Raw genomic sequence first — 111411 nt, 5'->3', positions numbered from 1 at the left:
TTCGGCCACCACCCGATCGAGTGCCACAGCCGTCTGCTCGCCGCTGTCGAGGTCCTTGAGCTGGGCCACGCCCTCGGCGAGGTCCCGCTCCCCGAGCAGCAGGGCGAACCGGGCGCCGGAGCGGTTGGCCGACTTCATGGCGTTCTTCATGCCCTTGCCGCCGTACGCCAGGTCCGCCGCGACGCCCTCCCGGCGCAACTCGGTGACCAGACCGAACAGCCGGCGGCGCGCCTCGTCGCCGATCGGTACGGCGAACAGCTCGGTGGCCGCGGGCAGTTCGAGCTCGATGCCCTCGGCCTCCAGCGCCAGCACCGTACGGTCCACGCCCAGGGCCCAGCCGACCGACGGCAGCGCGGGCCCGCCGATCATCTCCGAGAGGCCGTCGTACCGCCCGCCGCCGCCGATGGCGGACTGCGAGCCGAGGCCGTCGTGGACGAACTCGAAAGTGGTACGCGTGTAGTAGTCGAGACCGCGCACCAGCCTCGGATCGTCCTCGAAGGGCACGCCCGCCTCGGTGAGCAGCGCGCGCACCTCCTCGTGGAACGCCTTGCACTCCTCGCACAGGTGGTCGCGCATCAGCGGCGCACCGGCCAACTGCCGCTGCACGCTCTCGCGTTTGTCGTCCAGCACCCGCAGCGGGTTGATCTCGATCCGGGTCCGGGTGTCCTCGTCCAGTTCGAGCCCGCGCAGGAAGTCCTGGAGCGCGGCCCGGTAGACGGGACGGCAGGTGCGGTCGCCCAGCGAGTTGAGCAGCAGCCGGAAACCGGTCAGCCCCAGCGAGCGGTAGGCGTCGTACGCCAGGATGATCAGCTCGGCGTCCAGCGTCGGGTCCTCGGTGCCCAGCGCCTCGGCGCCCACCTGCGAGAAGTGGCGGTAACGGCCCTTCTGGGGGCGCTCGTAGCGGTAGTACGAACCTGAATACCACAGCTTCACCGGGAGGTTGCCCGCCTTGTGGAGGCTGGACTCCAGCGCGGCGCGCAGCACCGAGGCGGTGCCCTCGGGGCGCAGGGCCAGCTCGTCGCCGCCCTTGGTGGTGAGGGTGTACATCTCCTTGGTCACGATGTCGGTGGACTCGCCGACACCGCGGGCGAACAGCTGGACGCTCTCGAACCCGGGGGTCTCCACATAGCCGTAGCCGGACCTGCGCAGCGGCGCGGCGATGGCCTCGCGCACGGCGAGATACGTCGCGGAGTCGGGCGGCAGCAGGTCGTAGGTGCCCTTGGGGGCCTTGAAGGTGCTCACGTGGCTTCTCGTCACATTCCTCGTCGCGGGGTGGCGGCCGCGTCGATGCCGCCGCCTCCCTGGCCGTGCTCCGCCACCTGTCGCAGGAAGGGATTGGTGGCGCGCTCGCGGCCGATGGTCGTCTGGTGCATGTGCCCGGGCAGGACCACGGTCTCGTCCTCCAGCGGAAGGCACACACGCGCCAGGGACCGGAGGATCTCGTCCGGGTCGCCGCCGGGCAGATCAGTGCGTCCGATGGAGCCGGGGAACAGCAGATCGCCCGAGAACAGCACCGGCGGTACGTCAGCCTGTTCGGGCATCCGGAAGGTCACCGACCCCTTGGTATGGCCGGGCGCATGCGCGACGGTCAGCTCCAGGCCCGCCAGGTTCAGCACCGCGCCGTCGGAAAGCTCCTCGACGTCGTCCGGCTCGCCCACCGTCAGCTCGCCCATCAAGGGCTGTCCGATGGTCATCCCCAGCGCCTTCTCCGGGTCGCTCATCATGAAGCGGTCGGCGGGGTGGATCCAGGCGGGTACGCCATGCGAACCGCACACCGGGACGACGGAGGCGACGTGGTCGATGTGGCCGTGCGTGAGGATCACCGCAACCGGCTTCAACCGGTGCTTGGCGACGGCTTCCTCGACACCCTGCGCGGCCTGGTGGCCCGGATCGATGATCACGCACTCCTCGCCGGCGGCGGGGGCGACCAGATAACAATTGGTCCCCCAGGCCCCGGCGGGGAACCCGGCAACGAGCACGATCGTCCTTCATTCGTCCGACAGCGGGGGCGGCGACGCGGCCGAGCAGGCCCGCCGCCGGTCAGGCAGCTGCCAGCCTACCGGCGCCGCACTCACGGGTCCGCAAGGGGCGAACCAGTAACAGGCACGGCGGACCCGTGAGTGCGGCGTATACGGTACGTGAGGTCCCGCAGGTGCGACGCCTCGAAGACGCTCGCCAGACGCCTCACCAGACGCCTCGAAGGAGACGAGACCGTGGTCAGCAGTGAGCAGCGCAAAAAGCAGCTCGCCCGTGAAAAGTACGAGCGGCAGCTCAAGCGGCGGGAGGCGGCCCGCCGCAAGGCCCGAATACGCAATATCTCGATCGCCCTCGGACTGGTGATCGTCCTCGCCGCCGGCGGCGCCTACGCCGCCTCGGGCGGGCTCAACGGCGACAAGAAGAAGGACGACGCCGACAGCGCGGCGGACCAGCCCTCGGCGCCTCCCACCAGCAAGGCCCCGGATCCCTGCGAGAAGCCGGCCAAGGGCAAGGCGACGCGCAAGCAGTGGAAGAAGGAGCCGGCCATGAAGGTGGACAAGTCGGCTTCGTACACCATGCAGCTGAGCACCACCTGCGGCGAGATCGACTTCACCATGGACGCGGCCAAGGCGCCGCACACGGTCAACTCCTTCGACTTCCTGGCGGGCGAGAAGTTCTTCGACCACACGCCCTGCCACCGGATGACCGATCAGCCCGGCCTCTCCGTGCTGCAGTGCGGCGACCCGACCGGCAGCGGCAGCGGCGGGCCCGGCTATGAGCTCCCCGACGAGAACCTCAAGGGCGCCGAGTACCCGGCGGGCACCGTGGCGATGGCCAACAGCGGCCCGGACACCGGCGGCAGCCAGTTCTTTCTCGTCTACAAGGACAGTAAGCTCCCGCCCAACTACACCCCGTTCGGCAAGATCTCCGACTCCGGGATGAAGGTGCTGAAGAAGATCACCAAGGCCGGAGTGGGCTCCCCGCAGGGTGACGGCCCGCCCAACGCCACCGTGGTGATCGACAAGGCTACGGTCCGTAAGTCCTGACGGTCGCCCGGCCTCGGGCCGGGAGGCCCAGCCGTCGCCGCCCGCGCGGTACCGTTCCGGAACCGCTCCCGACCGGCAATTCGCCGCTCGCCGGATGCGGACAGCGCGGGCGCCGGTCGCCTATGTTGGCTGTGACGAGAACCGTGGACGATGCCGGGGGGCCACAGCCCTCCCAGGCATCTTGTGGAGGAGGCGCTGTGAGCAGCGACCCGTGGGGCCGCGTCGATGACGCGGGGACTGTGTACGTGCGTACGACGGACGGCGAGAAGATCGCCGGGTCGTGGCAGGCGGGCTCGCCCGACGAAGCCCTCGCCTACTTCAAGCGCAAGTACGACGGTCTGGTCGTGGAGATCGACCTGCTTGAGCGCCGGGTGAAAACCACCGACCTGTCCGCCAAGGACGCCACCGCCGCGATCGAGCACCTGCGCGAGCAGGTCGACGCGCACAACGCCGTGGGCGATCTGGACGCGCTGCGGGGCCGGCTCGACCATCTCACCGAGGTCGTCGAGCAGCGCCGCGAGGAGCGCAAGGCCCGCAAGGCACAGCAGGCCGAAGAATCGCGCCGCGCCAAGGAGGAGCTGGTCACCGAGGCGGAGGAGCTGGCCCAGAGCGAGCAGTGGCGGGCAGCCGGCGAGCGGCTGCGGGCCCTGGTCGACACCTGGAAGGGCCTGCCCAGGCTCGACCGTAAGAGCGATGACGAGCTGTGGCACCGCTTCTCGCACGCCCGCTCGGCGTTCTCCAAGCGCCGCAAGGCGCACTTCGCGCAGCTGGACGCACAGCGCGAGGAGGCGCGGCAGCGGAAGGAGAAGCTCGTCTCCGAGGCCGAAGCCCTCTCCGGCTCGCGGGACTGGGGCCCCACCGCCGCCAAGTACCGCGAACTGATGCAGGAGTGGAAGGCCGCCGGCCGGGCGCAGCGGGAGCACGAGGACGATCTGTGGGCGCGGTTCCGCGGTGCCCAGGACGTCTTCTTCCAGGCCCGCAGCGAGGTCTTCGCCGAGCGCGACAGCGAACAGCGGGAGAACCTCGCCCGCAAGGAGGAGCTGGCGGCCGAGGCGGAGAAGCTGCTGCCGATCAGCGACCTGAAAGCCGCGCGGAGTGCCTTCCGCGCCATCAACGAGCGCTGGGACGCCATCGGTCATGTGCCGCGCGACGCACGGCCGAAGATCGAGGGCCGGATGCACGCGGTGGAGCGGGCCATCCAGGAAGCCGAGGAAGCCGAATGGCGGCGCACCAACCCGGAGGCGCGAGCCCGCGCCACCGGGCTCGCGGGCCAGCTCCAGGACGCGGTGGACAAGCTCCACGCCCAGATCGACCAGGCCCGCTCCGCGGGGAACACCGCCAAGGTCGCCAAGCTGGAGCGCGAACTGGAAGGCCGCCAGGCCCTGTTGGACCAAGCCCTGAAGGGCCTCCAGGAATTCGGCGGCTGACCGCTTCGCGAGGCCCCGAACGCTTCGGCTGAGGCCGCCTCATTTTCCGCCCGACCCTCGCCTCTGTGGTTACTCGCCATCGCGGCGGACAAGGGTGTGAGGGCTCCGCCCCCACACCCCCACCCGGGGAGCGCAACCACAGCGGCGAGGGTCTGGGGGTACCTCCCGGCCGGAGGCTGGGGGAGGCATCAACGACGGGCCCCGCCCCAACGTTCGGCTATTGCGGCCTGCGCGCGGAGGTGACCCGGTAGACGTCGTAGACGCCCTCGACACCGCGGACGGCTTTCAGTACGTGGCCGAGGTGTTTGGGGTCGCCCATCTCGAAGGTGAAGCGGGAGATGGCGACGCGGTCGCGGGAGGTCTGGACGGCGGCCGAGAGAATGTTGACGTGCTGGTCGGACAGCACGCGGGTGACGTCCGACAGGAGACGGGAGCGGTCCAGGGCCTCGACCTGGATGGCGACCAGGAAGACGGACGACTGGGTGGGCGCCCATTCGACGTCCAGGATCCGCTCCGGCTCCTGGGTGAGGGAGTCGACGTTGACGCAGTCGGTACGGTGCACCGACACCCCGTTGCCGCGGGTGACGAACCCCATGATGGGGTCGCCCGGCACGGGCGTACAGCAGCGGGCCAGCTTGACCCACACGTCGGAGCCCGCGCCCTTGACGACGACGCCGGGGTCGGTGGTGGAGCGCCGCCGCGTGCTGCGCGCCGGCATCGGCGGCGCGGTCTCGGCGATGTCCTCCTTGGCCTCGTCCTCGCCGCCCAGCGCCTGCACCAGCTTGTGACAGACGTGCTGCGCCGAGACGTGGCCCTCACCGATCGCGGCGTAGAGCGCGGAGATGTCCGGGTAGCGCATCTCGTGCGCGAGGGTGACCAGCGAGTCGCCGGTGAGGATGCGCTGGATGGGCAGGTTCTGCTTGCGCATGGCCCGCGCTATGGCGTCCTTGCCCTGCTCGATGGCCTCGTCACGCCGCTCACGGGTGAACCAGGCGCGGATCTTGTTGCGGGCGCGCGGTGACTTGACGAAGCCGAGCCAGTCCCGGGAGGGCCCGGCGCCGGACGCCTTGGAGGTGAAGACTTCGACGGTGTCGCCGTTGTCCAGCGTCGACTCCAGCGGCACCAGGCGGCCGTTGACGCGGGCGCCGATGGTGCGGTGGCCGACCTCGGTGTGGACGGCGTAGGCGAAGTCGACGGGGGTGGCGCCCGCCGGGAGCGCTATGACGTCGCCCTTGGGGGTGAAGACGAAGACCTCGTTACGGGAGAGGTCGAAGCGCAGGGACTCCAGGAACTCGCCGGGGTCCTCGGTCTCCTTCTGCCAGTCCAGCAGCTGCCGCAGCCACGACATGTCGTTGAAGTGGTCGTCGCCCTTGCCCGCGCTCTTGGGCACATCCGTGCGCACCTTGGAGGCGCCGGCGACGGCCTGCTGCTTGTACTTCCAGTGGGCCGCGATCCCGTACTCGGCGCGGCGGTGCATGTCGAAGGTGCGGATCTGCAGTTCGACGGGCTTGCCGCCGGGCCCGATGACTGTCGTGTGCAGCGACTGGTACATGTTGAACTTGGGCATCGCGATGTAGTCCTTGAACCGCCCCGGAACCGGGTTCCAGCGGGCGTGCACGGTGCCCAGCGCCGCGTAGCAGTCGCGGACGGTGTCCACCAGGACGCGGATGCCCACCAGGTCGTAGATCTCCGCGAAGTCCCGGCCGCGGACGATCATCTTCTGGTAGACGCTGTAGTAGTGCTTGGGCCGTCCGGTGACGGTGGCCTTGATGCGTGCCGCGCGCAGATCGGCCTGGACCTCGTCGGTGACGACGGCCAGGTACTCGTCTCGCTTGGGCGCCCGCTCGGCGACCAGCCGGACGATCTCGTCGTACATCTTGGGGTAGAGGATCGCGAACGCGAGGTCCTCCAGCTCCCACTTGATGGTGTTCATGCCCAGCCGGTGGGCGAGGGGCGCGAAGATCTCCAGCGTCTCGCGGGCCTTCTGCTCCTGCTTGGACCGCTTGAGATAGCGCATGGTGCGCATGTTGTGCAGCCGGTCGGCGAGCTTGATGACCAGGACGCGGGGGTCCTTGGCCATGGCGACGACCATCTTGCGCACCGTCTCGGCCTGCGCGGCCTCGCCGAACTTGACCTTGTCCAGCTTGGTGACGCCGTCGACCAGGAGGGCCACCTGGTCACCGAAGTCGCGGCGCAGGGTGTCGAGCCCGTACTCGGTGTCCTCGACCGTGTCGTGCAGCAGGCCGGCCATCAGCGTCGCCGGGTCCATGCCCAGCTCGGCGAGGATCGTGGTGACGGCGAGGGGATGAGTGATGTACGGGTCGCCGCTCTTGCGCTTCTGACCGCGGTGCCAGCGCTCGGCGACCTGGTAGGCGCGCTCGATCTGGCGGAGCGTGGAGGATTCGATCTTGGGGTCGTTGCTGCGCACTATCCGCAGCAGCGGTTCCAGGACCGGGTTGAACGGGCTGGACCGCTGTACCCCCAGGCGCGCCAGGCGGGCGCGTACGCGGTTGGAGGAGCCGGAGCGGCCCGAGACCCCGGAGACGGCCCGGGCGGGCGCCACACGGTCGCGTGCGCCGTTCTCTGCGCCCTTTCCACCCCGGTCGGAGCCCTTGCTGCGGCTCGGGGCGCCGTGCGCGGTGCCGGGCTGCTTCCCGTTGGCGCCGGCGTTGGCGTTCGCGGAGCTGTCGGCGGCACGCGAGCGGCCGGTGCCCTCGCTCTTCGAGGGCAGCCCGCCGTTGGCCGCGGCGCCGGACCGGCGCTGGGCCGCCTGGCCTGCGGCCTCCGCTTGCCGGCGCTGAGCGGCGGTGAGCTGCTGGGCCTCGTCTGGCAAGAGCACTCCTCGGTGGACCCCGGTCGGACTGCCATGGTAGCCACCCCGGCCACGCCCGGCCCTCCCGGACGGACGGCGAAGGCGGCCACCCCTCTCCTGGCTCTCCCGGCCATCGGCCGGGAGCTACTCCCAGGTGAACGTATCGGGTGGCCGCCTTATGCCGCTCATGCCGTCGGCCTGTGCAATTCGTGCCGCCGGCCGCGCAGGGCGGCCGGCGGTCTCAGACGGTGACGAGGGTGTCGAGCGGCGCACCGGCCAGGGCGCGCTCCACCCGCTCCCGTCCGGCCAGAAAGCCGAGCTCCAGCAGTATGGCCGCACCGGCAACCTCGGCACCGGTGCGCCGGATGAGCTGCACGGATGCCTCGGCGGTGCCGCCGGTGGCCAGTACGTCGTCGATCACCAGCACCCGGTCGCCCTCCGCGAGCCCCGCGGCATGCACCTCGATCTGGGCGCTGCCGTACTCGAGGTCGTACGCCTGGGAGAGCGTTGCGCCGGGGAGCTTGCCGGACTTGCGTACGGGCACGAAGCCGATGCCCGCGCGCACGGCGACGGGGGCGCCGAGGATGAAGCCGCGCGCCTCCAGGCCGACGACCTTGGTGGCCCCGCGCCGCTCGGCCAGGCCCGCCAGCACGTCCGTGAGGACGGAGAACGCCTTGGCGTCGGCGAGCAGCGGAGTGATGTCCTTGAACAGCACTCCGGGCTTGGGATAGTCGGGTACGTCATGGATCCGGCTGGTCAGCAGATCCCGCACCTCGGCGGGGACCAGCGGGGCCGCCGAGGACTCCATCGCGCTCACCGGCTCACCTGCGCTTCCCGGACGGCTTGCCACGGCCCCGGCCGCGGGAGGGCGACTGGCGCCGCTGTCCCCCGACCCCGGCGCCCGCCGCCGCGGGACCTCCGCCGCGGCCGTTGTCCACGGTGACGGAGGGACGGACACCGCCGCCTCCATCGCCCGGTGGCTCGTCCCCGTGCTCGTCGTCCGGCTCGTGCGCCTCATGCTCGGCTGCCTTCAGGCGCTTGGCGCGCACCCGCCTGGCGAGGGCCTTCATCTCGGGCTGGCGCTCCTTGAAGTCGGCGACCAGCGGGGTGGCGATGAAGATCGAGGAGTACGCGCCGGCGGCGAGACCGACGAACAGGGAGAGCGCGATGTCGTTGAGCATGCCGCCGCCGAGCATCCCGCCACCGATGAACAGCAGACCCGCGACCGGCAGCAGCGCGACAACGGTGGTGTTGATGGAGCGCACCAGCGTGCCGTTGATGCTGCGGTTGGCGATCTCGCTGAAGGTGTACTTGGTCTGCTTGGTGACGTTCTTGCTGCCCTCTCTCAGGCCGTCGAAGACGACGACCGTGTCGTAGAGCGAGTAACCGAGAATCGTCAGCAGACCGATCACGGTGCCTGGTGTGACCTCGAAGCCGACGAGTGAGTAGACGCCGACGGTGATGGTGATGTCGTGGATGAGCGCGATGAGCGCGGCGAGCGCCATCCGCCACTCGAAGGCGATGGCGAGATAGATCACCACCAGGATCATGAAGATCCCGAGCCCCTGCCACGCCTTGTTGGCGATCTGCTCGCCCCAGCTGGGACCGACCAGCTGGGCGTCGATCTTCTCCGGGTTCACCTTCAGCTCGCCCGCCAGCTCCTCCTTGACCTTGGTGGAGGTGTCGGTGTCGACGCTGGCGATCTGCACACGCTTACCGCCGCCGCCCAGCTCCTGGACGATGGCCGTGTGCCCGGAGACCTTCTCCGCCGCGTGCGTGGTCTGCTCCACGGAGGCGGAGGTCTTGGGCGTGGTGAAGACTGCACCGCCCTCGAACTCGATGCCCATGTTCAGGCCGCGGACCACCACTCCGACGATGGCCGTGATGGTGATCAGGATCGAGAGGCCGTACCAGAACTTGCGGTGCCCGACGAAGTCGTAGCCGACCTCACCGCGGTACAGCCGGGCGCCGAGACTGCCGAGACGGGACACCTCAGACCTCCTTCGGGTCGGTGCTGACGGTACGGCGGCCGCGCCGCAGAGGTGGCCTGGCGCCGAGCCGCTTGGGGTCGAGGCCCGACCAGGGGTGCCCGTCGGAGAAGAACTTCCTGCGGGCGAGCAGCGTCATGACCGGCTTGGTGAAGAAGAAGACCACGACGACGTCGAGCGCGGTGGTCAGGCCCAGCGTGAACGCGAAGCCCTGCACCTTGCCGACCGAGACGATGAACAGCACCGCGGCGGCGAGGAAGGAGACGAAGTCGGAGACGAGGATGGTGCGCCGGGCGCGCGGCCAGGCGCGCTCGACCGCGGGCCGCAGCGTGCGGCCCTCGCGCACTTCGTCCCTTATACGTTCGAAGTAGACGATGAACGAGTCGGCCGTGATGCCGATGGCGACGATGGCGCCGCAGACGGCCGGCAGGTTGAGCGCAAAGCTCATCGCCGGGCCCAGCAGCGTCATGATCGTGTACGTCAGGGCCGCGGAGACGAGCAGGCTGAGGATGGCGATCAGCGAGAGGCCGCGGTAGTAGGCGACCAGGTAGACGACCACCAGGGCGAGGCCGATGGCGCCCGCGATGAGACCCGCCTTCAGCTGGTCGCTGCCGAGCGCGGCGGTGACGGTGGTGACGTCCGACTCCTCGAAGGAGAGCGGCAGCGCACCGTAGGAGAGGATGTTGCCCAGTTCCTCGGCGGACTCCTGGGTGAAGCTTCCGGAGATCTCCGCGTTGTTGGTCAGCCGCTGGTTGACCGTCGGCGCCGACTGGACCTCGCCGTCCATCGCGATGGCGAACTGGTTCTGCGGCTGCTGCTTCTTCATCAGCTGGCCGGTGATGTCACCGAACTGGTCGGAGCCCTTGTCGTTGAACGACATCTGGACGATCCACTGACCGCGGTCCTGGGCGAAAACCGCCTTGGCCTTGCTGACGTTCTTGCCCTGTACGGCGACCGGGCCCAGCGCGTACTTGATCGGGTCCTTCGCGTCACAGGCGACGATCGGCTCGGAGCCCTCGGTGTTCGCGGCCTTCTCGCTGGCCTTGGCCCGGGCTTCCTTGGTGCTGCAGTCGAGCGCGTCGAGCTTCTTGGCGAGCCCGGCCGGGACTCCGGGGGCCTGGGGCTGCTGCGGCGGCACCGTCGGCTGCGGGGACTTCTTCTTGCCGCCGGAGTCACTGGGCTGGGGGCTGGGGCTCTTGTCCGTCTTGGCGGCGCCCTTGGCCGTCAGTCCCTCGGTGACGGCGCGGCCCTGGCCGCTGGGCGACGGTGAGGCTGAGGGCGAGGAGGACGGCTTCGCCTTCTCGTCCTGCTTGCCCTTGCCGTCCTGGCTGCCCTGCTTGTCGGAGCTGCCGGGCTTGGAGGGCGTGGGCTGCGGCTGCTTCGGCTTCTGGGCCTGCGTCAACGTCAGCACCGGGCGGAAAGCGAGCTGCGCCGTGGTGCCCACCTGTTCGCGCGCCTGCTTGGAGTTGGTGCCCTTGGGGATGTTGACGATGATGTGCCGGTCGCCCTGGGTCTGGACCTCGGCCTCGGTCACACCAAGACCGTTGACGCGCCGCTCGATGATGCCGACGGCGGTGGCCATGTTGGTCTTGTTGATCGCGTTGGGCTTGCCGGGCTGGTTCTTCGCCTCAAGCGTGATGCTGGTGCCGCCGGCCAGGTCGATGCCCAGCCTGGGCGTCTTGTGGCCCGAGGCGAACATCCCCACGATCAGCCCGGCCGTGATCACCAGAATCAGCCCTAGGGAACGCCACGGCCTCCCCTTGGCGCCGGAGGCCCTGCGACCCCTCTTCGGTGCTGCCACCTTCTCGTCTCTCCCTGTCCAACCGCCCGTGCCGCCCCGCGAGTTCGGCCGGGCGCGGCACAGCGGCGCGCGAAGTGGTCTGTGGACGTGCTACGCCGCCGGACCCGGTCCTGCTCCCCCAGTCCGGCGGCGCTGACCTTACTTGGAGTCGGCGTCCTCGTCCCGCTTGCCGTCCTTGGCGGTGTCGTCGGCCTTGGCCGAGTCCGCCTTCGGCTCGTCGGACGCCTCGGCGGGCTCCTCGTCGTCCTTCTCCGCGACGGCGTCGGGGCCGTCGTCGGCGTCCTTCTTCTCAAGGTCGAGCTTCGCGTCGGCGGGAGCGTCCTCGTCCCTGGTCAGCGAGGAGGCGTCGTCGGGGACCACCGTGTCGACCTCGAACTCTTCGCCCTCCGGGCCGTTCGTGATGCGGTCGAACTCCTCATCGGAGAGGACGGCACCGATGGCGTTCTTCGCGAAGAGCGCGTGCGTGCCGGGCTCGATCTCCACAAGGACGCTGTCCTCGCGGATCTCCTTGACGACGGCGTACATGCCCCCGATGGTGCGGATGCCCGTGCCAGGCTGCATCTGGTCACGCATCTGCGCGGCCTGACGCTGCTTCTTCTTGGCGGAGCGAGTCATCAGGAACATGGCCCCGATGATCACAATGAACGGGAGCAGAGCAATAGGATCCACGGCGGAAGATATTCCTTCGCATGGCCGCGTCTCAGCGGCCTGGGTATTCGGGGTGGGCAAGCCTCCGCAAAGGGAGGGCGTCGGCGGAGTCTAAGGGAGCCTTCGCCGATGGAACAACGTCAAGCATGGCACCGAGGTTCCCGGCCCGCCGAGTCTCCGCGCCGTCACGCTCCGAACAGGCCCTGTTGCCCCGGCCCTCCGGAAGCCGACCGCGAGGACTGCTGGGGCGGGGTAAGTCCCAGGTGAGCCCATGCGGCTGGTGTGGCCACGCGACCACGAGGAGTACGGGCCAGCAGTCCCTCGCGCACGAGGAACGGCTCGGCCACCTCTTCCACTGTCTCACGCTCCTCGCCAACCGCGACGGCAAGCGTGGAAAGCCCCACGGGACCGCCGCCGAACAGCTTCAGCAGCGAGCCGAGCACCGCACGGTCGAGCCGGTCGAGACCGCGCCCGTCCACCTCGTAGACCTCCAGCGCCGCGGCAGCCACTTCACGGGTGATGACGCCGTCCGCCTTGACCTGCGCGTAGTCCCTCACTCTCCGCAACAGCCGGTTGGCGATACGTGGCGTCCCCCGGGAGCGCCCGGCGATCTCCACGGCGCCCTCCGGATCCGTACGCACTTCGAGCAACTCCGCGGACCGGCGTACGACCTGCTCCAGCTCCGCCGGCTCGTAGAACTCCATGTGCGCCGTGAACCCGAAACGGTCGCGCAGCGGCGGTGGCAGCAGCCCGGCCCGGGTGGTGGCGCCGACCAGCGTGAACGGCGGCAGCTCCAGCGGGATGGCCGTGGCGCCTGGCCCCTTGCCGACGATCACGTCGACGCGGAAGTCCTCCATGGCCATGTAGAGCATCTCCTCGGCCGGGCGGGACATGCGGTGGATCTCGTCCAGAAAGAGCACCTCCCCTTCCTGGAGGGAGGAGAGGATCGCCGCGAGGTCGCCCGCGTGCTGGATGGCGGGCCCGGAGGTGATGCGGATGGGAGCGCCCATCTCCGCCGCGATGATCATGGACAGTGTCGTCTTGCCGAGTCCGGGCGCGCCGGAAAGCAGCACATGGTCGGCGGTACCGCCGCGGGCCCGGGCCGCGCGCAGCACCAGATCGAGCTGCTCCCGCACCTTGGGCTGCCCGATGAACTCCCCCAACTGCTTGGGGCGCAGCGCGGCTTCGACGGCCTGCTCATCACCGTCGACCTCGGCGTCGACGAGCCGTTCCTCGGAGCTCATGGCGTCACCGTGCCCGGTTCAGCGACTGGAGGGCGGCCTTCAACAGCGCACCGACCTGGGGCTCGCCACCGTCCGCGACAACGGCCTCCGCCTGCGGGGCCACGGCCGCGACCGCGTCGTCCGCCTCCTTGGTGGCGTACCCCAATCCGACCAGAGCTGCGTGGAGTTGCTCCTGCCATCCCGGCGCTGCGGGTGCCGCGGCCCCGCGCGAAGCGGGAACCGTGCCCAGCGGCTGTCCGAGCCGGTCCTTCAGCTCCAGCAGCAACTTCTGTGCGCCCTTCTTGCCGATGCCGGGCACGGCGGTCAGCGCCTTCTCGTCCCCGCCGGCGACGGCGAGCCGCAGCGCGTCGGGGCTGTGCACCGCGAGCATCGCCTGGGCAAGCCGGGGGCCCACCCCGCTCGCGGTCTGGAGCAGTTCGAAGATCTGCCGCTCGTCGTCGTCGGCGAAGCCGTAGAGGGTCAGCGAGTCCTCCCGTACGACCAGCGAGGTGGCCAGCTTGGCCGGCTCGCCCATGCGCAGCCCGGCGAGCGTGCCGGGCGTGCACTGGACCGCCATGCCGACCCCGCCGACCTCGATCACGGCGGAGCCGGGGCCGAGCGCGGCGACGGGTCCCGAGACGGAGGCGATCATCGAACGGTGCCCTTCCTGGGGTGCTGCGTACGCGAGGCGGGGTCGGCTTGCCGGGCTGCGACGGCCTGTTGGAGCCGGTTCTGCGCCGGGCCGCGCCAGATGTGGCAGACGGCGAGGGCCAGGGCATCCGCAGCGTCGGCGGGCTTCGGCGCCGCCGAGAGCCCCAGCAGGCGCGTCACCATGGCACCGACCTGCGCCTTCTCGGCCCGGCCCGAACCGGTGACGGCGGCCTTGACCTCGCTGGGGGTGTGCAGCGCCACCGGCAGTCCGCGCCGGGCCGCGCACAGCATGGCCACGGCACTTGCCTGCGCTGTGCCCATGACGGTGCGGACGTTGTGCTGGCTGAACACCCGCTCCACCGCGACCGCTTCGGGGCGGTGTTCGTCCAGCCACTCCTCCAGCCCGCGCTCGATCAGCACCAGCCGCTCGGGGATCTCCGCCTCGGCAGACGTACGGATCACACCGACGCCCGCCATGGTCAGCCGCCGCCCTGCGACACCGTCGACCACGCCGATGCCGCAGCGGGTCAGCCCGGGATCGACCCCCAGCACGCGCAATGCCGTCCCCCTCTCCAGGTGTCTCCCGGTGTGCCCTGTGCAACCGTGCCTGTGTTCCCGCAGGTTATCGGGAACCTCTGACAGAAGCGGGGCGCGCCCCGTAAGGGGCGCGGGGAATTGCGCGAGAACCACAACCCAGCCGCAAGCCCGCGCACCACAGGCAGGGGCACCCCCTCACCAGAACAGAGGGAGCGACGGCGCTACGCGTCGACCTTCGCCATCACATCGTCGGACACATCGAAGTTCGCGAAAACGTTCTGCACGTCGTCGCTGTCGTCCAGCGCGTCGATCAGCTTGAAGATCTTGCGGGCGCCGTCCTCGTCCAGCTCGACCTGCATGCTGGGGACGAAGCTGGCCTCGGCCGAGTCGTAGTCGATGCCCGCATCGACCAGAGCAGTGCGCACCGCGACCAGATCGGTGGCCTCGCTGATCACCTCGAAGTTTTCGCCGAGGTCGTTGACCTCCTCGACGCCCGCCTCCAGCACGGCACCGAGGATGTCGTCCTCGGTCCGGCCGTTCTTCGGGACGATGACGACGCCCTTGCGGTTGAACAGGTAGGAGACCGAGCCCGGGTCGGCCATGGAGCCGCCGTTGCGGGTCATGGCGACCCGCACGTCGGAGGCCGCGCGGTTGCGGTTGTCGGTGAGGCACTCGATCAGCACGGCAACGCCGTTGGGGCCGTAGCCCTCGTACATGATCGTCTCGTAGTCGGCACCGCCGGCCTCAAGTCCCGCGCCCCGCTTGACCGCGCTGTCGATGTTCTTGTTGGGAACCGACTGCTTCTTCGCCTTCTGAATGGCGTCGTAGAGGGTCGGGTTGCCCTCCGGGTCGGCGCCGCCCATGCGGGCCGCGACCTCGATGTTCTTGATCAGTTTCGCGAAGAGCTTGCCGCGCTTGGCATCGATCACGGCCTTCTTGTGCTTGGTGGTTGCCCACTTAGAGTGGCCGGACACAGCCTCGCTCCTTCACAGTCCCAACTTCTTCCCGACGCGGAGATCCTACCGTCAGCAACTCAGTGTGCTGACCGCACCATCTCCGTGAACAGGGCGTGCACCCGCTGGTCGCCGGTCAGCTCCGGATGGAAGGCGGTGGCGAGCAGATGCTGCTGCCGGACGGCCACCGGGTGACCGTCGTAGGAGGCCAGTGTCTCGGCTGCCGCACCGGTCGATTCGACCCAGGGGGCGCGGATGAAGACGCCCTCCACCGGACCGCCGGGAACCGTCGGCATATCGAGGGCCGCCTCGAACGACTCGTTCTGCCGTCCGAACGCGTTGCGGCGGACGATCATGTCGATACCGCCGATGGTCTCCTGCCCGGAGCGGGGGTCGAGGATCTTGTCGGCGAGCATGATCATGCCGGCGCAGGAGCCGTACGCGGGCATCCCCTGGGACACCCGCTCGCGGAGTCGGTCCATGAGGCCGAACGTGACGGCGAGCTTGCTGATGGTGGTCGACTCGCCGCCCGGGATGACGAGGCCGTCGACTGCGTCGAGCTCTTCGGGGCGCCTGACCTGTACGGGGTTCGCCCCCGATGCCTTCAGGGCTGCGAGGTGTTCGCGGACGTCGCCCTGGAGGGCGAGTACGCCGATCGTTGGCACAGACACGGTGCGGGTCCTTCTTCGTTGCGGGATGCCTACGCGGGGTGGGCGTTGCGGTGGGTGGACGGGCGCCGCCCCCTGTTGGCACCCGTACCGCCTTACGGGACGGTCCGGGTGCCGACAGAGGGCGCGTGCTCCGCTGCCGCTGTCACCAGCCGCGGCTGGCGTAGCGCTCCGTTTCCGGGAGGGTGTCGCAGTTGATGCCGACCATGGCTTCGCCCAGGCCGCGGGAGGCATCGGCGATGATCTTGGGGTCGTCGTAGAAGGTGGTGGCCTTCACGATGGCCGCGGCGCGCTTGGCCGGGTCGCCGGACTTGAAGATGCCGGAGCCGACGAAGACGCCCTCCGCGCCGAGCTGGCGCATCAGCGCGGCGTCCGCCGGGGTGGCCACGCCGCCCGCGGAGAAGAGGACGACCGGCAGCTTGCCCGCCACCGAGACCTCCTTGACCAGCTCGTACGGCGCGCGCAGTTCCTTGGCCGCCGCGTAGAGCTCGTTGTCGTCCAGGACGGTCAGCTTGCCGATCTCGTTCTTGATCTGGCGCATGTGCCGGACGGCCTCGACGACGTTGCCGGTGCCGGCCTCGCCCTTGGAGCGGATCATGGCCGCGCCCTCGGCGATCCGGCGCAGGGCCTCGCCCAGGTTGGTGGCGCCGCAGACGAAGGGCGTGGTGGGCGAACTTGTCGCTGTGGTTGGCCTCGTCGGCCGGGGTGAGGACCTCGGACTCATCGATGTAGTCGACACCGAGCGCCTGGAGCACCTGGGCCTCGACGAGGTGACCGATGCGGGACTTGGCCATCACCGGGATCGAGACGGCTTCGATGATGCCCTCGATCATGTCCGGGTCGGACATCCGGGCCACACCGCCGTCCTTACGGATGTCGGCGGGCACACGCTCCAGCGCCATCACGGCGACGGCACCCGAGTCCTCGGCGATCTTCGCCTGCTCGGGGGTGACGACATCCATGATCACGCCGCCCTTGAGCTGCTCGGCCATGCCCCGCTTGACGCGGGCGGTACCGGTCTCGGGGCGCTGCGCCGCAGCCGACGCCGAGGATGCTGTGGCGGTGGACGGAGTTGACACGTTCGACCTCGCTGAAGGGGTGGTGTTCGACGGGACCGCTCAGGTCCTTGGTAAGCCTGCTCGAACTGGGCCGCCTGCGAAAAGGGCCAATCGCCGGGCTGTGGCCTGCAAACCCCCGCCCACCAGTGCCGTCAGTCTTCGGAAGGGTGCCCCCGGTCGGCCAGCACCGGTGGCGGCTCGTCGTCCATCTCGAACGCCAGCGGCGACGGGGCGTGCCCGGCCAGCCGGAACCAGCGCACGGTGCGGTGGCTCCGCAGCGCCCGCGCAGCCCGTACGGCGTCGTTGTGGAAGCGTCTCGCCATGGGCACCCTGCGTACCGCCGCGCTCAGCTCGCCGGCCGTCTCATGGCCGCCGGGCGCCTCCCGTACGGCCTCCAGTTGGGCGCTCTCGGCGAAGACGGCCCGCAGTGCCTGACTCAGTTCGCTCTCGGCGACCTCGCGCTGCTCCTCCTCGGCCTGCCGGGCGTCGTGTGCGGCCTGGTAGAGCACCATCGAGGCCGCGGGGTCCAGGACGCCCGCCGTGGCGAGCTCCTGGGCGATGGAGGCGCGGCGCAGCAAGGTGGCGTCCAGCGCGGCCTTGGCCGCGTCGATCCGCGCGTGCAGCCGGTCCAGGCGGCCGGCTGTCCAGCTCAGATAGACGCCGACGAGCAGCAGCGCTACGACGATCCAGATGACGGTGGTGAGGGTCGGCATCGTAGGTATCGGGTCCTAGGTTCAGTCCCGGGCGAGGCCGAACCGGGCCCACAGCCCGGTGCGCTCGTCGGGTGCGACGGAAGCGGCACCGTCCGTGACCGTCTCGTACACGGCGAGGATGTCGGCGCCCACGGTGGACCAGTCGAACCGGCGCACATGCCGGGTGCCGCGCTTGCACAGGTCGGCGCGGCGTCCAGGGTCGGCGAGCAGGCGTACGGCGGCGCCGGCCAGTGCGTCCGCCTGCTCCACCGGGAACAGCTCGCCGGACGCTCCCCCGTCCAGCACCTGCTCGAAGGCGTCCAGATCGCTGGCCAGCACCGGAGCACCGGCCGACATCGCCTCCACCAGGATGATCCCGAAGGACTCGCCACCCGTGTTGGGCGCGACGTAGAGGTCGACACTGCGCAGCAGCCGGGCCTTGTCCTCGTCACTGACCATGCCGAGGAACTCCACGCTCTCCCGCATGGCGGGCGGCAGCTGGGCGACCGCCTCCTGCTCGTCGCCCCGCCCCGCGACCAGCAGTCGGGTGCCCGGGGCCGCCTTCAGGATGGCGGGCAGCGCCTTCATCAGCACCGGCAGGCCCTTACGGGGCTCGTCGATCCGGCCGATGAACCCGATCGTGTGACCTTCGGGGCCGCCCTGCCACTCCTGTTTGGGCTCGGCGTCGGCGAAGAACCCGACGTCGACCCCGTTGGGGATGGTGACCGCGTCCCCGCCCAGGTGTTCGACAAGGGTGCGGCGCGCGTACTCGCTCACCGCGATCCGGGCGCTGATCTTCTCCAGCGCGGGCTGGAGGATCGGATACGCCGCGATCATCGCCCTGGAGCGCGGGTTGGAGGTGTGGAAGGTGGCGACGATGGGGCCCTGCGCCGCCCAGCAGGCCAGCAGCGCCAGCGAGGGAGTGGCCGGCTCATGGATGTGCAGTACGTCGAAGTCGCCGTCATGCACCCAGCGGCGGACCCGGGCCGCCGAGAGGAAGCCGAAGTTCAGCCGCGCCACCGAGCCGTTGTACGGCACGGGCACGGCGCGCCCCGCCGAGACGACGTAGGAGGGCAGCGGGGTCTCGTCGTCCGAGGGCGCCAGTACGGACACCTGGTGCCCCAGCCGGATCAGATGCTCGGCCAGATCGCGGACGTGGAACTGGACGCCGCCGGGGACGTCCCACGAGTAGGGGCAGACGACGCCGATCCTCATCCGGGCCCCCGCTCGCCCGCGTCCGTCGCCTCGCCGGACGCCGGGCCCCTGCCCGGGGCCGGCTCCAGGTCGGCGAGCCAGAAGCGCTGGAGCATGTGCCAGTCCTGCGGATGCTCGGCGATGCCCGCTGCGAAGGTGTCGGCGAGGGTCTGCGTCATGGCCGCGACCCGCTCCCTGCGCCCCTCGAGCTCCGGCACCGGAACCGGCTCGTGGACTCTGGCCTTCATCCGCGGCGGCGCCTCGTACCAGAGCGTCACCGGCATCAGCAGCGCCCCGGTCTGCTGGGCCAGCAGTGCCGGGCCGGCGGGCATCCGGGTGGCCTCACCGAAGAACTTGACCTCGATCCCGCTGGCGGACAGATCGCGGTCGGCGACCAGGCAGACGAAGCCGCCCGCCCGCAGCCTGCGCGCCAGCGTGCCGAACGCGGAGGAGCCACCGTGCGGCAGCACCTCCATGCCCAGGCTCTCCCGGTAGGCGACGAACCGGTCGTAGAGGCTCTCCGGCTTGAGGCGCTCGGCAACCGTGGTGAAGGGCGTACGGGTCGCGGTCACCGCCCAGGCGCCTGCCAGGTCCCAGTTGCCCATGTGCGGCAGCGCGAGTATGACACCGCGACCGGAGGCGAGCGCGTCGGTGAGCCGGTCCACGTTCTCCACGTCGACGCTGTCGAGAATGTGCTGCTCGCTGTAGGCAGGCAGCCGGAAGGACTCCATCCAGTAGCGCAGATAGGAGCGCATCCCGGCGCGGGAGAGCTGCCGCAGACGGGCCGGCGACGCGTCCGGCACCACCCGGGCGAGGTTGGCCTCCAGCCGCGTGACGCCCTTGCCGCGGCGTCGCCACACCGTGTCTGCCAGCTGCCGGCCCAGCGCAGCGGCGGCGGGCTCGGGCAGCTTCTTGACCCCTGCCCAGCCCATCCCGTAAAGCGAGTCGGTGAGCCGGTCGCGCAGCGCGCTCAAGCGGTCCTCCCCTTCTCCTCCGCCTCGTCCCCCGCAGGGGTCTGCCGCTCCTCCGGTACGGACTTCGACTCCTCCGCCGCTGCCAGCTCCGCGGACTCCCGGCGCACCGTGACCACTCGCTGACCGAGGGTGACGGCGCTGCCGACCGCGACCACCCACAGGGCGATCGGGAGGAGCACGCCGATGTTCGGGACGCCGAACGTGGCCTCGAAGCCTGAGAAGCCCGCCAGCACCAGCGTGATCACCAACCGCTCGGACCGCTCCACCAGCCCGTTCACATTCACCGGCAGCCCGATGCTCTCGCCCCGTGCCTTGGTGTAGGAGACGACCTGTCCGCTCGACAGGCAGAACAGCGTCACCGCGCACAGCACCAGGTCGTCGCCCCGGCCCGCGTACCACATCGCGATTCCGCCGAAGACGGCCGCGTCCGCCACCCGGTCGAGCGTGGAGTCCAGGAAAGCCCCCCAGCGGCTGGAGCGGCCCAGCTGCCGCGCCATGTTGCCGTCCACCATGTCCGAGAAGACGAACAGCGTGATGACGACGGTGCCCCAGAAGAACTCCCCGACGGGGTAGAAGATCAACGCTCCCGCCGTCACTCCGACGGTGCCGACCAGGGTGACGGCATCGGGGCTCACTCCCCGGCGCAGCAGCATCGCGGCGAACGGGGTGAGGACACGCGTGAAGAAAGCACGCGCGTACTTGTTCAGCATGACCGTCCCTGGTACGTCGAGGGCGAGCCGGATGACGGTGTGGCCACCGGGTGGCCCATCGTAGTCACGCGGCGGCAGCGCTCGGCGCACACGGTCGGGTAGTGCGGTGTCGGTCGCGGTCTCACGTATGGACGCCTGTCGGCAGCGGTGTAAAGCTCGGAAGAACCGTGGTCTTCGCGACCGCTCGGCCCCTTCAGCGTGCTCCAGCAGGTGACAACCGGAAGGCGGGACACATGGCCGACAAAGCGAACGCACACCCCGGAGCCGCCGGCAGGGCAGCGGCGGCCGACCACCCCGCCGCGGTACGGAACGTGGTGCTGGTCGGCCACAGCGGAGCCGGCAAGACGACTCTGGTCGAATCCCTCGCACTCGCCTCGGGTGCGGTCAACCGGGCCGGACGGGTCGCGGACGGCACCTCGCTCTCCGACTACGACGAGATCGAGCACCGCCAGCAGCGCTCCGTCCAGCTCTCCTTGGTGCCTGTCGCCTGGAACGGCATCCGGATCAATCTGCTCGACACCCCCGGCTACGCGGACTTCGTCGGCGAGCTGCGGGCCGGGCTGCGCGCCGCGGACGCCGCCCTCTTCGTCGTCTCGGCCGCCGACGGTGTGGACGGAGCCACCCGGCTGGTGTGGCAGGAGTGCGCGGCCGTCGGTATGCCGCGCGCCATTGTCGTCACCCATCTCGACGCCGCCCGCGCCGACTTCGACGAGATGACCGCCGTCTGCCAGGAGCTGCTGGGCGGCGACGACCCCGACGCCGTCATCCCGCTCTACCTGCCGGCGCTCGGCGAACGCCGCTCCGACGGCACCGCCCCGGTCACCGGCCTGATCGGGCTGCTCACCCAGAAGCTGTTCGACTACGGAAACGGACAGCGCACCGAACGCGATCCGGACGAGGGACAGCTGCCCCTCGTCGAGGAGGCCAGGAACCGGCTGATCGAGGGCATCATCGCGCAGAGCGAGGACGAGTCGCTCATGGACCGCTATCTCGGCGGCGAGGACTGCGACGTCAAAACGCTCATCGAGGACCTGGAGAAGGCCGTGGCCCGCGGCACCTTCCACCCCGTGCTGGCTGCCGCGCCCGCCACCGACGGCGCCAAGCAGGGCCTGGGCACCGTCGAACTGCTGGAGCTGATCACCGGCGGCTTCCCGACCCCCGAGGAACACGGAATCCCCGCCGTCACCACGCCGGACGGCAAACCGCAGCCGACGCTCGACTGCGACCCGGCGGGCCCGCTCGCCGCCGAGGTCGTCAAGACCTCCTCCGACCCGTACGTCGGCCGGATCTCCCTCGTACGTGTCTTCTCCGGCACCCTGCGCCCCGACGAGACCGTGCACGTCTCCGGACACGGGCTGGCGGACCGGGGCCACGAGGACCATGACGTCGACGAGCGGATCGGCGCCCTGTCCGCGCCGTTCGGCAAACAGCAGCGCTCCCTCGACGCGGCCATCGCGGGCGATCTTGCGTGCGTGGCCAAGCTCAGCCGCGCCGAGACCGGCGACACCCTCTCCGCCAAGGACCACCCGCTGCTGATGGCGCCCTGGGAGATGCCCGACCCGCTGCTCCCCGTCGCCATCCAGGCCCACAGCAAGGCCGACGAGGACAAGCTCTCCCAGGGCCTCGCCCGGCTGGTGGCCGAGGACCCGACCATGCGGCTGGAGCAGAACCCCGCCACCCACCAGCTCGTCCTGTGGTGCATGGGCGAAGCCCACCGGGACGTCGCCCTGGAGCGGTTGCGGTCCCGCTACGGGGTGCAGGTGGACACCGTGGAGCACAAGGTGTCGCTGCGCGAGACCTTCGCCTCACCGGCCGACGGGCGCGGACGGCATGTCAAACAGTCCGGCGGACATGGGCAGTACGCCATCTGCGACATCACCGTCGAGCCCCTGCCGGGTGGTTCGGGCATCGAGTTCGTCGACAAGGTGGTGGGCGGCGCGGTACCCCGCCAGTTCATTCCTTCGGTGGAGAAAGGCATCCGCGCCCAGGCCGCCAAGGGCGTTGCCGCGGGCTACCCGCTGGTGGACGTACGGGTCACACTCGTCGACGGCAAGGCGCACTCCGTCGACTCCTCCGATGCGGCCTTCCAGACCGCGGGCGCGCTCGCCCTGCGCGAGTGCGCGGGCCAGGCGAAGATCCACCTGCTGGAACCGGTCGCCGAGGTGGAGGTGGAGGTCCCGGACGACTATGTGGGCGCCGTGATGAGCGACCTGTCCTCCCGGCGCGGCCGGGTGCTCGGCACCGAACAGGCCGGACCGGGCAGCACGACGGTGCGCGCCTCGGTACCCGAGATCGAGATCAGCAGATACGCGATCGACCTCCGCTCGATGTCCCACGGCACCGGCCGCTTCTCCCGTACGTACGCACAGCACGAACCGATGCCGCAGCAACAGGCAGCGCGAATCCTGGAGGCAACGGGGTAGGGCGTGCCCCGCGGTTTGCCCGTGCCCGGCGTCGGGGGCTGCGCTTGCCCACCCTGCGCCCCTGGCGCAGACTGCCCAAGCTTCGCGGGCAAGCCATCAAGGGGCGCGGGGAACTGCGCGACAAGCCACAACGCGCCCGCAGCCTGCGTACGCCGGACAGGGGCAGCCCCTGCCCAGAATCAGGGAAGGGAGCCGGCCCTCGGCCGGGCCACCCCGCGGCGGGGTAACCCCGTAATGCGACGGTCGCAACATCACCGCGGCTGAGGCAAGATGTGTGCCGACCACGGCAGTTGGGCAGCCGTCTGTCGTGGTCGGCGGCACCAACCGCACCTGCGCGGTCGGCACCGGGTGCCGCGAGCCAGATCCGAGCGGAGTGGGGGCCCAGTGGCCGGATTCGACGATCTCAGCAGCCAGCCTGATGTGGCGGCCGAGTTCACGCCAGGCGCCCAGGTCCCCATCTCCGGATCGGGCGGCCAGACGGCGGCGACCCAGGCGCTCGCCTCCGCCGCGTACCGCGACGACGAGGTCAAGAAGCTCATCGACGCCAACCCCGAGGCGAGTTTCAAAAAGCCCCGGCTCTCGCTGTTCGAACCCAATCTCGGCGAAGCGTTCTCCCGGGCCGTCCAGACCCGGCTGCTCGGCGGGGCCCGCAAGCCGATCATCCAGTCCTTCGGCATCGAACCGCAGACCGTCGTCGAGCACTGCCTGGCCGCCACCCGGGTACGCAAACAGCGCGACACGCGGCTGACCATGGTGATGACCCTCTTCGGGCTGCTGTTCCTGCCCGGAGTGCTGCTGTGGCTGCTGGCGTTCCAGCTGCGCCGCATGATCGCCGGCTCCAAGGACAAGCGCGCCGGCGCCCTCGGCATGGTGGCGATGGTCGCCGTCGGAGCGCTGGTCGTACTCTTCGCGATCAAGCTCCCGTTCAGCGGCTTCCTGGGCATCTATCTGCGGGCCATGTTCGTCGCACCGATCGTCGGCGGACTCTGGGCCAAGCAGATCTGCGAGCGGTACGCGAAGGACCTGCGCAGCCGCTGGCAGAGCATGCTGGGCGGCGCCGGGGTCGGCCCCAAGATCCCCGAAGCCGTGCCCCAGGACCCGGGCGACGCGGGCGCCGAACGCATCCGGCTCGGCCTGGCCAAGGTCGCCGCCGAACAGGCCAGCAACCTCGTCTACTACGCGGGACCCAAGGGGATATTGGGCATGGGCACCCGGTGGGGCAGCTGGCAGCTGGCCGAAGAGCTGACCCCCGCCCGCGGCAGCGAGGAGATCCACCCGTTCCGCAGCTGGGACGTGATCCGCGCGATCCACGACCAGCTCCGCATGCTGGAGCGCGGCCCGCTGCACACCGGCGGATTCCCCACCCCCTCGATACGGCACTGGATCGTCTCGCCCATCGCCGAGGGCGCCAAGGAGGTCAAGCGCCCCGACGGCCAAGAGGTCGAGGGCTACCGCATCAAGGACTTCGAGATACAGCGCATCTGCAACGAGCAGCAGTTCGGCGCGGGCAACCGGCACTATCTGGGCGTCCAGTTCGTGCTCTGGGACGGCCAGTTGGTGATCACGCTGCTGATCAGCGTCACCGTGCTGCACCACACGCTGCGGATCGAGGTCACGGGGCACGCGCTCGGCCCCGTCGACGGGCTCTTCACCAGCGGCCCGAAGGCCAAGACCAAGCAGGTCGCCAAGAGCGTCAAGTTCTGGGAGACCCGCACGGTCAAGCTCCCGCTGGTGGAGACCAGGGAGGTCGTACGCCTCGCCGCGCGCGCCCCGCTGACCTGGTTCCCGCCCGTGCTGGACTACCTCGGCGGCAAGCTCAGCCTGCCCGAGCCGTTCGGCCTGCGGCACGCCTGGGCCAAGAAGCCCTGGCGGCACCGGTTCATGGCCGATGACGCCATGCGCGCGGCAACACCGGTACTGCGGGTGGTGCACTCGGCGGCCATGAAGGTGCTGGAGGAGAACGGCTGCAACGTCGAGAAGTTCGGCAGCCGCTCGCTCAACCTCAGCGCCGCGGTCCAGGACGCCAAGCCCTTCAAGGCCGACGTCTACGACGCCTGATCCACGACGCCTGAGGGATCACCACGCCTCGGCCAGCATCGCCCGGGTGTCTGCCAGCAGTTGGGGCAGCACCCGGGTGTGGCCGACCACCGGCATGAAGTTGGTGTCACCGCCCCAGCGGGGCACCACGTGCTGGTGGAGATGGGCGGCGATACCGGCGCCCGCGACCGAGCCCTGATTCATGCCGACGTTGAAGCCGTGCGCTCCGGAGACGCGGCGCAGCACGGTCATCGCGTGCTTGGTGAACGACGCGAGCTCCAGCGTCTCGTCCTCGTTCAGCTCGGTGTAGTCCGCGATGTGCCGGAAGGGGACGGTCATCAAGTGTCCGCCGTTGTACGGGTAGAGGTTGAGCACCGCGTAGACGTGCTCGCCGCGGGCGATGATCAGCCCGTCCGCGTCGGACTTCTCCGGAATGGTGCAGAAGGGGCAGCCGTCCTCGGCGCCGGGGCCGCTCGGCTTGTTCTCGCCCTGGATGTAGGCCATCCGGTGGGGCGTCCACAGGCGCTGGAACTGGTCCGGCGCCCCCACTCCGATCTGCTGCTCCGGCTCACTCGTCATGTCCGCCAGCTTATGCGCCGTCCGGCGTCGGACACGAGGAGGGGCGGACCCCCGGGAAGGCCCGCCCTCACTCACGATAACTGCGCGTTCACACCTGGATACGACGCTCCACTGCGTCCAGGATCTCCGCAATCGCCTGCTCCTGCGGGATGCCGTTCTTCTGGGAGCCGTCCCGGTAGCGGAAGGACACCGCACCGTTCGCAATGTCCTCGTCACCCGCGATCACCATGAACGGGACCTTGCTCTTCTGCGCGTTGCGGATCTTCTTCTGCATCCGGTCCGAGGACGAGTCGACCTCCATCCGCAGCCCCTTCGCCTTCGCTGCGGCGGCGAACTCCGTCAGGTACGGCACATGGTCGTCGCCGATCGGGATGCCGACCGCCTGCACCGGCGCGAGCCAGGCCGGGAAGGCGCCCGCGTAGTGCTCCAGCAGAACGGCGAAGAAGCGCTCGATGGAACCGAACAGCGCGCGGTGGATCATCACGGGCTGCTGGCGGGAGCCGTCGGCAGCGGTGTACTCCAGACCGAAGCGGGCGGGCTGCTGGAAGTCGACCTGGATGGTCGACATCTGCCAGGTACGGCCGATGGCATCGCGGGCCTGGACGGAGATCTTCGGCCCGTAGAAGGCGGCGCCGCCCGGGTCCATGACCAGCTCCAGGCCCTGCTTGCCTGCGGCCTGCCGCAGCGCCTCGGTGGCCTCCTCCCACTCCTCGTCGGTGCCCATGAACTTGTCCGACTCGGGGTCGCGGGTGGACAGCTCCAGATAGAAGTCGGACAGGCCGTAGTCGCGGAGCAGGTTGAGGACAAAGGTGAGTAGATTGTCCAGCTCGTCCGGCATCTGCTCCTTGGTGCAGTAGATGTGCGAGTCGTCCTGGGTGAACCCGCGGGCCCGGGTGAGCCCGTGCACGACGCCGGACTTCTCGTACCGGTAGACGGTGCCGAACTCGAACAGCCGCAGCGGCAGCTCCCGGTACGACCGTCCCCGCGCCCGGAAGATCAGGTTGTGCATCGGGCAGTTCATCGCCTTGAGGCGGTAGTTCTGCTCGTCGAACTCCAGCGGCGGGAACATGCTGTCCGCGTAGTTCGGCAGATGGCCCGAGATCTCGAAGAGCCGCTCCTTGGTGATGTGCGGCGTGTTGACGAAGTCGTAGCCGGACTCCTCGTGGCGCCGGCGCGAGTAGTCCTCCATGACCTTGCGGACGACGCCGCCCTTGGGATGGAAGACGGCGAGCCCGGAGCCCAGCTCCTCGGGGATGGAGAAGAGGTCCAGCTCGGTGCCGAGCTTGCGGTGGTCGCGCTTCTCGGCCTCGGCGAGGAATTCCAAGTACTGCTTGAGCTCGTCCTTGGTCGGCCATGCGGTGCCGTAGATCCGCTGGAGCTGCGGGTTCTTCTCGCTGCCGCGCCAGTACGCGGCAGCGGAACGCATCAGCTTGAAGGCGGGGATCAGCCGGGTGGAGGGCAGGTGCGGGCCCCGGCACAGGTCCTTCCAGCACAGCTCGCCGCTCTTGGCGTCGAGGTTGTCGTAGATGGTCAGCTCGCCGGAGCCGACCTCGGCCGAGGCACCTTCGGCGGCGTTGGCTGCGTTGCCCTTGAGGCCGATCAGCTCCAGTTTGTACGGCTCGCCCGTCAGCTCCTCGCGGGCCGCCTCGTCGGTGGTGACGCGGCGGGAGAAGCGCTGGCCCTGCTTCTGGATCTGCTGCATCTTCTTCTCGATGCGCTTGAGATCGTCGGGGGTGAAGGGCTCGGCGACGTCGAAGTCGTAGTAGAAGCCGTCCTTGATGGGCGGGCCGATGCCGAGCTTGGCCTCGGGGAAGAGCTCCTGGACGGCCTGCGCCAGCACATGCGCGGTGGAGTGGCGCAGGATGTCCAGACCGTCGTCGCTGGTGATCTCGACGGGCTCGACTTCATCGCCGTCGGCCAGCGGGTGGGCGAGGTCCTTCAGCTCGCCGCCGACCCGTGCGGCGACGACCGAGCGCTCGCCCTCGAAGAGCGCGGCGGCCGTAGTGCCCGTCGTCACCACGCGCTCTTCCCGCTCGGAATCGCGTTGGATGGTCACACGGACATCTGACACCGGTCTCTCCTGACTCTCACCTGGGATGCGCGGCCGTCGCCACGCCGTGAACGCGGGCATACCGCGCCGTCGAATCGTACCGAGCAACGCCCCCCGACCGCGAAACGGTCGGGAGTCCCGACCGCGCACCGGCGACGGCCGGTGCGGGCCTCCGTTGCGGCCCGCTCAGCCGCCCATGCCACGCTCGAAGTCGTCGAGGCCGTACCGCAGCTGCTTCAGCAGCCGTTCGCGCGCCGCCTCGGGCACCGGAACCGGGGCGACGTCGTAAGCGCCACTGAGCCGCCGGAAGCCGCCCCTGCTCTCCAGCAGCCCGGCGATCCGCAGCGGCAGCCCCGCCAGATGGGCGTGGACGGCGCGGCGGTAGCCCTCCTCGTCCAGCCGGGCCCGTATCTGGGTCACCTCGGTCCCGGCGAGCACATCCAGCCGAACCGACCCGGGCCCGTCGGGCCGGGCGCGACGCAGCCGTACGACGGTGCCCGTCACCCGCACGGGAACGGAGGGCTCCGCACGTATGTAGTGCCGCCCGGCCACCTCCAGTGCGGACAGGTCGCCGGGGGTGAAGACGACGGGCAACGGCCGCTGCGGACAGCCCTGCGGCGTCCCGGCCGTCCGCGACCAGACGAGGGTGATCTGCACCCCCTCGGTGCCGCGTACCAAGTCACCGAGCGACTCGGTGAGTTCGGCACAGCAGCCGTCCGCCACGGCGGCGTCGAAGTGCTCGGTGGCACCGGTGGCGCGGTAGCGGCACACGGCGTCGGCGGTGGCCCGCAGGGCGCGGCTGAGCACAGCGAGCTCCCGGCTGCCGTCCTGCGGGCCGGGAGTGACGCGGGCGGTCAGCAGCCGGCCCGCATGGCTCTCCTCGGAGCTCTCGTCGTACCGCACGCCTTCGGTGAACGCGTCGGCCCGCCGCTCACCGCGGGCCCCGTGGAAGCCGGTGGACCGGTGGGCGGCGAGTGCGCCGGCGCGCAGCATCGCGCGGGCTGCCGTGCTCAGCTTCTGCCGGGCACGCCAGGTGGCTGCCGTATTGCTCGCGGGCAGTTCGCGTCTCCAGTGGATCTCATCGTCGTCGGCGGCGACTCGCATCACGCTCTCCGTGTCCCGGCCACTCCCCTCCTTCTCCTGACCGCGGATCGGTGCCGCAAACGGCCGCTTTCGCAGATGAGATGCGGAAACCGGAGAAACGAAGAAGTGAGAAGCGGAGAACGGGGAAACAGAAAAAGAGGCCGTCCCGTCTGCTGACGGTCCGGCCTCCGGCGATCTCACGCGCAGGTGATCCCACACGAACACGGGGTGGGCGATACTGGGTTCGAACCAGTGACCTCTTCGGTGTGAACGAAGCGCTCTCCCACTGAGCTAATCGCCCCGGGCGTTCCGCCTTCGGTGCGGCGGCACGGCAGAACAATACAGTGCGCCTCACTCTTCATCCAAACCCCTTTCCAGCAGGGCCCGCAGGCCCCGCAGACCGCCGCTCACCCCGATCTCGAGGACCCCGGCCGCCCGGTCGCGGCGGGATTGTGCGGAGAGTTACGGAGAGTTCATACAGCAGCACGGACCGGATGCGCAGCTCGGCACCGTCCTCACCGGTCCGGTCGATGCGGCGCACCTGGTGCCACCACTCGGGATATCTCTCAGCCCGTTCCAGTACGGCAAAGACCCGGGCCGGCGGAGCAGCGAGCTGCCATGCCGCATGGGAGCGGTAGTGGTTACGGCCCACGCCGACCCTCCGGAAACGCCTCGGGGCCCGGAAGCTGATCACTTCCGGGCCCCGGTGCACTGGGTGGGCGATACTGGGTTCGAACCAGTGACCTCTTCGGTGTGAACGAAGCGCTCTCCCACTGAGCTAATCGCCCGTTGGCGCGCCCAACATTACCGCATGTCAGCGGGTGCTCATGACCAACGGCCGGGCCTCAGCGGGACTGCCGCTCCGCCCGTTGGGCAAGCTTGCGCTCCTTGCGCGCCGCCCGGCGATCCTTCAGCCACTGGGTGCCCTCCCGGTATTTGCGCTTGGTCCACCGCAGGACGTGCTGCGCCCAGACGAACTCGGTCGCCCACACAGCCATCCCGCCGAAGATCACCAGCCAGCCGGGCCCCGGCAGGGGCAGCATGATGATGCCGCCGGCCACGATCGCCAGGCCGACGAGGAAGATCCCCACGCGCCAGCTCATGTGCAGCGGTCGGGAAGCCTGAACGAATCTCGGCGCGCGTGAACCGAGCGGCTTCTCCTCCCGGATATTACGCGGCATTGCGTCACTCTCCGCAGTCATGAGGGACAAGGTACCTGACGCCTTTCGAACAGGCCGGTTCACTTGATCGGCCGTACATCCCAAACCTACAAGAGCCGTACGAAGGATTCGATTCCGTACAAATCAGTCAGAGGGGTTTACAACCGGCGCGTAGGTGGCATGTCGATTTCGCCGACGTGCGAATCCCCGAGCGCACACTGAGCGAAAGGCCCTGGCGCTTATGAACACAACGGTGAGCTGTGAGCTGCACCTGCGCCTCGTTGTTTCGAGCGAGTCCTCACTGCCTGTACCAGCGGGCCTGCGGTACGACACGGCGGACCCCTACGCCGTGCACGCCACCTTCCACACCGGTGCCGAGGAGACCGTGGAGTGGGTCTTCGCCCGCGATCTCCTTGCCGAGGGCCTGCACCGGCCCACGGGCACCGGGGACGTCCGAGTCTGGCCGTCCCGCAGCCACGGACAGTCCGTGGCCTGCATCGCCCTCAGCTCCCCGGAGGGCGAGGCCCTGCTCGAGGCCCCGGCGCGGGCACTGGAATCCTTCCTCAAGCGGACCGACGCGGCCGTGCCGCCCGGTACCGAGCACCGCCACTTCGACCTCGACACCGAGCTCTCGCACATCCTCGCCGAGAGCTGAGACCGCCGGTCACCGCGGCCGTCCGACTCGGGGCGACGGCCGACGGTTCCCGGCAGCCGTGTGCCACGGCACCGCTTCGTGTAACGGCACACTGCGACGCCGCCGCCGCGTAGAGATACGCGGCGGCGGCGTCGCTGCGTTCGGCAACTCCACGGCTACCGGCCGGAAACAGGCGGCTCCCGGGCGGGGCGCAGCGACTAGGCTTCCGCATCAGGCCGGAGATGTTCCCGGACACGGCAGGAGCGGCCCGTGCAGATCAACCACGACACCCGGTGTGCGCTCGACCAGGTGGTCGAGCTGCTGAACACCATGGCGGACAGCGACACCCCCGACACGCTGGTGTCCGTGGCGGACCTGCGCGCCTACGTGGAGCGCAACGACGTCAGTGGCGTCGGCAAGCTCACCGAGGACGACCTGCGGGCCGTACGTGAGGCCCGGGAGCGCTTCGCGCAGGTGTTCGCGGCGGAGGACTCGCGTACGGCGGCCCGGCTGATCAACGCGCTGGTCGCGGAGGCCGGGACGACGCCGCAGCTCACCGACCACGACGGCTACGACTGGCACGTCCACTACTTCGCGCCCGACGCCTCCCTCGCGCAGCATCTGGCCGCCGACGGTGGCATGGCGCTGGCGTTCGTCCTCGTCTCCGGCGAACGGGACCGGCTGCGCCGCTGCTCCGCGCCGGACTGCCGGCGCGCCTTCGTCGACCTGTCCCGCAATCGCTCCCGCCGCTACTGCGACAGCCGCACCTGCGGCAACCGCCTCCATGTGGCCGCCTACCGCGCGCGCCGCCGGGAGTCGACCGGGGCAGCCACCCGGGGCTGAGCCCTGCCGCGCGTCCGGCCCTCACAGCAGCAACAGATCATGCACCCCCGCGGCGCCGAGCAACACCGCGATCACAGCGAGGAACAACATCAGCGGCGGTTGGGAGAGTGCGTACAGACATCCCTTGGGCTCGGAGGGCGGCAGCTCGTCGAGCTCGATCGCGGAGTTCGGCGTCGTGTCCATCTCGCCGTGATCATGTCTCAGCCACTACGACCCCGTGCGACCGCACGCCCCCTTTCCCGGGGATTTCCGACAAAACCCCGCATGCCGCCCGCTGGGCGTGCTAGGGGCGCCCGGGAGGCCCGGGAGGGGCGGCGGGGTCAGATGCCGTGCTTTTTGAGGATGGCTTCGATGTCGGAGAAGTCTTCGCCGGAATCGGCGGGCTTGCCCTTGCCCTGCTTGGTCTTCTCGGGCTTGGCCTTCCGCTGGGTGGCGGGTGGGCCGGAGGAGGTGAGGGCGGGGGTATCGGCAGCGGGCTCCGCGGCGCTGGACTGCCGGCGGGCGGGCTTGGCCGCGGCACGGCCTGCGGCGGCACGGCCGATGGTCCACAGCACGACGGCGCAGGCCAGCACGGCGAACCCGGCCCAGACGGTGGGCTTGAGCACCAGATCTGCCGCCCAGCTGCCGAACGCCCTGCCGATCTTCCCGCCGAGGCCGACCAGCCCGGACATCGCCAGCCCGACCGGCACCAGCGCGACGGCGGCGAGCCGCGTCGCGGCGGCGAAGCGGCGCCGCCATGCCGTCAGGAAGGCGACGGCGAGGCCCGCCGCGGAGAGCGCGGCGCAGACGGTGGTGGTGAGCATGTCTCCATCGTCGCACCGGGCAGGCGGTGGCGGCCATGGCCGGGCGCCCGGTTCAGGGAGATCTCCGGGTCGGGTGCCCTCCTCGGGGCTGAGAGACTGTGGCCATGGACAACACCACCGACTCCGGCACCTCCCTCCCCCAGCCTTCGGCCGGGAGGTACCCCGACGCCCACGCCACGCTCGACGTGTGGTGCGATCTCCAGTGCCCGGACTGCCACCGGGCCCAGGGCGATCTGCGGGCGCTGCGCGAGCGGTACGGCGACGGTATGGAGATCCGGCTGCGGCACTTCCCGCTGGAGAAGAACAAGCACGCGTACGCCGCTGCCCAGGCGTTCGAGGAGGCGTACGAGCAGGGCAAGGGCGAGGAGTACGGCGAGGCGCTGCTCGCCCGCACCGAGCAGCTCGGTGAGCGCGGCGAGGAGCTGCTGGTGGAGCTGGCGCGCGAACTGGGCCTGGACGCCGAGGAGTTCTCCTCCGCGCTGATCGACGGCCGGCATCTGCTGGCTGTGGACGCCGACCAGGCCGAGGGCAAGGCGATCGGGGTGACGGGAACGCCGACGTATGTCATCGACGGGCAGCGGCTGGACGGCGGCAAGAGCCAGGAAGGGCTGCGGGAGCGCATCGAGGAGATCGCCGACCGGCTGCTCGGCCGCTGATCCGCAGCTGGACGGCTACAGCAGCGTCTTGACGAAGTAGCGCTCCACCGGGCGGTAGCCCAGCGAGGTGTAGAGCCGCCGCGCGGGCGTGTTGTCGGCGAAGACGTTGAGCCCGAGCCGGTCGGCCCCCGCGTCCAGGCAGCTGCGCTCGGCGGCCAGCATCAGCGAGCGTCCATGGCCCTCCCCGCGCCGCTCGGGCACCACGCTGATGTCGTAGACCCAGGCGTCCACTTCGGTACGGGGCAGCCCGGTGAAGGCCAGCCAGACCGAGCCGACGTCGGTGCCTTCGCAGGTGAGGACCCGCAGCGCGACCCCGGGTGAGGCGGCACCGTCCGGCAGTTGGGTGCGCCGGACGGCCGCGGACCGGGCGGCGGCCTGTTCAGGGCTGAAGCCGAGAGAGACAAGTCCCTCGATGAAAGTCGCGGCGCCTGCTTCCCACCAGGCGTCGAACTCCCTCTCGGTCAGCGGCCGGACCGCGCTGCCGGGCGGCAGCTCGGGCCGCCGGCCAAGCTGCTTGATCATGTGACAGCTGCGTTCCGTATAGCCGAGTACGCCCAGCAGGTGCACGCCCGCGGGCACCGCTTCCCCGCTGCCGTCGGTGTCGGCGGCCAGCGGCACGCTCGTCTCCACATGTGTGCAGCCCCAGCCCCGCAGTGCCTCCTCGGCCGCCAGCGCCGCGACGGTTCCCCGCCCCCGGCGCCGCTCGCCCTCGTCGACGTACAGCCGCTCCAGCCGACCGAGGGCAGGCCCGTCCTCGCCGGGGCCGAGGAGGGCGACGGCGCCGACCGGGCGGGAGTTGACACAGATCTCGTACGCGCGCGAGCGCCTGCCCTCGGCGGTGCGGCTCTCGGGACCGGTGGGGCGCAAGGTGGTCGTCACAGTCCGGTTCTACCCGTCGGCCGTCGCGCCCCACCACCGGTTCACGGGTCGATATCGGCCGCCGAGCGCTCCTCGAAGACCCGCATCGCCTTGGCGGTCACCGGGCCGGGCGCGCCGGGCAGGGTGCGTCCGTCCAGCCGCGCCACGGCCTGGATGTCGCGGAGGCTGGAGGTCACGAAGATCTCCTCGGCCCGCTCCAGCACATCCATCGGCAGCTCGGTCTCCCGGCCGCCCGCCCATTCGAGGACCAGCGCCCGGGTGATGCCCGCCAGACAGCCGGAGGACAGCGGCGGTGTGTGCAACTCGCCGTCGAGGACGACGAAGACGTTGGTGCCGGTGCCCTCGCACAGCTGCCCGTGGGTGTTGGGGAACAGCGCCTCGGTGGCGGCCTGTTGACGGGCGCGGGCGAGCGCGACGACGTTCTCCGCGTACGAGGTGGTCTTCAGTCCGGTGATGGCGCCGCGCTCGTTGCGGGTCCAGGGGACGGTGACGACCGAGGTGGTGTCCGGCCTGCGGGTCGCCTGGCCGACGGCGACGACGAGGGTGGGCTTCGCCTCGCCGCGGTCCGAGCCGAGCGGGGAGAGGCCGCCCGTGTAGGTGATCCGCAGCCTGCCGAAGGGCATGGGGTTCGCGGCGACGACGGCGTCGCAGGCCCGCCGTACCTCGTCCAGGTCGGGCTCGGGCAGACCGAGGCCGCGTGCGGAGGAGGCGAGCCGGTGCAGATGCCGGGTGAGAGCGAACGGTGTGCCGTCAGTGGTCTTCACGGTCTCGAAGACGCCGTCGCCGACCGTCAGCCCATGGTCGAGCACGGAGACGTTCGCGCTGTGTGCGTCCCGCAGTCCGCCGTCGAGCCAGATCTTCACTGCTGTTCACCTCGGGGAGCCTCTGGGGACCGCTGTGTCACCGGGCCTGTGCCGCGGTCTCGTGTCCGTCGTACTCCCCCGACGCTACCGCGAGCAGCCGGGAAGCCTTCAGTTCGGTCTCCCGCCACTCCTGCTCCGGGTCCGAGTCCCAGATGATGCCCGCGCCGGTACCGAAGCGCAGCAGGGGGCGTGGGTGGTCATGCTCGATCCAGAAAGTACGGATACCGACGGCCAGCTCACCGATCCCACGGTCGGCGTCGACCCAGCCGATGCCTCCGGTGTACGGGCCGCGCGGCACCGTCTCCAGCTCGTCGATCAGGCGCAAGGCGCTGGACTTGGGCGCCCCGGTGATCGAACCGGGCGGGAAGGTGTCCCCCAGCAGCCGCGCCCACGCCCCGGGCCCGGTGCCGGGTGTCTCCGCGGTCTCCGGCAGCTCGCCGCGGACGGTGGAGACCAGATGGACCAGGCCACGGTAGGGCTCGGCCGCGCAGAGCTGGGGGACGGTGATGGAGCCTGGCACACAGACCCGGCCGAGGTCGTTGCGGACCAGGTCCGTGATCATCACGTTCTCGGCCCGCTCCTTCTCCCCCAGGTCGGCCGCCGAGCGGCCGGTGCCCTTGATGGGGCCGGACTCGACGGTGCGTCCCGTGCGGCGCAGATACAGCTCGGGGGAGGCCGTGGCGATCTCCACACCGTGTGCGGGCAGGCGCACGGTGCCCGCGTACGCCGCCGGGGTACCGAGGGCGAGCCGGGCCGTGAGCTGGTCGATGTCGGCGGCCCCCGGGGAGGGGTCGGGCAGCGGTGCGGACAGCACGCGGCAGAGGTTGACCTGGTAGACGTCGCCCGTACCGATGGCCGCGCGGATCCGCCGCACGCCCTCGGTGTAGCCGGCGCGGTCCAGGGAGCTGACCCAGCTGCCGGCCGCGGGGCCCCGCCAGCGGCCCGGCACCGGTGCGGGGAGAGGGGCGGGGCGTACGTCGCCGAAGCGGGCGCAGCACAGCCCGCCCTCGTAGTCGGCGACGACGGCCCACCAGCCCGAGGAGTCGAGAGCCTCGGGATCGCTGGTCACGTCGCGGAGGTCGGTGGCAAGGCAGCCGCCCAAACGGGCGAGCGGGGTCGGATCGGACACGGTTTCGAGTCTATGAGGGCCGCTGGGCGGCCACGCTGCGGAAACGGAATTTGAGCTGGCCCGGGAATCCGCTAAAGTTCAACACGTCGCCGAGGCGCAAGCGCCCCGGGGACTGCCTCCCGGGCGCGGCCTGGGAAAGGCACTGCGGACGTGGCTCAGCTGGTAGAGCATCACCTTGCCAAGGTGAGGGTCGCGAGTTCGAATCTCGTCGTCCGCTCGACGTGGGGGACCTCCCGGGCCCCCGCACTTGGTGGAGTGGCCGAGAGGCGAGGCAACGGCCTGCAAAGCCGTCTACACGGGTTCAAATCCCGTCTCCACCTCCAAGGACGATTAGCTCAGCGGGAGAGCGCTTCCCTGACACGGAAGAGGTCACTGGTTCAATCCCAGTATCGTCCACCGGGTCCGGTGACCACCGGACCTTCCGCGCGGTTAGCTCAGCGGGAGAGCGCTTCCCTGACACGGAAGAGGTCACTGGTTCAATCCCAGTACCGCGCACGGACGATTAGCTCAGCGGGAGAGCGCTTCCCTGACACGGAAGAGGTCACTGGTTCAATCCCAGTATCGTCCACCAGCGCAAAGAGGGCTCCGGCGGTTCCGCCGGGGCCCTCTTTCGTGTGCCTTCGAGGGCGGGAGAAGAGCATCCGTCCGACGACCGCTGCGGCGCGGGGAGTTCGGTCCATTCGATAAGCGCCGCGATCCGGGCGCATGCGGCCACGCACGCCTCCTCCGCCTCGTCCAGCGACCGGCCCTCCGTACGGGCCTTGGCGACGCCGAGTGCCGCGCTCTGAACCGTCAACGCACGGGCGGCCGGGTCGAGATACGCCCACGGGTCGGCACCTGCCAGACCCCGCAGCGTGCTGCCTGCGCGGAGCGCACCGGCGGCCCGGACCGTACGGGTGTACGCGTCGAAGAAGCGCTCCCACTCGGCGGGCGGGAGGAGCCCGGCCGCGTACCAGCAGGCGGGGCGGCCCAGGTCCCAGGCGGGGTCGCCGAGGCCGAGGTCGTCGACGTCGATGAGGTGCCAGGGGCCGTCGGGCGGCGGGTGCCGCACGAGCTGGCCGAGGTGGAAGTCGCCGTGGCAGAGGGTGTGGGCCTCGGGCGGCGGCTCCTCGTCCCGGCACCACGGCGGCAGCGCGGCCCAGGCACGCTCGACGGCTTCGGCCGCCGCAGTGTGCGCGCCCGGCGGGGCGTTCCGCATCCGCGTCAGGGCACGGCGGGCTTTGGCGGGTCCGCGCATCGGCGGCAGGGGGCCGGGAAGTTGGGCGGCTGCGGGGAGCGGCGCAAGGTGCAGCCGGGCCAGGAGCTCGCCCGCCGCCTCCCAGGGGGCGGCGGCCGCGTCGCCCGGGTCCACCGGGGCTCCGTACGGCCAGACGCTGCCGACCCGGCCGCCCGGCAGCGACACCGTCCCGCTGTCCGAGACGGGGGGCAGCAGCACGCCCTGATACGTCGCGGCAGCCGCAATCCGCACCCGTATGTCCAGCGGCGCCACCTCGGCATCGGGTGCGTGCGCCTTGGCGACCCGGTCCCCGGCCCGTACGACGGTGGTGTCGGCGCGCTCGGCGACCACCTTGCCGTTGCCCGCGGGGTCCCCGGCGAGCACGCCGAGCGCCCGGTGCAGTGCGGTGTCACCGGCGGGGCTGTCGGGGAGGGGCATGGAGTTCTCCAAGCGTTCGACGACCACAACGTACGGCGGTGCCCGCACCCCCGTGCGGCGCCAGGGGGTCATGTGGCGGCAGCGGACCGGGAGGTTGTGGATACGCGAGGGCCCGGGTAGCTCCCCAGCTACCCGGGCCTCGTGCCGTCCGCCGCACCCCCGTCCCCACGGGGCTGAAAGCCGGAAGTCCCCGACCCGGTCCGCTCCACCGGGCCTGGGATCGCTCAGGACCCCAGCATTCCGGCCACGGACGACGCCTGTGTCAACACCATCCGGCCCCAGCCCGAAACGAGGCCGAGGAGGAGGGCGAGTGGCAGCACCATGGCGGCTGCCACCAGCGGATGGCGACGCCTGCCGGGACGGGTGCCGAGATCGGCGAGTGCCGCGAGCCTTCCCTTCCCTGTGGGCGTCGTGCGCCCGGCGGTGTGTGCCATGTCCGCTCCTGATCGTTGTTGGGGCGGCGGACGTCTGACCTCGGGGGACGAGTGCTGCGTCCGCCGCTTGACCACAACATTAGGCACGGGCGTGCGTGACGGCGTCATGCGCGCGTACCGACTCGGGGGCCTCCCGCAGGATGACGTGGTGCGGGGCCGCCTACTCCCCAGGGTGGAGGCGTCATCAGCTTTTCCAGGGTCTTCCCCCAGGGGTGCCGCCGCTCGGTCGGCCGAGCACCCCGAGGGGGTGAGTTCTCTCACTCCGCCGCTGTCCCCGTCGCTCGGGCCAGGAGCCTCTTCGGTGCCCGGTGGGTACGGGAGACGGACACTCTCCTGCGTACCCGACCAGCCTCCGGCCTCTGCATCCGGCGGTATCCGTTACGGCGTCAAACTCCGTGCTGCTGCCTCTGATTGGTGGCGGCGGACCCGGGCGCACAGGCGCGCGTAACCGGCGCGCCCAACGGACTTCCCGTCGTGCGGCGGGCTCTGACATTCCGTCCGGCGCCGCGTGCGCGGCCTATCGTCGCCTTGCCACAGCAGTCCGTAAGCTGTGGTCGTCAGACGGACCGGTCGGCGGTGGGCTGCTTCCCCCACCGGGCGCCGGAGGTGGGGCAGTCGCCCACCGGACACCGGAGGTAGGAACGGACATGGCGATGATGCGGCTCCGGCGCGAGGACCCGCGAGTCGTCGGCTCGTTCAGGCTCCACCGGCGCCTGGGGGCCGGCGGCATGGGCGTGGTCTATCTCGGTTCGGACCGGCGCGGCCAGCGGGTCGCGCTGAAGGTGATCCGGCCGGATCTGGCCGAGGACCAGGAGTTCCGCTCCCGCTTCGCCCGTGAGGTATCGGCCGCACGGCGGATCAGGGGCGGATGTACGGCCCGGCTGGTGGCGGCCGATCTGGAGGCCGACCGGCCCTGGTTCGCCACCCAGTACGTACCGGGCCCCTCGCTGCACGACAAGGTGAACGACGGCGGCCCGCTGCCCGCCGCGCAGGTCGCCTCGATCGGCGCGGCCCTGGCCGAGGGCCTGGTGGCGGTGCACGAGGCAGGCGTCGTGCACCGCGATCTGAAGCCGTCCAACATCCTGCTGTCCCCCAAGGGCCCGCGCATCATCGACTTCGGCATCGCCTGGGCGACGGGCGCGAGCACACTGACACACGTCGGCACCGCGGTCGGCTCTCCCGGCTTCCTCGCCCCCGAGCAGGTACGGGGCGCGGCCGTCACCCCTGCGACGGATGTGTTCGCGCTGGGCGCCACGCTGGCGTACGCGGCAACGGCGGACTCCCCGTTCGGGCAGGGCAGTTCGGAAGTGATGCTCTACCGCGTCGTGCACGAGGAGCCGCAGCTGGACGGGGTGCACGCCGCGCTGGCGCCGCTGATCCACGCCTGCCTCGTCAAGTCGCCGGAGGACCGGCCCAGCACCTTGCAGCTGTCGCTGCGGCTCAAGGAGATCGCGGCGCGCGAGGCCCGGGGGCTGTCCGACGGCGGGGACGCCGCGCTGGGTGACTGGCCGGGCGCCGGCGCCCGGCCGGCAACCGGTGGGCCGGTATCCGGCAGGCCGGTGCCCGGCAGGCGGCACGAAGCACCCTCCGGGGAGCGGTACCCGCGGGACCATGTGCAGCAGCGCACCCAGCGGGACGGCGCCGGCCGGGAACGCGAGCGGGCGGCGAGCGCACCCCGCGCCTCGACGCCCCGCGCTCCTCGGGCGACCGCGCCCGGCTCTTCGCGTGCGTCGCGCCCCTCCCGGGACGCCGGACATGTGACCGGCAACGGCGCCCGCAGAAGCGGGGAGCGCCCGGCGCGTCGCCCCGCAAGCCCGCCGCCCCCACGGGGCGGCGGCGAACGGACGGGCAGCGGCAGGTCCGCCACCGGCAGAGAGGGCCGCCCCGCCCGGGGCACTCGGCCCGGCGGGCTCAGCCCCGCCGCCCGCAGACGACGGCTGCTGCGGCAACGCCTCATCGTCTTCGTGACGGTCACCCTGCTGGTTGCCCTGGGCATCGCGGCGGCACAGGGCTGCGAGGGCCCCACCCGGGGGCTCGGCAGCGTCTCGGAGCAGGTGCCGTAGCCGAAGGCGGGTGGCCGGGCCGGGTACCGCGTCAGGTCAGCGGGTCACCGCGTAGAAGGCGACGGCCGCGGCGGCGCCGACGTTGAGGGAGTCGACGCCGTGGGCCATGGGGATGCGGACCCATTCGTCGGCGGCGCGCAGGGCGCGGGCGGTCAGGCCCTCGCCCTCGGCGCCGAGCATCAGCGCCGTGCGTTCGGCGCCGCCCGCGGCGACGGTGTCGATGGGGACAGCCTTCTCGTCGGGGGTGAGTGCGAGCAGCGGGAACCCCGCATCGCGTACCGTCTCCAGGCCGCGCGGCCAGCTCTCCAGCCGGGCGTAGGGCACGGCGAAGACGGCGCCCATCGAGACCTTGACCGAGCGGCGGTAGAGCGGGTCGGCGCAGTCGGGCGAGAGCAGTACGGCGTCCATGCCCAGCGCGGCGGCGCTGCGGAAGATGGCGCCGATGTTGGTGTGGTCGTTCACCGACTCCATGATCACGACGCGGCGGGCCGTGGCCAGCAGTTCCTCCGGCGCCGGGAGGGGCTTGCGCTGCATGGAGGCGAGGGCTCCGCGGTGCACGTGGTAGCCGGTGACGCGCTCGGCCAGTTCCGGGCTGACGGCGTAGACGGGTGCGGGCACCTCGTCGATGACGTCCCGCATGACGTCGATCCACTTTGCGGACAGCAGCATCGAGCGCATCTCGTATCCGGCGTGCCGCGCACGGCGGATCACCTTCTCGCCCTCGGCGATGAACAGGCCCTCGGCGGGCTCGCGCTTACGGCGTAGCTCGACGTCGGTCAGGCCCGTGTAGTCGCTGAGCCGGGGGTCGTCGGGGTCGTCGACGGTGACGAGCCTGCCGTCCGGTGGATCGCCGGGTGTGCCGTTGGAGGATGCTGTAGCCACAGGCCGATACTGCCCTGTCCCGCTCGAAGTGCCAATGCTCCGTTACTGCCGCGTACACGTCCGTGCCCCCGCATGGGCTGCGCCCCGAAGGAGCGCGGGGAACTGCGCGACCAGCCACAGCTCACCCGCAGCCCGCAAGGATCGCACAGGGGCAGCCCCTCACCGGAAGGGCCTACTGGGGGGCCGCCTCGCCGCGGGTACCCACCGAGACCACGTCGCCGATCACAATGACGGCCGGGGGTCGGACTTCCTCGGCGGCGGCGCGCTCCGCGGCCGTCGCCAGCGTGGCGTCGACGCGGCGCTCGGTCGCCATGGTGCCTTCCTGGACGATGGCGACGGGGGTGTCGTCGGCGCGTCCGTGCGCGCGGAGCGCGGCGGCGATGGCGCCGAGGTTCTCCACGGCCATCAGCAGTACGAGGGTGCCGCGCAGCCTGGCGAGCGCCGACCAGTCCACCAGCGAGCGCGGGTCGTCGGGGGCGACATGGCCGCTGACGACGGTGAACTCGTGGGCCACGCCCCGGTGTGTGACGGGGATGCCGACGGCGCCGGGCACGCTGATCGAGCTGGAGATGCCCGGCACGACGGTCACCTGGATGCCCTCGGCCGCGAGCTGTTCGGCCTCCTCCATGCCGCGGCCGAAGACGAACGGGTCGCCTCCCTTGAGGCGTACGACGGACCGGCCGGCCTTGGCGTGCTCGACCAGTACGGCGTTGATGGCCTCCTGCGCCATTGCGCGCCCATAGGGGATCTTGGCCGCGTCGATGACCTCGACGTGCGGCGGGAGTTCGTCCAGCAGGTCGCGGGGGCCGAGCCGGTCGGCGACCACCACATCGGCCTGGGCCAGCAGCCGGCGGCCGCGCACCGTGATCAGGTCCGGGTCGCCGGGTCCCCCGCCGACGAGGGCGACGCCCGGTGTGCGCGGTGCGCGCTGTTCCGCGCCCAGCGTGCCGTCGCCGAGGCGGGCGACGATGGCGTCCCGGATGGCGGCCGAGCGGCGGGGATCGCGGCCCGCGGCGCCGTGCACCCCACTGGTGAGGACGGCGACGGTGATGCCGTCGCTGCGTCCGGTCGCCGGGGTCCACGCGGTGCCCTGGTCCGCGTCATCCGTCCGTACGCACCACACACGGCGGGACTCGGCCTCGGCGACGACGGCGGCGTTGACACCGGGGTCGTCGGTGGCTGCCAGCGCGTACCAGGCGTCGGCGAGGTCGCCGTCCCGCCAGTCGCGGCGCTCCCAGGTGATCTCGCCGCTGGTCACCATCGCCTCGACGGAGGGCGTGACCTCGGGGGCGATGACCGTGACATCGGCGCCCGCCGCCAGCAGCGCCGGGAGGCGGCGCTGCGCCACGGTGCCGCCGCCGACCAGCACGACGCGGCGTCCGGCCAGGCGGAGTCCTACGGGGTAGGCGGGAGTGGCGGAGGTTTCCGACATCTGGGACGGCATCCTTCTCGGGAGGGCGAGCCGGCTCGATACCGAGCCGACGACGATGCCGCTGCGGCGGTGGAGCGGCCGGGGGACGGTGAGGGACAGCCTATGCGGGACCGGCGAACGGTGCTGTCTCGCAGGTCACGGCAGGGGCAGCGGGAGGGGGACAGGACAGACGGGGGCGTCCCCGGTCCCCGGAACAAGGGGGCCGGGGACGCCGCCGCGTCGAGGCTTCGCGTCAGCCCTTCTCGGTGACGCCCGCCGCGTCGAACGTCGCCACCTCATGCATCGCGCGGGCCGCGCTCTGCACCATCGGGAGCGCCAGCAGCGCGCCCGTGCCCTCGCCCAGCCGCAGATCGAGATCGACCAGCGGCCGCAGCCCCAGCTTGGTGAGTGCCGCGACATGGCCGGGCTCCGCGCTGCGGTGACCGGCGATGCACGCGGCGAGCGCCTCGGGCGCCACGGCGCGGGCCACCAGCGCGGCGGCTCCGGCGCTGACCCCGTCGAGGATGACGGGCGTACGCAGCGAGGCGCCGCCGAGGATCAGCCCGACCATCGCGGCGTGCTCCAGCCCGCCGAAGGCGGAGAGCATGCCCAGGGGGTCGGCCGGATCGGGCTGGTGGAGCTCCAGCGCGCGGCGTACGACCTCGACCTTGCGGGCGTGGGTCTCGTCGTTGATGCCGGTGCCGCGGCCGGTGACCTCGGCGGGGTCGGCGCCCGTGCAGGCGGCGATCAGCGCAGCGGACGCCGTGGTGTTGGCGATGCCCATCTCACCGGTGAGCAGCGCCTTGTTGCCTGCCGCGACGAGATCGCGGGCGGTCTCGATGCCCACCTCCAGGGCTCGTTCGACCTCCTCGCGGGTCAGCGCCGGACCGGCGGTCATGTCCGCGGTACCGGCCCGGACCTTACGGGGCAGCAGACCGGGCGTGGTGGGCAGTTCGGCCGCCACGCCGACGTCGACGACGCACACCTCGGCACCCACCTGGTTGGCGAACGCGTTGCAGACGGCGCCGCCGCCCAGGAAGTTGGCCACCATCTGCGCGGTGACCTCCTGGGGCCAGGGCGTGACACCCTGCGCATGCACCCCGTGGTCCCCGGCGAACACCGCGACGGCGGCCGGCTCGGGCACCGGCGGCGGACACTTGCGGGAAAGCCCGCACAGCTGCGCGGAGATGATCTCCAGCATGCCGAGTGCCCCGGACGGCTTCGTCATCCGCTTCTGCCGCTCCCATGCCTCGCCGAGCGCCTTCGCGTCCAGCGGGCGGATGGTGCCCAGCGTCTCGGCCAGCATGCCGGTCGGCTCCGCGCCCGGCAGCGCACGGCGCCCGTAGGACTCCTCGTGGACGACCCACGAGAGCGGGCGCCGCTTGGACCAGCCCGCCTGCATCAGCTCGGGCTCGTCCGGGAACTCGTCGACGTAGCCGACGCACAGATAGGCGACGACCTCCAGGTGCTCGGGCAGCTCCAGCGTGCGGACCAGCTCCCGCTCGTCGAAGAAGCTGACCCAGCCCACTCCCAGCCCTTCGGCCCGCGCGGCGAGCCACAGATTCTCCACCGCGAGCGCCGAGGAGTACGGCGCCATCTGCGGCTGCGTATGACGGCCGAGGGTGTGCCGGCCGCCGCGCGTCGGGTCCGCGGTGACGACGATGTTGACCGGGGTGTCGAGGATCGCCTCGATCTTCATTTCCTTGAACTGCTTCGCCCGGCCCTTGGGCAGCGACTTGGCGTACGCCTGCCGCTGCCGCTCGGCCAGCTCGTGCATGGTCCGCCGGGTCTCCTCGGAGCGGATCACCACGAAGTCCCACGGCTGCGAGTGCCCGACGCTGGGCGCCGTGTGCGCCGCCTCCAGCACGCGGAGCAGCACCTCGTGCGGGATCGGGTCGCGTCGGAACCCGTTGCGGATGTCCCGTCGCTCCCGCATCAGCCGATGTACGGCTTCCCGCTCCGCCTCGGCGTAGCCGGCGGCGGGGTCGCCCGCAGGGGTGTCGGCCGGGGTCGCGGCGTCGCCGGCGGGCTCGTCTTCGACATCCGCGGGTTCGGCGTTGGCGGGTTCGGCGTTGGCGGGTTCGGCGTTGGCGGACTCGCCTTCGGTGGGTTCGGCGTTGGTGCGTTCGGTGTCGGTGGGTTCCTCGGCGGCTTCGCCGGTCGGCGTTTCGGCAGCGGCGGGTTGGCTGTCCGGGGCCTGGGCGTCGGGGGCTTCCGTAGTGGCGGCCTCGTTGTCGTCGTCGGCCTCCACGTCGGCGGCCCGGCCTTCGGTCGTCTCGCCATCGGCGGCCTCACCGTCGGCCGGCTCAGCGTTGACAGCCTCGCCGTCGGCGGCTTCCGTGGCCGTCGCGGATTCCGTGTCTTGCGGCGCCGGGGACTCGGCCGGGGCCGCGGCTTCGGCTTCCGGGGCGACCGCGTCGACGGTTTCGCCTTCGGGGGCGGAGGTCTCCGGGACAGCGGTCTCCTCGGCGGACGTCTCCGGGACAGCGGTCTCCTCCGCGGAGGTCTCCTCCGCGGACTCCGTGCCCGGCATGGCCGGCTCGGCGGGGGCGGCCTCCGTATCGGCGGGGGACGGGTCTTCAGCGGTCGCGGCGTCGGGTGCGTCCGGGCCCTGGGGCGTCGGGGGGTCCTGCGGGGCCGCCTCGGGTGCTTCCGCCACACCGGTCAGCTCCATGGTCACCGAGTCGGTCGGGGTGGCGCTCGTCGGAGCAGCTGCTTCCGGTTCCGGGCTGTCCGATGCGTCTGCCGGTGCCGCTTCGGCGGTGCCGGGCTGCGCCTCGGACGAGGTGCCCGGGGAGTCAGGAGAGTCAGGGGCTGTCGGCTGTCCGGGGATCACCGGGCTGTCCGGCTGGGTGCCGTGCTGCTGCTCCGCGTCCTGGTTTATCGGCGGTGCCACCGACTGGGGCGGGGCTTCGGCGCCCTGCTCGGGCCGGGATTCGCCGCCCTGGACCGGAACGGTGGGCAGCGCTCCTGTCTGCGCCTCCTGGCGAGGGCCGGGCACGGCGTCGTTGACGGGGTTCTCCGGTGCGGGTGTGGACGCCTGCTGAGGAACTGCCTCGCCGGTCGCGGAGACCTCGATCGGTCCGCCCGTCGTCGGCGCCTCGTCGGGAGCCTGGCCGCCCTCGGCCGGAACGGCCTCCGCAGCGTTGCCGGGGGTTTCGGGAGAGGGCTGTGGTTCGCCACCTGCCTGCCCGTCCTCGGGCATGGGCACGTACGCGGCGGGGGCGGCATCAGCGGGAGCAGGCTGCTCGGCGGGGACGGACTGCTCGGCGGGGACAGTCTGCTCGGCGGAGACGGCAGGTTCGGCCGGCGCGGGGCCGAGCTGACCGGTCCAGGCGTCCGGTGGGAGCTGACCGAGCTGCGGGCCGGGCAGCGGCTCCTCGACAGCCGGTGCGGGCGCCTGCTGCTCGGGGTCGGGCTGCGGCTGCGGCTGCACCTCGGACTGCTGCGCCGGAGCTTCGGTCTGCGCGGGCTGCGGACCGGCGATCTGTTGTCCCGGAGTTGCCGGTCCCGCGGTCTGCGAGTCCATGACAGCAGGAGCTGTCGGTTGGGGACCGGTGACGGGCTGCTGTTCGGCCGGTGCTGCACCCTGGGGCTGCTCCGCGGGAAGCCGCCCGTCCGACGGTACGGCAGACTGCGGCGCTGCTCCGGCCGCGCGACCAGCCGACGCGCCCTGCACGGGCGCGGCCTGCGGAGTCGCGGGGGCCGACTGCGTGGCAGCCCGCTCGGAGAGCGGGCGTACGGTGCCGGACTGCTCGGGCACCGGCGGCCCGAGGTGCAGCGGGCGGCGCGCACCGTTGCCGGGTACGGTGCCCTGCGTGGAGGCGGGCGCTCCGTGCGGCTGTTGGGGCGTGCGTACAGCGCTCACGTCGATGGAACCGGAGTCCCGGCCGTCCGTCTCATGCGGCTCCGGGGCGCCCGCGGCCACCGCGTCCGGCTGCGGAGCGGAATCGGGACCGGCGTCGGGCTGCGGAGCCGGAGCCGGACCGGCGTCGGGCTGCGGCTGCTCCGGCTGGGCAGCCTGCGCGGTCGGCTGCGGGTCGCCCTGCGCCTGCTGGACGTACGCGGCCTCCTGCGCCCCGTATCCGTGCTGCGCATACCCGTTGACCCCGTATGCGTCGCCCGGCGCGTGGGTGCCTTCCGGCCCGTACGGCGTCTCGGGCATCAACTGGCCGTCCTGCGGCGGCTGCTGACCGGCGGCGGGTTGCGGCTGCCCGTGCTGGTCGTACTCGTACCCGTAGGAGGCTTCCGGCTGCGGCTGGGGTTGAGGGTGGGATTGCGGCTGGGGTTGGGGCTGTGGCTGCGGCATCGGCTGTCCCGGGCCGGGCGCCGACTGCTCGTTCCAGGCGCCCTGCGCCGAGGGCATCAGCAGCAGGTCCTCTTCCTCGTGCGGTTCGTGGTGACTTGGTGCGCCGTGAGGGCCTTGCGCGAGGTGAGGGCCTTGCGCGTCGTGGTGGCCGTTCGGGGCGTGGGCGGAGGTTGCCTGGGCTGCGTTCTGGACGTTCTGGATGTCACCGACGCCGCCGGCCGGGTCGGCGAAGGTGTAGGTGCCGGAGGCCGGAACGCCCGGCTGTCCCTCCGGCTGCTGCCCGCCTGCGTTCTCCGGCAGCCCCTCGCCCGGGATCTGACCGGTGTCAGTCATGCGTTCCCCTCGCCCATCGCTAGTGCTCCTTCCAACCCGGCGGACGGACCGCCGCACCCCGTAGATGAAGAACGAGCACGCACTCTCTGCGGCACGTGCCTCCGCCTACACCATTCGGACAATGACGGACGAACCGTCAACACCGAACGGTGGCACAACAGTCCATCAGCCTACCCGTCGCTACTGACACCACCGGCCATGGGTGGGAGAGAAAGCGCACTTCGTCGGGGTTCGTCACGCAGCACGTCACAGAGGTTCACTGTCATGTCACAGAGGTTCAGGTGCGGGCAGCGGACAGCAGGAAGACGACGGAGCGTTCGGTCTCCGTCCACTCGGCCGTCTCCAGCTCCACCGACTGAAGCAGGGCGCACTCGACGGCGTAACCCCGCTCCCCGAGCGCCCTTCCGACCGCCTCTGCCTCATCCCTGGTGGTGGCGTGCGTGACGATACGCGTGGGGCGACGGTCGGCGACGGCGGTGACGGTGACCGCTCCCCCGCCTCCGACCCGCACCACATCGGGCTCGGGAAGGTCCTCCAGGATGTGCGGCGCGACGCCGTGCACGGTCTCCAACTGGACGCCGAAGCGCCGGGCCGCGGCGTAGATCCGGGCACACGCGTCGGCGTCGCGGTCGACCGCGATGGCGGCGGCGCCCAGCCGCACGCACTCCACCGCGAGGGCGCCGCTGCCTGCGCCGATGTCCCAGACGAGGTCACCGATCCGGGGCCCCAGCCAGGCGAGTTGGGCGGCGCGCAGCTGTACCGACTCACCGGCCCGGGGCGCGCCCGCCTTCCCCTCCACCGGCACTCCCGTGTACTCGACCGCGGGCAGGGCCCAGCCGCGGACAGCGGACGGGTAGCCGACCTCATGGCCCGCGAGCCACGCGCGGCCCTGGGTGGCGCCCCGGTCGGCGCCGGCTCCCGTACCGCCGACGACGATGACGACGTTGGGGTCGCGCCAGGTGTGGTCGGCGACCTTGTCCGAGGTGAGGACGGTGACCTGCTCGCGCTCGGTGCCCAACTCCTCGCAGATCACGAAGGTGCGGTGGACTCCGGTCAGCAGCAGGGCGAGTTCGGCGGGCCCGGCGCCGGGCGAGGTGAGTACGGCGACCTTGTTGTGGGCGCGGCAGACGTTGACGGCCCGGCGCAGGGTGCGGCTGTTGGCGACGACGAGCTGGGCGTCGTCCCAGGGCATCCCGGCACGGGCGAAGGCGGCGGCGACCGAGGAGACGGCGGGCACGACCTCGACCTCCAGGCCGTGCTCGGGGGCGCGCAGGGTCCGTACGACGCCGAAGAAGCCGGGGTCGCCGTCAGCGAGGACGACGGCCGAGCCACGGTGGCGCGCGATACGGCGCGCTGCGAGGGAGGTGCTGCCGAGCCGGATACGTTCGGCGCGTGGCGGGACCTCGGGCAGAGCCAGATGGTGCGCGGCTCCGGCGACGAGGGTGGCCGCTGCGAGTGCCGAGCGGGCGGCGTCGGTCAGCGGCGAACCGTCCCACCCGATCACGGTGACGCGGTCGGCCATGGTGGGTGTCTCCTGGCTGGTCTGTGGTCATCGCAGGTCGGGCCCACTGAGCGTACCCCCTGTGCGGCCGGGGGCAGCCTCCGTGTGCTGCCGTGCGCGGCCGTCCGTGCATCCTGCGCCCGGCGCGTGCGGCGGTCGGTGGCGCACGGGCGGCCGGGATCAGTGGTGCCGGGGTCGGCTGCGGTCAGTGGCGCTGGGGCCCGCTGCGGTCAGTGGCGCTGGGGCCAGCTGGGGTAGTGCGCGTAGTCGCCGGTCTCGGCGAACTGGTCGAAGGCGCCGTCGAGGTCTTCGGGGAGCAGGCTCCAGACGATGAGGTCGGTGCGGATCTCCGCCCAGCCGCCCTGGGCCTCCGGCCGGGTGGAGCCCCAGTTCTCGGTGCGGGTGCGCGCTATCCAGGCGTTGCGCAGCACTCCCTCGCTGATGCAGCCGAGCTTCTGGGCGACCTGCTGCGCTGCGGTGTTGTCGGCCGCGGTGCGGATCTCCAGGCGTTCGAACTTCTGATCCTGGAAGAGCCATTGGGCGACGGCCGCCAGCGACTCGGAGGCGTATCCCTCGCCGCGGGCCCAGGAGGCGGTGGCGTAGGCGGCGTGGGCCGAGAGCACCCGCCAGTCGGTGTCGCGCAGTTCGACCAGGCCGACGAGGCGCTGGGTGAGCAGTTCGGTGACGGCGAACACGATGCCGTCACCCAAGGTGCGCCGGGCGGGGGCGCGACGGGTGACGAAGTTCCGGGCCTCGGCCTCGGTGAACGGCACGGGCGCCGCCATCCAGGCGGTGATCTGGTCGTCCGCCATCATCTCGGTGAGCGCGGGAACGTCCGCTTCCTCGAACGGGCGCAACACGAGCCGGTCCGTGCTGATCGAGATGTCCGGGAAGGTCGAGGTCATCGGGAATCCTCCGTGGATACCCCTGCCTCACGGCGGGGGAAGAAGCGGACTTCTGCCGAGCAGGTTAGGGGAGACCTTTCACCCACCAGGAAGCCGACCGGGCCTGCCGCCGGGCCGGCGGGAAGTGACGTCTGCGGAGCCTACGCAGAGCCGGTGGGCGGTGCGCCGTCCCGCGCCGTTCGTCCGGGTGGGCTGTCGGCGGTGTGGCAGAAAGCGCGGCCCGCGAGGGTCGAACCCCCTGCTTGTGCGGGGAGAGAAGTCAAGCGCCGCTCCTCCACGTCGTCGGGTGCACAGCATGCAGCATCGGTACCGGAAGTACGGCGCCGGGGCCCTCCCACCGGGGGGCCCCGGAGCCGTGCCGGAGACTTGTCGACACGAGACTTTCGTCGTCAGGCCGGAAGGTTCACGATCCCACAGACCCGAAGACCGGTTCGATGGCCCCCTGGTACTTCTTCTCGATGAACTTCTTGACCTGCTCGGAGTTGAGCAGCTTGGCCAGCTTCTCGATCCGCGGGTCGTGCTGCTTCCCGTCCTTGACGGCGAGGAAGTTGGCGTACGGGTTGCCCTTCGCCTGCTCCGCGACCAGGGCGTCCTTGGCCGGGTTGAGGTCGGCGTCGACGGCGTAGTTGCCGTTGATGACGGCGGCGTCCACATCATCGAGCGCACGCGGGACCGCCGCGGCCTCCAGCTCCTTGAACTTCAGACCCTTGGTGTCGGCGATGTCGCCGAGGGTGGCCTCCTGCCCGGCGCCCGGCTTCAGCTCGATGAGGCCGTGCTTGGCCAACAGGTGCAGGGAGCGGCCCTCGTTGGTGCTGTCGTTGGGGACGGCGACGGTGTCGCCGGACCCGATGCCCTTGAGGCTCTTCTCCTTCTTGGAGTAAAGACCCAGCGGCTCCAGTTCGACGTTGACGACCGGCCTGATGTGGGTGTTCTGCTTCTTGTTGAAGTCGTCGAGGTAGGGCTTGTGCTGGAAGAAGTTGGCGTCGACCTCGCCGCTCTCGGTGGCGGTGTTGGGCACCACGTAGTCGTTGAACTTACGGATGTCGAGCTTGAGCCCCTCCTTTTCGGCGAGGTGCTTCTCGACGTACTCCAGGATCTCGGCGTGCGGGGTGGGCGAGGCGGCGATCTTGAGGGTCTGCTTGTCCTCGCCGCCCTGGCCGATGCCGTAGCCGATGAGTGCCAGCGGGACGACGACGGCGGCGGCCACCCCGACGGTACGGCCGCGGCCCAGCCGCGCGAGCCGTTCGCCGGCGCCTCCGTCGCCGCTGCCCGCGCCGCCCCGACCCGCGGCCAGCAGCCGTACGACGGCGTCGCCGATGATCTGTACGGCGGTGACGATCACGATGAGCGCGACCACCGTGGCGATCATGACGCTGGTCTCGAAGCGCTGGTAGCCGTACTGCACGGCCACCGAGCCGAGGCCGCCACCGCCGACGGTGCCGGCCATCGCCGAGTACCCGATCAGCACGATCACGGTCGTCGTCAGCCCCGCCACCAGGGACGGCAGCGCCTGCGGGAGCAGCGCCTTGAAGACGACGGTGGGGGTGCCGCCGCCCATCGCCTGCACGGCCTCGACCAGCCCTCGGTCGACCTCCCGGACGGCGGTCTCCACCAGCCGCGCGAAGAACGGGATCGCGCCGATGGCCAGCGGCACGATGGCCGCGGTGGAGCCGACGGACTGGCCGACGACGAAGCGGGTGAAGGGGATCAGCGCGATCAGCAGGATGATGAACGGCAGTGACCTGCCGATGTTCACGACCGCGCCGACGACCTTGTTGACGGGCGCGTTCTGCAGCATCCCGCCCTTGTCGGTGAGGACGAGCAGCACGCCGAGCGGCAGACCGCCGACCAGCGCGATGAGCGCGGACCAGCCGACCATGTAGAGGGTGTCCCAGAATCCCTGGAACAGCAGCGGCTGTATCTCGGACCAGGTCACTTGGCACCCTCCTTGGCGAGGCCCTCGGCGCTGTCGCCGGCGTCGGCGTCGGCGTCGGCGTTCTTGTCGTCCTCCGCGACGGCCTTGCTGTCCTCCGCGACGGCGGCGACATCGACGGTCAGGCCCTGTTCGCGCAGGAAGCCGATCGGCACGACGTTGTCCTCGAAGCTGCCGGGCAGCTCGATGCGCATCCGGCCGACCTGCTTGCCCGCGACGGTGTCCATGGCGGCGCCGAGGATGGAGATGTCGACTTCGTAGGTCCGCGACAGCTTGGAGATCACCGGCTCGGTGGTCGTCGCCCCGTGGAAGGTGATGTCCACGACCGTACGGCCGGGCGCCGAGGGCACCCCGCCGACCGGGAAGAGCTCGCGGGCCAGCTCGGAGCCGGGCGTGGCCAGCAGCTCGGGGACGGTGCCGGATTCGGTGATACGGCCGTCCTTCATCAGCGCCGCGGAGTCGCAGACGGCCTTGACGACGTCCATCTCGTGCGTGATCAGCAGCACGGTGAGGCCCAGTTGCTCCTTGAGGTCGCGGAGCAGCTGGAGGACGGAGCGGGTGGTCTCCGGGTCGAGCGCGGAGGTCGCCTCGTCGGAGAGCAGCACCTTGGGGTCGCCGGCCAGCGCCCGCGCGATGCCGACCCGCTGCTTCTGGCCGCCGGAGAGCTGCGCGGGGTGTGCCTTGGCCTTGTCGGCGAGGCCGACCAGGTCGAGCAGCTCGCGCGCCTTGCGGGTGCGCTCCTGTCCGCTGTGGCCGAGGATCTCCAGCGGCAGCTCGACGTTGCCGAGCACCGAGCGCGAGGACAGCAGGTTGAAGTGCTGGAAGACCATGCCGATCCGGCCGCGTGCCGCGCGCAGCTCCTTGCCCGCGCGCTTGCCGCTCCCGGCGAGCGCCGTGAGCTCCTGGCCGTCGACGGTGACGGTGCCTGAGGTGGGGCGTTCGAGGAGGTTGACGCAGCGGATGAGCGAGGATTTCCCGGCGCCGCTCTGGCCGACGACGCCGAAGACCTCGCCTTCGCTGACGTGGAGATCGACCCCGTCCAGTGCGGTGACCTCGCGGTCCCGCGTGCGGTAGACCTTTGTGAGGTCCGTTGTCGTGATCACAGAAACATCCGTGGTGTCGGTGGGATGAGCGCTTACGGTGCCGTCGAGGGGCGCGGCGCGGTCCGGGACGGTGCGGGCAGAATGCGCCCACGGCTGCGGTGTTCGCGGTGCGCGTGGGTGGTTGCGCCCCCTGGGGGAGGACCTCCCAGCGGTGGCTGGGGGACTCCGGCCCGGAGCCCCGGGCGGGGCTCAGCGGTGATGGCGGGGGCTGCTCTGCCCGCGTGGCTCGGTGCGCGGGCTCGTGACTCGCTTCGGGGCGCGAGTCGCCTCGGTCAGCTCAGGCAGGGGCCCTCAGCGGGCACACATTCGCCGGGCGGTCCACGACGGCCAGGCGCGCATAGGCATACAACGAGCACCGGGCGTACAGGTCGCCTCGGTCGCAAGCGTGCGGCAGCTCGTCGTGTTCATGGGGCTCAGTAAACCAGACGGGGCGGACGGCACCGAGGTCTCTGTCCGCATCGTGGACGGGAATATGGACAGCAGCCCGGCGTGCCGCGGATCGCTCAGTCCTCTGCGACGACCGTCACACCCGAGGCTGTGACCTGCGCCGTCACCGAACCGAGGTGCTCCACGACCACATCGGCGCGCAGCTGTCCGCGCGGGTGTGTTGTGGCCAAGCCCACGGTCCGCATGCCGGCCCTGCGGCCCGACTCCAGCCCGGCGGGGGCGTCCTCGAAGACCACGCACCGTGCCGGGTCGGCGCCGAGCTTCCCGGCCGCCAGCAGATAGGGCTCCGGGGCGGGCTTGCCGCGGGTGATGTCATCCGCGGCGATGACCAGCGGCGCCTCGATGCCCACGGCACCCAGCCGGGCCTCGGCCAGCTCACGAGTGGCCGAGGTGACCACGGCCCAGCTCCCCTCCGGCAGCGAGGCCAGCAGCTCGGCGGTGCCGGGCAGCGGAACGACGCCTCCGTTCGGCACGTCCTCGACCTCCAGCCGCTCGATCCGGGCCAGTGCCTCGGGGATCTGCGCGGCGGGCAGCAGATCGCCGACGATGTCCACGGCCGGCCGCCCGTGCAGCTCGACCGCGGCGAAGTCCTCCGCGCTGATCCCGTACTCCCGCGCCCACCTCGTCCAGCAGCGGAGCACGGAGTCCATGGACGAGAGCAGGGTGCCGTCGTTGTCGAACAGCAAGGTCACGGGGGCTTCGAACTTCATGCCGAGCAGCGTACGCAGGCGCCCGGGGGCGCGCGTCGGCGGGCCCGGGCGCCCTTCTAGACTCCTTCACATGCTCACCCCGCTCACCGTCACGCTCGCCGTGGCCGCGCTCATGCTGGCCGCGTGGTGCGGCTGGGCGGCCTACCGCGACCAGCCCACCAAGGACTGGCACTTCGCCGGCATGGCCGTGGTGACCCTGCTCGCGCTGGCGCAGCTGGGGGTCGGCATCGTGCAGGTGGCCCGCGGTCAGACCGCGGCGGACGGCTCGGTGATCTTCTTCTCCTACCTGGTCGGCGTCGTCGCGTGCGTGCCCGTGGTGGGTCTGATCTCGCTCACGGAGCGCACCAAGTGGGGCTCGCTGACGGTGGTGGCGGGCGCCGTCGTACTGGCGGTCCTCCAGGTGCGGCTCCACGACATCTGGGGAGGCGGCGCGGGTGGCTGAACAGACGCCCTCGAAGACCGTTCCCGCGCCCCGCCGCGCGGGCATCAACACGGGCCCCGGCAAGCTGCTGGTCACGCTGTACGGCATCTTCACGGTGGGCGCCGCCTCGCGCTCCGTCGTCCAGCTGTCCACCCGCTTCCACGAGGCGCCGCTGGCCTACATCCTCTCGGCGGTCGCCGCAGTGGTGTACGCGTTCATCACGCTCTCCCTCGTCCGCGGCGGTGAGGGCGCCCGCAAAGCCGCCCTCACCTGCTGCGCGCTGGAACTCCTCGGCGTCCTCTCCGTGGGCACCTGGACTTTGGCGGAACCCTCCGCCTTCCCGGACGCCACCGTCTGGTCCGACTACGGAATGGGCTACCTCTTCATCCCGGTAGCCCTGCCGGTGACGGGCCTTTTGTGGCTGCGGAGCCGCAACATCGGGGGCGCGGGGGCGTAGCGAAGCGCTACGCGCTGGTGGCGTACTCCGTCGCGTCCTTGGCCAGCGCAACGAGGGTCACCCGGCGGTCGCGTTCGGTGCCCACGGGGGTGTACCCCATCCGCCGGTAGAGCCGGAGATTGCCCTCGCTGCGGCTGCCGGTCACCAGGTGGTAGCGCTTGGGTGCGAACTTCTCGGCGAGGAGGGCCTCGACGGCGGCGAGCAGCCGCCCGCCCAGTCCGTGCCCCTGGAGGCGGGGGTGCACACACAGCCGGCCGATCCGCGCCGTGCCCTCGGCATCGACCTTGCCGCGCACGGTGCCGACGACCTCCTCGCCCAGCCGGGCCACCACCATGCAGCCCTCGGCCAGTTCGGTCCGGAGTTCGTCCAGCGTCTGGACGAGCGGCTCGATGCGGTAGTCGCCGTACAGCTCCGCCTCGCTCTGGAAGCAGAGGTACTGCAATTTCAGTATCTGTTCGGCGTCTCGCTCGTCCGCCGCAGAGATGGTCACGCTCATGCCCATGTGCGCATGCCTCCCCAAGTTGTGTGCGCACGGGCACGGGAAAGTGAGGGTGCCGTGTCCGTGCAGTCTGCCCTGGTGACGCCGGTTGCCTCTCGCACCCTTCCCGTTGTTCCGGGTGGTGGAACCTTTGCCGCGAGCATTCTGCGCAGGCATTCCAGACAGCGGGAACGTAGCGGGCCCAGCGCGCCCTGTGAGATTCCCAACTCATGTGCGATTTGGGGGTATGTGGGCTCTTCACGGGACAGCAGCGCCCGCAGTACGGCGGGGCAGCGCCCCGACAGCCTGCCGATGGCCGCGACGAGTTCGCGGCGCCGCTCGGCGGCCAGCAGCGGGGCCTCGGTGTCGCTGGCCGGATCGCCGGTGCCGTCGGCCGCGGTGATCCGCCGCTGCCGGGGTACGCGGAGCACGGGCTCGGCACCCCGCGGCACCTCGCGCCGCCGCCCGCCGACCGCCGCACGGGCCTCGGCACGTACAGCGGCGGCCAGCCACGCGGCGGGCTCGGCGGGCGGCCCGGAGTCGCGCAGGTGCTCCAGCCAGCGCAGCCAGACACCCTGGCGCAGATCCTCGGCGTCCGCACCGGCGTGCGCCGTGGCCTCGGCGGCGCACTCGGCGTCCAGCAGCGCCCCCAGGCCCGGCTCCATCAGGGAGGGTTCGGTCATACGCCGCTGCACGCGCGCCGCCCGCCCCCGGTTGCGGGGGCGGGCGGCGCACCACTCGTACGGGTGGGACCGCTCAGTGGTCGGCGCGGAAGTCGGCCGCGGCCAGCAGCGCCGTATCGCAGTTGTCCGAGAAGAGACCGTCGATGCCCGTCTCGAAGTAGCGCTTGAAGGCGCCGAACGCGTCGCCGTACGCGTTCGGGTCGTCGCCCTTGCGGAAGTCGGCGGGCAGGAAGGTGTTTTCGTTGCGCATGGTGTACGGGTGCAGCACGAGCTTCTGCGCGTGTGCGTCCCGCACCAGGGTCGTCTCCTCGCCGAGGGAGCCGTCCTGCTTGCGGGGGATGATCAGGTCGAGGGTGGGCCCGATGCCCTGCGCGAAGCCGGCGATCCACTTCAGCCCCTCGGGCTTGACCAGATCGGCGACGGTGCGCGGGTCTCCCGCCTCCACGAAGTCCCAGGGGCGCGAAGTGGGGCCGGACAGCAGGACGACGCGGGGGCATTCCACCAGCTTGCCCAGTTGCTGGATGCTGCTCGGCTCGAAGGACTGGAGGAAGTTGGGCGCCTGCGCCTCATGCCGTCCGTACCGGCGCAGCAGTTTGGCCAGCGGCTTCTCAAGACCCAGGCCAAGCTTGCGGAAGTAGGTGGGGTGCTTGGTCTCGATGTGGAGCCACACCGGACGGCCACGCCGCCTGCCCTGCTTGTCGGCCCATTGCAGGACCTCTTCGAAGCTGGGCACCTCCCAGCGGCCGTCGTAGAGGGTGTTGTGCGGGCGCTGCTTGGGGATGCGCTCCTTGGCCCGGAGCGTCTTGAGCTCCTTGAGGGTGAAGTCCTCGGTGAACCAGCCGGTCAGCTTTGTGCCGTCGACCGTCTTGGTGGTCTTACGGGAGGCGAACTCGGGGTGGTCGGCCACATCGGTGGTGGCGGTGATGTCGTTCTCGTGCCGGCACACCAGGTGGCCGTCCTTGGTGGGGACGAGGTCCTGCTCGATGACGTCGGCGCCCATGTCGAGGGCGAGCTGGTAGGAGCCGAGGGTGTGCTCGGGGCGGTAACCGCTGGCGCCGCGGTGCGCGACGACGGCCGGAGTGGGCAGGCTGCGGTGGCCTTGTCCGCCCCCGTCGGCGCGGGCCGACGGGCGGGCCGCGGCCTGCGCGGTACCACCGCCGAGCGCGACCGCGCCCGTACCCGCCGCGCCCAGCACGGCCGCCGCCCCGAGCACGGTTCTGCGGCCCGGCTGCTGCTCCTGTCCCATGCGCTCTCCTCTGCTCCGGTGGCACCGATGACCGGCCCCTGCCACACGTCGGGGTGATCGTAGGACCGGCCGGGCGGCGCCGGGGAGACGTGCGTGCGAACACGGCGGAAACACCGGCCGGTAGAGCAACGGGGATCGGAGCAATACGGAAGTAACCCGCGTCAATTCCTCGTAACGGTGCAAGCAACCCGGTGTGCCGGGTACCCGAAGCGGCGAGTATCGTCCTCATCTGCGCGTCCGTGCGCATCGACCAAGCGCACGGCCATATCGACTGAGGCGGAGGGTCCGTTGTCCCGTTTCCGGCTGATCAAGGCAGTGCTCGGCCCGCTTCTTCGCGTGCTGTTCCGGCCGAAGGTCGAAGGGGCCGACCGCATCCCGGGCTCCGGTCCGGTGATCCTGGCCGGCAACCACCTCACGTTCATCGACTCGATGATTCTGCCGCTGGTCACCACCCGCCAGGTCTTCTTCATCGGCAAGGACGAGTACGTCACCGGCAAGAGCCTCAAGGGCCGGCTGATGGCGTGGTTCTTCACCGGGGTCGGCATGATCCCCGTCGACCGGGACGGCGGACGCGGGGGCGTCGCCGCGCTGATGACCGGCCGCCGGGTGCTGGAGGAGGGCAACGTCTTCGCCATCTACCCCGAGGGCACCCGCTCCCCCGACGGCCGGCTCTACCGCGGCCGTACGGGCATCGCGCGGCTCGCCCTGATGACGGGCGCACCGGTGGTGCCGTTCGCGATGATCGGTACGGACGAGGTACAGCCGGGCGGCAAGGGCCTCCCGCGGATCGGCGGCGGGCGTCGGATCACGGTCCGGTTCGGCGAGCCGCTCGACTTCTCCCGGTACGAGGGCATGGACCGCGACCGCTATGTGCTCCGCGCGGTGACCGACGAGGTCATGAGCGATGTGATGCGCCTGTCGGGTCAGGAGTACGTGGACGTCTACGCGACGAAGGCGAAGGCGGCCTGACCTTCGCCCACAGGCGTCAGTCCCCCAACCGCTGCCCCCGCAACAGCCGCCAGGCCAAGACCGCAGCGGCCAGCAGGACTACGGCACCGGCGGTGGCGCCGTACCGCAGGCCCTCCGTGAAGCTGTCGCGGGCGGCAGCCAGCAGTTCCCCTCCCTGCGCGGGCGGCAATGTGTCTGCCGTCCGCACCGCCTCGCCCAGCGACTGCCGGGCGCGCTCCGCGGCGCCTTCCGGGACACCCGATGGGGTGGCGAAGGAGCGGTAGACGCCCGTCACCACCGAGCCCAGCAGGGCGATGCCGAGCGCGGCGCCCAGTTCGTAGGCGGTCTCCGAGACCGCCGAGGCCGCGCCGGCCTGCTCCTTCGGCACCGTCGAGAGGATCACATCGGCGGTCACCGTGAACGCCAGCCCCGCGCCTGCGCCGACGACCAGAAGCACGCCGCCCAGCAGCAGATAGCTCGTCGTCGCCTGAAGCCACAGGCAGGCGCCCAGCGCCAGCCCCACGGCGGTGAGCCCCCCGGAGACGGCGCCCCGCACGGACGTACGGCGCGCGACCCACCCCGCGAACAGCCCGGCGACGATCGAACCGATGGCGGCGGGCAGTTCGGCGAGCCCGGCCTGGAACGGGGTACGTGCCTGCACCATCTGGAGGAACTGGGAGAGGAAGAAGACCAGTCCGGACAGGCCGAGGATGGTCAGCAGGTCGGCGAGGACGGCACCGCTGAAGCCGCGATGGGCGAACAGCCGCATGTCCAGCAGCGGCGCCGGCAGCCGCAGTTGGCGGCGTACGAACGCGTACAGCGCCGCGAGTCCGACGGCGCCGGCCAGCACGGCGTCCCAGCGGAAGCCGTAAGCGGCAGCCTCCTTGACGGCGTAGACGAGCGCGATGATGCCCACCATCGACAGTCCCACGCTCGGCAGGTCCCACGGTCCCGGCGCCGGGTTTCTGGATTCCGGCAGCAGCTTGCTGCCGACCAGCACCAGTACGGCCATCACGGGGAGGTTGATCAGGAAGACGGAGCCCCACCAGAAGTGCTCCAGCAGGAAGCCGCCGACCACGGGACCTATGGCGGTGCCGGCGGCCGTCATCGCGCCCCAGATGCCCACGGCCAGGCTGCGCTCCCGCGGGTCCGGGAAGATGTTGCGGATCAGCGCGAGAGTGGCGGGCATCAGGGTGGCGCCCGCCACGCCCATCAGTGCCCGCCACAGGATCATCGCCTCGGCGCTGTGCGCATAGGCGGTCAGCACCGAGAGGGCGCCGAACGCCACCGAGCCGGTGAGCAGCAGCTTCTTGCGCCCGATCCGGTCGCCGAGGCTGCCCATGGAGACCAGCAGCCCGGCGATGACGAACGAGTAGACGTCGCCGATCCACAGCAGTTGGGTGCTGGAGGGGCGCAGGTCCTCGCTGAGGAAGGGCGCGGCCAGGCCGAGGACGGTGACGTCGATACCGACCAGCAGTACGGCCAGTACCAGCACCGCGAGGGCGACCCAGCGCAGCCGGGAGGGGTCGGCCCCGGGCCGCACCTCGGGGCCGGGGCATACGGTTCTGCTGCTCATTTCGAACTGTTCCGTCGTACGCCGCCGAGCAGCAGCTCGGCGGTCATCCGTACCGAGTCGCGGGCCGCGACCCTGCCGTCCTGGACCGCCCAGGCCGACGCCGTGATCAGCGCGTAGAGGGCTTCGGTGAGCCAGGCCGGGGACAGGTCGATGCGGAAGGTGCCCTCTTGCTGTCCGCGCTGGAACAGGGCGCTGATCCGCTCGTCGATCCTGGTCCAGCCCTCGTGCTGCTCGCCGGGCTCGAAGAGCTGGTTCTCGGTGACCAGAAAGCCGAGGAAGCTGGCGAGCGGCTCGGTCCGGGCGATGACGCGCCGTACCGCCTCGGCGGCGTCGCCCTCCTCCAGCCGGGCCGCGTCCAGCGCCGCGTCGAGGCGGCGGAGACCGAGCTGTTCCAGCGCCCGGACGAGCGCCTCGCGGCCGGCGAAGTGCCGGTGCAGCGTGGCACGGCTGATGCCGGCGGCCCTGGCGATGTCGTCCATCGAGGAGGTCGGCCGCCGCGTCAGCACATCGGCGGCGGTGCTCAGCAGCTCTTCCCGGTCCAGACTCATGAGACAACCCTACCCCGTATGAGACAGTGTTGTCGCATACGAGACAGCAAAAGCGCCCCGCCGCGCGGGGGCGGCGGGGCGCCGGCGCAATCGCGACTCTGTCAGTACGCCGGCCTTGTGAGCTGCGGCTTCACTGCCACGGCAGCTCGGAGCGGCGCCGCCAGTACACCTCCGGCTCCTCCACCAGCTCGGTCAGCAGGGCCAGTTGGGCCTCGTCCAGCTCGGCCGCCGTGGCCAGCAGGTTGGCGTGCAGCTCGCCGACCGTGGCCGCGCCGGAGAGGACGACTCCCGCCCACGGCTGCCGCAGCACCGCGGCGAGCGCGACGGCATCCGGTGTGGTCCCCGCCGCCTCCGCCACCAGGTGCAGATCGCGGGGCTCCTGGCCACCGGCCAGCCGTCCGTTGGCCATCGCCTCCTTGACGATCACCGTGAGCCCCGCCTCGTGCGCCTCGGCCAGCGCACCGGCCGCCGAGGTCTCCAGCAGGTTGTAGGTGCTCTGGACGGTACGGAAGAGCGGCTCGCCGTCCACGGTGACCCGCAGCGCCGCGCGGATGGCGTCGGCCTGCGCGGGCCCGCTGGTGCTGAAGCCGACCGTGACCCCCTCCGCCGCCAGCCCGGCGAGCCGCTCGTGCAGCGCGGTGTCGCTGAGCGCGGGGCTGTCCGGGGTGAGGGAGTGGATCTGGTACAGGTCCAGCCGGTCGCCGAGCAGTTCACGGCTCTCGGCCAGCTGCCGCTCGAACGCCGCGAGGGAGTGGTCCTTGACCTCGTGCACCTCGGCGTCCGTACGCCACTCCCCCACATAGGCGTAGCCCCACTTGCTGCCGACGACCACGTCGTCGGCCTCCGGATGCTCGCGCAGCCAGCCCGCGAGGAACTCCTCGGCCCGCCCGTAGGAACGCGCCGCGTCGAAGTAGCGCACGCCCTGCACGTAGGCCGCGTCCAGGAGTTCGTGCGTACGGGAGCGAAGCGCCTCCGGGGTGCGGTTGGCGGGCAGTTCCGCCTCCCTGCCGAGGGTGATGTACGCGGGACGGCCGACGGCGGCCAGCCCCAAGCCGAGGTGGGCCGTCGGTGTGGTGGCGGAAGCGAGACGGGTGAAGGGCATCGGCATCTCCCGGCCAAGGTGCGAACGGTGGTGCGGCTGGTGCCGCACCACCGTACTCGGCTGCCGCCGCTGGGCCCCGCACCTTGGCGTTGCCCTGCGGTGTCGACGCTGCCCCTCCCCTGTTCTGGTCAGGGGGTGCCCCTGCCTGACCTTCGCAGGCTGCGGGTGTGTTGTGGCTGGGCGCGCAGTTCCCCGCGCCCCTGACGGGGCGCGTCCCCCTGCGCGTGGGAGGTCAGCGCTTGGCGTCTGCCCATTCGCGCTGGCGGTCCAGGTCGATGCGGAGGTCCGCGAGCTGGGTGGCCACCGCGGAGGGTGCCGTACCGCCCTTGCCGTCCCGGGCTGCCAGCGCGCCCGGGACGTTCAGCACCTCGCGCACCTCGGGGGTAAGGTGCGGGGAGATCGCGGCGAACTGCTCGTCGGTGAGCTGGTCCAGCTCGATGCCCGTACGCTCGCACTCCTTCACGCAGGCGCCCGCCACCTCGTGCGCCACCCGGAACGGGACGCCGCGCTTGACCAGCCACTCGGCCACATCGGTGGCCAGCGAGAACCCGGCCGGAGCCAGCTCGGCCATCCGGTCGCCGTGCACGGTCAGCGTCGCCATCATGCCGGTGAACGCTGGCAGCAGCAGCTCCAGTTGGTCGATGGAGTCGAAGACCGGCTCCTTGTCCTCCTGGAGGTCCCGGTTGTAGGCGAGCGGCAGCGCCTTGAGCGTCGCCATCACCCCGGTCAGATTGCCGATCAGCCGGCCGGACTTGCCGCGCGCCAGCTCCGCGATGTCCGGGTTCTTCTTCTGCGGCATGATCGAGGAGCCGGTCGAGAAGGCGTCGTGCAGTGTCACGAAGGAGAACTCCTTCGTGTTCCAGATGATGATCTCCTCGGCGATCTTCGAGAGATCGACTCCGATCATCGCGGTGACGAACGCGAACTCCGCGACGAAGTCGCGCGAGGCCGTCCCGTCGATCGAGTTGGCCGCACTGCCGCCCTCGAAGCCGAGGTCGGCGGCGACGGCCTCCGGGTCGAGGCCGAGTGAGGACCCGGCCAGCGCCCCGGAGCCGTACGGCGACACCGCTGTACGCGCGTCCCACTGGCGCAGCCGCTCCGCGTCCCGCGCGAGGGCCTGGGCGTGTGCCAGGACGTGGTGTGCGAACAGCACGGGCTGCGCGTGCTGGAGGTGGGTGCGGCCCGGCATCGCCACATCCGGATGCATCTCGGCGAGGCCGACGAGCACGCCCTGCAGTTCGGCCAGCAGGCCGCCGATCACCCGGGCGTGGTCCCGCAGATACATCCGGAAGAGGGTGGCGACCTGGTCGTTGCGGGACCTGCCCGCACGGAGCTTGCCGCCCAGGTCCTTACCGAGGCGCTCCAGGAGGCCGCGCTCCAGGGCCGTGTGGACGTCCTCGTCGGCGATGGTGCCCTGGAAGTCGCCGGAGGTGACGTCCCGTTCGAGCAGGTCCAGGCCCTCGATCATCTGGACCAGCTCGTCGTCGGTGAGCAGGCCCGCCTTGTGCAGGACGCGGGCGTGGGCCCGTGAGCCCGCGATGTCGTACGGCGCCAGGCGCCAGTCGAAGTGGACCGATGCGGAGAGCTTTTCGAGGGCTTCCGCCGGGCCGTCCGCGAAGCGTCCGCCCCAGAGCCGGACGTCCTCGTTGCCGCTGCTGTTGTCGCTGCTCACTGGTTTACGTGCCTGTTCGTCTGGTAGTGGAGATGCCCCTGCCCCTCCCAGGACGGCGTCCCGGGGCAGCGGCCAGAGCCTACGCCTGCTGGTCGCGCTTGGCGGCCGGCTTGCTGCTGAGTCCGAAGATCTCGATGAACCCCTTCGACATCGACTGGTCGAAGGTGTCCCCGGTGTCGTACGTCGCCAGGCCGAAGTCGTACAGCGACTGCTCCGACCGGCGCCCGGTCACCACGGCCCGCCCGCCGTGCAGCGTCATCCGGATGTCGCCGGAGACATGCTGGTTGGCCTGACCGGCTAGCATAAGTATGCACTTCTCCGTATGCTTCGTCAATGAGCGCCCCTGACCTGCGGCGGCACTGCGGAATCCCGCCGTGACGCCTTTCGCGGATCGGCCGGGTGCGCGTGTGTTCAGGCTGGTCGCGCAGTTCCCCGCACTCCTTACGGGGCGCGGTTCTTCAGTTCGTCGGCCAGCACTCGGGTGTGGCCGATCGACGGGTCCTTGACGGCGGTCAGGAGGGTGAGCGTTCCGGCGCCGGAGGCGGTTTCCAGTAGGTCGCCGATCACCTGTTCGCCCTCCTCCGTGGCCAGCTCGGCGCGGTAGCGCTCGGCGAACTCGTCGAAGCGGTCCGGATCGTGTCCGTACCACTTGCGCAGCTCCGTACTGGGGGCGATCTCCTTGTGCCAGGCGTCCAGCGCGGCTTCCTCCTTGGCCAGACCGCGCGGCCAGACGCGGTCCACCAGGACGCGGGCGCCGTCCGTTGCGGGATCGGGTTCTTCATAGACGCGGCGCACCTGGATCTTCGGTTTCTTCTTGGCAGCCATGACGTCAGCGTGCGACCGGCGCCCACCCTCCGCATGTTGACGCCGTTCACATTGGCGGATAGCTTACGGCCATGGCTGACTATCCGAGTCTCGCGCGGCAGACGTGGCACCAGCTCGAACCCGTCTATGCATCCGTCTACTTCTCCCCCGAGGTCGCCGCACAGACCAGTGCCCTCGGTTACGACACCACCGCGCGCTGGCCCTCCTATTTCGCCCTGCGGGCGGCTCCGCTCGGAGCAGCGACGGCCCAGCTGGTGACGGCGACGTTCTACAGCTTCAGCCCGCACGCGGTCGCCGAGCACGTGCCCGGTATCTGGCGGACCGCCTCGCCAGGGGCGGTGCTGGAGGCGCGTACGCGGGGCGTGGACGCGACGCTGCGGGCCATGCTCGGCGACCGGATCGCCGACCCCGGCCTCGCCGAGGCGGCCGAGCTGGCCCGCACCGCCGCTGAGGCCGCCGATTTCGCCGGGCGCCCACTGGCTGCCGCCAATGCTGCGCTGGACTGGCCGGAAGAGCCGCATCTGGCGCTGTGGCAGGCGGCGAACGTGCTCCGCGAGCACCGCGGCGACGGCCATCTGGTGGCGCTGCAGGCCGCCGGGCTGGACGGCTGCGAGGCGCTGGTGTCCTTCGCGGGGATCGGCGCGGCCCCGGTGGAGAACTTCGCCTCGCGCGGGTGGAGCGAGCAGGAGTGGGGGGCGGCCCGCGCCCGGCTCATGGAGCGCGGCCTGGTCGACGCCGAGGGCTCGGCCACCGAGCGGGGCCGTGAGGTGCGGGACGAGGTGGAGCGGGTGACGGACGAGCTGGCCGCGGCGCCGTACCAGGCACTCGGCGAGGACGGCTGCGCCCGGCTGGCCGAGCTCAACCGCCCGGCGTTCACCGCCGTGATCGGATCCGGGCTGCTGCCCGCCCAGTCCACGCTGGGCATCCTCACCGTACGAGCACCCGGACCCCGGTAGGCCCGCGGATCCGGCAGAGCCGGGCCCGCCCCCTGCGACAGGGCCGGGCTCGGTCGGAGCGAGCCGGGCGGCCGCGCAGCTGATGCCGGCGGTGGGCGGGGGCGCGAACCCGGCGATGCCGGATGCCGGATGCCGGATGCCGGATGCCGGATGCCGGATGCCGGATGCCGGATGCCGGATGCCGGATGCCGGATGCCGTCGAACTCGCCCACACGTCGGCCGGTTGCGGCGAGAACGAGGGTCCGGACGGTCTCTCAGGCGCCAGCCGCCGTTACGAGACCGCCATGTTGGCGCGTGCCGCCGAGGCCGCGCGGGAGTCGGCCCTGGTCGAGGGGGTGTTGGTCCTCGGTGGCGCACAGCACATGCAATGGTCCTTTACGCGTCACCGGTTCAGGGGCCCTCCCGAGCACGCCGGTGGGTCACATCGCGAGACAGCCTTGCCAACCGGCCCCACAGGGCGTTTTCTCTCCGGGTGCCAACCGAACACCAGAACACCTCGCCGGCCGCGCCGGACCCCGTCAACTCCCCCGGTACCACGGCCGAGCAGCGCGGGGCCCGCCGCGCGGTGACCCTCTTCCCCCTGCTGGTGCTGCTCGCGGGCGGCCTCGGCCTGGTGACTCCGGGCAGCTTCACGGGCGGCGCGGAGGCGGTGCCGTACCTGCTCGGCGTCGTGATGTTCTCCATGGGGCTGACCATGACGCTGCCCGACTTCCGCGGGGTCGTGCGCCGGCCCTGGGTGGTCGCGCTGGGACTCGCGGCGCAGTACCTCGTGATGCCAGGACTCGGCTGGCTGGTCGCCCAGTCGCTGAGCCTCTCGCCGGAGCTCGCGGCTGGCGTGATTCTGGTCGGCTGCGCGCCGGGCGGCACGGCGTCGAACGTCGTCACCTACCTGGCACGCGGCGACGTGGCCCTTTCGGTCTCCGTGACCTCGGTCTCCACGCTCTTCGCACCGTTGCTGACCCCGCCGCTCACCCTGTTCCTGGCGGGCGAGTTCCTGCCCGTGGACACCGGCTCGATGGTCGGCGACATCCTCAAGACCGTACTGCTTCCGGTGCTCGGCGGGCTGCTGGTGCGGCTGCTCGCAGGGCGCTACGTGGCGCGCGCGCTGCCCGTGCTGCCCTGGCTGTCGGCGATCACGATCGCGGCCATCGTCACCATCGTGGTGGCGGGCAGCGCGGACGCGATCAAGTCGGCGGCGGCGCTGGTCTTCCTGGCGGTCGTACTGCACAACGGCCTGGGCCTGATCCTGGGTTATGCCGTGGGGCGGCTGGCCCGGCTCGGCGAACCGGCCGGCCGTGCCATGGCCTTCGAGGTCGGCATGCAGAACTCGGGCCTGGCTGCCTCCCTGGCCACCGCGCACTTCAGCCCTCTGGCTGCGCTGCCCGCCGCCGTCTTCTCGGTGTGGCACAACGTCTCGGGGGCACTGGCCGCAGCGTGGTTCGCCCACCGCGACCGCCGCCTCACCGCCGCCCCGCAGGACGCCGGTGAGGCCCGGAACCCCTAGAGCTCCGCGGGGTTACGCGGCCGGGTCGATCCGGTAGACGTCGCCGCCCAGCGCCAGTGCGTAGAGCTCCTTGTCGCCGCCCTCGGCGAACGAGACGACCTCACCTCCGTTGACGCCGAGGTTGGTCTCGCCGGTCACCTTGCCGTCCTTCATCTCCAGCGCGCGGATGTCGCCTTCGCAGTAGTCGCTGAAGAGGTATCTGCCCTGCAGCTGCGGGACGGCCTTGCCGCGGTAGACGTAGCCGCCGGTGACCGAACAGCGCGAGGAGCCACGGTCGTACTCGAAGACCGGCGGCACATGGTTCGCGGGTTCCTCGCCCGCGACCGGAAGCGTGCCCTCCATCCTGGCCCAGCCGTAGTTCTCGCCGCCCTTGCTGCTGCCGGGCGCCCAATCGATCTCCTCGCGGCGGTTCTGGCCGACATCGCCGATCAACAGGTCTCCGTTCGCGGAGTCGAAGGAGAACCGCCACGGGTTGCGCAGCCCGTACGCCCAGATCTCCGGCCGCACGCCCGGCTTGCCGACGTACGGGTTGTCCTCGGGGACTGCGTACGGGTCGCCCTTGGCGGGGTCGATGCGCAGGATCTTGCCGAGGAACGTGTCGAGATTCTGGCCGTTGTCCTGCGGGTCGTTGGCGCTGCCGCCGTCGCCGAAGGCGACGTAGAGCATGCCGTCCGGGCCGAAGGCGATGTCGCCCCCGTTGTGGTTCGCGTACGGCTGCTCCTGGGTGAGGACCGTGCGGCGGCTGTCCTGCTGGACCTCGCCGTTCTCGACGGCGAACTCGTCGAGGCGGCTGTTGCCCTTCAGATCGGTGAACGAGAGGTACAGATGTTCATGGCCGGGGTCGAAAGCGAGGCCGAGAAGGCCGCGTTCACCGTCGACGGTGGTCTCGTCCGTGATGTCGACAACGGGGTCGCCGAGCCCCTTCTCATCCAGGACCCGTACGGTGCCGGGCCGTTCGGCGATCCACACCGTGCCGTCGGGACCCGCCGTTCCGGCGGTGGGGTTCTTGGCCTCGGCGACCTTCGTAAGGGCGACGTCTGCCTGTCGTGGTGCGGTCTTCTCCTCGGCGGACGCCGTGGATAACGCGAGTGAGGCGGCGAGCACGAGCGTGCCGAGCACCGCCGAGCGCTTGCGAACTTTCACCGTGATCCTCCTGGAGGCAGCGGTCAAGTCGTCACCCGGCTGCGAGGGCCATGGATCGTAGGCCGTGAAAGTGGGGGCACCCCGCGCCAGCATGCAACTCGGGTGGGGGGTGGTGCGGCAGTGCGCTGCTGGCTACCCGTGAGGGTAATCGCCCGGAGAGGCGCGCGGAATGGTGCCGAAGGGGCGCGGAAGCGGGGGGTAGCGCCCGTGCGAGGGCAGGAGCCCTCAGCGCTCCTTCTGGGCCAGTGCCAGCAGATGGTCGGCCAGCGCCTGCCCACCGTCCGGCGCGCGGCTGATCAGCAGCAGCGTGTCGTCCCCCGCAATGGTGCCGATGATCTCGTGCACCCCCGCCTGATCGATGGCCGAGGCCAGAAACTGCGCCGCCCCCGGAGGGGTCCGCAGCACGACGAGATTGGCGGACGCCTCGGCGGAGATGAGGAGTTCACCGGCGAGCCGCGCCATCCGCGCCTCGGTGGCTGACTCGCCCAGCGGAGCCCGCGGGGTGGGGTCGCCCCCCTCCGCGGGGACCGCGTAGATCAGCTCGCCCCCGGTGTTGCGGATCTTGACGGCGCCCAGCTCGTCGAGGTCCCGGGAGAGGGTGGCCTGGGTGACCGTGAGCCCGTCGTCGGCCAGAAGCTTGGCGAGCTGGCTCTGCGAGCGGACCGGCTGCCTGCCCAGAATGTCGACGATGCGGCGATGGCGGGCCGTCCGCGTCTGCGGGACGGCCTGTCCCCCGTGCTGCTCCTCGGTCATCGTGCGCGTACCCCTCTGGTCATCTGCTTCAGATCATCGCTGTCTGCCGGCTGCGGCATCGGCCACCGCGTCGGCCGCTGCCGCGTCGAGGACGGCAGGCAGCGCCCCGACGAGCGCGTCCACCTCGGCCTCCCCGACGATCAGCGGCGGAGCGAGCCGGACGACGTCCGGGGCGACCGCGTTCACCAGGAATCCCGCGTCCTGCGCCGCCTGTTGCGCGCGCGGCGCGACCGGCTCGCAGAGCACGATACCCAGCAGCAGCCCCGCACCACGGACCTGCGCGACGAGCGGGTGACCGAGGCCCTGGATGCCCTCGCGCAACCGGGCGCCGACGCGCTTGACGTGGTCGAGCAGCCCGTCGGCCGCGATGGTCTCCAGCACCGCGAGACCCGCGGCGCAGGCGACCGGGTTGCCGCCGAAGGTGGAGCCGTGCTGGCCCGGCTCCAGCAGCTCGGCCGCGGCGCCGAACGCGAGCGTGGCGCCCAGCGGCAGCCCGCCGCCCAGCCCCTTGGCGAGCGTGATGACGTCGGGCTCGACGCCCTGGGCCTGGCACTCGAACCAGTGCCCCGTACGGCCGATGCCCGTCTGGATCTCGTCCAGCACCAGCAGCGTTCCGGTGGTGGCGGTGATCTCGCGAGCCGCGGCCAGATAGCCCTCGGGCGGTACGACGACGCCGTTCTCGCCCTGGATCGGTTCGACGATCAGCAGCGCCGTCTCCTCGGTGACCGCGGCGCGCAATGCCTCGGTGTCGCCGTACGGGACGTGCGTGACGTCGCCGGGCAGCGGGCGGAACGGCTGCTGCTTGGCCGGCTGACCGGTCAGTGCGAGGGCGCCCATCGTGCGGCCGTGGAAGCCGCCCTGGGTGGCGACCATGTGGGTACGCCCGGTGCGCCGCCCGATCTTGAAGACGGCTTCGACGGCCTCCGCACCGGAGTTGGCGAAGTACACCTTCCCGGGGCGGCCCGCAACCTCCAGCAGCTTCTCGGCGAGCGCGACGGGCGGCTCGGCGATGAAGAGGTTGGAGACATGGCCGAGGGTGGCGATCTGGTCGGAGACGGCGCGCACCACGGCCGGGTGGGCGGTGCCGAGCGCGTTGACGGCGATACCGCCGACGAAGTCGGTGTACTGCTTGCCCTCCGCGTCCCACAGCAGGCTGCCCTCGCCATGGGTGAGGGGGATGCGCGGGGTGCCGTAGTTGTTCATCAGCACGCCCTGCCACCGTCCGGTGAGGGCGGAGTTGTCGTGCGTGACGGTCATTCGTGGCCCTCCGCGTTGTGCGACGTGTTCCGGCGTGCTGCGTGTGGCTCGGGGACGGCGTCGGGGACGACCATTGTGCCGATGCCCTCGTCCGTGAAGATCTCCAGCAGGATGGAGTGCGGCACCCGCCCGTCCAGTACGCGGGCCGTGTGCACCCCGTTGCGTACGGCGTACAGGCAGCCCTCCATCTTGGGGACCATCCCGCTCGCCAGCTCGGGCAGCAGCTTCTCCAGCTCCGCGGCGGTCAGTTCGCTGATCACGTCGTCGCTGTTCGGCCAGTCCGCGTACAGGCCCTCCACGTCGGTGAGGACCATCAGCGTCTCGGCACCCAGCGAGGCGGCGAGGGCTGCGGCTGCGGTGTCGGCGTTGACGTTGTAAACATGGTCGTCGTCGGCGCTGCGGGCGATGGAGGAGATGACCGGGATCCGGCCGTCGTCCAGCAGCGCCTCTATCGCACCGGTCTCGACGGAGCTGATACGGCCCACCCGGCCCAGGTCGACGGCCTCCCCGTCCACTTCGGTCACATGCTTGGTGGCCGCCATGATGTGGGCGTCCTCGCCGGTCATGCCGACGGCGAGCGGGCCGTGCTGGTTGAGGAGATTGACCAGCTCGCGCTGCACCTGGCCCGCCAGCACCATCCGTACGACGTCCATCATCTCGGGCGTGGTCACCCGCAGTCCGGCGCGGAACTCGGACTCCAGGCCCAGCCGGTCCAGCTGCTTGCTGATCTGCGGGCCGCCGCCGTGCACCACGACGGGGCGCAGCCCGGCGTGCCGCAGGAAGACCACATCCTGGGCGAAGGCCGCCTTCAGCTCCTCGTCCACCATCGCGTTCCCGCCGAACTTGATGACGACGGTCTTGCCGTGATGCCGGGTCAGCCAGGGCAGCGCCTCGATGAGGATCTGCGCCTTGGGCAGCGCGGTGTGTTTGCGGGCGCTGCTCGGCTGTCGAATGCTCATGACGAGTACGCGCTGTTCTCGTGGACGTAGTCGGCCGTCAGGTCGTTGGACCAGATGACCGCGGACGCGGAGCCGGCGTTGAGGTCGGCGGTGATCCGGACCTCGCGGAACCGCATGTCGACCTTGTCGCGGTCCTCGCCGACGGAGCCGCCGCGGCAGACCTGTACGCCGTTGATGGACACGTCCAGCTGGTCGGGATCGAACGTCGCGTCCGTGGTGCCGATGGCGGCCAGCACCCGGCCCCAGTTGGGGTCCTCGCCGTGGATGGCGCACTTGAGGAGGTTGTTGCGGGCGATGGTGCGGCCCACCGTGACGGCCTCGTCCTCACTGGCCGCGCCCACCACCTCGATCCGGATGTCCTTGGAGGCGCCCTCCGCGTCCCGGATGAGCTGCTGTCCCAGGTCGGCGCAGATCGCGTGGACCGCTTCGGCGAACTCGGCCTGCTCCGGGCGCACTCCGGTCGCGCCCGAGGCGAGCAGCAGCACGGTGTCGTTGGTGGACATGGCGCCGTCGGAGTCGATGCGGTCGAAGGTGGTGCGGGTGGCGGCGCGCAGCGCGCCGTCCAGCTCGTCCGCCGCCAGGTCGGCGTCGGTGGTCAGGACGACGAGCATGGTGGCCAGCCCCGGGGCGAGCATGCCCGCGCCCTTGGCCATACCGCCGACGGTCCAGCCCGCGGGGCTGGTGACGACGGCGGTCTTGTGCACGGTGTCGGTCGTCTTGATGGCGAGGGCGGCCTTCTCGCCGCCGTGCTCGGACAGCGCGGCGGCTGCCGTCTCGACGCCGGGCAGCAGCTTGTCCATCGGCAGCCGCAGCCCGATCAGCCCCGTGGAGGCGACCGCGACCTCCGCTGCGCTGTGTTCGGTGCCGGTGGCTGCCGTCAGCGCCTCGGCTGCTTTCTCCGCGGTCGCATGGGTGTCCTGGAAGCCGGGAGCGCCCGTACAGGCGTTGGCGCCGCCGGAGTTGAGCACCACCGCCGAGACCCGGCCGCCCTTGAGGACCTGCTTGGACCAGAGCACCGGAGCCGCCTTGACGCGGTTGGCGGTGAAGACCCCGGCCGCCTCGAGACGCGGCCCGTTGTTGACGACGAGTGCGAGGTCGGGGGCCCCGCTCTCCTTGAGCCCGACTGCGATGCCCGCCGCCGTGAACCCGCCGGCCGCTGTGACGCTCATGGTGCGACTCCGATCGTGGAAAGTCCCAGTCCCTCGTCCAGGCCGAGGGCGATGTTCATGCTTTGCACGGCACCGCCCGCGGTGCCCTTGGTGAGGTTGTCGACGGCGCTGACGACGATGATGCGGTCCGCTTCCGGGTCGTACGCGACCTGGAGGTGCACGGAGTTGGAGCCCTGCACGGCGGCCGTCGCGGGCCACCGGCCCTCCGGGAGCAGGGTGACGAACGGCTCGTCCTGGTACGCCTTCTCATAGCCGGCCCGCAGCTGCTCGGCGGTGGTGCCGGGGGTGGCTTTGGCGCTGCACGTGGCGAGAATGCCGCGGGACATGGGGGCGAGGGTCGGGGTGAAGGAGACGCTGACGCGCTGCCCCGCGGCAGCCGAGAGGTTCTGGATCATCTCGGGGGTGTGCCGGTGCGTACCACCGACCCCGTACGGGCTCATCGAGCCCATGACCTCGCTGCCCAGCAGATGCGGCTTGAGTGCCTTGCCGGCACCGGAGGTGCCGGTCGCGGCGACGATCACGGCGTCGGGCTCGGCGAGGCCGTTCGCGTAGGCGGGCACCAGCGCGAGGGAGACGGCGGTGGGGAAGCAGCCGGGCACCGCGATCCGCTTCGTCCCGCGCAGCGTCTCGCGGGCGCCGGGCAGCTCGGGGAGTCCGTACGGCCAGGTGCCGGCGTGCGGGGTGCCGTAGAACCGCTCCCAGTCGGCCGCGTCGGTCAGCCGGAAATCGGCGCCGCAGTCCACGACCAGCACTGCGTCGCCCAGCTGCTCGGCGACGGCCGCCGACTGCCCGTGCGGGAGCGCGAGGAAGACCACGTCGTGACCGCGCAGGACCTCCGCCGTGGTCTCCTCCAGCACCCGGTCCGCGTACGGCACCAGATGCGGCTGGAGCTCCCCGAAGCGCTGCCCGGCGTTGCTGTTCCCGGTCAGCGCCCCGACCTCGACCTGCGGATGCCCGGCGAGCAGGCGCAGCACCTCACCCCCCGCGTAACCGCTCGCTCCCGCCACTGCCGTGCGCACTGCCATGAAACCTCCTCCTCAGGAGCATGACTATACGCTGGGCAGCAGTTTTATGCAATGAATCATGTGATCAACCGGCCGAGACCGTTGTGCCATGGCGCATCAGCCGGCGAATTGAGCCCTGTGCCGTCAAGGCTCCACGTCAGGACAGGGCGAGGACGCAGAACTCTTGACCCTCCGGTTCGGTCCCGCACGGTCTGCACGCCCGGCGCGCGGAGGAACTCGAGATACGGGCCGACACCCTTGGCGGAGCGCAACACAGCGTGATCGTCGGTCACCTCGTGCAGGGTCCAGTCCATCGCCTCGTCCCAGAACCGGGCCGATCGCCCGGGTGGTGGTCGACTGCGCTGCCCCGCGTACGGCCACCGGCCGACGGTAGCGTTTCGGCATGACGTCAGTGCCGCCCCGGTTCCCGCCGTATCCGATCCGCGGCGTGCACGTACTGCACCAGAAGCAGAACTGCGCCCCGCACTTCGCGGAGATCACTGTGGACTTCGAACCCTCACCGGCCGAGGGTTTCGCCTTCGAACCGGCCGAAGGGCTGACGGTGGAGTACGAACCCGCAGCGGATCTGCCGCGGTTCTTCGCGGCGGCTGCCGCGGGGATCGAGGAGCAGCTGAGCCTGCCCGAGCACGGCGTCGTTCCGGCAACCCGGGTGGTGCTGCGCCAAGCCCGCGCCCACCGGTTCGGCTCCCATGAGCTGGCGTTCAAAATCGCGGGGTACCTCGCCGCCCGCCAGGCGCTGGCGCGTACGGAGCCGCGTCGCTGATACCGCGCTGATGCCGACGCTGATGCCGCGGTGTTGAGCGTGGCCCTCGCTGAGGCTGCCTCAGCGTCTCCCGTCGGCCAGCACCGCGTCCAGGAGCCCCGGAAAGCGGGCGTCGAGAGCATCGCGGCGCAACGACATCAGGCGGGCCTTGCCCATCCGGCGGGTACGGGTGATGCCCGCTTCCCGAAGGATCCGCCAGTGGTTGGAGAGTGTCGAGCGCGGCACCTGGAGCCACTCGGGGCTGCACGGGCTCTCGCCGCTCTCCGCCATGTCGCGTACGAGAGCCAGCCGCACCGGATCGCCCAAGGCGTGGAGCACCTCGGACATCTCCAGATCCGCCGCCCATTCGCGTGAGGGCTGCGTCACCACCTCTCCCCTCCTCCTCATCACCAGGTCACCCGTAGTATGCCGCTCAGTTCAACATTTCGGGAAAATTGAAATGGTCAAGGGGACAGTCATGCCCGCAGCCCGCACCACCCTCGCCCGCGTCTACGTCGACGACCTGGACACCGCGCTACCGACCTTTGTGGACCTCACCGGCGAACAGCCGAGGCAGCGCTTCAGCTACCGCGGTCTCGAACTCGCGACCATCGGCGGATTTCTCCTGCTGGCCGGGACGACGGAAGCACTCGCCCCCTACCGCGGCACCCACGCCACCGTGCTGGTCGACTGCCTCGACGAGGTCCTGCAGCTCACCGAGCAGCACAGCGGCAAGATCCTCGACGGCCCCAACGTGGTGCCCACCGGCCGGAACCTGACCGTCCGGCACCAGGGCGGCTCGACCATCGAGTACGTGGAGTTCGACGCCTCGCAACCGGGGGCCTGAGCCGGGCCGGGCCACGTCCGGCCGACAAGGGAAAACCTGTCGCCATGACCTCGCAGGGGCCGTGATACTCACCCGCATGCTGGATTTCTCCGACTTCGACACGCGTGGCTACCGCACTGTGGACGTGGCCACGGGGTACGGCCAATGGGTCAGCACCTACGAGGACACCGTCGAGGATGTGATGGACCTCGCGCTGCTGGACGAGCTGACCGTGCCCGAGTGGCGCGGGGTGCGGCGCGCGGCCGACCTGGGGTGCGGCACCGGGCGGACCGGTAGCTGGCTGCGGCGGCAGGGCGTCACCGGCACGCTCGACGGGGTGGACCTCACCCCGGAAATGCTGCGGCTGGCCCGCGCCAAGGGCGTCCACGACCGGCTCCGGGAGGGCGACGTACGCGCCACCGGGCTGGAGTCGGGCGCCTACGACCTGGTGATCTCCTCGCTCATGGACGAGCATCTGCCCGATCTGCGGCCGTTCTACCAGGAGGCATGGCGACTGGCGGCGCCGGGCGCGCACTGCGTCGTCATCGCCTTCCACCCGCACTTCATCATGGCCTCCGGCATGCCCACCCACTTCACCGACGCCTCCGGCGAGCACGTGGCCATCAGCACCCATGTCCACCTGCTCAGCGACCATGTGACAGCGGGGCTGGGCGCCGGATGGCGGCTCGCCGAGATGCGGGAGGGCGTCATCGACGAGCGCTGGCTGGAGCGCAAGCCGAAGTGGGAGAAGTACCGTCACCACCCGATCTCGGCCGCGCTGGTGTGGCACCGGGAGGCCGACTGAACGCACGGGGCGACTTGAGCGTACGGGGGCGGCTCGGGCGCAGGAGGTGCGGCGGCGGTTTGCGTTGGAGCGCACTCCAGCACCTAGCGTCGACGACAGATCGCATCGACCTGCGCCCGGGCCCCGAACCCCGGCGCCCGGCACTGGAGGTACCACCATGACCGCCCTTCCCACCCGTCATCTGGGAGATCTCGCCGTCTCCGCGCAGGGCCTCGGCTGCATGGGGATGAGCCACGGCTACGGCTCCTCCGACGACGAGACCTCCGTCGCCACCATCCACCGGGCTCTCGATCTTGGTGTGAACCTCCTGGACACCTCCGACTTCTACGGTGCGGGCGCCAACGAGGAACTGCTCGGCCGGGCCATCGCCGACCGCCGCGAGAAGGTGGTGCTGGCGACGAAGTTCGGCTTCGCCAACAAGCTGGGTGAGCCCACCGTCATCCGGGGCGACGCCGCATACGTACGCCAGGCGTGCGAGGCGTCGCTGCGGCGGCTGGGCACCGACCACATCGACCTCTACTACCAGCACCGCGTCGACCCCGAGGTGCCGATCGAGGAGACCGTGGGGGCGATGGCCGAGCTGGTGACCGAGGGCAAGGTGCGCCACTTGGGGCTGTCCGAGGCGGGCGCGGAGACCATCCGGCGGGCCCACGCGGTGCATCCGATCAGCGCGTTGCAGAGCGAGTGGTCGCTGTGGACGCGTGACCTGGAGGACGAGATCGCCCCGCTCTGCCGCGAACTGGGCATCGGCGTGGTGCCGTTCTCGCCGCTGGGCCGCGGCTTCCTGACGGGCCGTTACACCTCGGTCGACACCATGGAGGAGGGCGACGCCCGACGCAGCATGCCGCGCTTCGCCGGGGACAACTTCGACCGGAACCTGGCGATCGTCGAGCGGCTGAACCAGCTCGCCGAGCAGCGCGGGGTCACTGCGGGGCAGCTCGCCCTGGCGTGGGTGCAGCACCGCGGTGACAACGTGGTGCCGATCCCCGGCACCCGGCGGCAGAAGTACCTGGAGGAGAACGTGGCGGCGCTCTCGGTCTCCCTCAGCGCAGCGGAGCTGGCCGACATCGAGGCGGCGGCACCCCGCGACCGCATCGCCGGCGCCCGCTACGACGACGGCGCCCTGGCCTTCGTCAACCGCTGAGCAGCAACCCGTCGGTCAGCAACCGCTGAGCGCAACCGCCCATCGGCAACCGCCGAGCAGCCACTGTCAGTTCCCCCGCCCATACTCGTCAGCATGGCTGAGAGCGTGGAAAAGAGCGAGGGCGCCCAGAAGGAGTTCGGCGCGCTGCTGAGCGAGGTGGCATTGGACGAGGCGGCGTGCATCACCGCCGTACGCGGTGCTGATGTCGCCGACGTGATCCGGCTGTTCGGGGGCGACCCGGACCGGGCCGTGCAGCGGGTGCTGGGCGAGGATCTCCTCGAAGAGCTGTTCGACGGCACCGACCGCGAGACGTCCCCGATCGCGGTGGCCCAGGCGGGGCCCGCCGTGGTGGTCGTCGAGTACAACGGCTTCCAGGGCTCGCGCGAGGAGGTGCTGCGCCCCCTCTCCCGCCTCGGCGGCCGGGCGGCGAGCGCCTACTGGAACGACGACGCGCTCTCCCAGCTCGCCCTCGCCGAGGACGGACGGGTGCTCTCCGCCTTCGAAATGCTGTTCCCGGACGAACGCCACGGCACGGCCCCCGGAGCGTGGGACGCGTATCTGGGCGGGCTCTCCTTCGGTGCGGGCAGCGACTGGCAAGCCGCCGGAGCAGCCGCCGTCGCGCGGGCCACGGGCGCCCGGCTGGACGAGGAATGGGCCTCCGCCCCGCAGTTGTATGTGGAGATCGAGGAGGTGCCCTCCGCCCTGCTGCCGCAGGCGCTGGAGGACTCGCCGCTGCTGGCCGAGGAACCCTTCCGCTCCTTCCGCGCCGACCTCGGGCCGGGCGCCGTACCGGAGATGGAGCGTTACGGCGTGGAGCTGGCCGCCCGGCACCTCGGTCTGGCCGACGACGCGCTGTGCACGCTCGCGCTGGCCGTCCTGGACGGCTGCGGTCCGCCCGAGGGCCGCAGCGGACTGCGGGCCGAGCTTGCGGCCCGGGCTGCGGCCGACGAGGGCGCGGCCGGCCGCGGTGCCGGCTGCGGCGGTCCGGCAGCGGGCCGGGCGGCGGTATGGCAGACGCTCGGCGATCTGCTCGCCCGCGAGGACGGCGCTCCGGTCGCCGGGCCGCCACCGATGTTCCACCTCTCCCGCGCCATGACCGACGGCCGCCGAAGCCCCGAGGCAGACCGATTCTGGCTGCTCCACGCTCTCCACAGAGCGGCGTGCGAGGGCTGAAATCGGCGATCAGTACCGGGGATTGCGGCGGATCACGACAGGTCCAGATGCCAGTCGCCCGCCTTCCCGGTGAGGGTGACGGTGGCGAGCGGGTGGGTCTCCAGCTGCCAGTAGGCGTGCGGTGGGGCTTTGAGGGCGTAGCAGAGCGCTGCTCGTAAGACGGAGGGCTCGGTGACGGCCACCGCCCACTCGCCCGCGCCCACCGGCCGGGTGTCCAGCCAGCCGCCGATCCGGCGGATGAAGGCCAGCAGGGACTCGCCCCCGTGCGGGGCCGAGCACGGATCGGTGAGCCACTGCTGGACGGCGTCCGGTTCGCGCGCCGCCACCTCGCCGAGGGTGGCGCCGCGCCAGCGGCCCATGTTCCAGTCGAGCAGCGCCGGCTGGGCGAGCGGGGTGAGCCCGAGCACGGCGCCCGTCTCGCGGCAGCGCGCCGACGGCGAGCAGTAGCGCAGCTCGGCAGCCGCCAGGTAGGAGAAGTCGGGGGCCCGCCGGACGGCCTCCTCCCATCCGGTGGCGTCCAGCGACCGGTCCTCGCCGAAGCGCACGACCGCCAACGAGGAGCTGCGGCCCGCGGCGAGCAGCGTCATACGCACGTGCATGCGGTGAGAGTAGAGCGGTACGGCCGGGTGTTCGAGAGTCTCGACACACCGCAGTTTTCCGGGAGTTGAGCCGGAACACGATCCTGACGCCGGGTCAACTTCCCAGTCCCCTACCCCGGCAGTACCTCCGCGCAGGCCGTACGGAGGCGGCGTACGCCCTCCACGATGTCGCCCTCCGCCGCCGCCGGAGCGAAGGTGAGCCGCAGATGAGGGGCCGGGGACTCGGCGGCGAAGTAGGGGCGGCCTGGGGCGACGGCGACACCGGCACGCAGCGCGGCGGCGGTCAGCGCGCCCTCGTCGGCCCCGTCGGGGAGCCGCAGCCACAGGTGGTAGCCGCCGCGCGGGACGTGATCGAGGCACAGCACGGGCAGCTCACCGGCGAGCGCGGTGACCATGAGCTCGCGCCGGGTACGCAACTCGGCGGAAACGGTGCGCAGATGGCGAGACCAGGCGGGGGCGCCGACCAGTTCCAGCGCCGCCTCCTGGAGCGGTCGCGGAACGAAGAAGCTGTCGACGATCTGGATGGCACGCAGCCGCTCCAGCACGGGCCCGCACGCGGCCAGCGCGCCCACCCGCAGGCTCGGCGATGTGATCTTGGTCAGCGAGCGGACATGCACGACGACCCCGTCGGGGTCCTCGGCGCGCAGCGCGGGCGGGAGCGGTCCGGCGTCCTCGTGCGCGAGTTGCCGGGCGAAGTCGTCCTCGACGACGAAGGCGCCGGCTTCGCGCGCCACCCGGAGCACCTCGCGGCGCCGGTCGGCCCGGAGTACGGCACCGGTCGGGTTCTGGAACAGCGGCTGGCAGACGAAGACCCGCGCACCGCTGGCCCGGAAGGCGTCCGCCAGCAGATCGGGCCGTACGCCACAGGGCTCGACGGGCACCGGCACCGGGCGCAGGCCCGAGGCCCGGGCGGCGGCGAGCATGCCGGGATAGGTGGGGGATTCCACGAGTACAGCGGCACCCGGGGGCGCGAGGGCGCGCAGCGCGGTGGTGATCGCCGACTGCCCGCCCGAGGTGACCAGCACCTCCTCGGCAGCGACCGTCCCGGACGGCCCGCCGATCTCCCGCGCGAACCAGTCGCGCAGCTCCTCGACCCCTTCGAGGGGCGGCCGTCGCCACGCGCCGGGCCGCCGCCCGGCGCGGGCGAGCGCGGCGGCGAGAGCCTTCTCCGGCTGCAGACCGGGCGGCAGATAGCCGCCGTTGAGTTCCAGCACGCCCGGCGGCGGCACATCGAGCGTGGTCGTCACACCGCTCGCGTCGACGCTGCGGGGCATCTGGTCGGCGGAGGCGTCCGCACTGAGCGCCACCTCCTGCCACGAGGTGTCACCCCGCGGCTGGAGCGCGTCGTACGGGCGCCGCGCTTCGGCGCGGAACGCGCCGATCCCGGGCCGGGTGACCACCAGCCCCTCGGCGACCAGCACCGCCAGCGCCCGCGAGACGGTCACCGGGCTGGCCCGGAACCGCTCGACCAGCGCCCTGCTGGACGGGAGCTTTCCGCCAGGAGAGTAGCGGTCCAGCTCATCCCGCAACGAAGCGGCCAGGTCAGCAACACTGCTACGCTCTGCCATGAGAGACAACGATAGCGCTACTTGCACTGCACGGATAGCGGCTCCGTCCCCGGCCTCGCCCCCGGAACGCCGGGTCGGGACCGTACCGGGTGAGCCGGCCCCCGGCCCGGCCGTCCCCTCCCTGTCCGGTCCGTCGCAACCCGCAGCGCACCCGGCCCCTTCCGCCCCCGCACCTGTGGGCCGGACCGCCCGGACCGGCGTCGTGTTCGCCGCGCTCGGGGTCGTTCTCTTCTCGCTGACCTTTCCCGCGACCAGCTGGACGCTGGAGGGGTTCGGACCCTGGTCGGCGACGGCACTACGGGCCGTGCTCGCGGGGCTCGTCGCCGGCGGAGTGCTCATGGTGCGGCGGGTGCCGCTTCCCGCGCGGCGGCACTGGGGCGGGCTCGCGCTCGCCGCTTCCGGCGTCGTGATCGGGTTTCCGCTGCTGACCACGCTCGCGCTGGAGACCTCCACCACCTCGCACGCCGCGGTCGTCGTGGGGCTGCTCCCGCTGACGACGGCCCTCTACTCTTCGGTACGCACCGGCTCCAGGCCCGCCCCGCTGTTCTGGGTCGCGGCGCTGGCCGGGGCCGCCGTGGTGGTCGCGTTCGCGCTGTACCAGAGCGGCGGCGCCCCCAGCGTCGGCGATCTGTTCCTGTGCGGAGCGCTGCTGATCTGCGCCGCCGGGTACGCCGAGGGCGGCAGGCTGGCACGGGAACTGCCCGCGCTGGAGGTGATCGGGTGGGCACTGGTGGGCTGTCTGCCGCTCGCCGCCGTCGGCGCCGCGCTCGCCCTGGCGCACGAGCCCGTCACGCTGACCGCGCACTCCGTACCGGGTCTGGCGTGGGGCGCGCTGGGCTCCCAGTTCATCGGGCTGCTGTTCTGGTACCGCGCGATGGGGCTCGCCGGAGTAGCCCGTACGAGCCAGGTGCAACTTGCGCAGCCGCTGCTTACGCTGGTGTGGGCGGTGCTCCTACTCGGTGAGCGTCTTTCTCCCGCCGCGCCGGCGGCGGCGCTCGCCGTACTGGTGTGCATCGTGGTCGTACAGCGCAGCCGCGCCTGACCACCGGGAACTGGAGGGCATGTGTCATGCGAGCGAACACAGGCGACCAACTGCTAGTGCACGGAAGGACCGTGGGGCAGCACGACCGTACGGCGGAGATCGTCGAGGTCCTGGGCACCAAGGGTGAGCCTCCGTACCGGGTGCGTTTCGAGGACGGCCACGAGGCCGTCGTCTCCCCTGGCCCCGACTCCGTCGTGCAGGGCCGCCGGGAGAAGCACGAAGAGAAGAGCTGAGCCCCCGAGGAGAAGAGCGCCCGATACCGGCGCTCTTCTCCTGTGCTGGTCTCCCGTGCTGGTCCCCATGCCGGACCGAGCAGGCCGTGCATTCCTCATCCAGGCTGTGCATTCCACACATAGGTGACCTTTCGCCCCCGCCCGCCATCCTCTGTTCGCACACAGGTAACGTCGGGCGGCGAAGCAGCGTGTCCCGGCGCCCTCGTACTCCGGGGCGGGTCCGCTGCGGATCGTGAAATTCGGCGAAAGGCACGAGGTGACGGAGTCTGTAGCCGGCGTAGAACGCGTCGGAGTGGTGGGCTGTGGCCAGATGGGTGCGGGTATCGCGGAGGTGTGCGCGCGGTCCGGCCTGGAGGTGATGGTCGCCGAGACCACCGGCGAGGCCCTGGAGCTCGGCCGCACCCGGCTGGTCAACTCGCTCGGCAAGGCCGCGGACCGCGGCAAGATCAGCCGGCAGGAGTGCGACGAGGCGCTGGAGCGGCTGTCCTTCACCACCGACCTGGGCGACTTCGCCGACCGCGATCTGGTCATCGAGGCCGTGATCGAGAACGAGCAGGTCAAGACGGAGATCTTCCAGGTGCTGGACCAGGTGGTGACCCGCACCGACGCCATCCTGGCCTCGAACACCTCCTCGATCCCGCTGGTGAAGCTCGCCGTCGCGACCTCGCGCCCCGACCAGGTCATCGGCATCCACTTCTTCAATCCGGCACCGGTGCAGCAGCTCGTCGAGCTCATCCCGGCCCTGACCACCGGCGAGGAGACCGTCAAGCGGGCCGAGGCCGTGGTGGGCCAGGTGCTGGGCAAGCACACCATCCGCGCCCAGGACCGCTCCGGTTTCGTCGTCAACGCGCTGCTGATTCCGTATCTGCTCTCCGCCATCCGGATGTTCGAGTCGGGCATCGCCAGCCGGGAGGACATCGACAACGGCATGGAGCTGGGCTGCGCCCACCCCATGGGCCCGCTCAAGCTCACCGACCTCATCGGCCTCGACACCGTCGCCTCGGTCGCCGATTCGATGTACGCCGAGTTCAAGGAGCCGCTGTACGCCGCTCCCCCGCTCCTCCAGCGCATGGTCGACGCGGGCCGGCTGGGCCGGAAGGCGGGCGCGGGCTTCTACGCCTACTCCTGAGCCGCCGCCCCGCCACCCGGCGATCCCCCTCCCCGGACACCCCCGCCCTCAGACCGCGGGGGTGTCGGCGCGTGGCTCGTCACCGGGCTGGTCCGGCTTGTCGCCGGGCTTCTTGAGCTTCTTGACCGTCCGGCGCCGCGCCGCTCCCACCGAGGTCCGCACCACGGAGAGCGGCTTGGCGACCGACTCCAGCGACTTGCGCTCGGCATCCACCCCGAGGAACGTCTCGGCCAGCCCGCCGACGACCATGATGACGGCGCCCATCAGGAAGCCGACGTAGAGACTGCCGCGCTCGGTCCCGTCGCCGATGAGCCAGCCGTAGAAGTACGGCCCGGTGGCTCCGGCGGCCTGGCCGATGGCGAAGAAGAGCGCGATGGCCTTGCCCCGTACCTCCAGCGGGAAGATCTCGCCCGCGGTCAGATAGCCGGAGGAGGCACCGGCCGAGGCGAAGAAGAAGATGACGCACCAGGCGAAGGTCTGGGTGGTCGCGGTCAGCACATCGGCGACGAACAGCGTCGCGGTGACCGCCAGCGCGCACCCGGAGAACAGATAGGTCCCCGCGATCAGCCAGCGGCGGCCCACGATGTCGAAGAGCGGCCCAAGGACGATCGGGCCGAGCAGGTTCCCCGCGGCGAACGCCAGCAGATACATCGGCGCATCCTTGTCGGAGACGCCGTAGAACTTCGTCAGCACCAGGGTGTAGGTGAAGAAGATGGCGTTGTACAGGAACGACTGCGTGATCATCAGCGTCGAGGCGAGCACGGCCCGCTTGGGGTACTCCTTGAAGAGGACCCGCAGCAGCGTGACGTAGGTGCTGTGTGCCGACTCGCTGATCTCGATGGCGTCCTTCTCGTCGACCGGCGGCAGCTTCTTGCCGTGCCTGCGTACTGCGGACTCGATCCGGGCGATGGCCGCCTCGGCCTCGGCCTCCTTCCCGTTCATGATCAGCCAGCGGGGGCTCTCCGGCAGATGACGGCGGACGAACAGCACCGAAAAGCCCAGAACGGGGCCGAGCAGGAAGCCGATCCGCCAGGCGACGGAGTCGTCGAAGGTGCTGAGGATCATCAACTCGGCAATGGTGCCGACCATGGCCCCCGCCCAGTAGGTGCCGTTGACCAGCAGGTCGACCCGGCCCCGGAAGCGGGCGGGCATCATCTCCTGGATCGCCGAGTTGATCGCCGCGTACTCACCGCCGATACCCGTCCCCGCGATGAAGCGGGTCAGATACAGATAGGCGTCCCAGCCGAACCCCTGCCCATAGGTGAGCGCAGTCAGCCCGCTGCCGAACAGATAGACACCGAAGGTGAGCAGGAAGAGTCTGCGGCGCCCGAAGCGGTCGGCCATCCGCCCGAAGAAAAGCGCACCCGTCACCTGGCCGATCAGGTAGACAGTCGCGATCAGACCCGCCTCGCTGGAGGACAGACTCAGCGTGTCCGAGCGGGTGAGAACCGAGGTGACTGAGCTGGCGACCGTGATCTCCAGGCCGTCCAGAATCCACGCACAGCCCAGCGCCGCAATCATCTTCGTGTGGAAGCCGGACCAGGGCATCCGGTCGATACGTGCAGGGATCAGGCTGCGGAGCGGTGCGTCCGCCGGACGGGATGATGAGTTCGCTGCTGCCACGCCGTCACCCGTAACCGCCGCCGCACGTCTGTCAGAAGATCGTCAGGGCTTCTCACCCGAAAAGATGAGGGGACATCCGCCAGTGCCGGATGTCCCCTCGAACGCCGGGCCGAGCTTCGCTCAGGCGCCCCGCAGCACCGCGCCAGTCCGCTCGACCGCCTCGGCGACCGCCGCATCACGTGCTGCGGACGCCTCCTCGGCCTTCAGCGTGCGGTCCGGAGCGCGGAAACGCAGCGCGTAGGCCAGCGACTTACGGCCGGCGCCAAGCTGCTCACCGGTGAAGACGTCGAACAGCCGCAGCGACTCCAGCAGCTCACCGGCGCCCGCGCGCAGTGCGCTCTCCACCTCGGCAGCCGGCACCGACGCGTCCACCATGAGAGCCACGTCCTGGGTGGCCACCGGGAACGTGGACACATGCGGGCCCCGCACCGGTCCGGCCGCAGCACGCTCGACCAGGTCGAGATCGAGCTCCATGGCGCAGGTGCGCTCCGGCAGCCCCAGCGCCTTCACGGCCCGCGGGTGCAGCTCGCCGGCGTGCCCGGCCAGCACCTTCTCGCCGTCCAGCCGGACGTGGAGCGCTGCGCATCGCCCCGGGTGCCAGGGCGCGAAGCTCGCGCTCTCCAGGGTGAGTTCCACTCCCGTCTCGGCGGCCACGGTGCGGGCGGCCTCGACGGCGTCGGCCCAGTCGGCGGGGCGGCCCTTGCCCCACCAGCCGGCGTGCTCGCGGGCGCCCGCCAGAACGACCGCCAAGTGCCGGGGCTGCTCGGGCAGCGCCGCATCCAGCGAGGACAGCTGCTGCTCGGTGGGCCGCTGGGTGACGGGCAGCCGCTCGGGGGTGGTCTCGCTACCGGTGGGCAGGAAGACCAGGCCCGTCTCGAACAGCGCCAGATCGTGGCTGCCGCGCCCGTCGTTGCGGCGCAGCGTGGCCAGCAGACCGGGCAGCAGGGTGGTGCGCAGCCCCGGCTCCTCGTCCGAGAGCGGGTTGACGAGCTGAACGGTGCGGCGGCGCGGGTCGTCCGCGTCCAGGCCCAGCGCGTCGAACACGGCGTCGCCGACGAACGGGTACGACGGGGCCTCGACATAGCCGGCGCCCGCCAGCGCGCGTCCGACGCGGCGGTGCAACCGCTGCCGCTCGGTCAGCCCACGCCCCGGCAGCGGCCTCGGCAGGGTGGAGGGCAGGTTCTCGTAGCCCTCCAGCCGGATGACCTCCTCGGCCAGGTCGTTCGGGTCGGTCAGATCGGGCCGCCAGGAAGGCACGGTCACCGTCAGCTCATCTTGGCCGTAGACGTCGCAGCCGACCTGCTGGAGGCGGCGGACGACGGTCTCGCGGCTGTATGCGACGCCCGCAACCTTGGCGGGGTGGTCGGCGGCGAGCAGCACGGTGCGCGGCCCTGACGGCGTGGTGATCTCGGTGACGCCCGGCTCTGCTGTGCCGCCTGCGAGCAGCACCAGCAGATCGACGGTGCGCTGCGCTGCCGCTGCCGCTGCCGCCGGGTCGACGCCCCGTTCGAAGCGGCGCGAAGCCTCGGAGGAGAGCTTGTGGCGGCGCGCGGTACGGGCGACGGAGACCGAGTCGAAGTGCGCTGCCTCGATCACCACATCGGTGGTGCCCGGCGCTGTACCGCCGTCGGCGATCTCGGTGTTGGCGCCACCCATCACCCCGGCCAGGCCGATCGGCCCGCGATCGTCGGTGATGACCAGGTCATCGGGGGCCAGAACGCGCTTGGTGCCGTCGAGCGTGACCAGCTTCTCGCCGTCCTCGGCCCGGCGCACCCCGATGGCGCCCTCGATACGGGACCTGTCGTAGGCGTGCAGCGGCTGGCCCAGCTCCAGCATCACGTAGTTGGTGATGTCGACGGGCAGCGAGACGGGACGCATCCCGGCCTTCTGCAGCCTGCGCTTGAGCCAGATCGGTGACTGTGCCTCGGGCCGCAGCCCGGCGACGGTACGAGCGGTGAACCGGTCACAGCCGAGCCGGTCGGCGACCTTCACCGGGTAGCCGTGCGCGTTCGGCGCGGGCACGTCCAGCAGCGCAGGGTCGCGCAGCGGCACCCCGTAGGCGGTTGCCGCCTCGCGGGCGAGACCCCGCATCGACAGGCAGTAGCCGCGGTCGGGCGTCACCGCGATGTCGAGCACCTCGTCGACCAGCTCCAGCAGTTCGATCGCGTCGGTGCCGACCTCGTGCTCGGGCGGCAGCACCATGATCCCGTCGTGGTCCTCGCCCATGCCCAGTTCGCGCTCGGAGCAGATCATGCCCTCCGAGACGTGCCCGTAGGTCTTACGGGCACTGATCTCGAAGCCGCCGGGCAGCTCAGCGCCCGGCAGCACGACGACGACCTTGTCACCGACGGCGAAGTTGGTGGCACCGCAGACGATGTTCTGCGGGTCGTCGGCGCCCCGGCCGACGTCCACCTGGCAGTAGCGGATGGGCTTCTTGAAGTCCTTCAGCTCCTCGATGGCGAGGACCTTGCCGACCACCAGCGGGCCCTTGAGCCCGGCACCGGTCTGCTCGACCGTCTCGACCTCGAGACCGGCAGCGATCAGCCTGGCCGCGACATCCCGGCCGGTCTCCGAGGCCGGCAGGTCGACGTACTCCCGGAGCCACGAAAGCGGCGCCCGCATCAGATCTCCATCCCGAACGGCCGGGTGAAGCGCACATCACCCTCGACCATGTCTCGCATGTCTTCGACGTTGTGGCGGAACATCAGCATCCGCTCGATGCCGAACCCGAAGGCGAACCCGCTGTACTTCTCCGGGTCGACGCCGCAGGCGGTCAGCACCCGCGGATTGACCATGCCGCAGCCGCCGAGCTCGATCCAGCCCTCGCTGGTGCACGTACGGCAGGGGTTGTCCGGGTCACCGACGGACTTGCCCCGGCACACGAAGCAGACCATGTCCATCTCGGCGGACGGCTCGGTGAAGGGGAAGTAGGACGGGCGCAGCCGGGTGCCCAGGCCCTCGCCGAACAGCGCCGAGACCATGTGGTCGAGGGTGCCCTTCAGGTCGGCCATGGTCAGCCCCTCGTCGATGGCCAGCAGCTCGACCTGGCCGAAGACGGGGGTGTGCGTGGCGTCCAGCTCGTCGGTGCGGTAGACCCGGCCGGGGCAGATGACGTACACGGGCAGCTCGCGCTCCAGCAGCGAGCGGATCTGCACCGGTGAGGTGTGGGTCCGCAGCACCACGCCGGAGTCCTCGGCACCGTCCGGGCCCCGTACGAAGAAGGTGTCCTGCATGGTGCGGGCCGGGTGGTCGGGGCCCAGGTTGAGTGCGTCGAAGTTGAACCACTCGGCCTCGACCTCGGGGCCCTCGGCGACCTCGTAGCCCATCGCCACGAAGACGTCCTCGATACGCTCCGACAGCGTGGTCAGCGGGTGCCGGGCGCCTGCCGGGCGGCGGTCGTAGGGCAGCGTGACATCCACCGCCTCCTCGACCAGCATCCGCTCGTCGCGCTCGCGCTCCAGCTCCTCCTGGCGGGCCTTGAGGGCCTTGTTGACAGCCCCCCTGGCCTGTCCGACGCGCTTGCCCGCCTCCGCCTTGGCGTGCGGGGGCAGCGCGCCGATCTCGCGGTTGGCCAGCGCCAGCGGGGAGCGGTCACCCGCGTGTGCTGCCTTGACCTCGCGCAGCGCCTCCAGATCCCCGGCAGCGGCGACGGCGGCGAGCGCCTCGTCCCTGGCCCGGTCGATCGCTTCCGGTTTCAGTGCCTCGACCTCGACAGGGTCGTACGACTTGTTGGGTGCCGACATCTCTTCCCGTGTTTCCGATTGTCCCCCAGCTATCACTGGGAGGTGCCCCCAGGCTGCGCCCCGGCCATGACTGCTGACTGCGTGCCGAAGCCCGAGTCTAAAGGGGGCCGCCTGGTGGCGGATACGCGGAGGCCAGGGGCCCGGCCTCCGGTGCTGGCTGCGGGGGTCGGCCCGTGAGCGCCGCGTTCCCCCGGCCTCCGGCCGGGAGTGCCGCCAAGGCCGGTCAGGCCATGAAGGCCGGGGCGCCCACGGGCAGGATAAATCGGAACCGGGCACCGCCCGCGGGCGCCCGCTCGACGGTGATGACCCCGCCGTGCGCCTCCACGATGCCCTTGACGATGTAGAGCCCCAGGCCCGTGCCGCCGCGCCTGCTGCCACGCCAGAAGCGGGTGAATACGCGGCTCATGGACTCCTCCGGGATACCTGGCCCCTCGTCGCTGACCGCCACGGCCGTCGCCGTACCGCCCGGCACGCGGGGGGACGAGGTGGGCTGGACCTCGATGGTGACAGTTCCCTCGCCGTGCCGCACCGCGTTTTCCAGCAGATTGGCGAGCACCTGGTCGATCTTGTCGGGGTCGGCCCACAGGTCGGGCAGCTCGTCGGCGATCTCGGTCTTGAACCGGGAGGCGGGCCGGCCTGCCGCGACGTGGGCCTCCACATGGCGCCGCACCGCCGCCGCCATGTCCAGCCGCTGACGCCGCACCTCCAGCCGACCGGAGTCGATACGGGAGATGTCCAGCAGCTCCGCGATCAGCCGGGTGACGCGGTTGGCGTCGGCGTTGACGGTCTCCAGCATCAGCCGCTTCTGGTCGTCGGTGAAGCGCTCCCACTTGGCCAGCAGGGTGGCGGTGAACCCCTTGACGGAGGTGAGCGGCGAGCGCAGTTCGTGGGCGACGGTGGCGATCAGCTCGGCGTGGCTGCGCTCGGTGCGCCGCCTGGCCTCCGTACCGCGCAGTGTGACGACGACGCGCTCGACGGGCCCCCGCGGGTGTGCCCGTACATAGCGCGCCGCGACCAGCACCTCGTGGCCGCCGGACAGCAGCAGGTTCCGCTCGGGCTGCCCGTTGCGGATGGCCGGCCCGTGGTACGGGTCCGTGAGCTGCCACCAGCGGCGGCCGTCCAGGTCCTCCAGCGGGAGCGCGGTGTGCAGGGGACTGCCCAGCGCCTCCTCCCGTGCCCGCCCGGTGATCCGAACAGCCGCGGCGTTGAAACAGACGACGCGCCCGGCGCCGTCGGCGATCACAAGCCCGTCGGGCAGGTCGTCGGGCTGCACGTCCATCCCGTTCCGCCCCTCCTCCGGCCGCCCTCGGTCCCCGGCACCCTACTAGCTCTGCGTGACCGCGCGGCACCCTCAGCGGGACCGCTGTGCGCGGGCCGAGGCGTAGAGGCAGACAGCCGCGGCAGTCGCCAGGTTGAGGCTCTCGGCGCGGCCGTGGATGGGCACCCGCACGACGGAGTCCGCCAGCGCCCGGGTCTCCTCGGGCAGCCCCCACGCCTCGTTGCCGAACACCCACGCCGTGGGCCCGGCCATCGCTCCGGCGTCCAGTTCCTCGTCCAGGTCCCGGTCCCCCGCCCCGTCGGCTGCCAGCACCCGTACTCCGGCTCCGGCCAGCCCCTGGGCCACCTCTTCGACGGGCACGTCCACGACGACCGGCAGATGGAAGAGCGAACCGGCCGAGGCACGTACCGCCTTGGGGTTGTAGATGTCCACCGAGGCATCGGTCAGCACCACCGCGTCGGCCCCGGCGGCGTCGGCGCACCGCAGCACGGTGCCCGCGTTGCCGGGGTCGCGTACGTGCGCCAGGACGGCGACCAGCCGGGGCCGTGCCGTCAGGATCTCCGCGAGGGGCCGGTCCAGGAAACGGCACAGCCCCACGATGCCCTGTGGTGTCACGGTGTCGGACATCTCCGCGATCACCTCGGCGGAGGCGGTGAGCATGGGGACGCGCGCTGCGCGGGCCGCCGCCAGGATGTCAGCGTGCCGCTCGGCGGCCTCCGGTGTCACATACACCTCGACGAGGTGCTCCACCGCCTCCCGCACAGCCTGCGGCCCCTCGGCGAGAAACCGCCGCTCCTTGCCCCGGAAACTCCGCTTGCCGAGCTTGCGCGCGGCAGTGACACGGGGCGACCGCACAGAGGTCAACTCGGGCTGCATGGGCGGAAGTTGCTCGCTTTCGGATAAACAAATTCTCGCCGCCGTGGGGGCACCCCCGTGCGGAGCATGGGGGAGAAACCACGACGGCGAGAGTTGGGGTACCCCCTGCTCGAAGAGCTCGGGGGAGGAAGGGCCGACGGAGTCGGCCACAACGCTCGATCAACGGCGAAGCCGCCGCGCTCAGGCAGCCTTCGGCGCGTTGACGTCGCTCGGCAGCGCCTTCTGCGCGACCTCGACCAGCGAAGCGAAAGCCGCGGCGTCGTTGACCGCCAGGTCGGCCAGCATCTTGCGGTCGACCTCGATGGAGGCGGCCTTCAGACCCTGGATGAAGCGGTTGTAGGTGATGCCGTTGGCGCGGGCCGCGGCGTTGATCCGCTGGATCCACAGCTGCCGGAAGTCGCCCTTGCGCTTCTTGCGGTCGTTGTAGTTGTAGACGTAGGAGTGGGTGACCTGCTCCTTCGCCTTGCGGTACAGGCGGGAACGCTGGCCGCGGTAGCCGCTGGCCTGCTCCAGGATCGCCCGGCGCTTCTTCTGAGCGTTTACTGCCCGCTTGACGCGTGCCACGTGATTACTCCTTGTTGGCGGGGCCGGGAGGGGACCTCACTCTCCGGCCCAGGTCGATGGGGTCCCGGTCGTACGGGGACTTACTTGCCGAGAAGCTTCTTGATCTTCTTGGCGTCGGCCGGGGCCGCTTCGGTCTTACCGGCAAGGCGGCGCGTCAGCGTGGACGGCTTGTGCTCGAGAAGGTGGCGGCGACCGGCGCGCTGGCGCATCACCTTGCCCGTGCCGGTGACCTTGAAGCGCTTGCGGGCACCACTGTGCGTCTTGTTCTTCGGCATGTCGCCGTTTCACTCCTCGTCAGTGACGCTCCCGCTGTCGTAAGGGCAGGCGGAAGCGCCAGTTGTTCGTATGGGTTCCAGGGCGGGTGCCCCGGGAGGGCTCACGCCTCGGCAGGCTCCTCGGCGGACTCCTCAGCGGGAGCGGACCCCTGCTGGCGCTCCGCCTTGCGGGCGGCCTGCGCCTCACGGGCCTCGGCCATCGCCTCGGTCTTCTTCTTGTGCGGACCGAGAACCATGATCATGTTGCGGCCGTCCTGCTTCGGGTTGGACTCCACGAAGCCCAGGTCCGACACGTCGTCCGCCAGCCGCTGCAGCAGTCGGAAACCCAGCTCGGGGCGGGACTGCTCACGACCGCGGAACATGATCGTGATCTTGACCTTGTCACCCTGCTTGAGGAACCGGACGACGTGACCCTTCTTGGTGTCGTAGTCGTGCGGATCGATCTTCGGCCGGAGCTTCATCTCCTTGATGACCGTGTGCGCCTGGTTCTTGCGCGCTTCACGGGCCTTCATGGCCGACTCGTACTTGAACTTGCCGTAGTCCATGAGCTTGCACACCGGCGGACGGGCGTTCGCCGCGACCTCGACCAGGTCGAGGTCGTACTCCTGGGCGAGCTCCAGGGCCTTGGCAAGCGGCACGATGCCGACCTGCTCGCCGCTGGGACCGACGAGTCGCACCTCGGGGACGCGAATGCGGTCGTTGATGCGGGGCTCGGCGCTGATGGGGCCTCCTCGGGTACACCGCGCGAGCGTCTGGCGAACGACCGCGCATGGTTAAGTAATCAGTGGGTGACCACCGCTCGCGGGCGCAAAAAACGCCCCGGACGGGTCACAGGCGGGGCTCCTCACAGACCGGGAGCACCGCCGCGGAACTCCGCGGGGCGCAGCCTGACCGTTGACCCGCGGCCCGCAGGGCCACCAGGTGGGAGATCGGAGCCTCCACTTGCGGGCTGGAGGCCGTCCCCGCAGGGGCAGTCTTCAGCCGGTCGATATCCCAGCATAGCAGCAGGGCGCCAGGTGCGCCGCGCGGTGCTCGCCGCTGCGGCAGCTCGGCCCGTACGACAGTACGGAAGCGGCGGGGCTTAGGGTGATCCGCATGAGCGACGCCGCAGCCGCCGGGCAGCCCTCCGGTCAGACCCCCGACTTCGACAGCCTGACCCGCGACATCGCGGAGGTCCCGGCGGTCGAGGTGATCACCACCGTGGCGGTGCACCTGATGAGCTCCGCCGCCGTCAACCTCGGCCTGGCCGAGGAAGGCGAGCAGCACAAGGACCTGGACGAGGCACGGAAGCTGATCCAGGCGCTGGCCGGCCTGGTGACCGCGAGCGCCACCGAGATCGGCTCCTACCACGCGGCGCCGCTGCGTGACGGCCTCAAGTCGCTCCAGCTGGCCTTCCGTGAGGCATCCACCGTCCCCGACGAGCCCGGCCAGGGGCCCGGCGAGAAGTTCACCGGTCCGGTGCACGGCTGAGTCTCCCCCAAGCTCTCGGCCCCTCCGCCGGCCTCCGGCCGGGAGGTGCCCCCGGAGCATAGGCACGCGGGTGCTCAGCTGACCCTCATCTCGCGCCGTGGCCGCCGGTTCGGCTGCGGATGCGTGAGCACGTGCACGTACGCCGCGACGGCCGCGCCCACCAGCGGTGCCACGATGAACAGCCACAGCTGGGTGAGCGCCGCGCCACCGGCGAAGACGGCGGGACCGAGGCTCCGGGCCGGGTTGACGGAAGTGCCGGTCAGCGGGATGCCGACCAGGTGGACGACGGCCAGCGCGATACCGATCGGCAGCCCGTCGAAGCCGACGACCGCCACCTTGTGGGTGACCGCGAGCACCGTGTAGACGAGCAGGAACGTCAGGATCAGCTCGGCGACGAAGGCTCCGCCGGTGTTGATGTGCACCGCCGAGCGGTCGCCGAAGCCGTTGCTGCCGAAGCTCCCGCTCGTCTCCAGGCCCGGAACCTGCTTGGCGACGAGGAACAGCAGCGCGGCACCCGCGATACCGCCGACGAGCTGTGCGATCCAGTACTTGATCGCCAGCTCCAGATCGAGCCGCCCGGCCAGGAACATCCCGAGCGTCACCGCCGGGTTCACATGGGAGCCGGATATCGGGCCGATGGCGTACGCCAGGGCGAGCAGCACGAAGCCGAACGTGAGCGCGATACCCAGCGAGCCGACGTACTCGGCCGCCAGCACGGCAGCGCCGACACCGAAGAACACCAGCAGCAGGGTGCCCAGGAACTCTGCAGCGACCGGCTGTGGCTTGTCTTCCAGATCTCTGAGCTGCTCAGGACTCGCCTGGAGCGTCTTGACCTGCATATCGACCTCCCGTGGGGGTCGTAGGCGGCAGCCGGGGACCGGACTCTCCCGGCACTTCCCTGAGTGTCCGACGCACCCGGGCGGCTCGCACCTCGGGCGCGGTCAGGCCCGGTCAGGCCCGGTAGAAGGCCGCCTCGGGCAGCGGGCTGCCCGGGGGGAGGAGCGCCAGGTCGAGGCCGCGGACCAGCCGTGCGCGCAGCGTCTCGTCGGCGGCCAGCGCACCGGCCACCCGCTGGGCGACCGCCTGGACCTCGGCGTCCGGCGCGAGCGCGAGGGCAAGCGTGCCGTCCCCCGAGCCGTTGCCGGGCGTGAGATGGGCACCGGCGACCGCTGGTTCGGCCGCGAGCACGGCCCGCAGCGCGTCGGCCACGGCGGGGTCCGCCAGCGCGGAGGTGTGGACGCGGCCCTCGGCGAGCGCGTGGAGCGCCGGTCCGGTCAGCTCGTAGGGCACCGGTCCCGCCAGGTCGAGGAGCAGCGTGTCGGCCTGCTCGTGCGCCATCGCCTGGAGCGCCTGGGGCAGCGGTACGGCGACGGGGCGGGCGTCGGGGCGCCAGCGGGTCAGTGCCTCGGTGGAGGTGAAGGCGGGCAGCGCGCGGCGGCCACCGGGCGCGTTGAGAGTGGGGACCGCCATCTCGCTGGTCTTGTCGCGGCGCAGCCCGTCCTCGCCGGTCTCGGCCTCGGTGAGGACGGCGACGACGGGCACGAGCAGCCGGGCTCCGTGCAGCGCCGCCAGAACGCGGGTCTCGGCGCCGGGCGCCCGGCGATCGGCCTGCCAGGCGGCGAGCGCGTCGGCGAGCTCGGTGTCGGCGGTGCCGTCGTCGCCGGAGAAGGCCGACCGGGGAATGTTCTTGAGCGCCACGCACCGAGCGTATCGGGTGGCCGCCACCGCTCCGCCGCGGAGGGCGGGCGGCGATAGCGTCGTCGGGTGAACGCGCGAAGCGATGCGGAGAGCGGCGACGGGGTGCCGAACGAGCTGCTGTCCCCGGCAGGGCTGGGGCCGTCGGCGCGGCTGGCTGTGGCCGCGCAGTCGCTGGACGGGGGCGGGCCTGTGGCGGTGAGGGTCCGGGCGGACGAGCCGTTCGTGGCGGCGAGCGTGATGAAGGTGCACATTCTCGTGGCGCTGCTGCTGCGCGTACGGGGCGAGTGGGGCGGCCCGGCGCGGGAGGTGACCGCTCAGGAGAGGGCGTGGGCCGCCGCGATGATCGAGCGCAGCGACAACGAGGCGGCGAACGCGCTGTGGCGGGCTGCCGGGGGCGCGGAGGGCATCGCGGCGGCGGGTCGCCTGCTGGGGCTGACCCGGACGCGGCCGGCCGAGGACGGGCGCTGGGGCCTGAGCACCACAACGGCCGCCGACCAGCTCGCGCTGCTGTGCGCCGTGCACGGGAGCGGGCCCCGGCGTGACGTACTCGCGCCGCCGGTACGGCGATGGGTACGGGAGCTGATGCGCGGCGTCGTCCCCTCGCAGCGCTGGGGCGTGACGGCGGCCGGGGACGAGCACGTGGAGGCGCCCGGGGTGGCATCCGGCGAGGTGAAGAACGGGTGGCTGCCACGTACGGCGACCGGGCTGTGGGTGATCAACAGCGTGGGCCGGATCACCGCCGCTGGCCGCCCCTGGCTGCTGGCGGTGCTCTCGGACGGGCACGCCACAGCCGAGGAGGGCATCGCGGCGGTGGAGGGCGCGGCCCGCGCCGCGGTACGCACCCTCATGGACCGCCGGGCAGCCCTGGCCCCCCGTCCGGGCCGGAGCCCGGAAGGCCGACGCGGGTCCGCAGCCGGGGCGGGATCCGCGGGGTGAACCCCCGGTGCACGGCGAGGGCCGCGCCGATCAGCAGCGCCCCGAGCAGGGCGGCCAGGATCGCGAACCAGCCCGGTCCGCCCTCGTCGCCGGGCCCTGCCGAGCCGAAGTACTCCTTGCCGTACTTGCCGACCGGCGGCTGCTGTTCCCGCGGCTCGATGTGGGAGCCCATCTCGATGGCCGCCGCCGGATCCACGACACCGGTGCCGACCGCGTCGCTGCGCCCGCCCTGCGGGGTGTGGCCCGCGGTGTCGGAGATCAGCTCCTTGATCTGCGCGGGGCTCAGATCCGGATGCGCTGCACGGACGAGCGCCACGACGCCCGAGGTGAAGGCTGCGGCGGCGCTGGTGCCCCAGCCCTGGTAGTAGGAGCGGTCGGGGTCGGCGATGAGGATGTCCTTGCCGGGCGCGGCCACGGTGGCGTACCAGCGGCGGGTGGAGAACGCGGCCCGTGCGCCGTTGCGGTCGACGGCGGCCACCGCGATCACGCCCGGGTAGGCGGCGGGATAGGAGACATGGTCGCCGTCCTCGCCGCCGTTGCCGGCCGAGGCGACGACGACGGCGCCCTTGCGCAGCGCGTACCGGACAGCGGCGTCCTCGCGGGCGTCGGGGTGTGCGGCGTTGCTGTCGTCGCCCAACGAGAGGTTGATGACATCGGCGCCGTGGTCCGCGGCCCAGCGGATGCCGTCGGCGAGCGCGGTGTTCCGTTCGCCGCGGGCCTTGGCGCGCTTCGGGTCGGTGTCCTCCAGCAGGACGCGGACCGGCAGGATGCGGGCCTCCGGCGCGATACCGAGGACCCCGTCCTTGCCGCCCTTGCCGTGGCCGTGACCGGCGATGATCCCGGCCATGGCAGTACCGTGCCGGGCCCACGCGCGGTTGCCCTTCTTGGCCCCCATGCCGACCATGTCCTTGCCGCTGCGGACGTTCTTGTGCAGGTCGGGATGGCTGTCGTCGACGCCGGTGTCGAGTACGGCGACGGTGATACCGCGGCCCTTGGTGGTCTTCCACGCCTCCTTCGCGTGCAGGGCGTTGAGGGCCCACTCCTTGCGCTGGAGCCCGAAGCCCTCCGCCTGTGCCGTACCGGCGGTGACGGGCGCGAGGGCGAGCAGGGCACACAGGAGGGTGACCAGGGTGCGCAGCACACGATTCATCCGACCTTGCCCTCGCCTTCCCCGCCCTGGTCCTTCTTGCCCTGATCCGTCTTTTCCTGGTCCTTCTTGCTCTGGCCTTGCTTGCCCTGGTCCTTCTTGTCCCGGTCCTTCGCCTCGTCGCCGGAGCCGGAATCCCGCTGGGTCGTGGCCTCCCGGAGCCGGCGCTCGATGCGGTCGGCGATGCCCTGGGCATCGTGACCGAGCCCAGCCTGTGCGGCGGCGGAGGTCTCGCCCTTGCGGGTGGCGTCGTTCGCCGACTGGGGGTCGGTGACGACACGGCCGTCCGCGAACCCCGAGACCGTGTAGACGACGACAGGCGCGTCCCGCAGCACCCGGACCGTCCAGCTCGCCCGCTGCGCATCGCCGAAGTCGGCGGCGACCGTGCCGCGCGCGGCGTACGGACGGGGCATCAGATCGGTGCGCTGCGGGAGGTTCTGGGCCGCGAACCGCTCCCGCAGGTCGCGCATGGCGGCCGGGTCGGCCTTGGTGAACATCAGCCCGACCGTGGTGACGCTGCTGGAGGTCTCGTCGGCGTAGGTGGCCCGCACCAGCCGGGCGCAGCCCACCGGGGCCAGCGCCTTGGTCAGCAGCGGGTCGAAGGCGTGCTTGCAGCCGCTGTCGGGCGCCACCGCAACCCGTGTCCAGCTCCGGTCGGCGCCGCCAGGGCCGGCGCCCTCGCCCTTGAGGGAGCGGGGGAACAGCTCGTCGACGGGGAGCTCGTGCCAGGCGGCGCGGGCGCCGTCGAACCCCGCGGCCACCGCGGGCCGTTCACTGGCGTCCCCGGACAGCAGCACCCCCGTACCCGCGCCGCCCAGCAGACCGACGCCGAGTACGAGGCAGACGGCGACGACGACCGTACGGGCGGTCAGCGGGGCGTGCCCGCGGCGGCCGGCGGCCTGGGCCAGACGGAATCGAGCCGCGACTCCCGGTGGCGGCAGGGCGACCGCGGGCGGCGGGGACGGGGGCACGACCGGCTCGGTGCGGGGCTGTGCCGGGCGCCGGGAGGCCGTGAGGGGTTCACCGGTGGGAGGTGCGGGCTGCGGCGGCAGGGCCGGCGCCGGGGGGCGGAGGGTGTGCGCGGGGTCGCGGGGGGCGGGGACGGAGGCGCCTTCGGAGCGCTCCGCCACCTCCTCTTCCCTCTCCCTGGAATGTGGCATCTGTGGGCTGGACTCGTCTTCCGGGGTCGGCTCCGCATTCGGCTCGCGCCCCGTCTTCTCGCCCGTACCGGTCGTACCGGCCGTGCCGCCGGCGACGCCGGGCTCGGTGGTGAACAGTGAGGTGACGGGACGTGGGGGGACGCTCGGACGCGGAGGGACAGCGGGGCGGGGCGGCGCTGATGGTGCGGGGGTGGACGCGGCCGGGGCCTTGTCCGGAGCGCTGGACGGATGCGGCGGGACAGCGGGACGGGGTGGGGTGGCGGGGCGCTCGGGGACAGCGGCGCGGTCGGCGTCAGTGCCCATGTGCGCCCCCCTTCGCGCGATTCCGCCCCGCACGAACGCCAGGCTGAGCAGGCATGTTCGTCGTGGCCACAGTGAACTGTTCGCCGCGGGCCGTCCGTCACGGCGCGCGGCGTCACTCTACGGTGCAGACCGGGAGGGACGGCAACCCGGCCGAGGTGGCGGTGACCACCGTGCCGAGGCGGCGGTGACCACCGTGCCGAGGCGACGGCGGGCGCCCTGCCGAGGCAGGCGAACACGCTCCCGTGCGGACTCGGCCGGGCCTTTCGGCGCCGGTCGCGGCGCTCCGGGGCTGGGCGGCGGCGGGCGCCTCTGGCAAGCTGCGAGGGTGTTCGATACGACTGCCGATCTCGCCGCCGTCCGCGCCCGGTACGACCGGGCGACCGCCCAGCTGGACGCGCCGCTCGCGCTGGTCGACCTGGCGGCGTTCGACGCCAACGCGGACGACCTCGTACGGCGTGCCGCGGGCAAGCCGGTGCGGGTGGCCACCAAGTCGGTGCGCTGCCGGGCGCTGTTGGAGCGCGTGCTGGCCAAGGACGGCTTCAGCGGGGTGATGAGCTACACCCTCGCCGAGTCGCTGTGGCTGGCCGGATCGGGCATCTCGGACGTACTGCTGGCCTACCCGTCGGCCGACCGTGCGGGGTACGCCGAGCTGGCGTCCGACCCCAAGCTGGCCGCGGCGGTGACCGTGATGGTGGACGACCCGGCGCAGCTCGCCCTGATCGACGCGGCGCGGGACGGCGGTGCCGAGCGGATCCGGGTCTGCCTCGAACTGGACACCTCGCTGCGGCTGTTGGCCGGCCGGCTCCGTGTCGGAGCCCGCCGTTCCCCGCTGCACTCCCCCGCCGAGCTGGCCGACCTGGCGCGTGCCGTCCGGCGTCGCCCCGGATTCCAGCTGGTGGGCGTGATGGCGTACGAGGGTCATGTGGCGGGCGTGGGGGACGCCGTCCCCGGCGCAGCCCTGCGCTCGCGCGCCGTACGGCTGATGCAGGCGGCGGCCAAACGCGAACTGGCGGCACGCCGCGCCGCCGCCGTCCGGGCCGTCCGTGCGGTGGCACCGGATCTGGAGTTCGTCAACGGCGGCGGTACGGGAAGCGTCCAGCACACGGCGGCCGAGGAGGCGGTGACGGAGATCGCGGCCGGCTCGGGGCTGTATACGCCGCTGCTGTTCGACAACTTCACCTCGTTCACCGGCCGCCCGGCCGCGCTGTTCGCCATGCCGGTGGTGCGCCGGCCCGGGGTGGGCGTTGTCACGGTGCTGGGCGGCGGCTATCCCGCCTCCGGTGCCGCGGGTCCCGACCGGCTGCCCCGCCCTTATCTGCCCGCCGGGCTGCGCTACGACCCCCAGGAAGGGCCCGGCGAGGTACAGACCCCGCTGCTGGGCCCGCCCGCCGACGATCTGCTGATCGGGGACAAGGTGTGGTTCCGGCACGCCAAGGCGGGCGAGCTGTGTGAACGGTTCGACATGCTGCACCTGGTTGAGGGCGACCGCGTGACCGGATCGGTGCCCACCTACCGGGGCGAGGGCAGGACATTCCTGTGACCGCGCCCCGGTCCCCGGGGGGCGGGACGGCGCCGTTGCTCAGACGGACTCGTGGTTTCCGTCGTCCTCCTCGCCGAGGCCGGTCTTGACGACGCCCTTGCGCAGCTTGTCCAGATCGGAGGCCGGGGGCGACTTCGGGGCGATGTCGGCGCTGCTCCACAGGGTGAGGGTCTCGTCCTCGATGTGCGGTGAGCGGAAGACGACTGCCTCGACCAGAGCGTCCGGTTCGAGCTTGTTCTCCACCCGCCAGCGGATGCGGTACCCGGGCTGACCGGCGACCGTGACCGCACCGGACCTGACGACCTTGCGCGAGGTGATCCCGCCGTACGCCTTCTTGGAGTACGCCTCCTTGGCGTTCTTGGCCACCTGGAGCTCGGTGGCCTTCTTCAGCGCTTTCTTGCCCTTCCAGCCGCCGGAGACGGGCAGCAGCTGGGCGCCGCCGCGCACGCAGTTGGTGTTCTGACCGGGGCACACGTACTCGGTCTTGTGGCTGACGAAGCTGGAGTCGGGGTTCGCCTGCTCCCACTCCTTGGGAAGCGTCAGCCCGACGCCGAGCTTCGGTTCCGGTACTACGTCGCCGGGGGACGTGCTCGGTGACGGGGTCTCCTCGTCCTTGGGCGGAGCGCTGTCGTCCGGCGCCGCGGAGGAGGAAGAGGAGGCGGAAGGGGCCGCCTTCGGCTTCTTGTCGTCCGAGCCGCCGCCCAGCAGCAGTACCCCGCCCACCGCGAGCGCGGCGGCCAGTACCACCGAGCCCACGATGCCCGCGATGAGCTGGCCCCGCCCGGCCCCCGCGCCGCCCGGGCCCGGCTGCGGGGGGACGCCCGCGCCGGGCCGGGTGTGGCTGGTCCAGGTACTGCCGTCCCACCAGCGGTCCTGAGGCGGGAGTTGAGGCGTCTGCCCGGGATCGGGGTACCAGCCGGGCGGGGTCGTCATGCTCACGGTCGCAGCCTATGGCACATTCGTACGACCCCGCGGGGTGCCCCTGCTACGCCTCCTTTGCTACGCCTCCTCGCCGTAGGCGGTGTCCTCCTGGTCCCGGATGATCGAACCGTCGCTCCTGCGCACCGGGCCGAGCGAACCGTCAGGGTTGGTGAAGCCCTCGGTGGCGCACGGGTACGGCTCCTTCTTGCGCGGCAGCGGCTCGATGAACATCGGGTTCACCGCCCAGCGACCGTCGGCGTCGTCGTAGCCCCGGCACATGAGCTCCGGCTTGTTGCGGTTGAGCGCGAGGTGGGTGCCCGTGGCGTCACCGACGAAGGTGACATCGGTGTCCGCGTCACCGCCGCCGATCGCGATGCGGTGCCGCCAGTCCTGCTGCTGCCAGGCCCGGGCGCCCTTGATGCCGAAGATGTCCTGGTTGATGACGCAGCGTTTGCCCTCGTTGTAGGGGATCACCTCGCCCTTGCTGCGGGGCATGCCGCCGCAGCCCTCGGTCCAGGGGGTGATCCTGCCGTGCTCGACGACGCTGCGGATGGCGAGGGTGTGCTTGCGGTCGATACCGACGCCGCTCGCCCACTCCTCCGCCACCGGCTCGGAGCCCGCGGAGACGATATAGACGTCGAACCCGGCCTTCTTGAGCGTACGGAGGAGATCCTTCTGCTGCTCGTAGTAGCGGCTGTAGGCGGGCACGGTGTGGGTGCCGACCTTCTGCTCGCTGCCGACGGGCGCCGCCAGGGCTTCGTCGCGGGCGGCCCGTGCGTAGGTGCGGAGCTCCTGGATTGTGTGCCCCGCGAAGAGTTGTGGGACCCAGGCGTACTCGGGAACGGTGCGCCGGTGGTTCCAGTTCCCCGCGAACGCCTTCTCGCCGCTCATCGTCTCGGCTTCGCCGCGCACCTGGAGGATCTCGTCGGCGCACGCGGCGTTGCTGGACGTGGGGAGGGGGTGCCCTACGTGTACGTCGGTGCCGCACGCCTTCGTGAGGGCCCGGTCGGCGGCAGGGGTGAGCCACTTGCTGGTGTCCGCCCAGTTCTTGGGGCGCAGGATCTTGTCGTGCTTGAGGGCCCAGGCGATGGTGGCGTCGGTCGAGTCGTTCTTGACGATGGTGTTGTCCCAGTCGAACGCGGCCACCGGGCGGGCCCCGTGCTTGCCGCCCCGCCGATGGGCGGAGCATTTTCCGCGTTCGTCGATGGTGCGTTGCAGCTTGGCGCGGTTGTCCCCGTGCCATGTCAGCTTCGCTGAAAGTCGCGGGCAATCCTGTGTGGCCACTTTCGCCTTGTGGGCGGTGTGCGCTTGGGCTGGGGCGGCGGGTGTGAGGGTTGCGGCGAGGGCCGCGGCCGTGGTGACAGTGGTCAGGACGGATCTGCTGCGCATTTTTGGCGCCCCTCCTGTGTGATCGACAGTGACTTTGTGCACGCTACATCTAATTGCGCGGAGCGCGTCGTGTGAGGGGGTACGCCATGAGGGGGCCGTCGCTTGTGGGGGGGGCACGCCTCGTTTCGTTTTCGGCTGCCGCCGACAGGTCGTGTCGGGGGCTCCGCCCCAACGCCGGTCCGGCGAGGACCGGGGGTTTGGGGGCGGAGCCCCCCAACAGACGGAGGCGGCCCGCGGAGCCCTCAAGTAATGGAGGCGGCGGTCACAGAGGTGTGACGTAGGCGCCTGCGATGCCGCCGTCGACCAGGAACTCCGCGGCGTTCACAAAGGACGCATCGTCGCTCGCCAGGAACGCAACCGCCGCCGCGATCTCCTCGGCCTCGGCAAACCGCCCCACGGGCACATGCACCAGCCGCCGCTGTGCCCGCTCAGGGTCCTTGGCGAAGAGTTCTTTGAGGAGGGGGGTGTTGACCGGCCCGGGGCACAGCGCGTTGACCCGGATGCCCTCACGCGCGAACTGGACGCCGAGTTCGCGCGACATGGCAAGCACCCCGCCCTTGGATGCGGTGTAGCTGATCTGCGAAGTGGCGGCGCCCATCACGGCCACGAACGACGCCGTGTTGATGATGGAGCCCCGGCCCTGCTCCCGCATGTACGGCAGTACGGCCTTGCAGCACAGATACACCGACGTCAGGTTGACGTGCTGCACGCGCTGCCAGGCGTCCAGTCCGGTCTCCAGGATGGAGTCGTCGTCGGGCGGCGAGATGCCCGCGTTGTTGAAGGCGATGTCGACGGAGCCGTACGTCTCGTTCGCGGTGCGGAAGAGCGCCTCGACCTGCTCGGGGTCGGTGACGTCGGCCTGGACGTACAGGCCGCCGGTCTCCGCGGCGGCAGCCTCCCCGCGCTCGTCGTCGACGTCGGCGCAGACGACATGGGCTCCCTCGGACGCGAGGCGGCGGGCGGTCGCAAGACCGATGCCGCTGCCCGCGCCGGTGACGACGGCCGTACGCCCGACCAGGCGACGGCACACAACGGTCTCGGAGTCGGTGGCGCTCACTGGCTCTCCTCGGTGCTGATGAAGACGTTCTTCGTTTCGGTGAAGGCGGCGAGCGCGTCGGGGCCGAGCTCGCGGCCGAGTCCGGACTGCTTGTAGCCGCCGAACGGGGTGGAGTAGCGCACGCTGCTGTGCGAGTTGACGGAGAGGTTCCCGGCCGCGACCCCGCGGGAGAGCCGCAGGGCGCGGGCGACATCGCGGGTCCACACGGAGCCGGAGAGCCCGTAGTCGGTGTCGTTGGCGAGCCGTACCGCCTCGTCCTCGTCGTCGAAGGGGATGACGACGGCGACGGGGCCGAAGACCTCCTCCACCGCGGCCCGCTCCCCCGCAGCGCCTTCCAGCACGGTGGCGGGGTACCAGAAGCCGGGTCCTTCGGGGACGCTGCCGCGGATGAGTGCGGGCGTGTCCTCGGGTACGTATCCGCGTACGCGCTCGAGGTGGCGGGCCGAGATGAGCGGCCCCATGGAGGTGGTGCTGTCGGCGGGGTTGCCGGCCCGGAAGGCGTGCACCTCCGGCTCCAGGAGTTCCAGGAACCGGTCGTACGCGGTGCGCTGGACGAGGATGCGGCTGCGGGCGCAGCAGTCCTGGCCGGTGTTGTCGAGGAAGGAGCCGGGCGCGGTGGCCGCTGCGCGCTCCAGGTCGGCGTCGGCGAAGACGATGTTGGGGCTCTTGCCGCCGAGTTCGAGCGTCACGCGCTTCACGGACGCCGCGCACTGGGCCATGATGCGCTTGCCGACGGCGGTGGAGCCGGTGAAGACGACCTTGGCGACGCGCGGATGCTCGACCAGCGCGGTACCGGTGACGGGCCCCTCGCCCGGCAGCACCTGGAAGAGTCCCTCGGGCAGCCCGGCCTCCAGCGCCAGCTCGGCCAGCCGCAGTGCGGTCAGCGGGGTGCTCTCGGCGGGCTTGAGGAGCACCGCGTTACCGGCCGCCAGCGCGGGCGCGGTGCCCCAGGCGGCGATCGGCATGGGGAAGTTCCACGGCGCGATGACGGCGACCACGCCCAGTGGTTCGGCGAAGGTGAGGTTGACGCCGCCGGCCACCGGGATCTGCTGCCCCGTCAGCCGCTCGACGCCGCCCGCGGAGTAGTCGAGCAGGTCGCGGACGTTGCTCGCCTCCCAGCAGGCGTTGCCCAGCGGGTGCCCGGCCTCGCGCATCTCCAGGACGCCGAGCTCCTCGATGTGCCCGTCGACCACGGAGGCGAACCGGCGCAGCAGCCGGGCCCGGTCGGCGGGCGGCAGCGCGGCCCAGGCCGTCTGCGCCGCTACGGCCCGGCCGACCGCGCGGTCGACCTCCTCGGGGGTGGTGACGGGGACGGTGGTGATCAGCTCCTCCGTCGCCGGGTTGACGACCTCGAGCTTTTCGGCCGGTGTTCCGGCGGTTTCCTCTTGCTCGTGCTGCACTGCGGTGAAGTCCTTACCTGCGCTCGGGAGACTTACATGCGTTCGAAGGAGCGGTAGCGCTCCCAGTCCGTCACAGCGGTGTCGAAGGCCCGCTGTTCCACCCGGGCCATATTGAGGTAGTGGTCCACCACTTCGGTACCGAACGCCTCGCGGGCCGGCGTGCTCTCCTGCCACAACGCGGCGGCCTCACGCAGTGTGGTGGGTACGTGCGCGGCGTCACCGGTGTAGGCGTTTCCGGTGCAGGGCGCCGGGAGCTCCAGTTTGTTGTCGATGCCGTGCAGCCCGGCCGCGATCATTCCGGCGACGGCCAGGTAGGGGTTGACGTCGCCGCCCGGTACCCGGTTCTCCAGCCGGTGCCCGTGGCCGTGGCCGATGACGCGCAGCGCGCAGGTGCGGTTGTCGGGTCCCCAGGCGACGGCGGTGGGGGCGAAGGATCCGGGCTGGAAGCGCTTGTAGGAGTTGATGTTCGGCGCGTACAGCAGGGTGAACTCCCGTAGCGCGGCGAGCTGTCCGGCCAGGAAGTGCCGCATCAGGGGCGACATGCCGTGCTCGCCCTGTTCGTCGGCGAGGACGGCGCGACCCTCCTCGTCGCGCAGCGAGAGGTGGATGTGGCAGGAGTTGCCCTCGCGCTCGTCGTACTTGGCCATGAAGGTGAGCGCCTGGCCCTCCTGCGCGGCGATCTCCTTGGCGCCCGTCTTGTAGATGACGTGCTGGTCACAGGTGGTGAGCGCGTCGGCGTAGCGGAAGGCGATCTCGTGCTGGCCCAGATTGCACTCGCCCTTGGCCGACTCGACGACCATGCCGGCTGCGGCCATCTCGTTGCGGATGCGGCGCAGCAGGGGCTCGACGCGTCCGGTGCCGAGGATGGAGTAGTCGACGTTGTACTGGTTGGCGGGGGTCAGGCCCCGGTAGGCGCTGTCCCAAGCCTGTTCGTAGGTGTCCTGGAAGACCATGAACTCCAGCTCGGTGCCCACATACGCGTGCCAGCCGCGCTCGGCGAGCCGGTCGAGCTGGCGCTGGAGGATCTGCCGCGGCGAGGCGACGACGGGCGAGCCGTCGTGCCAGGCCAGATCGGCGGTGAGCAGCGCGGTGCCGGGGTTCCAGGGGATGCGGCGCAGGGTGGCGGTGTCGCCGTGCATGGCGAAGTCGCCGTAACCGCGCTCCCAGGAGGACATCTCGTAGCCGTCGACGGTGTTGAGTTCCACATCGACGGCGAGCAGATAGTTGCATCCCTCGGTGCCGCCGTCGAGTACGTCGTTGAGGAAGTAGGGCGCGGCGAACCGCTTTCCCTGGAGGCGTCCTTGCATATCGGTGAAGGCCAGGACGACGGTGTCGATCTCGCCCGCGTCGACGAGTCTCCTCAGCTCGGACACGGCGAGCGATGGTGTGCGATCTGCCACGAGTGGGCCTCCTGTCGGTCCGCGGAAGCCATAAGGTAGCCGTGCAGACCTTTGAAACGGAAGAGGGTCAGGGTCATCGAAACGGGAGGGGTTCCATGCCGGAGGACGACAGGCTGGCCACGGTGCTGCGTACCGTACACGCGGGCAACGGCTTCGAAGAGGCGCTGGAACAGATCCTTCAGATCGTCCGGCTGGGCCTGGTCGCCGAGGGCGAGCGGCTGCCCGCCGAGCGGGAGCTGGCCGAACGGCTCGGCATCAGCCGCGTCACCCTGCGCGAAGCGCTCAAAGTGCTGGCCGAGCAGGGCGTGGTGGAGAGCAGGCGCGGCCGGTACGGCGGCACCTTCGTACTCCCCCAGCCGGTCAACGGCGAGACCGAAGAGGCAGCACTGGGACGGGTACGGCTGCCGGCCGGGGCGCCTGACCTGGCCGACACCCTCACCTTCCGCGAGGTCCTGGAGGCGGGCGCCGCCGAGTTGTGCGCCACCCGCGGGCTGTCCGCGGCTCAGGCCGCCCGGCTGCGGGAAGCGCTGGACGCCACCCGTGAAGCGACGCCGGGCGACTACCGCAGACGCGACACGCTGCTGCATCTGACCCTGGTGGAGCTGGCCGGCTCCCCCTCGCTGACCGCGCAGTACGCCGCCGTACGGGCCAAGCTCAACGATCTGCTGAACCGCATCCCGCTGTTGGTGCGGAACCTGGAGCACGCCCAGCAGCAGCACGCGGCACTGGTGGCCGCCGTGCTGGAGCGGGACGGCGAGGGCGCCCGGGCCATCGCCCGCGAGCACTGCGCGGGTACGGCCTCACTGCTGCGGGGATTCCTGACGTAGGGCGGATACGGGCAACGGAGGGGGCCTGTCCAGTATGCCCCTCTATGCCGTGCAATGCCGGTTGCGGTTACAGCTCCTTCACGCACAAGGGTTGCGCCCGGCCGCCTCCGGCCACAAAGGTATGCCAGCACACCAATGGATGACCGCGGGAGTGTGGCCCATGACCGAACAGTCCGAGTCCCCCACCCGGGACAGCACCCCGAGCACCCCGAGCACCTCGGGCCCCCCGGACGGCCAGGCCGCGCGGCCCGATCCGGACGCGGCGTATCTGGAGCGCCGTACGCTGCGGCGCGGCAGCGCCGGTCCCCTGCTGCTGACCGGGCTCGGGGTCGCCTACGTCGTCTCCGGCGACTACTCCGGCTGGAACGCGGGGCTGGCCGAGGGCGGCTTCGGCGGACTGGCCGTCGCCGCCGTGCTGATGGGCCTGATGTACACCTGCATGGTCTTCGCGCTGGCCGAGCTGTCCGCGATCCTGCCCACGGCAGGCGGCGGATACGGCTTCGCGCGGCGCGCCCTGGGCCCGTGGGGCGGCTTCCTGACCGGTACCGCCATCCTTATCGAGTACGTCCTCGCACCGGCCGCCATCGTCTGTTTCATCGGCGACTACATCGAATCCCTCGGCCTGTTCGGACTGGAGTCCAGCTGGCCCGTCTACCTCGTGTGCTTCGCCCTCTTCATCGGCGTCCACCTGTGGGGCGTCGGCGAGGCACTGCGCTTCTCGCTCATCGTGACCGCCATCGCGGTCGCCGCGCTGCTGGTGTTCGTCCTCGGCGCCCTCACCGAGTTCCACACCAGCGCGCTGAACGATATCCCCGTGGACCACGGCGCCTTCGGCTCCGGCTCCTGGCTGCCGTTCGGCCTGCTCGGCATCTGGGCGGCGTTCCCGTTCGGCATGTGGTTCTTCCTCGGCGTCGAGGGCGTACCGCTGGCCGCCGAGGAGACCCGCGATCCCGCCCGTACGCTGCCGAAGGCCATGGCCTGGTCGATGGGCATTCTGCTGCTGCTGGCGCTGCTCACCTTCGTGACCGCCACCGGGGCGCGGGGCTCGGCGGCCATCCAGGACGTCGGCAACCCGCTGGTCGAGGCTCTGGAGCCGGACGGCAAGGCCACCGCGCTCTCCCGCGTCGTCAACTACGCGGGGCTGGCCGGTCTGGTCGCCTCGTTCTTCTCCCTCATCTTCGCCGGCTCCCGCCAGCTCTTCGCCCTCTCCCGGGCGGGCTATCTGCCCCGCTTCCTCTCCCTCACCAGCCGCCGCAAGGCGCCCTACCTCGGCCTGCTGCTGCCCGGAGCGCTGGGCTTCGCCCTCGCCGCGAGCAGCGGGGACGGCGCGACGATGCTGAACATCGCGGTCTTCGGCGCCACCATCTCCTACGCGCTGATGTCGCTCTCCCACATCGTGCTGCGCAAGCGTGAGCCCCACCTGGACCGCCCCTACCGCACCCCGGGCGGCGTACTGACGTCCTCCGTCGCCCTGGTCCTGGCCCTCGCAGCGCTGGTGGCCACCTTCCTGGTCGACAAGCAGGCAGCATTGATCGCCCTGGCCGTCTACGCGGTCGCGATCGCCTACTTCGCCCTCTACTCCCGGCACCATCTGGTGGCAGCGGCCCCGGAGGAAGAGTTCGCAGCACTGGCCAAGGCGGAAGAAGAACTGAAGGACTAGGACTTGCGGCGCCCCGTAAGGGGCGCGGGGAACTGCTCCCCCAGCCTCCGGCCGGGAGGTGCCCCCACAGCCACGACGCACCCGCAGAAGCCAACGCACCGCACCAACACGCGCCCAATGCGCCCTCCGCGAAGGAGAACCGTGGCACCACCCCTCATCGGCATCACCACCTACCTCGAAGCCTCGGCCCGCTGGGGCGACTGGCACCTGCCCGCAGCGCTCCTGCCGGCCGGCTACCACCGCATGGCGCAGCAGGCCGGCGCCCGCGCAGTGCTCCTCCCGCCCGACGACGACCCCGCGGCAGCAGCGGACACCCTCTCCCGCCTCGACGGCCTCGTCACGGCGGGCGGCCCCGACATCGACCCGCCCCGCTACGGCGCCGACCGCGAGCCGCGCACCGGTCCCGCGTACCCCGAACGCGACGCCTGGGAGCTGGCCCTCACCCGCGAGGCACTGGCCCGGCGCATTCCTCTGCTGGCCGTCTGCCGGGGCATGCAGATCCTCAACGTCGCGCTGGGCGGCAGCCTCGTCCAGCACATGCCCACCACGGAAGCGCACCGCGGCGCCCCCGGCGTCTTCACCCCCCACGACGTCACCCCCGTCCCCGGCACCCTGCTCGCCAAGGTGCTGGAGGACGAGGCGACCGTCTCCGTACCGACGTACCACCACCAGGCGGTGGACAGGCTCGGCGAGGGCCTCGTCGCCACCGCACACGCAGCCCACGACGGCACCGTCGAAGCTCTCGAACTCCCGGGCACCGTCGGTCACTTCGTACTGGGCGTCCAGTGGCACCCGGAGGCAGGCGAGGACCTCCGGCTGATGCAGGCCCTGGTCAGCGCGGCGGCATCCGGCGTCAGCGGGTGAGGGCCAGCAGCTGACGTGCGGGCCCCGTGGGTCTTGATCCGCGGGGCCAGACCGCCCGCAGCGCGCGGCCGAGTTCGGGCCCGGCCACCGTGACCTCGGTCAACCGTCGCGCCGACAGCTCCTCGCCCACCGCCAGTTCGCTGAGCACGGCGGGGCCCGCGCCGCTGACTGCCGCCGCCTTGACGGCCGTGGTGGAGGCCAGTTCCAGCAGCGGCGGCGCCAGCCCGCCGTGTTCGGCGAGCGCGGCGTCCAGGACCTGCCGCGTACCGGAGCCCGGCTCGCGCAGCACCAGCCCGGCGGCGGCCAGTTCGTGCAGCCCGACCGGCTTGCGGCGCCGGGTCCACGGGTGGCCGGGGGCCGCGACGACGAGCAGCCGGTCACGGGCGATGACGGTACCGTCCAGCCCGGGCGGCACCCCCAGCCCCTCGACGAAGCCCAGGTCGGCCTCCGTGTCCAGGACCATACGGGCCACGGCCGCGCTGTTGCCCGCGCGCAGCGAGACGGCGGTGTCCGGCCGCTCGGTCCGCAGCGCGATCAGCCAGCCGGGCAGCAGATACTCCGCGATCGTCATGGAAGCCGCGACGGTCAGCCGGGAGTCGCGGCGGTCGCGCAGCGCACTGACGCCCGCGTCGAAGGACTCGGCGGACTCCACGATGCGCCGCGCCCAGTCGGTGACCAGCACGCCGGCTGCCGTCAGCCGCGAGCCGCGCGGTGAGCGCTCCAGCAGGGTGACGCCCAGCATCCGTTCCATGGAGCGGATACGGCCGCTGGCCGCGGGCTGGCTCACGCCCCTCTCGCGGGCAGCGCGTCCCAGGCTGCCGAGCCGGGCGACGGCCAGCAACAGCTCCAGCGCCCCCAGGTCCGGCACCCGGTGTGCCAGCCCACCGGGCACACCCTCCGCTTCACTCATAGGCCCAGCTTATGCCCTCATAGGGGCACGCTCTCTGGCCGTTCGGCCCGCCCGGGACGAGCGTGAGTACATGACCGCATCCGTACGCGCCACCACCGGCGCCCCGACCCCGGCCCCGGCCGCGAAACTGAGCGCTTCCGCCCCCGCCCGGCTGCGCGCGCTGGGCCCGAACTGGTACGCGGCGGTGATGGGCACCGCCATCGTCCCCGCCGCCGGCACCACGCTGCCCGTCCAGCCGCCGCACGCCGTGCTGGACGGCCTATGGACGCTGGCGGCGGCGGGGCTGCTGGTGCTGCTGGTGGCCCGCGCCGGGCACTGGCTGCGGCACCGGGACCGGGCCCGCGCCCAGCTGCTCGATCCGGAAGTGGCCCCGTTCTACGGCTGCCTGGCGATGGCGCTGCTGGCCGTGGGCGGCGGGGCACTGGCGCTCCGGGTGCCGGGGGCCGTGGGCATCGATGCGGCGCTGTGGGCGGCCGGTACGGCGGTGGGGCTGGTGGCGACGGTGGCCGTGCCGTATCTGATGATCACCCGGCATGATGTGCGGCCGGGCAGCGCCAGCCCGGTGTGGCTGCTGCCGGTGGTGGCGCCGATGGTCTCCGCGGCGCTCGGCCCGCCGCTGGCGGCGCAGCTGCCCGCGGGGCAGCCGAGGCAGACGATGCTGCTGGGCTCCTTCGCGCTCTTCGGGATGAGCCTGCTGGCAACACTGCTGATCCTGCCGCTGGTCTTCGCGCGGCTCCTGCACGACGGCCCGTTGCCGGTGCCGAGGACGCCGGTGCTCTTCCTCGTCCTCGGCCCGCTGGGGCAGTCGGCGACAGCGCTGGGCAACCTTGCCGACATCGAGCCCGGCTCCTTCGGGGCGCTGTCGGTGCTGTACGGGGTGCCGGTGCTCGGTTTCGCCCTGCTGTGGCTCGCGCTGTCCGCCGCGCTGGTGGTGCGGGCCGCGCGGCAGGGAATGCGTTTCTCCCTGACCTGGTGGGCTTTCACCTTTCCCGTTGGCACCTGTGTGACCGGAGCCGCGGCAGTGTGGCGGCACACCGGTGCCGATGCCTTCGGCTGGCTGGCAACAGGGCTGTACGCACTGCTGGTGGCTGCCTGGGCCACGGCTGCCGTACGGACCGTGCGCGGGCTGGTCAGCGGAGCGCTGCTCCCCGTGTCCCGGTGAGGGACGGCACGAGCGAGACGACAGACCTGCATGTCATCGTCTGCACTCCATGCCGCCCCTCAGGGGCTACGTGCCGCTCTCCCACGGCCACCCGACGGCCCCCTCGCCCTCGGCCAGCATCGCCATCATGGTGAACAGCTTGTCGGAGAAGCCCCCGATCTCGAAGCGGTTGGGCCGCGAGGTGTCCAGCGCGGACGGCGCGTACCCGGAGGTGTTGACGCCGAACACCGGCACGGAGGCCGGCACCGCCTCGGAGACCGAGACGCCACGCGCTCCGTTCCCCGGGTAGTGGAACGCCTGCATGTCCGAGACGATCACGACCCGGTCGTGGCCGTCGAAGGTCGCCCGCAGCGCCGCCACCGTCTCCGTGCCGTACCCGACCTCACCCAGCCGGGAGCGGAACGCCTCGATGGCCGGGAGCACCGAGCCGCCCCGGGGCAGCTCGTGCCGGAAGTGCCCGTTGGCGAACCCGTACATCTCCACCTGCTCACCGCGGTGTGCGAGCGTGGCGCCGAACAGCGCGCCCACGTCCGCATGCGTGACGCTGGAGCGTGCCGAGACCGAGCCCTGCATGGAGCCCGAGGAGTCGACGAGCAGCAGCGTACGGCCGGGCAGCGACGGGACGTTCGCGGTGGAGGCGGCGAGTGCCTGCTCCAGCGCGTGCGCCCAGCGCAGCGACGGAGCGGCGCGGTACGCGGACAGGAAGCGGTACGGGAACTGCCGGGAGCGGGCGATCTGCTCCGGGTCCCGCAGCCGGTCGAGGACCTGCTGCGCCGCCTCGTCCGAGACACCGGCGCGGTCGAAGTTACGCAGGTTGCGCAGCTGGGCCATCAGCCCCATCGAGGGCAGCACGGCCTCCCACGCCGCCGCGTCCATCGGGCCCTGGAGCCAGCCCGCCAGCGCCTCCCAGGTCATTCCGGCGCGAGCGAGAACGGCGGGCCCTTCCGACCGGGTGGGCACGTACTGCCTGTCGGCGGCAGGGACCGCCATCAGCTCGGCGCGGGCCGCCACCGTCGGCAGTGCCTCGGGGATCTGCGCGTCGCGGCCGTGCCTGCGGTCGATCGCGTGCCGGAACAGCTCGCCCTGCCACGGCTTGTCCGGGTCGGGCGCGGCGTGGATCAGCTCCAGCACGTCGCCGAACCGGAAGGCGTGGCTGTCGGTGTCGTACTTCAGCAGCGCCTTCTCGTTGTAGAGCCGGCGCACCGCGTCGCCGAGGCCCCGCTTGACGGGCTTGGGAACGGCGCGGCCGAACGTGGCCGTCCAGTAGGCCAGGAACTCGCCCGGCTCGTCGGCGCGTCGGCAGGCGGCGGCCACGATCTCGCGGTTGTCGCCGTGCTTGCCCTCGGCCAGCCGCGCCCAGACGGCGTGCGCGGCGGCGACCAGCGAGGCGGAGCGCATCTGCGCCTCGTCACGCAGCCACGCCACGAAGCGGGCCGTCCAGGGGCCGTCCTCGACGGCGACGGTGTGCACGAGGTCCGCGTACCGGTTGTCGCGGTCGGCGGCCGACTCGTAGAAGGTGTCCTCACCGACCATGTTCACCACGGCGAGCAGTACGAGCTCGGACTTGGCATCCCGTACGTACGCCTTGCCACCCTCGTGGGTGACGGTGAGCGCGTTGCGCGCATGCGTGTGCTGCTTGTTGAACTTGCTCATGATTCCCCCGAATTGCCTGCACAGTGCGTGGAACGGCATGCGCCTCGGGGAAAAGCAGGCGTGCGGCATTCCGGAAGCGCCCGAGGACTGAGGACGGACGACGGGCCGGTTCATGGAAAGTGAAGTAACCGTCGTCCACGCACCGGGCGCTCCGGCGTGTGCCGAGCACGCCTCCCGAGATCGGATGCGACGACGGGTTTCAGGATTCGAACCTGTTCTGCCAAAGAAGTAACCGTCGTCTGCGCACCGGGAGGTGCGTTCGTTCACACCCACGACGGTAGGGCGTGACCGGCGGCGCGTCATATGAATTTCCGCGCCCGGCCGGCCCGGCCGGCCCGGCCGGCCCGGCATGGAAGAGCGGCCCCGGCCCGCGCATCCAGGTGCGCGG

General features: G+C 71.4%; 100 protein-coding genes, 7 tRNA genes and 4 pseudogenes (1 of these 111 only partly in view). 33 read left to right on the top strand and 78 right to left on the bottom strand.

The genetic code is table 11. The annotated features are described in order from the left end of the window. Positions 1 to 1242: the 5' portion of a histidine--tRNA ligase gene (gene hisS / locus ACTWP9_RS26625; protein ID WP_443248807.1), read on the bottom strand. Its footprint begins 81 nt before the window's first position; only the first 1242 of its 1323 coding nucleotides appear in the window; the start codon lies at positions 1240 to 1242; its stop codon lies beyond the left edge, outside the window. Between the two features lie 11 nt (positions 1243 to 1253). Further along, positions 1254 to 1979: an MBL fold metallo-hydrolase gene (locus tag ACTWP9_RS26620; protein ID WP_443248806.1), complete on the bottom strand. Its 726-nt coding sequence runs from the start codon at positions 1977 to 1979 to the stop codon at positions 1254 to 1256. A gap of 234 nt (positions 1980 to 2213) precedes the next feature. Between ACTWP9_RS26620 and ACTWP9_RS26615 the strand changes: the two genes are divergently transcribed. Both ACTWP9_RS26615 and ACTWP9_RS26610 read left to right on the top strand, forming a co-directional pair. Further along, positions 2214 to 3023 (top strand): peptidylprolyl isomerase, encoded by an 810-nt coding sequence (locus ACTWP9_RS26615; RefSeq protein ID WP_443248805.1) that lies wholly within the window; start codon positions 2214 to 2216, stop codon positions 3021 to 3023. A 197-nt stretch (positions 3024 to 3220) separates the two neighbouring features. Then, a complete protein-coding gene (locus tag ACTWP9_RS26610; protein ID WP_443248804.1) occupies positions 3221 to 4450 on the top strand; it encodes a DUF349 domain-containing protein in 1230 nt (409 codons plus the stop codon). A 217-nt stretch (positions 4451 to 4667) separates the two neighbouring features. On the opposite strand, the gene ACTWP9_RS26605 is transcribed toward ACTWP9_RS26610, so the two are convergent. From ACTWP9_RS26605 to pgsA, 15 genes and pseudogenes are all read right to left on the bottom strand, one after another. Further along, a complete protein-coding gene (locus tag ACTWP9_RS26605; RefSeq protein ID WP_443248803.1) occupies positions 4668 to 7283 on the bottom strand; it encodes a RelA/SpoT family protein in 2616 nt (871 codons plus the stop codon). A 220-nt stretch (positions 7284 to 7503) separates the two neighbouring features. Further along, positions 7504 to 8070, bottom strand: a complete 567-nt coding sequence (locus ACTWP9_RS26600) for an adenine phosphoribosyltransferase (RefSeq protein ID WP_443248856.1) — start codon at positions 8068 to 8070, stop codon at positions 7504 to 7506. Positions 8071 to 8083: 13 nt separating this feature from the next. Beyond that, positions 8084 to 9253, bottom strand: coding sequence for a protein translocase subunit SecF (secF, locus tag ACTWP9_RS26595; RefSeq protein WP_443248802.1), 1170 nt, complete (start codon positions 9251 to 9253; stop codon positions 8084 to 8086). Between the two features lies 1 nt (position 9254). Next, positions 9255 to 11051 (bottom strand): protein translocase subunit SecD, encoded by a 1797-nt coding sequence (gene secD, locus ACTWP9_RS26590; RefSeq protein ID WP_443248801.1) that lies wholly within the window; start codon positions 11049 to 11051, stop codon positions 9255 to 9257. A gap of 138 nt (positions 11052 to 11189) precedes the next feature. Further along, positions 11190 to 11720 (bottom strand): preprotein translocase subunit YajC, encoded by a 531-nt coding sequence (gene yajC / locus ACTWP9_RS26585; protein ID WP_443248800.1) that lies wholly within the window; start codon positions 11718 to 11720, stop codon positions 11190 to 11192. A 164-nt stretch (positions 11721 to 11884) separates the two neighbouring features. Then, positions 11885 to 12943: a Holliday junction branch migration DNA helicase RuvB gene (ruvB, locus tag ACTWP9_RS26580; RefSeq protein ID WP_443248799.1), complete on the bottom strand. Its 1059-nt coding sequence runs from the start codon at positions 12941 to 12943 to the stop codon at positions 11885 to 11887. Positions 12944 to 12947: 4 nt separating this feature from the next. Then, a complete protein-coding gene (ruvA, locus tag ACTWP9_RS26575) occupies positions 12948 to 13574 on the bottom strand; it encodes a Holliday junction branch migration protein RuvA (protein ID WP_443248798.1) in 627 nt (208 codons plus the stop codon). Then, positions 13571 to 14131, bottom strand: a complete 561-nt coding sequence (gene ruvC / locus ACTWP9_RS26570) for a crossover junction endodeoxyribonuclease RuvC (RefSeq protein ID WP_443248797.1) — start codon at positions 14129 to 14131, stop codon at positions 13571 to 13573. Before ruvC ends, ruvA begins: the two co-directional genes overlap by 4 nt. A gap of 200 nt (positions 14132 to 14331) precedes the next feature. Next, a complete protein-coding gene (locus ACTWP9_RS26565) occupies positions 14332 to 15084 on the bottom strand; it encodes a YebC/PmpR family DNA-binding transcriptional regulator (protein WP_443248796.1) in 753 nt (250 codons plus the stop codon). Positions 15085 to 15143: 59 nt separating this feature from the next. Beyond that, positions 15144 to 15734, bottom strand: a complete 591-nt coding sequence (gene pdxT, locus ACTWP9_RS26560; protein ID WP_443248795.1) for a pyridoxal 5'-phosphate synthase glutaminase subunit PdxT — start codon at positions 15732 to 15734, stop codon at positions 15144 to 15146. Positions 15735 to 15876: 142 nt separating this feature from the next. Further along, a pseudogene (gene pdxS / locus ACTWP9_RS26555) lies at positions 15877 to 16723 on the bottom strand (pyridoxal 5'-phosphate synthase lyase subunit PdxS). A 218-nt stretch (positions 16724 to 16941) separates the two neighbouring features. Continuing rightward, positions 16942 to 17502 (bottom strand): hypothetical protein, encoded by a 561-nt coding sequence (locus ACTWP9_RS26550; protein WP_443248794.1) that lies wholly within the window; start codon positions 17500 to 17502, stop codon positions 16942 to 16944. Between the two features lie 21 nt (positions 17503 to 17523). Then, positions 17524 to 18696, bottom strand: a complete 1173-nt coding sequence (locus tag ACTWP9_RS26545; RefSeq protein ID WP_443248793.1) for a glycosyltransferase family 4 protein — start codon at positions 18694 to 18696, stop codon at positions 17524 to 17526. After that, positions 18693 to 19649, bottom strand: coding sequence for a phosphatidylinositol mannoside acyltransferase (locus ACTWP9_RS26540; protein ID WP_443248792.1), 957 nt, complete (start codon positions 19647 to 19649; stop codon positions 18693 to 18695). The genes ACTWP9_RS26545 and ACTWP9_RS26540 overlap by 4 nt, the downstream gene beginning before the upstream one ends. Then, positions 19646 to 20359 (bottom strand): phosphatidylinositol phosphate synthase, encoded by a 714-nt coding sequence (pgsA, locus tag ACTWP9_RS26535; RefSeq protein ID WP_443248791.1) that lies wholly within the window; start codon positions 20357 to 20359, stop codon positions 19646 to 19648. The genes ACTWP9_RS26540 and pgsA overlap by 4 nt, the downstream gene beginning before the upstream one ends. Before the next feature lie 233 nt (positions 20360 to 20592). Between pgsA and ACTWP9_RS26530 the strand changes: the two genes are divergently transcribed. Next, positions 20593 to 22782 carry an elongation factor G-like protein EF-G2 gene (locus tag ACTWP9_RS26530; RefSeq protein ID WP_443248790.1) on the top strand — a complete coding sequence of 730 codons (2190 nt, stop codon included), beginning with the start codon at positions 20593 to 20595 and terminating at the stop codon, positions 22780 to 22782. 384 nt (positions 22783 to 23166) lie between these two features. Then, positions 23167 to 24840, top strand: a complete 1674-nt coding sequence (locus ACTWP9_RS26525; protein ID WP_443248789.1) for a hypothetical protein — start codon at positions 23167 to 23169, stop codon at positions 24838 to 24840. Positions 24841 to 24858: 18 nt separating this feature from the next. Here ACTWP9_RS26525 and ACTWP9_RS26520 read toward each other — a convergent pair whose 3' ends face one another. The 7 genes from ACTWP9_RS26520 to ACTWP9_RS26490 all read right to left on the bottom strand — a co-directional run bounded on the left by ACTWP9_RS26520 (position 24859) and on the right by ACTWP9_RS26490 (position 29733). Continuing rightward, on the bottom strand, positions 24859 to 25398 hold the full coding sequence (locus ACTWP9_RS26520; RefSeq protein ID WP_443248788.1) for an HIT family protein: 540 nt from the start codon (positions 25396 to 25398) through the stop codon (positions 24859 to 24861). Between the two features lie 88 nt (positions 25399 to 25486). Then, a complete protein-coding gene (gene thrS / locus ACTWP9_RS26515; RefSeq protein ID WP_443248787.1) occupies positions 25487 to 27469 on the bottom strand; it encodes a threonine--tRNA ligase in 1983 nt (660 codons plus the stop codon). A gap of 165 nt (positions 27470 to 27634) precedes the next feature. Further along, entirely contained in the window at positions 27635 to 28552 is a 918-nt protein-coding gene (locus ACTWP9_RS26510) for a hypothetical protein (protein ID WP_443248786.1), read from the bottom strand. A gap of 208 nt (positions 28553 to 28760) precedes the next feature. Next, positions 28761 to 28832 (bottom strand) — tRNA-Val (locus tag ACTWP9_RS26505). A gap of 57 nt (positions 28833 to 28889) precedes the next feature. Next, on the bottom strand, positions 28890 to 29183 hold the full coding sequence (locus ACTWP9_RS26500) for an SRPBCC family protein (RefSeq protein WP_443248785.1): 294 nt from the start codon (positions 29181 to 29183) through the stop codon (positions 28890 to 28892). 64 nt (positions 29184 to 29247) lie between these two features. Continuing rightward, positions 29248 to 29319, bottom strand: a tRNA-Val gene (locus ACTWP9_RS26495). A gap of 57 nt (positions 29320 to 29376) precedes the next feature. Then, positions 29377 to 29733 (bottom strand): TIGR02611 family protein, encoded by a 357-nt coding sequence (locus tag ACTWP9_RS26490; RefSeq protein ID WP_443248784.1) that lies wholly within the window; start codon positions 29731 to 29733, stop codon positions 29377 to 29379. Between the two features lie 199 nt (positions 29734 to 29932). Between ACTWP9_RS26490 and ACTWP9_RS26485 the strand changes: the two genes are divergently transcribed. Both ACTWP9_RS26485 and ACTWP9_RS26480 read left to right on the top strand, forming a co-directional pair. Continuing rightward, positions 29933 to 30346, top strand: a complete 414-nt coding sequence (locus tag ACTWP9_RS26485; RefSeq protein ID WP_026005227.1) for an SsgA family sporulation/cell division regulator — start codon at positions 29933 to 29935, stop codon at positions 30344 to 30346. A 249-nt stretch (positions 30347 to 30595) separates the two neighbouring features. After that, complete coding sequence (locus ACTWP9_RS26480) at positions 30596 to 31168, top strand: CGNR zinc finger domain-containing protein (RefSeq protein ID WP_443248783.1); 573 nt, start codon at positions 30596 to 30598, stop codon at positions 31166 to 31168. Positions 31169 to 31189: 21 nt separating this feature from the next. Here ACTWP9_RS26480 and ACTWP9_RS26475 read toward each other — a convergent pair whose 3' ends face one another. Beyond that, positions 31190 to 31351 (bottom strand): hypothetical protein, encoded by a 162-nt coding sequence (locus tag ACTWP9_RS26475; protein WP_177214255.1) that lies wholly within the window; start codon positions 31349 to 31351, stop codon positions 31190 to 31192. Between the two features lie 137 nt (positions 31352 to 31488). Beyond that, positions 31489 to 31971: a hypothetical protein gene (locus ACTWP9_RS26470; RefSeq protein ID WP_443248782.1), complete on the bottom strand. Its 483-nt coding sequence runs from the start codon at positions 31969 to 31971 to the stop codon at positions 31489 to 31491. 104 nt (positions 31972 to 32075) lie between these two features. Between ACTWP9_RS26470 and ACTWP9_RS26465 the strand changes: the two genes are divergently transcribed. Beyond that, positions 32076 to 32627, top strand: a complete 552-nt coding sequence (locus ACTWP9_RS26465; RefSeq protein ID WP_443248781.1) for a DsbA family protein — start codon at positions 32076 to 32078, stop codon at positions 32625 to 32627. Positions 32628 to 32642: 15 nt separating this feature from the next. Here ACTWP9_RS26465 and ACTWP9_RS26460 read toward each other — a convergent pair whose 3' ends face one another. From ACTWP9_RS26460 to ACTWP9_RS26450, 3 genes are read right to left on the bottom strand one after another with little or no spacing between them, the layout of a single operon-like run. Then, positions 32643 to 33506: a GNAT family N-acetyltransferase gene (locus ACTWP9_RS26460; RefSeq protein ID WP_443248780.1), complete on the bottom strand. Its 864-nt coding sequence runs from the start codon at positions 33504 to 33506 to the stop codon at positions 32643 to 32645. Between the two features lie 41 nt (positions 33507 to 33547). Next, positions 33548 to 34369: an aminotransferase class IV gene (locus ACTWP9_RS26455; protein ID WP_443248779.1), complete on the bottom strand. Its 822-nt coding sequence runs from the start codon at positions 34367 to 34369 to the stop codon at positions 33548 to 33550. 37 nt (positions 34370 to 34406) lie between these two features. Beyond that, positions 34407 to 35498, bottom strand: a complete 1092-nt coding sequence (locus tag ACTWP9_RS26450) for a chorismate-binding protein (protein ID WP_443248778.1) — start codon at positions 35496 to 35498, stop codon at positions 34407 to 34409. Positions 35499 to 35642: 144 nt separating this feature from the next. Between ACTWP9_RS26450 and ACTWP9_RS26445 the strand changes: the two genes are divergently transcribed. From ACTWP9_RS26445 to ACTWP9_RS26425, 5 genes are all read left to right on the top strand, one after another. Next, positions 35643 to 35715: transfer RNA gene (locus ACTWP9_RS26445), tRNA-Gly, on the top strand. 32 nt (positions 35716 to 35747) lie between these two features. Next, positions 35748 to 35821: transfer RNA gene (locus ACTWP9_RS26440), tRNA-Cys, on the top strand. A gap of 1 nt (position 35822) precedes the next feature. Next, a tRNA-Val gene (locus tag ACTWP9_RS26435) sits at positions 35823 to 35894 on the top strand. 27 nt (positions 35895 to 35921) lie between these two features. Beyond that, positions 35922 to 35993: transfer RNA gene (locus ACTWP9_RS26430), tRNA-Val, on the top strand. A 1-nt stretch (position 35994) separates the two neighbouring features. Then, positions 35995 to 36069: transfer RNA gene (locus ACTWP9_RS26425), tRNA-Val, on the top strand. Here the strand turns inward: ACTWP9_RS26425 and ACTWP9_RS26420 are convergent. After that, the gene (locus ACTWP9_RS26420) at positions 36040 to 37224 is read right to left on the bottom strand and encodes a phosphotransferase family protein (protein ID WP_443248777.1); all 1185 of its coding nucleotides are present in this window, start codon (positions 37222 to 37224) and stop codon (positions 36040 to 36042) included. The genes ACTWP9_RS26425 and ACTWP9_RS26420 overlap by 30 nt on opposite strands. A gap of 152 nt (positions 37225 to 37376) precedes the next feature. Continuing rightward, positions 37377 to 37586 (bottom strand): hypothetical protein, encoded by a 210-nt coding sequence (locus ACTWP9_RS26415; RefSeq protein WP_443248776.1) that lies wholly within the window; start codon positions 37584 to 37586, stop codon positions 37377 to 37379. A gap of 647 nt (positions 37587 to 38233) precedes the next feature. On the opposite strand from ACTWP9_RS26415, the gene ACTWP9_RS26410 reads away from it, so the two are divergent. Then, on the top strand, positions 38234 to 39649 hold the full coding sequence (locus tag ACTWP9_RS26410) for a protein kinase domain-containing protein (protein WP_443248775.1): 1416 nt from the start codon (positions 38234 to 38236) through the stop codon (positions 39647 to 39649). A 36-nt stretch (positions 39650 to 39685) separates the two neighbouring features. On the opposite strand, the gene ACTWP9_RS26405 is transcribed toward ACTWP9_RS26410, so the two are convergent. From ACTWP9_RS26405 to ACTWP9_RS26365, 9 genes and pseudogenes are all read right to left on the bottom strand, one after another. Further along, positions 39686 to 40531, bottom strand: a complete 846-nt coding sequence (locus tag ACTWP9_RS26405; RefSeq protein ID WP_443248774.1) for a TrmH family RNA methyltransferase — start codon at positions 40529 to 40531, stop codon at positions 39686 to 39688. Between the two features lie 172 nt (positions 40532 to 40703). Further along, positions 40704 to 41963, bottom strand: a complete 1260-nt coding sequence (gene cobA, locus ACTWP9_RS26400) for a uroporphyrinogen-III C-methyltransferase (RefSeq protein ID WP_443248773.1) — start codon at positions 41961 to 41963, stop codon at positions 40704 to 40706. Between the two features lie 232 nt (positions 41964 to 42195). After that, positions 42196 to 46584: a nicotinate-nucleotide--dimethylbenzimidazole phosphoribosyltransferase gene (gene cobT, locus ACTWP9_RS26395; RefSeq protein ID WP_443248772.1), complete on the bottom strand. Its 4389-nt coding sequence runs from the start codon at positions 46582 to 46584 to the stop codon at positions 42196 to 42198. A gap of 277 nt (positions 46585 to 46861) precedes the next feature. Further along, on the bottom strand, positions 46862 to 48106 hold the full coding sequence (gene cbiE, locus ACTWP9_RS26390) for a precorrin-6y C5,15-methyltransferase (decarboxylating) subunit CbiE (RefSeq protein WP_443248771.1): 1245 nt from the start codon (positions 48104 to 48106) through the stop codon (positions 46862 to 46864). A gap of 209 nt (positions 48107 to 48315) precedes the next feature. Next, the gene (locus tag ACTWP9_RS26385) at positions 48316 to 48990 is read right to left on the bottom strand and encodes a GNAT family N-acetyltransferase (RefSeq protein WP_443248770.1); all 675 of its coding nucleotides are present in this window, start codon (positions 48988 to 48990) and stop codon (positions 48316 to 48318) included. A gap of 403 nt (positions 48991 to 49393) precedes the next feature. Then, positions 49394 to 50173, bottom strand: coding sequence for a MetQ/NlpA family ABC transporter substrate-binding protein (locus ACTWP9_RS26380; RefSeq protein ID WP_443248855.1), 780 nt, complete (start codon positions 50171 to 50173; stop codon positions 49394 to 49396). Between the two features lie 105 nt (positions 50174 to 50278). Next, positions 50279 to 50926, bottom strand: a pseudogene (locus ACTWP9_RS26375) (methionine ABC transporter permease); the annotation flags it as partial. Next, positions 50923 to 52026, bottom strand: coding sequence for a methionine ABC transporter ATP-binding protein (locus ACTWP9_RS26370; protein ID WP_443248769.1), 1104 nt, complete (start codon positions 52024 to 52026; stop codon positions 50923 to 50925). The pseudogene ACTWP9_RS26375 and the gene ACTWP9_RS26370, both read right to left, overlap by 4 nt. 503 nt (positions 52027 to 52529) lie before the next feature. Then, the gene (locus ACTWP9_RS26365) at positions 52530 to 53183 is read right to left on the bottom strand and encodes an HAD family hydrolase (RefSeq protein WP_443248768.1); all 654 of its coding nucleotides are present in this window, start codon (positions 53181 to 53183) and stop codon (positions 52530 to 52532) included. Positions 53184 to 53253: 70 nt separating this feature from the next. On the opposite strand from ACTWP9_RS26365, the gene ACTWP9_RS26360 reads away from it, so the two are divergent. Together ACTWP9_RS26360 and ACTWP9_RS26355 are read left to right on the top strand one after the other, a co-directional pair. Then, positions 53254 to 53625, top strand: coding sequence for a hypothetical protein (locus tag ACTWP9_RS26360; protein ID WP_443248767.1), 372 nt, complete (start codon positions 53254 to 53256; stop codon positions 53623 to 53625). After that, a complete protein-coding gene (locus tag ACTWP9_RS26355) occupies positions 53618 to 54061 on the top strand; it encodes a hypothetical protein (RefSeq protein WP_443248766.1) in 444 nt (147 codons plus the stop codon). Before ACTWP9_RS26360 ends, ACTWP9_RS26355 begins: the two co-directional genes overlap by 8 nt. Before the next feature lie 7 nt (positions 54062 to 54068). On the opposite strand, the gene ACTWP9_RS26350 is transcribed toward ACTWP9_RS26355, so the two are convergent. The 3 genes from ACTWP9_RS26350 to ACTWP9_RS26340 all read right to left on the bottom strand — a co-directional run bounded on the left by ACTWP9_RS26350 (position 54069) and on the right by ACTWP9_RS26340 (position 56468). Further along, on the bottom strand, positions 54069 to 54563 hold the full coding sequence (locus tag ACTWP9_RS26350; protein WP_443248765.1) for a GNAT family N-acetyltransferase: 495 nt from the start codon (positions 54561 to 54563) through the stop codon (positions 54069 to 54071). Continuing rightward, entirely contained in the window at positions 54554 to 55222 is a 669-nt protein-coding gene (locus ACTWP9_RS26345; RefSeq protein WP_443248764.1) for a sigma-70 family RNA polymerase sigma factor, read from the bottom strand. The genes ACTWP9_RS26350 and ACTWP9_RS26345 overlap by 10 nt, the downstream gene beginning before the upstream one ends. Positions 55223 to 55295: 73 nt before the next feature. Continuing rightward, complete coding sequence (locus ACTWP9_RS26340) at positions 55296 to 56468, bottom strand: glycerophosphodiester phosphodiesterase (RefSeq protein WP_443248763.1); 1173 nt, start codon at positions 56466 to 56468, stop codon at positions 55296 to 55298. A gap of 288 nt (positions 56469 to 56756) precedes the next feature. On the opposite strand from ACTWP9_RS26340, the gene ACTWP9_RS26335 reads away from it, so the two are divergent. Beyond that, positions 56757 to 57437, top strand: coding sequence for a lysophospholipid acyltransferase family protein (locus tag ACTWP9_RS26335; RefSeq protein ID WP_443248762.1), 681 nt, complete (start codon positions 56757 to 56759; stop codon positions 57435 to 57437). Positions 57438 to 57453: 16 nt separating this feature from the next. Here the strand turns inward: ACTWP9_RS26335 and ACTWP9_RS26330 are convergent, their stop codons facing one another. From ACTWP9_RS26330 to ACTWP9_RS26305, 6 genes and pseudogenes are all read right to left on the bottom strand, one after another. After that, positions 57454 to 58992, bottom strand: a complete 1539-nt coding sequence (locus ACTWP9_RS26330) for an MFS transporter (protein ID WP_443248761.1) — start codon at positions 58990 to 58992, stop codon at positions 57454 to 57456. Next, complete coding sequence (locus ACTWP9_RS26325) at positions 58989 to 59540, bottom strand: TetR/AcrR family transcriptional regulator (RefSeq protein WP_443248760.1); 552 nt, start codon at positions 59538 to 59540, stop codon at positions 58989 to 58991. The genes ACTWP9_RS26330 and ACTWP9_RS26325 overlap by 4 nt, the downstream gene beginning before the upstream one ends. A gap of 130 nt (positions 59541 to 59670) precedes the next feature. Further along, on the bottom strand, positions 59671 to 60642 hold the full coding sequence (locus tag ACTWP9_RS26320) for an aldo/keto reductase (RefSeq protein WP_443248759.1): 972 nt from the start codon (positions 60640 to 60642) through the stop codon (positions 59671 to 59673). A 232-nt stretch (positions 60643 to 60874) separates the two neighbouring features. Then, complete coding sequence (gene argH / locus ACTWP9_RS26315) at positions 60875 to 62314, bottom strand: argininosuccinate lyase (RefSeq protein WP_443248758.1); 1440 nt, start codon at positions 62312 to 62314, stop codon at positions 60875 to 60877. Between the two features lie 79 nt (positions 62315 to 62393). Further along, positions 62394 to 62606 (bottom strand): annotated as a pseudogene (locus ACTWP9_RS26310) (argininosuccinate synthase); the annotation flags it as partial. Positions 62607 to 62755: 149 nt separating this feature from the next. After that, positions 62756 to 63139 carry a DUF488 domain-containing protein gene (locus ACTWP9_RS26305; protein WP_443248757.1) on the bottom strand — a complete coding sequence of 128 codons (384 nt, stop codon included), beginning with the start codon at positions 63137 to 63139 and terminating at the stop codon, positions 62756 to 62758. A 71-nt stretch (positions 63140 to 63210) separates the two neighbouring features. Between ACTWP9_RS26305 and ACTWP9_RS26300 the strand changes: the two genes are divergently transcribed. Next, positions 63211 to 64095: an SCO6745 family protein gene (locus tag ACTWP9_RS26300; protein ID WP_443248756.1), complete on the top strand. Its 885-nt coding sequence runs from the start codon at positions 63211 to 63213 to the stop codon at positions 64093 to 64095. Positions 64096 to 64660: 565 nt separating this feature from the next. After that, the gene (locus ACTWP9_RS26295) at positions 64661 to 65599 is read left to right on the top strand and encodes a bile acid:sodium symporter family protein (RefSeq protein ID WP_443248854.1); all 939 of its coding nucleotides are present in this window, start codon (positions 64661 to 64663) and stop codon (positions 65597 to 65599) included. A gap of 12 nt (positions 65600 to 65611) precedes the next feature. On the opposite strand, the gene ACTWP9_RS26290 is transcribed toward ACTWP9_RS26295, so the two are convergent. From ACTWP9_RS26290 to ACTWP9_RS26260, 7 genes and pseudogenes are all read right to left on the bottom strand, one after another. Then, the gene (locus ACTWP9_RS26290; protein WP_443248755.1) at positions 65612 to 66742 is read right to left on the bottom strand and encodes a PQQ-dependent sugar dehydrogenase; all 1131 of its coding nucleotides are present in this window, start codon (positions 66740 to 66742) and stop codon (positions 65612 to 65614) included. A gap of 225 nt (positions 66743 to 66967) precedes the next feature. Then, on the bottom strand, positions 66968 to 67495 hold the full coding sequence (locus ACTWP9_RS26285) for an arginine repressor (protein WP_443248754.1): 528 nt from the start codon (positions 67493 to 67495) through the stop codon (positions 66968 to 66970). A 33-nt stretch (positions 67496 to 67528) separates the two neighbouring features. Continuing rightward, positions 67529 to 68752 carry an acetylornithine transaminase gene (locus ACTWP9_RS26280; RefSeq protein ID WP_443248753.1) on the bottom strand — a complete coding sequence of 408 codons (1224 nt, stop codon included), beginning with the start codon at positions 68750 to 68752 and terminating at the stop codon, positions 67529 to 67531. Next, positions 68749 to 69711, bottom strand: a complete 963-nt coding sequence (argB, locus tag ACTWP9_RS26275; RefSeq protein WP_443248752.1) for an acetylglutamate kinase — start codon at positions 69709 to 69711, stop codon at positions 68749 to 68751. Before argB ends, ACTWP9_RS26280 begins: the two co-directional genes overlap by 4 nt. Then, positions 69708 to 70880, bottom strand: coding sequence for a bifunctional glutamate N-acetyltransferase/amino-acid acetyltransferase ArgJ (argJ, locus tag ACTWP9_RS26270; protein ID WP_443248751.1), 1173 nt, complete (start codon positions 70878 to 70880; stop codon positions 69708 to 69710). Before argJ ends, argB begins: the two co-directional genes overlap by 4 nt. Continuing rightward, positions 70877 to 71905, bottom strand: a complete 1029-nt coding sequence (gene argC / locus ACTWP9_RS26265; protein WP_443248750.1) for an N-acetyl-gamma-glutamyl-phosphate reductase — start codon at positions 71903 to 71905, stop codon at positions 70877 to 70879. The genes argJ and argC overlap by 4 nt, the downstream gene beginning before the upstream one ends. A 56-nt stretch (positions 71906 to 71961) precedes the next feature. Next, a pseudogene (locus ACTWP9_RS26260) lies at positions 71962 to 72231 on the bottom strand (hypothetical protein); the annotation flags it as partial. A gap of 56 nt (positions 72232 to 72287) precedes the next feature. Between ACTWP9_RS26260 and ACTWP9_RS26255 the strand changes: the two are divergent. Beyond that, complete coding sequence (locus ACTWP9_RS26255) at positions 72288 to 72668, top strand: hypothetical protein (protein ID WP_443248749.1); 381 nt, start codon at positions 72288 to 72290, stop codon at positions 72666 to 72668. A gap of 60 nt (positions 72669 to 72728) precedes the next feature. Here ACTWP9_RS26255 and ACTWP9_RS26250 read toward each other — a convergent pair whose 3' ends face one another. After that, positions 72729 to 73037 carry an ArsR/SmtB family transcription factor gene (locus ACTWP9_RS26250; protein WP_443248748.1) on the bottom strand — a complete coding sequence of 103 codons (309 nt, stop codon included), beginning with the start codon at positions 73035 to 73037 and terminating at the stop codon, positions 72729 to 72731. Between the two features lie 88 nt (positions 73038 to 73125). On the opposite strand from ACTWP9_RS26250, the gene ACTWP9_RS26245 reads away from it, so the two are divergent. The 4 genes from ACTWP9_RS26245 (at position 73126) to ACTWP9_RS26230 (ending at position 76595) form a co-directional block, all read left to right on the top strand. Beyond that, complete coding sequence (locus ACTWP9_RS26245) at positions 73126 to 73494, top strand: VOC family protein (RefSeq protein WP_443248747.1); 369 nt, start codon at positions 73126 to 73128, stop codon at positions 73492 to 73494. A gap of 76 nt (positions 73495 to 73570) precedes the next feature. Next, entirely contained in the window at positions 73571 to 74278 is a 708-nt protein-coding gene (locus ACTWP9_RS26240; RefSeq protein WP_443248746.1) for a class I SAM-dependent DNA methyltransferase, read from the top strand. Positions 74279 to 74435: 157 nt separating this feature from the next. Then, positions 74436 to 75422, top strand: coding sequence for an aldo/keto reductase (locus ACTWP9_RS26235; RefSeq protein ID WP_443248745.1), 987 nt, complete (start codon positions 74436 to 74438; stop codon positions 75420 to 75422). Positions 75423 to 75515: 93 nt separating this feature from the next. Next, the gene (locus tag ACTWP9_RS26230) at positions 75516 to 76595 is read left to right on the top strand and encodes a DUF6461 domain-containing protein (RefSeq protein WP_443248744.1); all 1080 of its coding nucleotides are present in this window, start codon (positions 75516 to 75518) and stop codon (positions 76593 to 76595) included. 32 nt (positions 76596 to 76627) lie between these two features. On the opposite strand, the gene ACTWP9_RS26225 is transcribed toward ACTWP9_RS26230, so the two are convergent. Both ACTWP9_RS26225 and ACTWP9_RS26220 read right to left on the bottom strand, forming a co-directional pair. After that, complete coding sequence (locus ACTWP9_RS26225; RefSeq protein WP_443248743.1) at positions 76628 to 77194, bottom strand: histidine phosphatase family protein; 567 nt, start codon at positions 77192 to 77194, stop codon at positions 76628 to 76630. Between the two features lie 110 nt (positions 77195 to 77304). Next, positions 77305 to 78762, bottom strand: a complete 1458-nt coding sequence (locus ACTWP9_RS26220; RefSeq protein ID WP_443248742.1) for an aminotransferase-like domain-containing protein — start codon at positions 78760 to 78762, stop codon at positions 77305 to 77307. On the opposite strand from ACTWP9_RS26220, the gene ACTWP9_RS26215 reads away from it, so the two are divergent. The 3 genes from ACTWP9_RS26215 to ACTWP9_RS26205 all read left to right on the top strand — a co-directional run bounded on the left by ACTWP9_RS26215 (position 78761) and on the right by ACTWP9_RS26205 (position 81166). Next, the gene (locus ACTWP9_RS26215) at positions 78761 to 79804 is read left to right on the top strand and encodes a DMT family transporter (RefSeq protein WP_443248741.1); all 1044 of its coding nucleotides are present in this window, start codon (positions 78761 to 78763) and stop codon (positions 79802 to 79804) included. The two genes, ACTWP9_RS26220 and ACTWP9_RS26215, sit on opposite strands and share 2 nt — an antisense overlap. A 26-nt stretch (positions 79805 to 79830) precedes the next feature. Then, positions 79831 to 80037 carry a DUF1918 domain-containing protein gene (locus ACTWP9_RS26210; RefSeq protein WP_443248740.1) on the top strand — a complete coding sequence of 69 codons (207 nt, stop codon included), beginning with the start codon at positions 79831 to 79833 and terminating at the stop codon, positions 80035 to 80037. Positions 80038 to 80293: 256 nt separating this feature from the next. Further along, complete coding sequence (locus tag ACTWP9_RS26205) at positions 80294 to 81166, top strand: 3-hydroxybutyryl-CoA dehydrogenase (RefSeq protein ID WP_443248739.1); 873 nt, start codon at positions 80294 to 80296, stop codon at positions 81164 to 81166. A gap of 48 nt (positions 81167 to 81214) precedes the next feature. On the opposite strand, the gene ACTWP9_RS26200 is transcribed toward ACTWP9_RS26205, so the two are convergent. The 8 genes from ACTWP9_RS26200 to infC all read right to left on the bottom strand — a co-directional run bounded on the left by ACTWP9_RS26200 (position 81215) and on the right by infC (position 90248). Then, positions 81215 to 82789, bottom strand: coding sequence for an MFS transporter (locus ACTWP9_RS26200; protein WP_443248738.1), 1575 nt, complete (start codon positions 82787 to 82789; stop codon positions 81215 to 81217). Between the two features lie 120 nt (positions 82790 to 82909). After that, positions 82910 to 85411 carry a phenylalanine--tRNA ligase subunit beta gene (pheT, locus tag ACTWP9_RS26195; protein ID WP_443248737.1) on the bottom strand — a complete coding sequence of 834 codons (2502 nt, stop codon included), beginning with the start codon at positions 85409 to 85411 and terminating at the stop codon, positions 82910 to 82912. Beyond that, positions 85411 to 86532, bottom strand: coding sequence for a phenylalanine--tRNA ligase subunit alpha (gene pheS, locus ACTWP9_RS26190; RefSeq protein WP_443248736.1), 1122 nt, complete (start codon positions 86530 to 86532; stop codon positions 85411 to 85413). The genes pheT and pheS overlap by 1 nt, the downstream gene beginning before the upstream one ends. Positions 86533 to 86755: 223 nt before the next feature. After that, a complete protein-coding gene (locus ACTWP9_RS26185; protein ID WP_443248735.1) occupies positions 86756 to 87811 on the bottom strand; it encodes an ATP-binding protein in 1056 nt (351 codons plus the stop codon). 72 nt (positions 87812 to 87883) lie between these two features. After that, positions 87884 to 88687 carry a TrmH family RNA methyltransferase gene (locus tag ACTWP9_RS26180; protein ID WP_443248734.1) on the bottom strand — a complete coding sequence of 268 codons (804 nt, stop codon included), beginning with the start codon at positions 88685 to 88687 and terminating at the stop codon, positions 87884 to 87886. A gap of 180 nt (positions 88688 to 88867) precedes the next feature. Next, complete coding sequence (gene rplT / locus ACTWP9_RS26175) at positions 88868 to 89251, bottom strand: 50S ribosomal protein L20 (RefSeq protein WP_209237807.1); 384 nt, start codon at positions 89249 to 89251, stop codon at positions 88868 to 88870. A gap of 80 nt (positions 89252 to 89331) precedes the next feature. After that, positions 89332 to 89526: a 50S ribosomal protein L35 gene (gene rpmI / locus ACTWP9_RS26170; RefSeq protein WP_433104406.1), complete on the bottom strand. Its 195-nt coding sequence runs from the start codon at positions 89524 to 89526 to the stop codon at positions 89332 to 89334. Between the two features lie 101 nt (positions 89527 to 89627). Continuing rightward, positions 89628 to 90248: a translation initiation factor IF-3 gene (gene infC / locus ACTWP9_RS26165; RefSeq protein ID WP_209211742.1), complete on the bottom strand. Its 621-nt coding sequence runs from the start codon at positions 90246 to 90248 to the stop codon at positions 89628 to 89630. Positions 90249 to 90621: 373 nt separating this feature from the next. Between infC and ACTWP9_RS26160 the strand changes: the two genes are divergently transcribed. After that, on the top strand, positions 90622 to 90996 hold the full coding sequence (locus ACTWP9_RS26160; RefSeq protein WP_443248733.1) for a DUF1844 domain-containing protein: 375 nt from the start codon (positions 90622 to 90624) through the stop codon (positions 90994 to 90996). 74 nt (positions 90997 to 91070) lie between these two features. On the opposite strand, the gene ACTWP9_RS26155 is transcribed toward ACTWP9_RS26160, so the two are convergent. Both ACTWP9_RS26155 and ACTWP9_RS26150 read right to left on the bottom strand, forming a co-directional pair. Further along, positions 91071 to 91835 carry an MIP family channel protein gene (locus ACTWP9_RS26155; RefSeq protein WP_443248732.1) on the bottom strand — a complete coding sequence of 255 codons (765 nt, stop codon included), beginning with the start codon at positions 91833 to 91835 and terminating at the stop codon, positions 91071 to 91073. Positions 91836 to 91947: 112 nt separating this feature from the next. Continuing rightward, positions 91948 to 92694 carry an SseB family protein gene (locus ACTWP9_RS26150; RefSeq protein ID WP_443248731.1) on the bottom strand — a complete coding sequence of 249 codons (747 nt, stop codon included), beginning with the start codon at positions 92692 to 92694 and terminating at the stop codon, positions 91948 to 91950. A 66-nt stretch (positions 92695 to 92760) separates the two neighbouring features. On the opposite strand from ACTWP9_RS26150, the gene ACTWP9_RS26145 reads away from it, so the two are divergent. Beyond that, entirely contained in the window at positions 92761 to 93630 is an 870-nt protein-coding gene (locus tag ACTWP9_RS26145) for a serine hydrolase (RefSeq protein ID WP_443248730.1), read from the top strand. Here the strand turns inward: ACTWP9_RS26145 and mycP are convergent. Both mycP and ACTWP9_RS26135 read right to left on the bottom strand, forming a co-directional pair. Further along, positions 93539 to 94780 (bottom strand): type VII secretion-associated serine protease mycosin, encoded by a 1242-nt coding sequence (mycP, locus tag ACTWP9_RS26140; RefSeq protein ID WP_443248729.1) that lies wholly within the window; start codon positions 94778 to 94780, stop codon positions 93539 to 93541. The genes ACTWP9_RS26145 and mycP overlap by 92 nt on opposite strands. Next, the gene (locus ACTWP9_RS26135) at positions 94777 to 96240 is read right to left on the bottom strand and encodes a hypothetical protein (protein ID WP_443248728.1); all 1464 of its coding nucleotides are present in this window, start codon (positions 96238 to 96240) and stop codon (positions 94777 to 94779) included. The genes mycP and ACTWP9_RS26135 overlap by 4 nt, the downstream gene beginning before the upstream one ends. Positions 96241 to 96565: 325 nt before the next feature. Here ACTWP9_RS26135 and ACTWP9_RS26130 point away from each other — a divergent pair, with 325 nt between their 5' ends. Next, positions 96566 to 97780 carry an amino acid deaminase/aldolase gene (locus tag ACTWP9_RS26130; protein WP_443248727.1) on the top strand — a complete coding sequence of 405 codons (1215 nt, stop codon included), beginning with the start codon at positions 96566 to 96568 and terminating at the stop codon, positions 97778 to 97780. A gap of 39 nt (positions 97781 to 97819) precedes the next feature. On the opposite strand, the gene ACTWP9_RS26125 is transcribed toward ACTWP9_RS26130, so the two are convergent. The 5 genes from ACTWP9_RS26125 to ACTWP9_RS26105 form a co-directional block, all read right to left on the bottom strand. After that, positions 97820 to 98713 carry a DUF2510 domain-containing protein gene (locus ACTWP9_RS26125; protein WP_443248853.1) on the bottom strand — a complete coding sequence of 298 codons (894 nt, stop codon included), beginning with the start codon at positions 98711 to 98713 and terminating at the stop codon, positions 97820 to 97822. A gap of 66 nt (positions 98714 to 98779) precedes the next feature. Next, positions 98780 to 100090: an HAD family hydrolase gene (locus ACTWP9_RS26120; RefSeq protein ID WP_443248726.1), complete on the bottom strand. Its 1311-nt coding sequence runs from the start codon at positions 100088 to 100090 to the stop codon at positions 98780 to 98782. A 262-nt stretch (positions 100091 to 100352) separates the two neighbouring features. After that, positions 100353 to 101147 (bottom strand): 3-oxoacyl-ACP reductase, encoded by a 795-nt coding sequence (locus ACTWP9_RS26115; protein WP_443248725.1) that lies wholly within the window; start codon positions 101145 to 101147, stop codon positions 100353 to 100355. Continuing rightward, complete coding sequence (locus ACTWP9_RS26110) at positions 101144 to 102547, bottom strand: aldehyde dehydrogenase family protein (protein ID WP_443248724.1); 1404 nt, start codon at positions 102545 to 102547, stop codon at positions 101144 to 101146. Before ACTWP9_RS26110 ends, ACTWP9_RS26115 begins: the two co-directional genes overlap by 4 nt. Positions 102548 to 102579: 32 nt before the next feature. After that, positions 102580 to 103947 carry a glutamine synthetase family protein gene (locus ACTWP9_RS26105; RefSeq protein ID WP_443248723.1) on the bottom strand — a complete coding sequence of 456 codons (1368 nt, stop codon included), beginning with the start codon at positions 103945 to 103947 and terminating at the stop codon, positions 102580 to 102582. 95 nt (positions 103948 to 104042) lie between these two features. Between ACTWP9_RS26105 and ACTWP9_RS26100 the strand changes: the two genes are divergently transcribed. The 3 genes from ACTWP9_RS26100 (at position 104043) to ACTWP9_RS26090 (ending at position 107298) form a co-directional block, all read left to right on the top strand. Next, on the top strand, positions 104043 to 104774 hold the full coding sequence (locus tag ACTWP9_RS26100; protein WP_443248722.1) for a FadR/GntR family transcriptional regulator: 732 nt from the start codon (positions 104043 to 104045) through the stop codon (positions 104772 to 104774). 160 nt (positions 104775 to 104934) lie between these two features. Beyond that, positions 104935 to 106434 (top strand): ethanolamine permease, encoded by a 1500-nt coding sequence (gene eat, locus ACTWP9_RS26095; RefSeq protein ID WP_443248721.1) that lies wholly within the window; start codon positions 104935 to 104937, stop codon positions 106432 to 106434. 141 nt (positions 106435 to 106575) lie between these two features. Continuing rightward, positions 106576 to 107298: a gamma-glutamyl-gamma-aminobutyrate hydrolase family protein gene (locus ACTWP9_RS26090; RefSeq protein WP_443248720.1), complete on the top strand. Its 723-nt coding sequence runs from the start codon at positions 106576 to 106578 to the stop codon at positions 107296 to 107298. Here ACTWP9_RS26090 and ACTWP9_RS26085 read toward each other — a convergent pair. Next, positions 107288 to 108208 (bottom strand): LysR family transcriptional regulator, encoded by a 921-nt coding sequence (locus ACTWP9_RS26085; RefSeq protein ID WP_443248719.1) that lies wholly within the window; start codon positions 108206 to 108208, stop codon positions 107288 to 107290. The two genes, ACTWP9_RS26090 and ACTWP9_RS26085, sit on opposite strands and share 11 nt — an antisense overlap. 70 nt (positions 108209 to 108278) lie before the next feature. On the opposite strand from ACTWP9_RS26085, the gene ACTWP9_RS26080 reads away from it, so the two are divergent. Continuing rightward, on the top strand, positions 108279 to 109370 hold the full coding sequence (locus tag ACTWP9_RS26080; RefSeq protein ID WP_443248718.1) for a TDT family transporter: 1092 nt from the start codon (positions 108279 to 108281) through the stop codon (positions 109368 to 109370). 66 nt (positions 109371 to 109436) lie between these two features. On the opposite strand, the gene ACTWP9_RS26075 is transcribed toward ACTWP9_RS26080, so the two are convergent. Continuing rightward, positions 109437 to 111023, bottom strand: coding sequence for a TROVE domain-containing protein (locus ACTWP9_RS26075; RefSeq protein WP_443248717.1), 1587 nt, complete (start codon positions 111021 to 111023; stop codon positions 109437 to 109439). Between the last annotated feature and the right edge of the window lie 388 nt (positions 111024 to 111411).

Origin of the sequence: Streptomyces sp. 3N207 (genome assembly GCF_052246355.1) — a bacterium.
Taxonomy (GTDB): domain Bacteria; phylum Actinomycetota; class Actinomycetes; order Streptomycetales; family Streptomycetaceae; genus Streptomyces.
The sequence above is the reverse complement of the archived record's forward strand: the minus strand, read 5'-3'. Positions and strand labels throughout refer to the sequence as shown.

What these genes read in the sequence shown, in the direction of transcription:
- ACTWP9_RS26600 (WP_443248856.1), bottom strand. Translation starts at nt 8,070, where the DNA reads ATGGAGTCCTCGGCGGCCCCGCTGGTCCCCGCCGAGGTGCGGGATCTG.
- ruvB (WP_443248799.1), bottom strand. Translation starts at nt 12,943, where the DNA reads ATGAGCTCCGAGGAACGGCTCGTCGACGCCGAGGTCGACGGTGATGAG.
- ruvA (WP_443248798.1), bottom strand. Translation starts at nt 13,574, where the DNA reads ATGATCGCCTCCGTCTCGGGACCCGTCGCCGCGCTCGGCCCCGGCTCC.
- ACTWP9_RS26550 (WP_443248794.1), bottom strand. Translation starts at nt 17,502, where the DNA reads ATGCCGACCCTCACCACCGTCATCTGGATCGTCGTAGCGCTGCTGCTC.
- ACTWP9_RS26545 (WP_443248793.1), bottom strand. Translation starts at nt 18,696, where the DNA reads ATGAGGATCGGCGTCGTCTGCCCCTACTCGTGGGACGTCCCCGGCGGC.
- pgsA (WP_443248791.1), bottom strand. Translation starts at nt 20,359, where the DNA reads ATGCTGAACAAGTACGCGCGTGCTTTCTTCACGCGTGTCCTCACCCCG.
- ACTWP9_RS26530 (WP_443248790.1), top strand. Translation starts at nt 20,593, where the DNA reads ATGGCCGACAAAGCGAACGCACACCCCGGAGCCGCCGGCAGGGCAGCG.
- ACTWP9_RS26520 (WP_443248788.1), bottom strand. Translation starts at nt 25,398, where the DNA reads ATGACGAGTGAGCCGGAGCAGCAGATCGGAGTGGGGGCGCCGGACCAG.
- ACTWP9_RS26510 (WP_443248786.1), bottom strand. Translation starts at nt 28,552, where the DNA reads ATGCGAGTCGCCGCCGACGACGATGAGATCCACTGGAGACGCGAACTG.
- ACTWP9_RS26490 (WP_443248784.1), bottom strand. Translation starts at nt 29,733, where the DNA reads ATGACTGCGGAGAGTGACGCAATGCCGCGTAATATCCGGGAGGAGAAG.
- ACTWP9_RS26485 (WP_026005227.1), top strand. Translation starts at nt 29,933, where the DNA reads ATGAACACAACGGTGAGCTGTGAGCTGCACCTGCGCCTCGTTGTTTCG.
- ACTWP9_RS26475 (WP_177214255.1), bottom strand. Translation starts at nt 31,351, where the DNA reads ATGGACACGACGCCGAACTCCGCGATCGAGCTCGACGAGCTGCCGCCC.
- ACTWP9_RS26470 (WP_443248782.1), bottom strand. Translation starts at nt 31,971, where the DNA reads ATGCTCACCACCACCGTCTGCGCCGCGCTCTCCGCGGCGGGCCTCGCC.
- ACTWP9_RS26465 (WP_443248781.1), top strand. Translation starts at nt 32,076, where the DNA reads ATGGACAACACCACCGACTCCGGCACCTCCCTCCCCCAGCCTTCGGCC.
- ACTWP9_RS26420 (WP_443248777.1), bottom strand. Translation starts at nt 37,224, where the DNA reads ATGACCCCCTGGCGCCGCACGGGGGTGCGGGCACCGCCGTACGTTGTG.
- ACTWP9_RS26415 (WP_443248776.1), bottom strand. Translation starts at nt 37,586, where the DNA reads ATGGCACACACCGCCGGGCGCACGACGCCCACAGGGAAGGGAAGGCTC.
- ACTWP9_RS26410 (WP_443248775.1), top strand. Translation starts at nt 38,234, where the DNA reads ATGGCGATGATGCGGCTCCGGCGCGAGGACCCGCGAGTCGTCGGCTCG.
- cobA (WP_443248773.1), bottom strand. Translation starts at nt 41,963, where the DNA reads ATGTCGGAAACCTCCGCCACTCCCGCCTACCCCGTAGGACTCCGCCTG.
- cobT (WP_443248772.1), bottom strand. Translation starts at nt 46,584, where the DNA reads ATGACTGACACCGGTCAGATCCCGGGCGAGGGGCTGCCGGAGAACGCA.
- cbiE (WP_443248771.1), bottom strand. Translation starts at nt 48,106, where the DNA reads ATGGCCGACCGCGTCACCGTGATCGGGTGGGACGGTTCGCCGCTGACC.
- ACTWP9_RS26385 (WP_443248770.1), bottom strand. Translation starts at nt 48,990, where the DNA reads ATGACCTCGACCTTCCCGGACATCTCGATCAGCACGGACCGGCTCGTG.
- ACTWP9_RS26365 (WP_443248768.1), bottom strand. Translation starts at nt 53,183, where the DNA reads ATGAAGTTCGAAGCCCCCGTGACCTTGCTGTTCGACAACGACGGCACC.
- ACTWP9_RS26360 (WP_443248767.1), top strand. Translation starts at nt 53,254, where the DNA reads ATGCTCACCCCGCTCACCGTCACGCTCGCCGTGGCCGCGCTCATGCTG.
- ACTWP9_RS26350 (WP_443248765.1), bottom strand. Translation starts at nt 54,563, where the DNA reads ATGGGCATGAGCGTGACCATCTCTGCGGCGGACGAGCGAGACGCCGAA.
- ACTWP9_RS26345 (WP_443248764.1), bottom strand. Translation starts at nt 55,222, where the DNA reads ATGACCGAACCCTCCCTGATGGAGCCGGGCCTGGGGGCGCTGCTGGAC.
- ACTWP9_RS26340 (WP_443248763.1), bottom strand. Translation starts at nt 56,468, where the DNA reads ATGGGACAGGAGCAGCAGCCGGGCCGCAGAACCGTGCTCGGGGCGGCG.
- ACTWP9_RS26330 (WP_443248761.1), bottom strand. Translation starts at nt 58,992, where the DNA reads ATGAGCAGCAGAACCGTATGCCCCGGCCCCGAGGTGCGGCCCGGGGCC.
- ACTWP9_RS26325 (WP_443248760.1), bottom strand. Translation starts at nt 59,540, where the DNA reads ATGAGTCTGGACCGGGAAGAGCTGCTGAGCACCGCCGCCGATGTGCTG.
- ACTWP9_RS26320 (WP_443248759.1), bottom strand. Translation starts at nt 60,642, where the DNA reads ATGCCCTTCACCCGTCTCGCTTCCGCCACCACACCGACGGCCCACCTC.
- ACTWP9_RS26305 (WP_443248757.1), bottom strand. Translation starts at nt 63,139, where the DNA reads ATGGCTGCCAAGAAGAAACCGAAGATCCAGGTGCGCCGCGTCTATGAA.
- ACTWP9_RS26300 (WP_443248756.1), top strand. Translation starts at nt 63,211, where the DNA reads ATGGCTGACTATCCGAGTCTCGCGCGGCAGACGTGGCACCAGCTCGAA.
- ACTWP9_RS26285 (WP_443248754.1), bottom strand. Translation starts at nt 67,495, where the DNA reads ATGACCGAGGAGCAGCACGGGGGACAGGCCGTCCCGCAGACGCGGACG.
- ACTWP9_RS26280 (WP_443248753.1), bottom strand. Translation starts at nt 68,752, where the DNA reads ATGACCGTCACGCACGACAACTCCGCCCTCACCGGACGGTGGCAGGGC.
- argB (WP_443248752.1), bottom strand. Translation starts at nt 69,711, where the DNA reads ATGAGCATTCGACAGCCGAGCAGCGCCCGCAAACACACCGCGCTGCCC.
- argJ (WP_443248751.1), bottom strand. Translation starts at nt 70,880, where the DNA reads ATGAGCGTCACAGCGGCCGGCGGGTTCACGGCGGCGGGCATCGCAGTC.
- argC (WP_443248750.1), bottom strand. Translation starts at nt 71,905, where the DNA reads ATGGCAGTGCGCACGGCAGTGGCGGGAGCGAGCGGTTACGCGGGGGGT.
- ACTWP9_RS26255 (WP_443248749.1), top strand. Translation starts at nt 72,288, where the DNA reads ATGACGTCAGTGCCGCCCCGGTTCCCGCCGTATCCGATCCGCGGCGTG.
- ACTWP9_RS26245 (WP_443248747.1), top strand. Translation starts at nt 73,126, where the DNA reads ATGCCCGCAGCCCGCACCACCCTCGCCCGCGTCTACGTCGACGACCTG.
- ACTWP9_RS26240 (WP_443248746.1), top strand. Translation starts at nt 73,571, where the DNA reads ATGCTGGATTTCTCCGACTTCGACACGCGTGGCTACCGCACTGTGGAC.
- ACTWP9_RS26235 (WP_443248745.1), top strand. Translation starts at nt 74,436, where the DNA reads ATGACCGCCCTTCCCACCCGTCATCTGGGAGATCTCGCCGTCTCCGCG.
- ACTWP9_RS26230 (WP_443248744.1), top strand. Translation starts at nt 75,516, where the DNA reads ATGGCTGAGAGCGTGGAAAAGAGCGAGGGCGCCCAGAAGGAGTTCGGC.
- ACTWP9_RS26225 (WP_443248743.1), bottom strand. Translation starts at nt 77,194, where the DNA reads ATGCACGTGCGTATGACGCTGCTCGCCGCGGGCCGCAGCTCCTCGTTG.
- ACTWP9_RS26215 (WP_443248741.1), top strand. Translation starts at nt 78,761, where the DNA reads ATGAGAGACAACGATAGCGCTACTTGCACTGCACGGATAGCGGCTCCG.
- ACTWP9_RS26220 (WP_443248742.1), bottom strand. Translation starts at nt 78,762, where the DNA reads ATGGCAGAGCGTAGCAGTGTTGCTGACCTGGCCGCTTCGTTGCGGGAT.
- ACTWP9_RS26210 (WP_443248740.1), top strand. Translation starts at nt 79,831, where the DNA reads ATGCGAGCGAACACAGGCGACCAACTGCTAGTGCACGGAAGGACCGTG.
- pheT (WP_443248737.1), bottom strand. Translation starts at nt 85,411, where the DNA reads ATGCGGGCGCCGCTTTCGTGGCTCCGGGAGTACGTCGACCTGCCGGCC.
- pheS (WP_443248736.1), bottom strand. Translation starts at nt 86,532, where the DNA reads ATGTCGGCACCCAACAAGTCGTACGACCCTGTCGAGGTCGAGGCACTG.
- ACTWP9_RS26185 (WP_443248735.1), bottom strand. Translation starts at nt 87,811, where the DNA reads ATGGACGTGCAGCCCGACGACCTGCCCGACGGGCTTGTGATCGCCGAC.
- ACTWP9_RS26180 (WP_443248734.1), bottom strand. Translation starts at nt 88,687, where the DNA reads ATGCAGCCCGAGTTGACCTCTGTGCGGTCGCCCCGTGTCACTGCCGCG.
- rpmI (WP_433104406.1), bottom strand. Translation starts at nt 89,526, where the DNA reads ATGCCGAAGAACAAGACGCACAGTGGTGCCCGCAAGCGCTTCAAGGTC.
- ACTWP9_RS26160 (WP_443248733.1), top strand. Translation starts at nt 90,622, where the DNA reads ATGAGCGACGCCGCAGCCGCCGGGCAGCCCTCCGGTCAGACCCCCGAC.
- ACTWP9_RS26155 (WP_443248732.1), bottom strand. Translation starts at nt 91,835, where the DNA reads ATGCAGGTCAAGACGCTCCAGGCGAGTCCTGAGCAGCTCAGAGATCTG.
- mycP (WP_443248729.1), bottom strand. Translation starts at nt 94,780, where the DNA reads ATGAATCGTGTGCTGCGCACCCTGGTCACCCTCCTGTGTGCCCTGCTC.
- ACTWP9_RS26135 (WP_443248728.1), bottom strand. Translation starts at nt 96,240, where the DNA reads ATGGGCACTGACGCCGACCGCGCCGCTGTCCCCGAGCGCCCCGCCACC.
- ACTWP9_RS26125 (WP_443248853.1), bottom strand. Translation starts at nt 98,713, where the DNA reads ATGACGACCCCGCCCGGCTGGTACCCCGATCCCGGGCAGACGCCTCAA.
- ACTWP9_RS26120 (WP_443248726.1), bottom strand. Translation starts at nt 100,090, where the DNA reads ATGCGCAGCAGATCCGTCCTGACCACTGTCACCACGGCCGCGGCCCTC.
- ACTWP9_RS26100 (WP_443248722.1), top strand. Translation starts at nt 104,043, where the DNA reads ATGCCGGAGGACGACAGGCTGGCCACGGTGCTGCGTACCGTACACGCG.
- eat (WP_443248721.1), top strand. Translation starts at nt 104,935, where the DNA reads ATGACCGAACAGTCCGAGTCCCCCACCCGGGACAGCACCCCGAGCACC.
- ACTWP9_RS26085 (WP_443248719.1), bottom strand. Translation starts at nt 108,208, where the DNA reads ATGAGTGAAGCGGAGGGTGTGCCCGGTGGGCTGGCACACCGGGTGCCG.
- ACTWP9_RS26080 (WP_443248718.1), top strand. Translation starts at nt 108,279, where the DNA reads ATGACCGCATCCGTACGCGCCACCACCGGCGCCCCGACCCCGGCCCCG.
- ACTWP9_RS26075 (WP_443248717.1), bottom strand. Translation starts at nt 111,023, where the DNA reads ATGAGCAAGTTCAACAAGCAGCACACGCATGCGCGCAACGCGCTCACC.